The sequence below is a fragment of the Pseudomonas khavaziana genome, assembly GCF_036704165.1.
Taxonomy (GTDB): Bacteria; Pseudomonadota; Gammaproteobacteria; order Pseudomonadales; family Pseudomonadaceae; genus Aquipseudomonas; species Aquipseudomonas khavaziana.
This window is the reverse complement of the sequence record NZ_CP129946.1, coordinates 2,252,947-2,367,411: the sequence shown is the minus strand read 5'-3', so window position 1 is coordinate 2,367,411 and position 114,465 is coordinate 2,252,947. Positions and strand designations below refer to the sequence as shown.

The window sequence follows — 114,465 nt, the reverse complement described above, 5'->3', positions numbered from 1 at the left end:
GGTCGCGGCCCTTGAACGGTACATCACCTTCGGAGGTGGCCTTGGTATAGGTGAAGCCGGCGTTAGCCGTCAGCCCGTCAAGGCGCGGGTCGAGATTGGACAGGTCGTAATGGGCCGAGGCTTCGATACCGGAGTGCTTGGTGGCGCCGAGGTTGGTCCAGCCTACATCGTTGCTGACGTATTGCAGCTCATCCGAGAAGTCGATGTAGAACAACGTCACTTCGCCGCCCCAGACGCTGTCGTTGTAGCGCGTTCCGAGCTCGTAGGTCTTGGCTTTTTCCGGGTTAAGGCCATTGGCGGTCTGGTTGCCGGTGCCGCCCTGGCCCAGCTGGAAATACTGCAGGCTGCCGAAGGAGGTTTCGTAATTGGCGAACAGTTTCCAGGCGTCGGAGACGTGGTACATCACACTCAGGGCCGGCAAAGGTTCGTTGTTGTGGATCTCGCGGCGTTTTTCATCGGTACGCTTGCCGTTCAGGGCCACGACGGGGCGGTCATGCCATTCGGTGCGGATATCTTCAAAGCGGATGCCCGGGGTGATGGTCCATTTGCCAATATCGATTTTGTTGTCGATGTAGAAGGCATTGGCTTCGGTGCCACCGGTGCGGTCCTGATAGACATGACCATCGCTCTGTCCGCCCGGCGTCGGCACGTTGTTGACCAGATTCAGGCTGGTGGCTTGCTCGTGCATGCCTTCCTTCAGGTAGCGGTAGCCAACGCTGACTTCCTGGGTGCTCGGGCCCAGGTCGAACACATGGGACACCCGCGGCTCGATACCAAAGGTGTAGTAGGTGCGCGGATAGGAACTGAGTGTTTTCAAATCACGGTTGGCGATGTTGCTGCCACGGAAGCTGTCGGAGTAGTAGGTCAGCACTTCGGCCTGGGTGCGATCGTCGATCTGGCGGATGTACTTGAAGGACACGTCCTTGCGGCGACCACTGAAGTTGTCCCAGTCGCGCACGGACTGATACGGGTTGGCGTCGAACTGCTGCTGGGTCAGGCCGCCGGGCATGTCGGCGCTGGCGTCGTAGTAGTGGAAGTTCAGCGAAAAGTCGTCTTGATCAGTGGGCGCCCAGTGGGTCTTGAAGATCACGTCGTCGATATCGTTGGAGTTATTGCTGTTGCGGTAGCCATTGCCGTTGACCCCGGAGTAAAGCAATGCAGCGCCGATGCCGTTGTCTGCCGTGCCACCAATGAAGGCGTTCTCCACATGCTTCCAGCCACCATGGGCGGAAGTCTGCAGGGTGGTGCCGACCTCACCGGAGAATTTCTCCGGAATTGCGCGGGTCACGAAGTTGATCACCCCACCCACGTTCTGTGGCCCATAACGTACGGAGCCGGCCCCGCGGACAACGTCGATGCTTTCAAGGTTACCGGCAGAAATCGGCGCCATCGACAGTTGCGGCTGGCCATACGGGGCGAAGGCCGCCGGTACGCCGTCGATCAGCACGGTGGAGCGCGGCGACAGGCGTGAGGTCAAACCGCGTACACCGACGTTGAGGGAAATATCGCTGCCGCCGGTGCCGTTGGCTTCCTGCACCTGCACGCCAGGCACGCGGCGCAGTACGTCACCGACGTTCATCGCGCCCTGCTCCACCATGGCTTCGCGGCGCACCACGGTACGCGCGCCCGGGTGGTTTTGCACCACGGCGGCATCGGCATCGCCGAGCCAGTCGCCCACCACCTTGATATCGGTGACTCCCAGCTCCAGCGGTGAACCCGCTTCCCCGGTGCCGTTGCTCACCGGGCGCAGGGTCACTGAGCCGGCGTCGATCTGGTAATCCAGCCCACTGCCTTGCAGCAGTTGGCGCAGGACTTGTTCGGGCGAGAGGTTGCCATCCACCGCCGGCGCTTGCTTGCCGGCCACCATGTCGGGGCTGAAGAACACTTGCAGCGAAGTCTGTTGGCCCAGTTGGCTAAGCGCGGCACCCAGTGATTGGGCGCGGATATGTATGCCATCGGCCGCATACGCGGCAGGCAGCGCGGTACTGACTGCAATGGCCAGGGCCAGGGGCGCCCAGCGGGAGGTTTTATTGTTGTGGAGGGCGAGTTTTTTCACGTCGAACCTAGTCCTGTGATCGCAAGAGTGTGCGGTTGTTAATGCAAACCAGTTGCAGTTGCAGGAGAAGACGAACAACTCGAAAAAAACCTGAATGTCAGCGTGAAATAATTTCCTGGCTGCCGTCCGGCAAGGTGCGCAAGGCCACGGGGAGGATGTGTGGCAAGGCTTTGAGCAAGGCGTCGGTGTCACTGGATTTGAATACGCTGGTCAGACGCAGGTTGCCCACCGCTGCCGTACTGACACGCAGCGGTTGCTCACGGTAGCGCGACACTTCCCGGGCCACCTCGCCCAAGGTGGCGTTGTTGAACACCAGTTTGCCGGTACGCCACGCGGTCAGTTCTTCAGGGTTCACCGCGTAGGCCGCTGCCACTTGGCCTTGGGTATCGACATGGGTGCCACGGCCAGCGGTGAGCGTCACCGCCTGATCCGATATGCGCCCCTGCACCTTGACCGTACCGGCCTCGACCGCCACGCGGGTCTGGTCTTCATCGCGGCGCACATCAAAACGCGTGCCGGTAACCGTTACCTGGCCTGATCCGGCAACCACGACGAACGGACGCCCGGCGTCATGCTCGACACTGAACATCGCCTCGCCCTGCTTGAGTTCCACGCTCCGCTGGCCCTTTTCATAGCGAACCGCGGCCACGCTGCGGCTGTTGAGGTCCATCACCGAGCCATCGGGCAAGGCTACCTGGCGACGCTCGCCCAAGCGGGTGCTGAACTCTGCACTGTAAGGCGTTGACTGACCTATCCCGCTGACTAAACCCAGGCCCACTGCGATGGCGACCACACTGGCGGCAACAGCATAGCGCAACACGGCGCGGCGCTTGGGAGGCTCGACCGGCTTATCGCACAGGGCCTGCAAGCGGGCCTTGGGCAGCAGATCGGTGGCTCCCCACAGCCCTTGCAGCACATCGAATTCATACTGGTGCTCAGGCGCCTGCGCCCGCCAGGCATCGAAACGTTGCCGCTCCTCGGCGGTCAATGGGCCGTCTTGCAGGCGTACAAACCATTGCGCGGCCTCATCACGGACACGGTTATCCATCGAGCAAGATCCTGTTTCAAAGCGGGTCATGGCGCCATCGCATCCAAACGATCACGCAGATGCCGCAGGGTGCGGATCATATACTTTTCCACCATGTTTTTAGACAGCCCCAGGCGCTCGGCGATTTCCTGCTGGGTCAGGCCCTCGATTTTCTGCCAGATGAAAATCCTGCGACAGTTGAGCGGCAGCTCCGTCAAGGCGCGCTCGATAGAGTCGGCCAACTGGATCGCATGCATGTGATGCTCCGGGTCGTCGCCGTGGGGCGCGCTTTGATCCATGGCCCGCAGGGTCAGCGCTTCGCGGCGGTCTTCGCGGCGGTAGGCGTCCACCGCAATATTGCGTGCGGTTTGATGCAGGTAGGCGCGGGGCAGTACAACCTCGCTGGCGCGGGACTCAAGCACACGCACAAAGGTGTCATGCGCTAGGTCTTCGGCCTGCTGGCGGCTTCTCAGGCGGCGCGTCCAGGTTCCGATCAACTCTTCGTAGTGCTCGAAAAAGCCTGTTCTGCGGGGCGGCTGAGGGGTCATCGCGGATGCACTGGGGAGGCGGGGCGTGAATAGTAATGCTTCCTATTAAGCAGGGCAATTGCTGCTGATCGCCTGCGCCACTTCTGTTCCCGAGAGCATTTATGTTTTTGAAATAACCGCACTCATATATTGATGCAGGTCGCGTAGATCCTTAATGCTCCAGGCGTGCGGCGCTATCTTTACGCCGTTCTCGCGCAACGTCCTTGGAATCAGGTCGCCATTGGGACGAAGGATGATCGACGACACGATAACACCCGGATAATCCTTGAGCCGCTGCTTGAAAGCTGTGGTTGTAAGGTCTGGCGTTGGCGGATTGCTTTTTTTGGCCAATGGCCCGGTCGCTCTGATATCGGGCCCATGACACACCGCGCACCTTTGGAGGTAAAGCGTCTTGCCATTGATGTTTTCTGCCAAGGCCCCCGACGTTTGAGCCAGTGACAATACTGCTGATAGAACCATGAGTATTTTGTTCATGCGTGCGGTGCCTGTCGGCATACACATTCCATCGCGCCCTCTCCATTCCCTTTATTCTAAGCACCATACGATAACATTCACCTTCCGGCCGAGCACTACACCTATGCACACGCCTTTTATCGACACCCGCTGCCACCACGCCTTACGCCTTGCCTGCAACATCAGCACTTACCCGCACAAGTTCTGTTTGAGCCAATCCAATCGAAAACTCATCAGCTCCCTGATGGATGAATGCCCGGGTGTGCAGACATTGGTCGAACAGCTGTGCCAGATGCAGGCGCTGCTGGCACCCAGGCTGCCACTCACCGGCACGAGCGCACTGTGGAAATCCCGCGAGGCGCATCTGCAGCAAACCCAGATACACACCACCGTCGACACGGCACCTCTACCCGACGGCACCCTGACCGATATTGCGCGGCTGCTCGATCTGCAGCTGTTTGAAACCGTACTCTCGACCATGCCATGCGAAGCCCAGGGCGCCCCGTCCTCGCAGGATACTGTTAGCCTGGCGTGCCACTGCGTTTGGCTTTCTGAGTTACTGGCGCTGGTCATACTGGGTATCGCCAGGGCAGCCCTTGATGAGACCGGCCGTTGCAGCATCACGCCGTCCTCAGACGCCATGCGCATGCACCTACGACGAGTGTGGTTTGGTTCAGCCCTGGAGCAGGCATCCCTTGCGTCTGCCTCCCTGGCCATCCAGAGCCTTGCCAGCGTGGCCGCCGACCCGGCTCGACGAAACCAACTGCCAAACGCCTGGGTATCGGCACTGACTATATTCCCCCAGCATTGGCGACTACCGCCAGACTACGGTCCCGTGGCCGGACTATTATTCGATCAACTTGAACCCTTGCTGCTGATGATCATTCACGCGGTGCACGGGGCACAGCACCCTGGAACCCCACCCTTCGATCATCGCCACGCCGCACAGAAGGGCATCACGCCGGTCTACGAACGTGTCTGTCAGATTCAAGCGCAACTCCCCGTGGTTGACCGGCTGTTCGATTTCTCTGGAGGCGGACTGATCCTGGGAACGCGCAACCTGGCGAGTGGCGCCATCGAGACAGCCGAAAAATTTGCAGAAATAAAGCTCGGCGCCAATTGGCACGGCAAGGCCACCTCTGATGCACAGAAAGCCTATCTGTTGAATCGGCTCAAACGCTGCGCCCATATTGAAGTGCTGGATTTCGAGCTGCTGCAACACCATACAAAAGACAGTGCCGTGGAAGTGGATGTCGATTTTTTCATCCGGGACAACCTGCACGGCCAGATTTATGGCGTTCAGCTCAAACACCTCAAGAAGCGCTCCCATAGCGGCCTACTGGGATGGCTCAGCTTGCTCAGAGAGCCGGCAAGTGGGTTGGGTAACCTGGTCCGACAGTTGGAAAACCTGGTGCTGGTTGCCCGCAACGATGAGAAGGCTCGGGCGGTGTTGATCGGCAACGGGCTCACACCGGCCGAATGCGAACGCATCATCCCGGTAGGCTTGCACAATGTCGGCAGCATGGACATGTGGTCACTTCAAAACGGCATCCTGCTCTATGACATGCACACGTTTGTGAACCTGGTGGCCGGTAGGGCTGCGGTCGAAATCGGCATGGTCGACGGGCAAATCATTCATCGGCCGGCGGCCGCCCGCGAAGGACCTCCTCCCAGCCCCCATGCTCCGGACTCGGCGATTGATGCCTACTTGGCCGATCCCCTGTTCCAACACCTGTCCCGATTTGACAGCGCTGCCAGGGTCAGCCGACAGATGTGTATCGGCACGCATACCGTTGTTGCCCACGGCCTGGGCATATGAGCCAAACGGTGAACTTCCATTGCTCGCCGCCAGTCAGCTGAAAGGACTCTCATAATCACAGTGGGTGGGCAATGCAGATTTCCTTGCAGCAACAAGTGGCCCTGGTCACCGGCGCCAGCTCCGGCATTGGCGCCTGTGCCGCCAAAGCCCTGGCCGCAGCGGGTGCGGCGGTGGTGCTCAACTACAATTCCCAGGCGGCACCGGCCGAGGCCCTCGCCGCACAGATCAATGCCGCCGGTGGCCGGGCGCTTGCCATCGGTGGCGATGTGTCCAAGGAAGCTGACGTCGAACGCCTGTTCGCCCAGACGCTCGACGCCTTCGGCTACCTGGATATTCTGGTGGCCAACTCCGGGCTGCAAAAAGACGCCAATCTGGTCGACATGACCCTTGAGGACTGGAACACCGTGATTGGCGTCAACCTCACCGGGCAGTTCCTTTGTGCTCGCGAAGCCGTGCGTATTTTCAATCGCCAGGGTGTTCGCGATGGCGTGTCGCGCGCCGCTGGCAAAATCATCCATATGAGCTCGGTGCATCAACTCATTCCCTGGGCCGGGCACGTGAACTACGCGGCGTCCAAGGGCGGTGTGGAAATGCTGATGCGCAGCCTCGCCCAGGAAGTCAGTGAGCAGCGCATCCGCGTCAACGGCATTGCGCCGGGGGCCATTCGCACGGCAATTAATCGTGCGGCCACCGAAGGTGCGGCAGAAAAAGAGTTACTCAAGTTGATCCCTTATGGCCGCGTCGGTGATGTGCAGGACGTGGCCAATGCAGTGGTGTGGCTGGCCAGCGATGCGTCTGATTATGTCGTCGGCAGTACGCTGTTTATCGATGGTGGCATGAGCCTTTATCCGGAGTTTAATGGCAATGGTTGATTTGAAAAGCGAACCCCAAAGCGCCATCGACGCTCACGGCATCATCGGAGACATGCGTAGCGCAGCACTGGTGAACGACCAGGGCAGTATCGACTTTTTCTGTTGGCCCGAATTCGACAGCCCATCGATCTTCTGCGCGCTGCTCGATACGCCCGAGGCCGGCACGTTCCAGCTCACCCCGGACTTGCCCAACGCCCGCCGCGAACAGATCTACCTGCCCGACACCAACGTGCTGCAAACCCGCTGGCTCAGCGATGCGGCGGTGGTAGAAGTCACCGACCTGCTGGCGGTCAGCGAAGAGGTCGACGAGCTGCCTTTGCTGATTCGCCGGGTACGGGTAGTCAGCGGCCAGGCCACCCTGCACCTGCGCTGCGCCGTGCGCCACGACTACGCGCGTGCCAAGACTCACGCCACAGCCGACGATAGCGGCGTGCTGTTCAGCGCCGACGGCCAGCCAAGCCTGCGCCTGGTCGGCAGCCACCCGCTGACCCTCGAAGACCATGCGGCCGTCACCCGTTTCACTCTGGCCCAGGACGAAGGCGCCGAATTCGTGCTCGGCGGCCAGGACGATCCGCGGGTGGTCAATGACTGCACCGACCTGTACCTGGAGCGCACCCTGAAGTTCTGGCGCGGCTGGATCTCCCAGTCCAATTACCGTGGTCGCTGGCGCGAAATGGTCAACCGCTCGGCCTTGGCATTGAAGCTCTTGACCTCGCGCAAGCACGGCGCAATCATCGCCGCCGCCACCTTCGGCCTGCCAGAAACCCCCGGCGGCGAACGCAATTGGGATTACCGCTACACCTGGATCCGCGACGCCTCGTTCACCGTCTACGCGTTCATGCGCCTGGGTTTTGTCGAGGAGGCCAATGCCTATATGCGTTGGCTCAGGGGACGGGTCAGCGACTGCTGCGGGCAGCCGACCAAGATCAACATCCTCTACGGCATCGACGGTCGTCAGGAACTGCCGGAAACCGCACTTGGCCATCTGAGCGGCCACGGCGGCGCCCAACCGGTGCGTGTGGGCAATGAAGCGTTCGACCAGATCCAACTGGATATCTACGGCGAACTGATGGACGCGGTGTACCTGGTCAACAAATACGGCGAAGCCATCTCCCACGAAGGCTGGAAACACACGGTGGAAGTGGTCGACCAAGTGTGTGAGATCTGGAACCGCAAGGACGTGGGTATCTGGGAAATGCGCGGCGAGCAGCACCACTTCCTGCATTCGCGCCTGATGTGCTGGGTGGCCCTGGACCGCGCCATTCGCCTGGCCTCCAAACGCTCGCTGCCTGCACCGTTCGCCCGTTGGGACCAGACGCGCCAGGCGATCTACGCCGACATCTGGAGCAACTTCTGGAACGAAGAACGCGGGCATTTTGTGCAGCATATCGGCAGCACTGCGCTGGACGGTTCGATGTTGTTGATGCCGCTGGTGCGTTTCGTCGCAGCGACCGACCCGCGCTGGCTGTCGACATTGGAAGCGATCCAGAAAAGCCTGGTGCGCGACGGCATGGTCTACCGTTATCGCAACGACGACAGCCAGATCGATGGGCTGCAAGGTACCGAGGGCGCATTTGCCGCCTGCTCGTTCTGGTATGTCGAATGCCTGGCTCGCGCCGGCCAAGTAGAAAAAGCCCATCTGGAATTCGAACAGTTGCTGCGTTACGCCAACCCCCTGGGGTTATACGCCGAAGAGTTCGACAGCCAGGCCCGGCACCTGGGCAATACGCCCCAGGCCTTGAGCCATTTGGCGTTGATCAGTGCGGCGACCTTTCTGGACCGCAAGCTCAGCGGGGAGAAGACCGTATGGCAACCCTGAATGCCCCTGTCCCATTGCTCTATGTGCGCACCTCCGTGTTGGATGTAGCTTACGAGACCCATGGTCCCATCGCAGGCGAGCCGGTGATCCTGCTGCATGGCTTCCCCTACGACCCACGCGGCTACGATGAGATCGCGCCAACGCTGGCCGAGCGTGGTTATCGGGTGTTGGTACCGTATCTGCGCGGTTATGGCCCGACGCGATTTATCAATGATCAAGCGATGCGTTCCGGCCAACAGGCGGCGCTGGCCAAGGACCTGCTGGATTTCATGGATGCCCTGGCAATCCCCCAGGCAACCCTTGCCGGGTTTGACTGGGGTGGGCGCGCCGCGTGTATTGTCGCGGCGCTGTGGCCGCAACGGGTACGCGGGCTGGTGACCGGCGATGGCTACAACATCCAGGACATCGCCAAGTCACTCGCGCCTCGTGCTGCGCAAACTGAGCATCGTTTGTGGTACCAGTATTACTTTCATACCCAGCGCGGGGTCGACGGTTTGACCGTCAACCGCCGTGAACTCTGCGAATTGTTATGGCGGCTCTGGTCACCGACGTGGCGTGAAGGCCCAAGCCTGTACGGCAATACCGCGCCATCGTTTGATAACCCGGATTTTGTCGCGGTGGTGATTCACTCCTATCGCCATCGATTCATGTATGCGCCGGGCGATCCCGCATTGGAGTTCATCGAGCAGGCATTGGTGCCGCAACCGGCGATCTCGGTGCCGAGCATTTCATTGTGCGGTGCCGACGATGGCGTGGGCCCGCCCTCTCAAGAAGATGAGGATGTGGAGCTCTTCAGCGGTTTTTATCGAAGGCACGTGTTGCCTGGCGTGGGCCATAATGTTTTCCAGGAAGCGCCCAAGGTCACGCTGGAGGCCTTGCTGGAATTACTGCAGCGCTGAAAAACGCTCCCGATAAGCCTGGGGCGTCACCGACAGGGCGCGCAGGAAGCTGCGGCGCAATGTCTCTTCACAGCCAAAGCCGCATTGCAGGGCAATGCGTTTGATCGAGGTGGTGCTGTCTGCCAACTGTCGGCGTGCGCTTTCGATACGGAGCAATTCAACAGCGCGCGCCGGGGTTTGGCCGGTTTCGGCTCGGTAGTGACGCACAAAACTACGCTCACTCATGCCGGCCTGCGCCGCCAGGGTGGCGATGTTCAGATCCAGTGTCAGGTGCTCGGCGATCCAGGCGTGCAATTCGGCAAAGCGGCTGTCGCTCTTTTGCAGGGCCAGCGTCACGCTGAATTGCGCCTGCCCGCCGGGGCGCTTGAGGAACACCACCAAGTGACGCGCTACTTCCAGGGCAAAGGCACGCCCCAGATCCTCTTCCAACAGGGCCAGGCACAGGTCGATCCCGGCGGTCACACCAGCCGACGTCCACACTGTGCCTTGCTGGATGAAAATCGGATTGGCCTCCACCGTCAGCGCGGGAAACTTGCGCGCCAGTTCTTCACAGCGCGTCCAGTGCGTGGCCACCCGGCAACCGTCGAGCAAGCCACTGGCGGCCAACAGAAAAGCTCCGGTGCACACCGAAGCCATGCGCCGCGTGTGCCGGGCCTTTTCCCGCACCCATTGCACCAGCGCCGGGTCTTCGGCAGCGCCGTACACGCCCCAGCCACCGGCAATCACCAGGGTGTCGCAAGGTGTGTCGTTGGCGGGCAGCGGTTCGGCCAGCAGCGCCAGGCCGGCAGAGGTCATTACCGGTTCAGCCTGGGCGGTGATCACACTCACCGCGTAGGGCAATGGCAAGCCACGCTGGCGTGCGAGGTCATTGGCGGACGCGAACACCTGCAGGGGTCCGGTCACATCGAGCACCTGGACGTTCTCAAAGGCGAGCACATTAATGATTCTGGGCATGATTGGCGTGATTAGTGGGCTCAATGGCGTATGCGCCAAAGCCTAGGCTTCTACAGTGAGGTCGTCCACCCCTTTATCGGAGCTTGTTTCATGACCTTGCACATCGGTTTTCTGTTGTTCCCCGGCATCCAGCAACTGGACCTTACCGGCCCCTATGACGTGCTTGGTTCACTACCCGACGTGAAGCTGCACCTGGTGTGGAAAGACCTGGCACCGATTACGTCGAGCACCGGCCTGATGTTCACGCCGACCATGACCTATGCCGACTGTCCGGCCCTGGATGTGTTGTGTGTGCCCGGCGGTGCAGGCGTAGGCGCGCTGATGGAAGACCCGCAAACTCTGGACTTCCTCAAGGCCCAGGCGCAAATCGTGCGCTATATGACCTCGGTGTGCACCGGCTCGCTGGTGCTCGGAGCTGCGGGATTGCTGCGCGGCCGTAGGGCAACCACCCATTGGGCCTACCATCAACTGCTCGCGCCGCTCGGTGCAATCCCGGTACAAGGGCGTGTGGTACGTGACGGCAACCTGTTGACCGGTGGCGGGATCACTGCCGGGATCGACTTTGCCCTGACCCTGGCGGCGGAGTTGTACAGCGAGGAGGCGGCGCAACTGGTGCAGTTGCAGATCGAATATGCGCCGGCGCCGCCGTTCGACTCAGGCAGCCCGGAGACTGCGCCCAGGCATGTGCTGGAGGAAGCCAACAAGCGCACGGTGGAGTCGCGCAGAGTGCGTGGGGAGATTGTGGCCCGAGCGGCTGCGCGGTTGGGTTGAATGTTCATCCGTGGTGAGGGAGCAAGCTCCCTCACCACAGTACAGCGCTGCGCCTTAACTGACGGGCATCGCCGTTACTGCGCTCGCGTTTCGCCGCCTCCCTCTACTACCCGATCAACCAGCAACTGAACGCCCTCCACCATCCGGCAGATCCCCAGCACCACACTGCGTTGCGAACCATCAACCTCAAAGGCCAGGTGCGCCGCAATGGCATTGATGGAGTCCAGATCCTGGGAGGCATTGACCAGCAGGGTTTCGGTGTCGAGGTTGGGATGGAGGGTGAAGAGCAGGTTTGAATCTGAAGGAAGATTGGGGCTGTCTTTGATCATGGTGTAGTTCCTGAGAGTAATGGACTACTGGAGTAATTCGGATTTCTCACGTCCGGTCGCTGAATTGGCAGCGACTGGGGAAGACTAGTTATGACTGTTCCTAGCAGCAACCTTAAAGGGTTGTGGGAAAAAGCCGGTTTCAGCGCTTAGACGTAAGGTGAGTCTTAGGCCGCTGTGCGAAACTTCTTTTGATTCTTTCGGCGCGGCTGTCCGGTCGTAGCCGATAGTAACCACGATGCGAAGCGAGCTGCTCTGCTCTTGCTCTGCTTTTGATCTCAGGCGCCCCGTTAAACCACGCTGGCCGGAATTCGACAGGGATTTGGGGGGTAAACCGGCAGGGACGCCGGTTTAGCCGCCCCGCGCCATGGATGGCGCGTGGCGGCGCCCCCCCAAATCCATGGCGGATTACGGGCACACCGAGCCTGGGCGAGGTGCCGAGTGGTGGGGCAAGAGCGTTTGGGTTACTTTTGCGCTTTTCAAAAGTGACCCGCTGTAAAAGCGGAACCCTAAGTGGCCGTTACCCAAATAACGGATATGTACTCGGTCTGATCCAACATTCTGGTCGGCTGTCAGGCCGCCATCGGGAGCAAGCCCCCTCCCACAGTTGGATCGTGGGGCATCAGTTAGATAGCTATAAGCTGCCAGGCAGTTGCGGGAGCAAGCTCCCTCGCCACAAAGAAACTTGCTTGGCCTCGTGCGTGTCTTCAGGCAGGACGAGACATCACCGCCAAACGCACAGCCAGCACCATCAGCACGGTCGCCAGGCCCCACTTCTGCAGCCAGGCGCTTTTTGAGCGCTTGGCGAAGAAGCGACGGAGCGCACCGCCAAACATCCCCAGCAGCGCGTGAAACACGCCTGCAATCAGCGTCAGCACGCCACCCAGCACCATTAATTGAACGGCGATGGGCCCAGCCTCCGGTTGCACAAACTGTGGCAGGAACACCATGAAAAACAACAGCGCCTTGGGGTTGAGCAAACTGTTGAGCATGGCCTGTAGAAATACCCGCCCCAGGGCCACGCGGTCGACGTGCGCAGTGTCCGGCCCGGAGCGCGTCTGCAAGGTCTTGAATACCAGCCACAGCAGGTAGATCACACCGGCGTAACGAATCAAGTCAAAGGCTGGCGGCCAACTGGCGACCAGCGCCGTCACCCCCATGACGGTCAACGCCGTCAGCAACAGGTCTGCCACAGCGATGCCCAGGGCCGATGCACAGCCCCCACGCCAGCCATGGGTCACACCATGGCTGATCACAAACGCCATATTTGGCCCCGGTGACAGCAGCAACAGCAAAACAGCGCCGGAAAAAACCGCAAGAGTGACGAGGCTGATCATGGGTGAACCGTCCGCCTGGAAAAGCCCAGATTAATCGGCGAGTACAGGGCACACAAAAAATTGTGCTGGATACATTGCTTGCGCAGAAAACCAGGTGATTGCTGAATGCCACGATCAACGTCTAGAATGCGAAACATTATCAATTAAGTTTGCTGCGCCGGGATGACCATGTCGAGCGATCACCCTCTGGACCCTGCCGCCATCGGCCAGCTTTACCAGGCCCACCACTCCTGGCTGCGCGGCTGGTTGAGCCGGCGCACCGGCTGCCGTGAACACGCCGCCGACCTGGCGCAGGAAACCTTCGTGCGCCTGCTTAACGCGCGCAAGCACCAGACCTTGCAGCAGCCGCGGGCTTATTTGAGCAGCATTGCGCGCAGCTTGATGATCGACCAGTACCGGCGCCGCGAGCTGGAGCGCGCCTATCTGGAAAGCCTGGCGCACTTCCCCCAAGTCCAAGTGCCGAGCGAAGAAAGCCGCTTGCTGATCCTCGACAGCCTGGAGCGCATCGACCGTTTGCTCGACCAACTCAAGCCGCGGGTGCGCGAGGCGTTCCTGTTGGCGCAACTGGACGGCCTGACCTGCCCGCAGATCGCCCTGCGCCTGGGCGTATCCAGGGCCACGGTGGAACGTGACCTGTCCAAGGCGCTGCACGCCTGTTATCGGTTGCGCTATGCCGAACTCTGACCCGCGCCTGGTGGACCAGGCCATCCAGTGGATGATCAAGCTGCGTTTCAACACCGCCGACGACGCCAGCACTGCGGCCTTTGAGCAGTGGTTGCAACGCAGTGCCGCACATCAGCAGGCCTGGCAGCGGGTAGCGGCCATGGATGACGATTTCAAGCACCTGCCGGCGCATGTCAGTCGCCATGCACTCGATGGCGCGCGCCAGCGCATCAGTCGGCGTGAAGGTTTGAAGGTGCTGGGGTTGTGTGTCGGCGCCGCCGGGCTGGCCTGGCTGGGCCGTGACTACACACCGCTGCCCGCCCTGCTGGCCGACTACCGCACCGCCACCGGCGAGCGGCGCTGGGTGGCATTGGGCGATGGCAGCAAAGTCCAGCTCAACAGCGCCAGCGCCATCGATATCGCGTTAAACGCCGAGCGACGGTTGGTGAACCTGCGCCAGGGAGAGGTGCTGGTCGATACCGGCGCCGACAACCGCCCGTTCTGGGTACACACCCGCGACGGTTACCTGCGCGCCCTAGGCACGCGCTTGCTGGTGCGCGAAGAGCCGGCAGGCACGTTGTTGGCCGTGCAACAGGGCGCGGTGGCGGTATTTTCCGACAGCCATGACATCACTGCACGCCAAGTGATCAAGCCCGGCGAACAGGTGCTGCTCAACCGTAGCGGCGTCCACCCCTCCCCCGCCAATGGCCTCGACCCCTGGGCCTGGAGTGACGGCGTGATCAGCGCCCACAACATGCGCCTGGATGACTTCCTCGCCGAACTGGGCCGTTACCGCAACGGGCTGGTGCGTTGCGGCGAAGCGGTGGCCGGGCTGCGGGTCTCGGGCACCTACCAACTGGATGACACCGACCAGGTATTCAAACTCGTGGCCCAATCGTTGCCGGTCGCTGTGACCTACCGCAGCCGTTACTGGGTGACCGTCTCCGCTCGGGTTTAACCGACTGAAAATAAATGAGGTGAATTCTCATTGCCGCTCGACCTGTAAGGAAAGGCCGATCAACAGGCCGGTTTCATTCATTTTCCTCAGGAGCATCCCGCGGTCATGCAAGCGTTCCCCTCCAAACGTTCACCTCTCAGACACGCCGTCAACGCCCTTCTCCTGGGCGCGAGCGTGGCGGCCAGCGCCCTGCCCTATACCGCTAGCGCCCAAGAGCCCGGCAACGAGCGCCCGGCCCGCGCCTGGGATATTGCCCCTGGCCCTCTGGCCGGCGCCCTTGATCAGTTTGCGCGGCAGGCCGGTATCAGCCTTTCATATGACGCGGGCAGCGTGGCGGGCAAAAACAGCCCGGGGCTGAGCGGCACCCTGGACCCACAATCGGCCCTGAGCCGGTTGCTTCAGGGCCAGGGGTTGCAGGCTCAAAGCCAGGGCCAGAACGCTTGGTTGTTGTTGCCTCAGCAGCAGGACGGTTCGGCGCTGAACCTGGGCGCCACCACCATCACCGGCAATCGCCTGGGTGCCACCACCGAAGGCAGCGGCTCCTACACCACCGGTGCGGTGACCATTGGCAAGGGTGAACACAGCCTGCGACGCACCCCGCAATCGGTGAGCGTGATGACCCGCAAGCTGATGGATGACCAGAACATCACCACCATCGACCAATTGCTGGAGCGCACGCCAGGCATCACCAGCTACGAATCGCCCATGGGCGGCAAGTATTTCTATTCCCGGGGCTTCAAGATGCTCGGCCAGTACCAGTTCGATGGCGTGCCGCTGGACATCGGCAAGGATTACATACAGGCCGACAGTTTCAGCGCAAACATGGCGATTTATGACCGGGTGGAAGTGCTCAAGGGGGCCGCCGGCATGCTCAAGGGCGCCGGCACCGCCAGTGGTGCGGTGAACTTCGTGCGCAAGCGGCCCCAGGCCACTCCCACCACCAGCCTGGGGTTGTCGGCAGGCACCTGGGATAACTACCAAGCCGAACTCGACACTGGCGGCCCGCTGAACGACAGCGGCACGGTGCGTGGCCGCGCGGCGGTCAGCCAACAGAATCGCGGTTCCTACATGGACCTTGCCAAGCGCCAGGACCAAGCGTTTTACGCAGCCCTGGACATGGATGTCACACCCGACACCACCCTGGGCTTCGGTGCCAGCCATGAGGATGTCGACGCCACGCCGTGTTGGAGCGGCCTGCCGCGCTACCGCGACGGCAAAAGCCTCGGCCTGAGCCGCTCCACCTGCCTGGGCCAGGCCTGGAACGACTGGCAAAGCCAGCGCACCACGTTGTTCGCCGATGTGACCCATCACTTCAATGACGCCTGGAAGCTCAAAGTCAGCGCCGTGCATAGCCGCAACCTGCAAGATATCAAATATGCCGCCAGTGAAAGCACCGTGGACTATGGCGACCCGGCCCCCACCCTCACCAGCTACGCCGCACTGCTGGACTACGATCACAAGGACTACGGCCTGGATGCCTATATCGACGGCCAATTCGAGGCATTTGGCCTGCAACATGAACTGATCCTCGGCGCCAACGGCAGTCGTGGCACCCAGGACGATGTCTACGCGATCCGCAACCTGCCCCAGCGCCAAAGCGTTTTCAACCCCAATCACCACTTCCCGGAACCTGCCGACGACACGTTCTGGCCCAACATGTACCGAGGCGGCACCGTCAACGAGACCGCCACGCAATACGGCGCCTACGCCACCTTGCGCCTGCGCCTGACCGAGCCCTTGATGCTGGTGCTCGGCAGTCGCGTCAGTTGGTACGAAAACCGCCGCAAGTCCCTGAACCTGGCGTGGGGCGAGTGGGCCGATCAAGACGCACGCACCAAGGAAACCGGCGTGGTAACGCCGTTTGGCGCGTTGATCTATGACCTCAATGACAATCTCTCGGTGTACGCCAGCTACGCCGATATTTTCCAGCCGCAAAGCTCCTACGCCACGGTCAGCGGTTCGGCCCTCAAGCCAAAAATGGGCGAGAACTATGAGCTTGGCATCAAGGGTGAGTGGTTTGACGGGCGCTTGAACAGCTCCCTGGCAGTGTTCCGCGCAATCGAAAAGAATGCCGCCCAAACCGACTTCGAGACCCGCTGTGGCAGCTCCTCAGACGGCTACTGCTACACCGACACAGGCAAAGTTCGCGCCCAAGGGGTGGAGGCCGAGCTCAGTGGTGAATTGCTCGAACGCCTGCAAGTGTTCGGTGGCTATACCTACACGCAGACCAAGAACCTGAAGAACATCGACAGCACAGCCGAAGGCGCGGTATCCAACACCTACGTGCCACGGCATATGCTCAGGTTGTGGGGCGACTATCAGTTAGACGGTGCGCTGTCGAAATGGACAGTCGGTGCAGGGGTCAACGCCCAAAGCAGCAACTACCGACTGCAAACCATCAAGCTTGAACAAGCTGGATATGCGTTGTGGAATGCGCGCCTGGCGTATCAGGTGGACGACACTTGGACCGTGGCGCTCAACGGCAACAACCTGTTTGATAAAAACTACTACCAGACCGTGGGCACAGCGGGTTGGGGCAACCTCTACGGAGAGCCGCGCAACCTGACGCTGAGCCTCAAAGGTAACTTCTAAGCACTGCACATCCCCCGCTGTAGGAGCGAGCTTGCTCGCGAAAACTCACGGACGCCGCGTTTATCCAGGAAACACGCGTTATTGTTGACGTTTTTCGCGAGCAAGCTCGCTCCTACTAAAAAGTCTTGCCCTTCCCCCTCCTACATCGTCAGAAAGCTTTTTTCCGCCGTCAGGCAAATCCCCATGTTTGTTCCTACACTCCAAAAAGCCAGCATCAATTCTCGATTATTCTGAAAGAACGCCCACCAATGTCAATAAAGCGTCATATCATGGGGGCCTTATGAGAGCCATTGATGGCAACGGCGAAAAAAGCCAAATCATTGACACGGAACCTCAAGGAAGCCACTATTTAGCCATCACCCCGTAAATTCCTGCGCACGAACAGGCATTACGTATTACCCAGCGACAGCAGTCGTTCGATTTTGCACCACTTGTAAAGCAAACCTGCCTTATGGATGAGCAAACGAACAGGAACGTTCTGGTGGTGTATTGAGGATCTGATCTATGCGCGGTAAATCGTCGGTCGATAGCCTGTTTTTGACTCGTCCCGGTTTCGTTGAGTTTTTTGTCGTCTTTGTAAAACTGATCCACGGCCTCACTGCTGTGGTGCCGGCAATTATCCTGTTGTTCTATCCGGAACCTGTCGCCGAGCACATGCGCAACCACTACCTGGGCCTGCTGGTGTTCTTTGCGCTGCTGACCATCATTCTATTCCAGGCCCTGGGGGTGTACTCCGAGGATCTGTTCAGCAATCGCCTGCGTTTTCGCGTGATGCTGGTGGCCTGGGTCTCGGCGTTCTGCATCCTGCTGTTCATGTACCAGATCTTGCTGCTATTCCCGCAGTTGAGCCCACGCAACCTGGCGGCCTGGTTCTCCATGAGCCTGGTGCTGTTTGGCGTGGAGCGGATATTGATGCTGCGCCTGTATCGCCATTTGATGAAGAACGGCAAGTTCTTGCAGCGCACGGTGATCCTGGGCTTTACCGAGACGGCGGTCCACGTGGCCGAACACCTGTCGCGCAATAGTGATATCCGTTCCGGCCTGATCGGTTTTATCGACGACCGTACCGAGCGCATTCCCAAGGAATTGAGCCGCCTGCCGTTGTTGGGTAATACCCGCGACCTGGAAAAGCTGATCCGCTCCGAACAGGTCAACCAAGTGATGATCACCCTGCCCTGGGCCGCCGAACAGCGCATCAATGGCTTGGTCAAGCGCCTGCGGCAGATGTCGGTGAACGTCATGCTGGTGCCGGACATGGCCGCCTTGCGCTATGGCCATAACCGCATCACCGATGTGGGCGGCATCCTGATGTTCAACACGTCGCAGTTGCCACTGCGCGGCTGGTCGCCCTTTATCAAGCGTTGCGAAGACCTGCTGCTGGCCAGCCTGGGCCTGCTGCTGCTGTCACCGCTGATGCTGGTGACGGCCATCGCGATCAAACTCGATTCCAAGGGCCCGGTGCTGTTTCGCCAGAAGCGCTTTGGCTACAACGACAACCTGATCCGGGTGTTCAAGTTCCGTTCGATGTACGTCGAGCAGACCGACCTCAATGCCGAGAACCAGACTACGCGCCTGGACCCGCGCATCACCCGGGTCGGCCGGATCATTCGCAAGACCAGCATCGATGAGCTGCCACAACTGTTCAACGTGCTGCTGGGCAATATGTCGATGGTCGGCCCACGCCCCCACGCCACGGCCACCAAGGCCGCCGGTATTCCGTTCGAGCAAGCGGTCAGCGAATACAGCTCGCGCCATCGGGTCAAGCCGGGCATCACCGGCTGGGCACAAATCAACGGCTACCGTGGCGAGACCGACACCCTGTTCAAAATCCAGAAGCGAGTCGAATACGACCTGGAATACATCGCCAAATGGTCGGTGTGGCTGGATCTGTACATCGTTTTCATGACGGTTCCGGCCGTCCTTTCCACCAAGGAAGTCTATTGATGAACCCTCTTAACGGATTGATCCCGTGCATCATCTCCGGTGGTTCGGGCACGCGGCTGTGGCCGGTTTCGCGGCAGAACATGCCCAAGCCCTTCATGCGCATGCGTGACGACCAGAGCCTGTTGCAGAAGACCTTCCTGCGGGCCAGTCACTTACCGGGCGTCGACAGCATCCTGACCGTGACCAACCGCGACCTGCTGTTTCGCACCCTGGACGACTACCGCGCGGTGAACACCCAGCGCCTGGGCCTCGACCTGCTGCTGGAGCCGTTTGGCCGCAACACCGCCGCCGCCATCGCCGTGGCCGCCTTGCACGTGCAAGAGCATTTTGGCGCAGACGCGCAGTTGCTGGTGATGCCGGCCGATCATCTGGTCCTCGATGAAGGCGCCTTTGCCCAGGCGGTGGAAAAAGCCCGCGCATTGGCCGAGGCCGGTTACCTGGTGACCTTTGGCATCCAGCCTGACCGAGCAGAAACCGGCTTTGGCTATATCGAACAAGGGCCGGCACTGGGCGCTGGGTTTCGGGTGCAGCGTTTTGTCGAAAAGCCCGATCAGGCCACCGCCCAAGGCTACCTGGACGGCGGCAAGCACCTGTGGAATGCCGGCATGTTCTGCTTCAAGGCTGCCACCCTATTGGAAGAATTGGTCAGCCACGCCCCGGCAGTTCTGGACGCTGCCAAGGCCGCACTCGAGCACAGCCAGACCCTGCAAAACAGCAGCAGTCGCCAGCGCGAACTGAGCCCGGAAGGTTTCGGCAGCGCGCCGGACATCTCCATCGACGTGGCCTTGATGGAAAAATCCGCCCAGGTCGCGGTCGTGCCCTGCGACATTGGCTGGAGCGATATCGGCTCCTGGGAAGCCCTGCGCGAACTCACGCCCAGTGACGACAATGGCAACCAGATCAATGGCGAGGCGATCCTGCACGACGTGCATAACTGTTATATCGATTCGCCCAAGCGCGTACTCGGTGCAGTGGGCGTGCGCGACCTGATCATCGTCGATACTCCGGACGCACTGCTGATCGCCGACGCCCATCGCAGCCAGGATGTGCGGTATATCGTCGCCGAACTCAAGCGCCAGAATCACCCGGCGTTCAGCCTGCATCGCACCGTCACCCGCCCATGGGGCACCTACACGGTGCTGGAAGAAAGCACGCGGTTCAAGATCAAGCGCATCGTGGTCAAGCCCAAAGGCTCGCTGTCCCTGCAAATGCACCACCACCGCAGCGAGCATTGGGTGGTGGTCAGCGGCGCGGCGATGATCACCAATGGCGAGCGGGAAATCCTGCTCAATATGAACGAGTCCACCTACATTCCTGCCGGGCACAAACACCGCCTGACCAACCCCGGCATCATCGACCTGGTGATGATCGAGGTACAGAGCGGTGAGTACCTGGGTGAAGACGACATCGTGCGCTATGACGACATCTACGGCCGCGCGCCGGTGGAAGTGAAACCCTGATGCGTACCTCCCTGATCATCCCCACCCGCAATGCGGCCAGCCATCTGGACCGCCTGTTGCCAGCGCTGCGCATGCAGACCTTGCAGCCGGACGAGATGCTGGTGGTCGACAGCGCATCGAGCGATGACACCGTGGCGCGCTTGCGCGAATTCGGCGCGCGCGTGGAAGTGATTGATGCCGGTGATTTCAACCACGGCGGCACCCGGCGCTGGGCCAGTGAACAGGTGGGCGGCGACGCCTTGATCGTGATGACCCAGGACGCCATCCCCGCCACCGCCGAGACCTTCGCCAACCTGATCAGCGAGCTGCAACTGGACCCGCTCAATGGCGTGGCCTATGGACGGCAGCTGCCGCACCCCGGCGCCGGCGTGCTCGGCGCGCAGTCGAGGCACTTCAATTACCCGGCGACCAGCCGCACCAAGCGCCTGGACGATGCAGCGCAACTGGGCATCAAGACCTGCTTCAGCTCCGACTCGTTTTCGGTATACCGGCGCAGCGCCCTGAGCGCGGTAGGCGGTTTCCCCCAGGATGTGATTGGCAGTGAAGACGCCTATGTGGCCGCCCGCATGCTGCTGGCCGGTTACCAGGTGCGCTACGCCGCCAGCGCGCAGGTGTATCACTCCCACGATTACCGCTTGCTGGAAGAGTTTCGCCGCTACTTCGATATCGGTGTGTTCTACGGCCGCGAGCCGTGGATTCGCCAGGCGTTTGGCGACGCCGGCGGTGAAGGCAAACGTTATGTTCTGGCCGAACTGCGCGCATTGCGCGAGGCCAACGCGCTGTATCGCGCGCCCGAAGTGGTGGTGCGCAGTGCCTTTAAATTGCTGGGTTATCGCCTCGGCCACCTTGAACGCTACTTGCCCAACTCGCTTAAACGGCGCGTGGGCATGTTTTCCACCTACTGGACTTGAGCCGTCATGAAGACTATTAACCGACGTTCCCGTCTTACCCTGTTCAGCCTCTTGAGTGCCTCAATCTGGCTGGCGGGTTGTTCGACCCCCGCGCGGGTGCCGCTTCCTGACGACAATACGCTCAAGGCCGGCCATCAAGCGGCGCTGACCCTGGCCGACCTGCCGCCGCCGCAGGTGCTGATCCAGAGCGGCGACTCGCTGCGGATCGTGCGCGATGCCCAGGAACCGGCGGCGGCCGATGACATGACGGTGTTCGTGGTACGCCCCGACGGCGTGATCTCGGTGCCCAACATTGGCCGGGTCAAGGCGGCCCTGCGCACGCCCGAAGACCTGGGCAAGGAAATCACCGAGAAGTACAAGCGCATCTACCGCGAACCGGCGGTGACGGTGAACATCGCCAGCGCACCGAGCAATAAGGTGTTTATCGGCGGCGCGGTGCCCAACCCGGCGTTTTTCGACCTGGCCGGCAACGTCAGCGTCGAGCAGGCGCTGCTCAGTTCCGGCGGTGTATTGCCCTCGGCGGATGCCTCCAACGTGGCCTTGATGCGCACCGGCCCGGATGGCAAGTACAGGACGTATTTCATCAGCCTGGAAAGCATGTTGACCAACGCCAATCACCCGCGGGTGGCGCTGCAGCGCGGCGATTTGATCTTTGTGCCGCAGTCGGGCATCGGCGCGACGGTGGAGGCTGTGGATATGTACTTCACCAAGCTGTTTCCGGTTAGCAAAGGGGTTGGTCTGGGCTTGAATTATCAGCTCAATGGCAACAAGTCCGGCGATACCTATATCAGCGCTCCACAATGATTATGACGCAGGCTTTGTATCACTTGAGCACGCCGATTTCATTCGACGAACAACATCTATCCAACGGAGTGATCCTGTGATCGAAATCCGCTCTCTTCGCGACCTGCTGCGGCTGTTTTTCATCTACCGCCGCGAATTCAAACTGGCAGTGATCACCACGATCGTCGTCGCGGTGCTGGGTGCCTTCCTGTTGCCGGCTCGCTACGAGTCCGACGCGCGCTTGCTGGTCAAGCCGGGGCGGGATAACACCACGTTGCCGATCGAAGCCGCCAACCGCCAGACGCTGATCGCCCCGAGCACCCAGCACGACCCGATTGTCGACGAGGAAAAAATGCTCACCGGCCGGCCCATTGTGCATATCGTTGCCGAGCGCTATATGGCGATGACATCCGAACCGCCACAAGGCTTCTGGAAGGTCACCAAGTTCTACGTCAAGAAAGGCGTTGGCGAAGTGATCAATGGCGTGCGCAGCGTGCTGCAGTTCGTAGGCCTTGCCGAGAAACAAAGCCCGCTTGAGCGCCTGGCGACCTCGCTGGAGAAGAACTTCAAAGCCGGTCACGAGCCGGGCTCTTCGGTGATCGAGATTTCCTTCACCTGGGACGACCCGGCGGTGGCGCAAAAAATCGTCGAGGAATGGGTCAATGCCTACCTTGAGGAACGTGCGCGGATCCTCGGGCGCAAAAGTCTGCATACCTTCTATGAAACCGAGCGCGCCAAGGTGGCGGAAAATATCCAAAGCCTGAAGGACCAACTGCAAGGCCGTCTGAAGCAGATCGATTCGATCAGTGTCGATGCGCGCCTGAAGAACCTCACCAGCCAGATCGACCGCGTCACCGACGCCAAGGTCAGCGCACAAAACCAGATCTCGGGGATTCGCAGCCTCCTGGCCAACGCCAGCCAGCAGATCAAGAGTCAGCCGGCGGACGTGGTGACGATGCGCGAAACCAGCCTCAACCCCACCCAACTGGACCTCAAGCGCCAGCTCAATGCGCTGCAAGTGGAGCGGGCACGCCTGTTGCGCACCTATCTGCCGGGCACCCCGCAGGTCAATCAGATCGAGCAGAACATCCGCGACATGGAAGCCCTCAGCGCCCAGGAAGCCACACGCCTTGAGCGCTCGCAAAACACCGCGCCCAACAGCCTGGTGATCAACATCAAGCAGCAAGTGATCGACGCCCAATTGCAAGAGCGCAAGCTGGCCGGCGAAATCGAGAACTACGACAAGACCCTCGCCGAGCTGCGCGACCAGCGTGACAAGGCGATGACCGATGAGCCGGAACTCAACAAGCTGAGCCAACAACTGCGCGCCGCCGAAAAAAGCTACGCCTTGTACTCGGACAATCTTGAACAGGCGCGAATCGACCATGAACTGGACAACAGCCAGATCAGCAACATCGCCCTGATCGAACACGCCACCCTGAACCCGTCACGCGTGTTTCCCAAGAGCCTGCTGATTCTGTTGTTCGCCATTCCCGCCGGCGTGGCCGTGGGCTTGTTGACCATCTATGTGCTGTACCTGCTGGACCAGCGCATTCACGATGGCACCCGGTTGCAGGAGATGTTCCAAGTGCCGCTGTGGAGCAGCATTCCCGATGTGCAAGACGCAACGCCGGCAGCCGTCACCGCCAGCCTCTATCGCCTGTACAGCCTGCTGCCCCTGGAGCGCATCGCCAGTGAAGGCTTTGCCTTGGGCCTGACCTCGGCGCGACATGGCGAGGGCGTGACGTTTATCGTCGAGCAGCTCAAGCGCCTGCTGGAGGAGCGTGGCCACCGCGTCTCGGTCGATGGGGCAAACGCGCCCACGCCGGGTGAAGTGTTGTTGCTGGATGCCTCGGCCTTGTCGTCCAATCCCCAGGCCTTCCTGACGCTGCGCCGCGCCGACCAGATCGTGCTGGTGATCGAAGCCCGCACCAGCACCGTGCCGACCATCGAAAACGCTGTGTCGCTGCTGACCACCGCGTTCGGCAAAGTGGACGGCATGATCCTCAACCGCCGCCGCTTTGAAGTGCCGGCCAAGGTACTGGCACGAATCAACAGCTGGCGCGGTGCGGCCTGATGCGTATCGCGCTGCTGGCACCGCTGCCACCGGAGCAGACCGGGATCGCCGATTACGCTGCACACTTGCGTAACGCGCTGATCGAACTGGGCCTTGAGGTGGTGACCCCGCTGGCGGGCTGCCAGGACCTGCCTGAACAATTGCGGCGCCTGCAGGCCTTTGACTGGAGCGGCGTGGACCTGGTCCATGCCGAGCTGGGGGGCGGACGCTTCGGTGAGTTCCAGGCGCTGGGTTACCTGCGCCGGGCGCAACCGCACCTGCCCTTGACCGCCACGGTGCATGATCCGGAGCGTCTGATCTGGCGCCGGGCCAAACTGTTTTTCCCCTTGACCCTGCTCGAACGCCTGCCCCACCCGCTGCCCCAGGCAGCGGCACTGCTGGCCGACCCGCTGACCTTGCGCGAAGAACGGCGCCTGGCCAAAGGCATGCGCCGCCTGATCACCCTCACCCGCCTGGGCGGCGACTGCCTGCGCCAACGCATGGGCCTGCGCCCGCAGCAAGTGGCGGTAATCGCCCACGGCAACCTGCCCATCGCGCCCCAGGCGTTGCCGCCGCTTGAGCCGTTGCGTCTGCTGTATTTCGGCTTTATCTACCGCGGCAAGGGCATTGAGGACCTGCTCCAGGCCCTGGCCCAGTCACTGGCCGCCCACCCCCAATGCCGAGGCCAAATACGCCTGACCCTGGCCGGCGGCACCGCCCCGGAAATGACCTTTGACCCGGCCGGCAACTACCTCGACGGCCTGCGCCAGCAGATCAGCGCGCTGCATCTGGAGGATGTGGTGGACTGGCAGTTGGACCTGCCATCGGCGCAGATCCCCGCTACGATCCAGGCGCACCATGTGATGGTATTGCCTTACCGTGAATCGAAAAAACTCAGCTTCCTGGGGCTGATGCGTGGCACCAGCGGCGCGCTGTCGTGGGCCAATGCCTGCGGGCGCGGGGTGATCACCTCCAACGCCCGTGCCTTTGCCGAAGAAGTGGCCGGCGGCAACGGCATCACCTATCAGCAGGGCGATATCGATTCCTTGAGCAACGCCTTGAACCGCTTGATCCTCGACCCGCAACAGGCCCGGCAATGGGCCGCCCGGGCTGGGGAAATCGGCCGTCAACGCCAGTGGGCCAACACGGCCCAACGTTTTGCCGAACTCTTTCGGGATGCTTGTGAGGAGCCGTTGCGATGAAGATTTCAACCGTTCGCCCGATGTGGCGCTATCTGCCGTTGGTGCTGGCAATCGCCGTCGGGGGCGCCCTGCTGTCGAGTGAAAAAGTCGATGCGCAACCGGTGAACCTGGCCCCGGAGCGCAGCGTGGCATGGAAGGACTTTCTTGGCGTGAATGCGCATTTTCTGTGGTTCAAGCCCGAGCAGTACCGCAAGCAGATCAACCAATATAAGAAGCTTGGATTGCAATGGGTGCGGGTCGACCTGCACTGGGATCGCCTGGAGCCCAAGGAAGAGGGTTATCAGCTCAGCACTTTCGATGAACTGGAGCGCACCCTGAGCGCCGAAAAAATCCGCTCGGTGTTTTACCTGGTGGGTTCGGCGCCCTTTATCACCACCGCCCCCAAGGGCGCGCCGTTCCAGGACCAGTATCGGCCACGGGACGCCGGCATCTACGCAGCGCGTCTGGCGCTCCTGGCCAAACGCTACCCGAATATTGATGCCTGGCAGGTGTGGAACGAACAGAACCTGCCGAACAACTGGCGCCCAAAAGTCAACGCCAAGGAGTACGGGCAATTGTTATTGGCCAGTCACCAGGCCTTGAATATTGCCGCGCCCGGCAAACTGCAAGTCATGGGCGGCATGGCGTACTACAGCCAGATGCCGCCCCGTGGCAAAACCCTGATGTTTGAAGCGCTCGGCGCATTGGGGGTACAAACCCTGGGCATGGTCGCGGCCTATCACCCCTATTCGATGACCCCGGAAACCGATGAGCCGGGCAAGAACGAAGTGCTGCTGCGCGGCGATCAACTCAATGCAATGCTGCACGGCGCCGGGATCAAGCAGGTATGGGCCACTGAATGGGGCTGGTCCAGCTATGCCGGGCCCAAGGAGATGCAGGACCTGATCGGTATCGACGGGCAAGCCGACTACACCTTGCGCCGCCTGGCCTTGATGGCGTCCCAGGACTACCAGAAGATTTTCCTGTTCGCCCTCTCCGACCTTGACGAACGAGCCTCGCCGCGAGACCAGCATTACGGCCTGCTGGACCTCAATGGCGAGCCGAAACCGGTGTACACCGCCCTCGCCCGCTTCCTCGAGATCACCGGCCCCACTCTTCAACCCGGCGCTACGCCACAGCTCAAGGACATACCGGACAGCTTCTACAGCGTGGCCTGGACTCGGCCTGACGGCAAGCACCTGCTGATGTACTGGAGTGCCGAAGGCAGCAGCATCAGCCTGCCCGGGATTAAACGTGCTGAACTGCTGGACCCGTTGACCGGAGCCCGACAAACCCTGAGTGACGACAATGGCATTCGCCCCGTGGTGAAGCCGAGTTTGCAGATACTGGTGTGGTAGCGCCGGGCATGGAGAACGACACATGAGAATCCTATGGATTGTGCCCTATCTGCCGTGGCCGACCACCAGCGGCGGCAAGACCCGGCAGTACCATTTGCTGCGCACCCTGAGTGAGCGCGGGCATCGCATCACGCTGCTGGCGCAATCGAAAACGCCGGCCGATGACGCGGCGCATGCAGCCCTTGAGCCATTGCTCGAGCGCTTGATCGTGGTGCCGCGCCGGCCGCTGAAACACCCGCTGACCCTGCTCGCTGGGGTGTTCGCGCCGTGGCCGCTGTTGACCACGGTCAATGGCTTGTCGGCACCGTTGCAGGCGCAATTTGCACAACTGTTGACCGAACACTGGGACGTGATTCAGGTGGAGCACAGCTACAGCCTGCAGCCGTTCATGCGTACCTTGCAGCAGCGTCGGCGCACGTTTGTGCTGACCGAGCACAATCTGGAATCAAGCCTCGGCGGCGCCACTTACGACCGCTTCCCCAAGTGGGCCGAGCCGTTCGTGAAGTACGACCAATGGCGTTGCCGACAGTGGGAGCGCAAGGCATTCGATGCCGCCGCCCATGTGATCGCGGTGACCGAGGCGGATGCCCAGGCCATGCGGCAGTTGTCCTCGTCGCCGGTGAGCGTGGTGGTCAATGGGGTCGACAGCCGCGCCTTCGCCGAGGTCAATGCCGACGCGCAAAGCCAGCGCTTGTTATTTGTCGGCAATTACGAATACGCACCGAACCTGGACGCCGTGCAGTGGCTGCTCGAGGAGATTTTCCCCAGGGTCTGGCGGCAGTGCCCGAACGCGCGCCTGGCGGTGGCCGGTTACGGCTTGCCCGAACACTGGCGCAACCGCTGGCCGGATGAGCGTATCGAGTGGCTGGGATTCGTTCCCGACCTGTGCGCCTTGCAACGCCGCTGTGCCGGGTTTGTCGCCGCGTTGCGCCACGGCGGCGGCTCCAAGCTCAAGGTGCTGGAGGCGATGGCCGCCGGCTTGCCGCTGGTGAGCACCGCCCAGGGCGTCTCCGGTTTGGCAGTACAGCCACAGGCCCATTACCTGGCGGGTGAAAGCGCTGAGGCCCTGGCCGACGCGATAGTGCACCTGCTGGATGAACCGTCGTTGGCCCGGCAACTGGCCGATGCGGCACGCGTCTATGCGCGTCAATATCACGACTGGGCGGTGGCCGGTAACGAACTTGAGCACATCTACCGCACCTTGCTCACTTCTAAGGAACCGCAGCCATGCGCGTAGCCCTGGACTATCGCCCCGCCACGGTTGCGCCGTCGTCTGGCATCGCCCGCCAGGTCCTGGCCCTGGAGCACGCCCTGCGCGCACGGGCCAATACCGAGGTGCTGCTGTTCAGCGAAGCCCCCCTGGACCACCCGCAACGCCAGACCGCCGTTTGCCCGGCCTGGGCCAGCCCACTGGACGGCCTGCAGCGTCCACAAGTACGCCTGGGTTTCGAGCGCAGGTTTTTGCCCAAGGCCTTGCACGCGCAGCAGATCGACCTCTACATCGCCACCGCCAATATGGGCTTGCCGCTATGCCGCAAACCCGCCGGCACCCGCTATGTGCTGGTGCTGCATGACCTGTTTCAGCTGACCCACCGTAACTTTCATCGCTCCAGGCTCAAGGCCCTGGCCTATCGCTTGATTGACGGCGCGTCGATTGCCTGGTCGGTGTGGCAGGCTGACCGGGTGTGGTGCCCTTCGCAGTTTTCCTGCAACGAAGCCGCTCGCGTGTTCCCCTGGGCCCGGGCGAAGTTCCGGGTGCTGAGCAACCTGGTACCCGAATTGAATGCAGCGCCAGAGCCGCTGCCGGTAAGCCTGCCGGCGCGTTACTGGTTGGTGGTGGGCACCCGGGAGCCGCGCAAGAACATGGTGTTTTTCCTGCGTCAATGGCAGGCCTGTCGTGCGGCGAACCCTGATGTACCGGACGTGGTACTGGTAGGCCACGCCAGCGATGTACCGGCGGACCTCGGCGCACTGCCGGGCCTGCATTGGTGCAGCGGCTTATCGGACGGCCAACTGCAAGCACTTTACCGGCATGCCGCCTGCCTATGGCAGCCTTCCTATGCCGAGGGCTTTGGCCTGCCGGTGGTGGAAGCCTTGAGTGTCGGCACGCCAGTGGCTGTGGCACGCGGCTCCGCCCTCGATGAAGTCGCGCCGCCCAGCGCCCCGCGTTTCGACCCACACAATACCGGGCAACTGCACGACGTCATGCGGCAACTGGCAGCCCACGGGGCGACGTTAGACCCGCAACCGCAAATCGACTGGGCCCGGCAATTTGCCGAGCCCGCCTATCGCTCGCGTCTGGACACTTTGCTCAAGGAATTGGACCGCTAATGCTGCCAGGAAAATTCGTTAGTCTGCTCCTGGGCCTGGTCTTCGGCGGCTTGCTGCTGGCCCTGTCGCCGATAAAGGTCCTGCTGGTCGTGGCCGGCATGGGCGTGGCCTTGACCCTGATCCGCTTTCCCCTGTGGGGCTTGCTGATTTTCGCCGTGTTGGCCACCAGCATTCCCTACACCACTTTGGAACTGGGGATCCGCACCACCGTGAGTGAAGCGGTGCTGGGGCTGACCTGGGTCGGGGTGTTCTGGCAGTCGTTTATCGGCAAGACCCGTGGCTTGATACTGTGGCGTCCGACCGAGCGCGCGCTGATGTGGCTGATGCTGTTCAGCACCATTCCGTTTATCTGGGGCATGGTCATCATCCATGCCGAAGGCAATGGACCGGTGAACTGGGTGCGCTGGCTGATGAACCTGTCGTTGCTGTTTATCGTGCCGTTGCTGCTACGCACCGACGCCGACCGCGACAAGGTCGTGGTCGCCCTGCTGCTGGGTAACCTGGCGATGCTGTTGCTGTCGATTTTCATGTTCCTGAAGACACGCAACGCGATGTCGATGATCGATATCCTCACCGACCTCAAGTACGCCCACCCGGAAGCGGTGAAGGATATTTTCTCCGCCAACTACACGCGCATGGCCTCGCCCTGGGTGCATCCGAACCTGACCGGTGGCGTGCTGGTGCTGTTTATCCCCCTGGCGCTCTTCTATGGCTGGACCCGCAGCGGCTGGCGCCGGGCGCTGGGCCTGGCGGTGGCGGTGCTGGGTTGCGCCGGCCTGCTGCTGAGCATTTCCCGTGGCGCCATCGTGGCCCTGGCGCTGGTCTTGATCTGGCTGACCTACAAGCGCGTGCCTAACAGCGGGCGCATCATCGGTATCGGTTTGGCGCTTGGCGTTGCGCTGGTGATGTTCTACCCGCCGCTGCAGGAGCGCTTGATGACCATCTTCTCGACCACCAACGCCAGTACCGAAATCCGCTTCGACGAGTACGCCAGGTTCCCCGACGCCATGTCGAAATTCCCCCTGGGGATCGGCTTCAAGATCGACCCGCCCGTACCCGGCAGCAACCTGTTGGGGATCTCCAACCTGTGGCTGAACTTCATCTACAAGGTCGGTATTCCAGGGATGTTGTTGTTTATCACCGTCACAGTGTTGTGGTGGCGGGAAGTACGGCCCCTGGGCCAGGTGCGCAAGGTCACCGCCGACAACGCCCTGTGGCTGGGATGCATTTGTGGCGTGTTGGCAGCGCTGCTGACGGGGCTTTTCGACCACTATTTCAGCTTCACCTTTGTACTGATCGCACTGTTCTGGCTGTTGATGGGCATGAGCCTGCAACAGGTGCGACTGCGCCCCACCGTGACCGCGACTGTTCCTGTTATTGCGCCAAAGGATGACCAACCATGAAGCACCGGATAATTCACTCTACCGATTTGCGCGACCGCCTCCCTATGCTGGCCGGTGAACTCGGCGTAAGCCTGCCCGACCTGGAAGAAGCGCTGGATTGGTGCCTGGCCAACGACGTGGTGTTTGAAGACGGCGAAGGCGAGAACAAGCGTTTCTGGATCAGCTCCATCGACCTGGAACCCGCCCTCGAGCACCCGGTGGCCCGCCGCCTGTTCCACCGTCTGAAACAGGACCTGCCATGCCAGCTGCTGCCGCGCTACGGCAAAAACTGGGCAACTATCAAGGATCGCTGGCGCAACGCCTGGGACATGGCCTACAACATCTTGATCAACAAAATCCCCAGCCACCATGTACGTATTGCCTGGCTGCGCCTGGGTGGCGCGAAGATCGGCAAGGGCTCAAGCCTATGGCGTAACACCGAAGTGCTGGGCATCCACAACCTGGTGGTGGGTGACGATTCGGTGATCGGCTGGCATTGCCAGGTGGACGCACGCGCCGGGCTGGTGATCGGCAACCACGTGGCGATTGCCTCTCACGTGCTGATCATCGCTGGCAGTCATGATTTGCAGGCGCCGGAGTTCTGGTCGATTTCCGGGCCAATCTACATCGACGACTACGTGTGGATCGGCAGCCGTGCCTTGATCGGTTTCGGCACCCATCTGGGTCATGGCTCGGTGATCAGCGCCAATACCGTGGTGGCCAAGGCCGTGGCCCCCTACAAAATCATTGGCGGTACAGGCGCCAAAATCATGGGTGAACGTTGCCATGATCTGAACTATAAGGTGGGTGGCAAGGGCCTGTTCACCCTGTTCCACTGATGTTCGGCAGCACCCTCTGGCTGACCCTGGCGACCCTCGCCGGGCTGGTGGCCGGTTTTGCCCGCGAATGGCTGCTGGTGGCGGCCTGGGGCGCCGGTAGTCGCAGCGACGGGTTTCTGGTGGCGGTGTTTTTGCCCGAAGCGCTGCGCATGACCCTGGCCGCCGGCTTGCTCGCAGCGGCAGCCCTGCCCCTTTATCAACAACGCGACCCACAACGCCAGCAAGCCTGGCTGGCCAGCCTGTCTCCACGCCTGCTGGGCGTGGGCCTGGGCCTGTTTGCCGTGCTGGCGCTGGGCGCGCCGCTGTGGGTGCGCCTGATCGGTCCCGGCCTGGACGCTGCGGCCCACGCCGAAGCCGCCGCCAACTTGCGCTGGCTGGCCGCCTGCGCACCGGGCCTGGTGATGCATGGCTTGTTCAGTATTCCGTTGCAGGCACGCCAACGTTTTGTCCTGCCAGGGCTGGGCTCGTTATTGTTCAACCTGCCGCCCGTGCTGTACCTGTTCATCCGTGGCAGCGCAAGCGACAGCGCCGAACTGGCCATGAGTTTTTTTGCCGGCAGTGTATTGATGTGCCTGCCATTGCTGGCGCCGGTCTGGTCCTTCGGCTGGCGGCCGTGGCAGGTCACTGGCGACGGCCTGGCGGGCCGCGAATTGCTGGGGCGCATCGGACCATTGCTGGCCAGCAATGTCGCCAGCCAGGGCCTGGCATTGCTCGAGCGATTGATCGCCAGTTACTTGGGGGAAGGCGCCGTCACTTGGGTCAACCTGGCGCGCAAACTGATCAATCTGCCCTTGATCGCCCTGATGAGCCTCAACCAGGTACTGCTGGGCATGATGAGCGGCGAACAAGGCCAGCAGCGCCTGGCTCTGCTGCGCCGGGGCCTTGATGCAGCAACCCTGCTCAGCCTGCCCGCCGCCCTCGGCCTGATCGGCGCCAGCCCTGTGCTGATTCATCTGCTGATGCCCGCCCAAAGCGCCGACGGCCCATTGCCGGCGCTGCTTGCCTGGTTCGCGACGCCATTGGTGTTCGGCGCCTGGAACGCCATGCTTGCCCGCTATGCCTATGCCAGCGGCGACACACGTCTGCCGTTGCGGTGCGAACTGCTGGGCAGTGTGATCAACGCCATACTCCTGCTGCTGTTGCCGTACTTTTTTGGTCTGCCGGGTATTGCACTGGCGGCGTTGGGCGGGGTTGTCGTCACCAATCTACTGCTGATGCAACGCCAGCAATTGCTTGGGCAACTGGGCTGGCCGCTGCAATGGGGGCTGAGTGCAGTGTTATTGGGCTTTGCAGCCGTCATATTGCACCCGCTGCACAATGACGGCTGGCAACTGGGCCTGAGTACCTTGACGAGTGCACTGGTATTAGGGGGATTGGCTGGGTGGTTCAAACCATGGAAAGCGTGAAGTAGAACCACCGCTGCAACTGCCTGCGCAGGAGCTGGTAAGCCAGCTCCTGCGCGGACTTAGTCATCCAGCTGTTGAGGAGCAGCCTGCTTGGCTGCCTTACCCGTTTTGGGAGCGTTCTTGCCAGGTGCAGGTTCTGGCGCAGCTGGCGCGGTCGGCGCAGCCGCTTCTTTCTCGGCCATTGGCATCTGGTCGATAGCGCTGAAAAACTCCTTGAGGTCGAGGGTGTCCGGTGGCACCGTCTTCTCGAGCTTCTTCTCACCGTCCTTGCCGATCAGGATCACCTTGGTGCCACTGCCGGCACCCAGCTTGAGGGCACGGATCAGTGCGTTGGTTTCCGGTGGCGTAAGTTTCTTGTTGTCCTTGGCTTCCTTGGCGAACTTCTCACCTTCGGCGCCGATGCTGCCGAACTTCACGGTGTACAACACCATGCTGCGCTCTTCAAAGGACTGTTTAGTGGCAGGCTCGTCCAGTTGTTTCCTGAGAGTCGCCAAAGTGTCGTTGCCGGAATCCAGCTCCACCACCACCAGCGGCCGAGCCTTGCCCAGGTCCTGCTTGAGCGGATCGATATCATCAGCGGCCAGCAACGGCCCCGTAAAAGCCATCAAGGTAGCCAGGGTCAGCGACCGGATGAGCATGCGCACCTCCTTTGAATTCCATGCAGGGTTCTTGAGTTTCATGTCTGCGACAGCCAAATTCAAGGATGATTCCTACATCAATTTGAGTAGCGTAGGTCAGGACGCCCGCTACGCAAGGGTTTGGAAGCTGACCAGGGCCATTGTTTCTTCTGGTTACGAGAACTTCCACTGCGGCCAATGCCGGGCAAAAACGGGCGCGACCACAGGGTCGGCGTCCACTCGTTCCAGGGTCTGGGCAAAGCCCGGCGCCAGCCTCGCGAGCTGCTCACGCGCCTCATCCCAACGTGACACTGCCGCCGCCATGATTCCCAGTGCATTCGGCACACCGGTGGGCGTGAACAGTTGGTCGGCGAACTGCTCGGCGAACACCACCCACGCCTGGTGCAGATAGCGCCGCGTGCCCGTGATCAATTGTGCTTGCAGCGCCTCATCCGCGTTGCCCAGCCAGCGTTGCGGGTAGTCGATGATGCCGATTGCCGAATAGCAATTGGCGGCGATGTACAGCAGGCCGCGCAGGATCTGCGTGCGATTACCGGCCAGTAGCTCGGCTTCGGGATATTCCAGGCCCAGGTGGATCAGGATAGCGGCGCTTTCAGTCAGCACCTGGCCGTCGGGAGTGACCAGGGTGGGGATCTGTTTCAGCGGATTGATGCGCGCGAGCGCGTCGCTGCCCTCGCCTTCCTGCCAGGAGCTGGCGTCCACGCGATGCCACGGCACCGCGCAACGCTGCAGGGCAATTTCGATCATGCAGGAACCGGATTCGTCGGTGCCGTAGAGTGTGTACATGGGCCTTTGCTCCTTATCGCAGCATTTTGATTTGCACCAGCCAGGCCTGGCTGGCGGCCATCCCGAATCAAGTTTAGAACAAGCCCATCTGCCCGCCCACCAAGGTGCCGAAGTCGTCATTCACGAACGGCAGGATCGCATCGGCCACTGGCTGCAATTGACGGGTGACGTAGTGGTCATAATCGATAGGTGCCTGCCGTACTTCCAGCGGCTCCGGACCGTTGACGCTGATCACATAGCTGATCCAGCCACCGCGCTGGTACTGGCGCGGGCGCCCCAGGCGGTCGTTGTATTCGTCGGCCAGGCGCGCGGCTCGTACATGGGGCGGGACGTTGCGTTCGTAGTCGTGCAAAGGCCGGCGCAGGCGCTTGCGGTAGATCAGCAATTCGTCGAATTCGCCGCTCAACGTACGTCGCACGTAGTCGCGGATGTAATCCTGATGGGGCAGGCGATGGAAGATGCGCTGGTAGAGCTCCTGCTGGAATTGCCGGGCCAGGGGCGACCAGTCGCTGCGCACGGTTTCCAGGCCCTTGTAGACCATCTCTTCGCTGCCATCGTCGCGCACGACCAAACCGGCGTAGCGCTTTTTGCTGCCCTCCTCTGCGCCGCGGATGGTCGGCATCAGGAAGCGACTGAAGTGGGTTTCGTATTGCAGCTCCAAGGCGCTTTGCAAGCCGTATTCGTCACTCAGGTGGGCGCGCCACCAGTCGTTGACGTGCTGCACCAGCGCCAGGCCGATGCGATTGGCGTCCTGCGGGGAATGGGCGCTGCCGAGCCAGACGAAGGTGGAGTCGGTGTCGCCGTAGATCACTTCGTAACCCTGGGCCTCCACCAGCTCGCGGGTCTGGCGCATGATCTGGTGCCCACGCAGGGTGATCGAGGACGCCAGCCGCGTGTCGAAGAAGCGACAGCCGCTGGAGCCGAGCACGCCATAGAAAGCGTTCATGATGATCTTCAGGGCTTGGGACAGCGGCGCATTATGTTCGCGCTTAGCCACTTCGCGGCCCTCGGAAACCCGGGTGACGATCGACGGCAAACAATGACGGGTGCGGGAAAAACGCGCGCCGCGAAAACCTTCCACCGACTCACTGTCGTCGGGATACTTGAGGCCTTCAATCAAGCCCACAGGGTCGATCAGGAAGCTGCGGATGATCGATGGATAGAGACTTTTATAGTCCAGCACCAACACCGACTCGTAGAGGCCCGGACGTGAGTCCATGACAAACCCGCCTGGGCTGGCTTGAGGCGGTTTGTCGCCCAGGTTCGGTGCGACGAAGCCCTGGCGGTGCATCAACGGCATGTACAGGTGGGTGAAGGCGGCAACCGAACCGCCGCTGCGGTCGGCTGGCAAACCGGTGACGCTGGCGCGCTCCAGCAGGAATTTAAGCAGCTCGGTCTTCGCGAAAATCCGCGTGACCAGTTCGCAGTCCTTGAGGTTGTAGCGCGCCAGGGCCGGCTTGTCCTCGGCGAACATGCGGTTGATTTCGTCCATGCGCTGGTACGGCGTGGAGATGTCCTTGCCTTCGCCGAGCAGGGTTTGCGCGACGTTTTCCAGGCTGAAGGATTCGAAGCTCCAGGTGGCGGAACGCAAGGCTTCGATACCGTCGATGATCAGCCGTCCCGCCGCCGCGGCGAAGTAATGGTTGCGACTGCCGTGTTCGCGCCAGGTCATGGCCTCACCGCCACGCCCCAGCAGCAGGGGCACGTTCAGGCGCTGGGCATGTTCGTGGAGCACGCGCAGGTCGAACTGCACCACATTCCAGCCGATGATCGCGTCGGGATCGAAAGTGGCCAGCCATTGGTTGAGGCGCTCGAGCAGTTGGGCACGGGTGTCACAGTAGTCGAGCTTGAAGTCCACCGCGTCGGGTTTGTTCGGCGGGCCGAGCATGTACACCTGGCGCTCGCCGCAACCCTCGAGGGCAATGGAATACAGATCGCCCTGGGCGGTGGTCTCGATGTCCAGGGACACCAGCTTCAATTGCGGACGGTAGTCAGGCGCGGGCTTCATCTGCGCGTCGAGCAAGGTGCCGTACGCGTCGGGCGTGCCGCCGAACCACACGGGGGCGGTGATAAAGCGTTCCATCATGTAACGCTCGGGTGGGCGTATGTCGCCTTCGTAGACATCGACCCCGGCAGTGCGCAGGCGCTTTTCGATGTCCATCAACTGGCGGTGCTGGCGGGCATAAAGGCCCAAGACCGGGCGATGGTGGAAGTCGCACAGCTGCAACGGGCGCAGTTCAAGATCGCGCTCGCCCTTGAGCAGCCAATCGAGCGGCTTGTGGTACGCCTCGGGGATGAACACCACCGAGGTCTGCGCGGGCAGGCGAATGCAACGAGGCCCATGGTCGGTGGCCAGCCAGAAACTGACCTCCGTGCCCGCCGGGGTGTCGCGCCAATGCCGGGTCAAAACAAAACCCTGCTGTAAATCCACCGTACCGCACCTCAGGAATCGCGTTAAGGGCGTGATTCTACTCGGCATCCGTGCAAATGCGGCAGGTTAACGCGCATCCAGACGTTCACCTCATAAATTTGTTGCAGATCGTTAATAGTAATTACTATCATCTGCGCCGGAGTCGTATTCGCGCAGTGAGGAAGCGCAACGTCGTTGTCCACTTCCTCACCGTTGACGGTTCGCCGTCAGGATCGATCATGCCCATCTGTAACGCTCCCGCTGTGCCGTTTCGCCCTACCCTGCTCGCCCTTTGCTGTTCCCTGAGTTTTGCTGCGCAGGCGGCACCGCCGGCGGGTGCGGATAACGCACTGGAGCTAGGCGCTACCAGCATCAATGCCGAAGCGCCCGCGCCCGCCGCATTGCCACCCGAGTTTGCAGGTGGCCAGGTGGCACGCGGTGGCCAATTGGGTGTACTGGGCAACCAGGACATCATGGATGTGCCCTTCAGCATGTCCTCCTACACCGAGAAACTGATTCGCGACCAGCAGGCGGAAACCGTTGGCGACGTGTTGCTCAATGACTCTTCCGTGCGTCAGGCCTCGGGGTATGCGAACCAGTCACAGACTTTCATGATCCGTGGCCTGCCGTTGAATGGCGACGACATTTCCTATAACGGCTTGTATGGCATCCTACCGCGCCAGATCATCTCCACCGACGCCCTGGAGCGCGTAGAAGTGTTCAAGGGCCCCAACGCCTTTATCAACGGCGTCACCCCCACTGGCTCGGGGATCGGCGGCGGTGTCAACCTGCAACCCAAGCGTGCCGATGATGTGCCGCTGCGCCGGTTCAGCACCGATATCAGCAGCGATGGTCGGATTGGCGAACACTTGGACATTGGCCAGCGCTTCGGCGAAGACAACCAGTTTGGCGCACGGGTCAACCTGTCGCAGCGCGAAGGCGATACCGGTATTGAGGATGAAAACCAGCGTTCGAAGCTGTTTGCCGTCGGCCTCGACTACCGCGGCGATGCGTTGCGCCTGTCCGGTGATTTTGTGTATCAGAAGCAACGTATCAACGGCGGACGCAACTCGGTATTCCTCGGCAAGATCACCCACGTGCCGGATGCGCCATCGGCAGATACCAACTATGCGCCGAGCTGGAGCAGTACCAACCTTGAAGATACCTTGGGAATGCTGCGCGCCGAGTACGATCTGAACGAAAACTGGACCGCCTACGCGGCAGCCGGTGCCAAGCACAGCCGTGAGATGGGGCGCTACTCGTCAGTGACCCTGAGCGATAATCTCGGCAATGCCCTGGCGAGCCGCTCGACCATCGCCCATGAAGAGAACAATCGCAGCGCAATGGGCGGCCTGAACGGCAAATTCCAGACCGGCGCCGTCAGTCATCGACTCAACTTCGGTCTGGCCGGTATCTGGACAGAAGCGCGCAATGCCTATGTGTTCAACGCCGCAGCAACGTCTACCCCAACCAATATCTACAACCCGGTGACCGGCGCGCCGCCCACGTTGAACAGCCCGCGTAACACGCCGGGCACCGATTTCAGCGATCCAACCATCACCGGCAAGACTTTCGTGCGCAGCGCAGCAGTGTCCGACACCCTGGGCTTCTTCGATGACCGCCTGCTGGTGACCCTGGGCGCACGCCGCCAACAGATGGTGGTACAGAGTTTCAACTACATGAGCGGCAGCCGTACCGCCAACTATGACGAATCGATCACCACGCCGGTGTACGGCATTGTGTTCAAGCCATGGGAGCATGTGTCGCTGTATGCCAACCGCATCGAAGGCCTGGCCCAGGGCCCGACGTCGCCGCTCAAATCAGGCGAACTGACGGTCATCAGTGGCGGGCAAGCCTATGCGCCCGCTCGCTCCAAGCAGATCGAAGCAGGCGTCAAGGTGGACATGGGCACCTATGGCGCGACACTGGGTGTCTACCGTATCGAGCAGCCTGGCGCAGGTTATGCCGAGGCCATCGACGCCACCACGGCGCGCTACGTGCGTGAAGGCCAGCAGATCAACAAGGGCGTCGAGCTGAACGTCTTCGGCGAACCGGTCAGCGGCCTGCGCTTGTTGGGCGGGGTGACGCTGATGAAGACCGAACTCAAGGGCACCCTCAACGGCGCCAATGACGGTAACCGTGCCATTGGCGTGCCTTCATTCCAACTAAACGCCGGCGTGGATTGGGATGTACCCGGCCTGCAAGGCGTGACCCTCAGCGGACGCATGCTGCGCACCGGCGGCCAGTACGCCGATGCAGCCAACAACCTGAGCCTGCCGGCCTGGAACCGCTTCGACCTGGGTGCGCGCTACACCTTCACTTTGGATGAGCGCGATGTGACAGTGGGCGCAACGGTGGAGAACGTCGCCAACGAGAAGTACTGGGAATCGGCCCAGGGCGGCTTCCTGAGCCAGGGTGATCCGCGCGTGGCGAAGTTGTCGGCGACGATTGATTTCTAAACGCGTGAAAACATGGGGGGCTGACCTCCCCCCTGCATCCCATCACTTCGGTGGGGTTTCGCTCAGGTAGTTTTCGATGTTGCCCATCTGCTCATCCCAGCCACGGGAGTTCATCTTGAAGGCTTTCTGGCGCCGCGCTATGGGCACGTTATCGAAACCCGATTCGACGACCCGCAACAAGATGCCCGGCGCACGATCCTCAATGGTGAACTCAACAAGGGTCGGTGTCTCCTCATCGTAGTCGACGCCCGCTTCTACCGCGTAAGGGTGCCACCAGAAAGAGAACAGCGTTTGCGGCAGGATGCGTTCGACCCTGGCCTTCCATACCACATGTTCGTAGCCTGGGTAGGTAATCGGCGCTTCGATAGTTTCCCCGGCAACAAAGGTTTTGCCCTTGAGCGCGATACCGAACCAATGACCAAATTGCTCAGCCTGCGTCAGTGCCTCCCAAACCTGCTTGCGTGATGCGTTGAGCAGGACTTTTCGTTCGATGCGATCTGATACGTGCATGCGTCACCTCCTCCATTGAACAGTAGGCGACATCGACCAATGCGCAACCTTCAGTTGTGCGCGATGATGATGACCCCATCCTTGACCTGGCCATAGGTTATGACTGACCCATTGAATGGAAGTTGCTTGTGCAAAGCGGTGCGCTATCAGGTGGACAGCCTGGACATGCCCATCAGTCACTGCCACTGCGAAAGCTGTCGCAAGGCGCACGCGGCCGCGTTTGTCGCCACGGCAGGGGTGATGCGCGAGCATTTTCGCTGGACGCAGGGTGAAGAGCTGCTGTCGTGCTTTGAATCTTCACCGGGCAAACGCCGACATTTCTGCTCGCGCTGCGGCTCACATCTGATCGCCGAACGTGGGCATCAGCCTCACGTGATTGTGCGGGTGGCGACGCTGGATGATGACCCAGGCACCCGGCCCACCTCGCATATCTGGACGTCCCATGAGGTACCCTGGCTTGCCTATGACGGCGTTGAGCGCTGGGACGAATGGAAGGCCTGAGTCAGACGCGTGGGTCGCCTGGCGCCTTGGCGGGTGTCGCATATTGCGGTTTGAGATGACCTTCCTGGTCGAGCAGCCAAGCGTCCATGATCTGCCGCACCACGGGCCCGGCCACACGGCCGCCGGCCTCACCGTTTTCGATCATGACTGAAATCACGATTTTCGGATGTTCGGCCGGCGCGAAGCCGACGAACAAGGCGTTATCGCGATGGCGCTCCAACGTCTTGTTGCGGTTGTAGCGCTCACCCTGCTTGATCGCCACTACCTGGGCGGTACCACTCTTGCCGGCGATGCGATATTGGGCACCTTGCGCTGCGGCCCGGGCAATACCGCGAGGATCGTGCATCACCAATTGCATGCCGTGGTTGACCTGCTCCCAATCACGCGGATCCTTGAGGACCACGTTAGGCATTGGGTTTTCATCCACGGGTGGGATGCCATTGATGGTCTTGGCCAGATGTGGCCGGTTCCAGACACCTTTGTTGGCGATCAATGCGGTGGCCTGGGCCAATTGCAGCGGCGTCACCTGCATATAGCCCTGGCCGATACCGAGGATCACCGTTTCGCCTGGAAACCATGGCTGGCGACGGGTCGCACGCTTCCAGGCCTGGGAAGGCATCAGGCCGGCAGACTCTTCGAACATGTCCAGGGATACTTTCTGACCGAGGCCAAACTCGGCGAGATAATCGTGCAGGCGGTCGATGCCCAGCTTGTGGGCCAGGTCGTAGAAGTAAGTGTCGTTGGAACGCATGATGGCCGCGTCCATGTCCACCCAGCCGTCGCCGCTGTGATTCCAGTTGCGGTATTTGTGATCGAAGTCGGGCAGCTGGTAATAACCAGGGTCGAACACCCGGGTTTGTGGGGTGACAACACCACTGTCGAGGCCGGCGATGGCCACTTCCGGCTTGATGGTGGAACCCGGCGCATAGAGCCCACGCAGTACGCGGTTGAACAGTGGGCGGTCGATGGAATCGTGCAGCGCAGCGTATTCCTTGAAACTGATGCCAGTGACGAACAGGTTAGGGTCGAAACTCGGCTTGCTGACCATCGCCAGTACTTCACCGGTTTGCGGATCCAGGGCCACCACCGAACCACGACGATCGCCCAAAGCTTCTTCGGCGGCCTCCTGCAGCTTGACGTCGAGGCTCAGGACGATGTTTTTGCCTGGGATCGGGTCAGTGTGCTTGAGCACCCGCAATACGCGGCCCTGGGCATTAGTCTCGACCTCTTCGTAACCGACGTGGCCGTGTAGTTCGGACTCGTAGAAGCGCTCGATCCCGGTCTTGCCGATGGATTGGGTACCCCGGTACTCCACGGAATCGAGGGTCTTGGATTCTTTTTCGTTAATGCGACCGACGTAGCCAATGGAGTGCGCAAAGTGCGCGCCCAGTGGGTAGTGGCGGACGAATTGAGGCTCGACGTCCACGCCAGGTAGACGGAACTCGTTGACGGCCAACACGGCGATTTGTTCTTCGGTCAACTCATAGAACAAGGTGACGGGAACAAATGGATGACGAGCCTGCTTGAGCGCTTTATCAAATACGGCACGGTCTTCGGCAGGCAGGTGCAGCATATTGACGATTGCATCCAGCTCGCCCTTGAGGTCGGTGGTGCGCTCGCGGGTGATGGTCAGGTTGTAACTCGGACGGTTGTCGGCCAGCACTACGCCATTGCGGTCATAGATCAAGCCGCGAGTCGGGGTGATGGGCAGTACGTGGACCCGGTTGTTTTCGGAAATCGTGGAGTGATAGTCGTACTGCACCACCTGCAGGAAATACATGCGCCCTACCAGGGCACAGGTAATCCCAATCACCAACAGCGCACAGGCGAGCAAGCGCTTGTTGACCAGGCGGTTTTCTTTTTCATGATCTTTGATAGGTATAGGTTCAGGCATTTCTACAGCATCTCGTTGAAAAAGGTCGACGCCGCCTCCTGCGGATAAAGATCAATCCTTGTGAAAATGTGCTGCACCATACCAAAAATGCAGAAACACTTTGTATCGATTTGCCTCAACGGCAGGTTATTTAATGAAGGGAGCGCTGAAGACTGTGACACTTTTCGAGCGCCCAAAACAAAACCCCAACTGCTTTCGCAATTGGGGTTTCGGAATTTAATCTTGACGATGACCTACTCTCACATGGGGAAACCCCACACTACCATCGGCGATGCATCGTTTCACTACTGAGTTCGGGATGGGATCAGGTGGTTCCAATGCTCTATGGTCGTCAAGAAATTCGGGTACTGAGTCGTGGCCAGCTGGCCTCGCTTCAGCAAATTGGGTATGTGACAGCGGTCGGTGCTTTGTGAGCGTCGAACTTTCGGTTCATTGCGTCTTCACACACCGCAATCTGATGCTCGTTAGAGTAGTCAAATTGCTTGGGTGTTATATGGTCAAGCCTCACGGGCAATTAGTATTGGTTAGCTCAACGCCTCACAGCGCTTACACACCCAACCTATCAACGTCGTAGTCTTCGACGGCCCTTCAGGGGACTCAAGGTCCCAGTGAGATCTCATCTTGAGGCTAGTTTCCCGCTTAGATGCTTTCAGCGGTTATCTATTCCGAACATAGCTACCCGGCAATGCCACTGGCGTGACAACCGGAACACCAGAGGTTCGTCCACTCCGGTCCTCTCGTACTAGGAGCAGCCCCTCTCAAATCTCAAACGTCCACGGCAGATAGGGACCGAACTGTCTCACGACGTTCTAAACCCAGCTCGCGTACCACTTTAAATGGCGAACAGCCATACCCTTGGGACCGGCTTCAGCCCCAGGATGTGATGAGCCGACATCGAGGTGCCAAACACCGCCGTCGATATGAACTCTTGGGCGGTATCAGCCTGTTATCCCCGGAGTACCTTTTATCCGTTGAGCGATGGCCCTTCCATACAGAACCACCGGATCACTAAGACCTACTTTCGTACCTGCTCGACGTGTCTGTCTCGCAGTCAAGCGCGCTTTTGCCTTTATACTCTACGACCGATTTCCGACCGGTCTGAGCGCACCTTCGTACTCCTCCGTTACTCTTTAGGAGGAGACCGCCCCAGTCAAACTACCCACCATACACTGTCCTCGATCCGGATAACGGACCTGAGTTAGAACCTCAAAGTTGCCAGGGTGGTATTTCAAGGTTGGCTCCACGCAGACTGGCGTCCACGCTTCAAAGCCTCCCACCTATCCTACACAAGCAAATTCAAAGTCCAGTGCAAAGCTATAGTAAAGGTTCACGGGGTCTTTCCGTCTAGCCGCGGATACACTGCATCTTCACAGCGATTTCAATTTCACTGAGTCTCGGGTGGAGACAGCGCCGCCATCGTTACGCCATTCGTGCAGGTCGGAACTTACCCGACAAGGAATTTCGCTACCTTAGGACCGTTATAGTTACGGCCGCCGTTTACCGGGGCTTCGATCAAGAGCTTCGCGTTAGCTAACCCCATCAATTAACCTTCCGGCACCGGGCAGGCGTCACACCCTATACGTCCACTTTCGTGTTTGCAGAGTGCTGTGTTTTTAATAAACAGTCGCAGCGGCCTGGTATCTTCGACCGGCATGAGCTTACGGAGCAAGTCCTTCACCCTCACCGGCGCACCTTCTCCCGAAGTTACGGTGCCATTTTGCCTAGTTCCTTCACCCGAGTTCTCTCAAGCGCCTTGGTATTCTCTACCCAACCACCTGTGTCGGTTTGGGGTACGGTTCCTGGTTACCTGAAGCTTAGAAGCTTTTCTTGGAAGCATGGCATCAACCACTTCGTCATCTAAAAGATGACTCGTCATCAGCTCTCGGCCTTAGAATCCCGGATTTACCTAAGATTCCAGCCTACCACCTTAAACTTGGACAACCAACGCCAAGCTGGCCTAGCCTTCTCCGTCCCTCCATCGCAATAACCAGAAGTACAGGAATATTAACCTGTTTTCCATCGACTACGCTTTTCAGCCTCGCCTTAGGGACCGACTAACCCTGCGTCGATTAACGTTGCGCAGGAAACCTTGGTCTTTCGGCGTGGGTGTTTTTCACACCCATTGTCGTTACTCATGTCAGCATTCGCACTTCTGATACCTCCAGCAAGCTTCTCAACTCACCTTCACAGGCTTACAGAACGCTCCTCTACCGCATCACTTACGTGATACCCGTAGCTTCGGTGTATGGTTTGAGCCCCGTTACATCTTCCGCGCAGGCCGACTCGACTAGTGAGCTATTACGCTTTCTTTAAAGGGTGGCTGCTTCTAAGCCAACCTCCTAGCTGTCTAAGCCTTCCCACATCGTTTCCCACTTAACCATAACTTTGGGACCTTAGCTGACGGTCTGGGTTGTTTCCCTTTTCACGACGGACGTTAGCACCCGCCGTGTGTCTCCCATGCTCGGCACTTGTAGGTATTCGGAGTTTGCATCGGTTTGGTAAGTCGGGATGACCCCCTAGCCGAAACAGTGCTCTACCCCCTACAGTGATACATGAGGCGCTACCTAAATAGCTTTCGAGGAGAACCAGCTATCTCCGAGCTTGATTAGCCTTTCACTCCGATCCACAGGTCATCCGCTAACTTTTCAACGGTAGTCGGTTCGGTCCTCCAGTTAGTGTTACCCAACCTTCAACCTGCCCATGGATAGATCGCCCGGTTTCGGGTCTATTCCCAGCGACTAGACGCCCTATTAAGACTCGCTTTCGCTACGCCTCCCCTATTCGGTTAAGCTCGCCACTGAAAATAAGTCGCTGACCCATTATACAAAAGGTACGCAGTCACCCAACAAAGTGGGCTCCCACTGCTTGTACGCATACGGTTTCAGGATCTATTTCACTCCCCTCTCCGGGGTTCTTTTCGCCTTTCCCTCACGGTACTAGTTCACTATCGGTCAGTCAGTAGTATTTAGCCTTGGAGGATGGTCCCCCCATATTCAGACAAAGTTTCTCGTGCTCCGTCCTACTCGATTTCATGACTAAGAGATTTTCGCGTACAGGGCTATCACCCACTATGGCCGCACTTTCCAGAGCGTTCCGCTAATCTCAAAGCCACTTAAGGGCTAGTCCCCGTTCGCTCGCCACTACTAAGGGAATCTCGGTTGATTTCTTTTCCTCAGGGTACTTAGATGTTTCAGTTCCCCTGGTTCGCCTCTTGCACCTATGTATTCAGTACAAGATAACCATCTTATGATGGCTGGGTTCCCCCATTCAGACATCTCCGGATCAAAGTCTGTTTGCCGACTCCCCGAAGCTTTTCGCAGGCTACCACGTCTTTCATCGCCTCTGACTGCCAAGGCATCCACCGTATGCGCTTCTTCACTTGACCATATAACCCCAAGCAATCTGGTTATACTGTGAAGACAACATTCGCCGAAAATTCGAATTTCTCAATTAAGAGAACTCACAAATTTTACCTTAGCCTGATCCGTTACCAGTGAAAGTAACGTTCAGTCTATCTTTCTATCACATACCCAAATTTTTAAAGAACGAACTAGTCAAAGACTAGAAATCAACATTCACCATCACAACGATGGAATGCTCATTTCTAAGCTTTATACAAACAGAAGCAGTAGTGGTGGAGCCAAACGGGATCGAACCGTTGACCTCCTGCGTGCAAGGCAGGCGCTCTCCCAGCTGAGCTATGGCCCCGTATTTCTACAGGCGTTTCCCACACAAAATTGGTGGGTCTGGGCAGATTCGAACTGCCGACCTCACCCTTATCAGGGGTGCGCTCTAACCAACTGAGCTACAGACCCAATTTCGGGCTGCTTCTTTATCGTCTTCTTCAATGAATCAAGCAATTCGTGTGGGAACTTATGGAGCAGCTGATGTCGTCGATTAAGGAGGTGATCCAGCCGCAGGTTCCCCTACGGCTACCTTGTTACGACTTCACCCCAGTCATGAATCACACCGTGGTAACCGTCCTCCCGAAGGTTAGACTAGCTACTTCTGGTGCAACCCACTCCCATGGTGTGACGGGCGGTGTGTACAAGGCCCGGGAACGTATTCACCGCGACATTCTGATTCGCGATTACTAGCGATTCCGACTTCACGCAGTCGAGTTGCAGACTGCGATCCGGACTACGATCGGTTTTCTGGGATTAGCTCCACCTCGCGGCTTGGCAACCCTCTGTACCGACCATTGTAGCACGTGTGTAGCCCAGGCCGTAAGGGCCATGATGACTTGACGTCATCCCCACCTTCCTCCGGTTTGTCACCGGCAGTCTCCTTAGAGTGCCCACCATAACGTGCTGGTAACTAAGGACAAGGGTTGCGCTCGTTACGGGACTTAACCCAACATCTCACGACACGAGCTGACGACAGCCATGCAGCACCTGTCTCAATGTTCCCGAAGGCACCAATCTATCTCTAGAAAGTTCATTGGATGTCAAGGCCTGGTAAGGTTCTTCGCGTTGCTTCGAATTAAACCACATGCTCCACCGCTTGTGCGGGCCCCCGTCAATTCATTTGAGTTTTAACCTTGCGGCCGTACTCCCCAGGCGGTCAACTTAATGCGTTAGCTGCGCCACTAAGAGCTCAAGGCTCCCAACGGCTAGTTGACATCGTTTACGGCGTGGACTACCAGGGTATCTAATCCTGTTTGCTCCCCACGCTTTCGCACCTCAGTGTCAGTATCAGTCCAGGTGGTCGCCTTCGCCACTGGTGTTCCTTCCTATATCTACGCATTTCACCGCTACACAGGAAATTCCACCACCCTCTACCATACTCTAGTCAGTCAGTTTTGAATGCAGTTCCCAGGTTGAGCCCGGGGATTTCACATCCAACTTAACAAACCACCTACGCGCGCTTTACGCCCAGTAATTCCGATTAACGCTTGCACCCTCTGTATTACCGCGGCTGCTGGCACAGAGTTAGCCGGTGCTTATTCTGTCGGTAACGTCAAAATTGCAGAGTATTAATCTACAACCCTTCCTCCCAACTTAAAGTGCTTTACAATCCGAAGACCTTCTTCACACACGCGGCATGGCTGGATCAGGCTTTCGCCCATTGTCCAATATTCCCCACTGCTGCCTCCCGTAGGAGTCTGGACCGTGTCTCAGTTCCAGTGTGACTGATCATCCTCTCAGACCAGTTACGGATCGTCGCCTTGGTGAGCCATTACCCCACCAACTAGCTAATCCGACCTAGGCTCATCTGATAGCGCAAGGCCCGAAGGTCCCCTGCTTTCTCCCGTAGGACGTATGCGGTATTAGCGTCCGTTTCCGAACGTTATCCCCCACTACCAGGCAGATTCCTAGGCATTACTCACCCGTCCGCCGCTCTCAAGAGAAGCAAGCTTCTCTCTACCGCTCGACTTGCATGTGTTAGGCCTGCCGCCAGCGTTCAATCTGAGCCATGATCAAACTCTTCAGTTCAAACATCTTTGGGTTTTTAAGAAACCCTAAACTTGGCTCAGCAATCGTTGGTTACATCTTTGATTTCTCGCGGAGTAACTTGTGATGCTGATAATCTTGTTGACTATCAGTCTGACTCCACAAGCACCCACACGAATTGCTTGATTCAGTTGTTAAAGAGCGGTTGGTTAAGAGCTTTCGTCTCAACCGAGGCGCGCATTCTACAGCAGCCTCATTTGCTGTCAAGTGATTATTTTCAGAAGCTTTCGAAGATTTCTTCAACAACTTCAACCACTTGCGCTTCTGATCTCTCATCAGCGGGAGGCGAATTCTACAGCGTTACACGCTGCTGTCAACACCTCTTTTTCAACTTCCTTTTGGCTTCGATGACCTGAAGCAACTTGCTGCCGAAAACTTCATAACTCATTGTTTACCAAGGAGTTTTCAGTTTCGACTGCGCCGGAAGTGGGGCGAATTATAGGCTTTCAGAATTTGCCGTCAAGGCTTAATTCAGGTTTTCTATCAATACAGCTGCGAACCCCATAATCCTTCTATATAGAAAGACTTAAACGGCAAATTGAGCAATATATTGCTCATCACTGAACAGTTAAGCATCATAGCGACATCTGCTCATCGACTATGACTTCGGAAGAACACCTCCAATGACCACTCCTCCCCGCGGCCTGGCCTGCGCACTGTTTCCCGTCGGCCTGCTGTTGATCGCCATGGCCTCCATCCAATCCGGTGCCTCACTGGCCAAAAGCATGTTTCCTATTGTCGGCGCGCAAGGCACCACTACCCTGCGCTTGATCTTCGCCAGCGTGATCATGCTGCTTCTGTTACGCCCATGGCGCGCCAAGCTGACAGCAAAGTCCCTGCGCACAGTGATCATCTACGGAATGGCGCTGGGTGGCATGAACTTCCTCTTCTATATGTCCCTGCGCACCGTGCCCCTGGGAATTGCCGTAGCACTGGAATTCACAGGCCCGCTCGCCGTCGCGATCTATGCGTCGCGGCGGGCAGTCGACTTCCTCTGGATTGCCCTCGCGATCATCGGCCTGCTCCTGCTGATCCCGATGGACGAGGCCAGCAGCGGTATCGACTGGGTTGGGGCCGCTTACGCGCTGGGCGCAGGCGTATGCTGGGCGCTCTATATCCTGTTTGGCCAAAAGGCGGGGAATGACAACGGTGTCCAGACCGCCGCCCTCGGCGTAATGATTGCAGCCCTGTTCGTAGCGCCGATCGGCATCGTGCATGCCGGCGCCGCATTGCTGACGCCCGCCCTGATCCCTATTGCCATTGGCGTTGCGATTCTGTCGACGGTCTTGCCCTACACGTTGGAGATGGTCGCACTGACTCGCCTGCCCGCACGCACGTTCGGTACGCTGATGAGTATCGAACCGGCGTTCGGCGCGCTCTCCGGCCTGTTCTTCCTGCATGAGCACCTATCCCTCGCCCAGTGGCTGGCGATTACCTGCATTATCCTGGCTTCCGTGGGCGCCACTTTGACAATGCGCAACGAATCAAAACCGCTGGTGCCCGCCGACTGACCCTCTTTAACACCAGCTCTGGTATTTGCCGCTCATTTAGGCCATGTTTAAGCCGTAACCGAATGTCATTCATGGAGAGTTTCGACACGGACAGCATGAACACTACGCTCGAGAGCGAGTAAGCGGCTCTGTTCTTCTGCAGAGCGGTTATTAAGGATGGGAATGAAACGAATTTTGATACTGTTGCTGGTTGTGGGCATCGCTGGCTGTGCTGCAACCACAAAAACAGAAGTGAAACGAGGCAAAAAAGGGCTGCACATCAACTGTTCTGGCCTGTCCTCCTCCTGGGACCAGTGCTACACCAGTGCAGCCAATTCATGCGGCGCCAAGGGTTATCGAGTGATTGCCAAGTCCGGCGACAACTCCGAGGAGCCTGGGGACTATCCCTTCGGCCTCAATCCCGCCGGCTATACCAGCCGCAGTATGATCGTCATCTGTAAATAGCTACCGAGCAGCCTCTCTTGGCTGCTCGTCTCAAATTCCCGCCACATTCCAAATGCCTTTTGCGACACGGCGGCTAAACTCCTGCTCGATCATCGAGTCAATGGAGTTCCCATGACGCATAACAAGAAAATCGTATTGGTAGTCGGTGCAGGTGACGCAACCGGTGGCGCCATCGCCAAGCGCTTTGCCCGCGAAGGCTACATTGCCTGCGTTACCCGGCGCAGCGCCGACAAACTGCAACCCCTGGTAGACAGTATCCAATCGGCAGGCGGTGAGGCCCACGGATTTGCCTGTGACGCACGCAAAGAAGAAGACGTTGTTGCACTGGTCGAGCAAATCGAGACCGAACTGGGGCCTATTGAAGCGTTTGTCTTCAACATCGGCGCCAACGTGCCTTGCAGCATTCTGGAAGAAACCCCACGCAAATATTTCAAAATCTGGGAAATGGCGTGTTTTTCCGGTTTCTTGAACGCACGTGAAGTTGCCAAGCGCATGGTCACCCGTAACCGCGGCACCCTCCTTTTCACCGGCGCGACTGCGGGCTTGCGCGGAGCGTCAGGGTTTGCCGCGTTCGCCGGTGCAAAGCACGGTATCCGCGCCCTCGCCCAAAGCATGGCGCGGGAATTAGGCCCGATGGGCATCCACGTCGCCCATGTAGTGGTCGACGGGGCCATCGATACCGACTTCATTCGCGAGAACTTCCCGCAAAAATACGCCCTCAAGGACCAGGACGGCATTCTCAACCCAGACCACATTGCCGACAACTACTGGTACCTGCATAGCCAGCCACGTGACGCGTGGACGTTCGAACTGGATCTGCGCCCCTGGAACGAACCCTGGTAGCACGCCCCTATAACAATAAGCAGCGAGTATCGACCATGAGTAAAACCCTGGAGTTTTTCTTCGATCTGGGCAGCCCTGCCACTTACCTGGCCTACACCCAGCTACCGGCTCTCTGCGCCGAAACCGGCGCACAGCTGGTGTATCGCCCGATGCTGTTGGGCGGCGTATTCAAAGCCACTGGCAATGCCTCACCGATCATGGTGCCGGCCAAGGGGCGCTATATGCTGGATGACCTGGCGCGGTACGCCAAACGCTACAACGTGACACTTAGGTTCAACCCCCACTTCCCCATCAATACCCTGGTACTGATGCGCGCAATCACCGGCATGCAAATCCACCAGCCTGAGCGCTTCCTCGGCTTTATCGATTGCCTGTTCCGTGCGCTCTGGGTAGAAGGCCGTCACCTGGGCGATCCCGAGGTGGTGGCCAGCGTACTCAGCGAACAGGGGTTCGATCCAGGGCAAGTACTGGCCCTGTCCAATGACGAAGCCGTCAAGAACACCCTCAAGGACAACACCGAACAAGCCGTTAAACGCGGCGTGTTCGGTGCTCCCAGTTTTTTTGTCGGCAACCAGCTGTTCTTTGGCCAGGACCGACTGGACTTTGTGCGCGAAGCCCTCAGCTAGATTTCGCTTGCAGCCGACACGCGCCGACTGCAACAAATCAAATAGCCACAGTGCGCACCTGCAGCCACTCGAGCGCCGCACCACTGAGCAACGGGCTCAAGCGCTCACGCACTTGGGCGTGGTACGCGTTGAACCACTCGCGCTCGTCCGCCGTCAGCAGCGACGGCTCCAGGCAACGGGTATCAATCGGGCACAAGGTCAGGGTTTCGAACTTGAGGAATTCGCCAAACTCGGTCTTGCCCGCTTCACGGTTCAGTACCAGGTTTTCAATACGCACGCCCCAACGGCCGGGACGATAAGTACCTGGTTCAATCGAAGTAATCATCCCCGGCTGCATCGCCGTTTGTGGCGCAGCAACGGCTTGGTAGGCAATGACCTGCGGGCCCTCATGCACATTGAGGAAATAACCTACGCCATGACCTGTGCCGTGGCCGTAGTCCACCCCTTCGGCCCAGATCGGCGCACGGGCAATGGCGTCCAGCAACGGTGACAGAATGCCTTTGGGGAAGTGCGCACGGGACAGGGCAATCACACCCTTGAGCACCCGTGTGCAATCGCGTTTCTGCTCTGCACTCGGCGTACCGATGGGCACCATCCGCGTGATGTCGGTGGTCCCGCCCAGGTATTGGCCACCCGAGTCGATCAACAACAAGCCATCCCCTTCGATCAGCGCGTGCTCTTCTTCGGTGGCGTGGTAGTGCGGCATGGCGCCATTGGCGTTGAACGCGGCAATGGTGTTGAAGCTCAGCGACACATAGCCAGGGCGACGGGTACGCGCAGCGGTCAGGTGTTCGTCGATAGTCAGTTCGGTAATGCGCTCGCGGCCCAGGGCACTGTCGAGCCAGGCGAAAAATTCGCACAATGCCGCGCCATCCTGCTCCATCGCCTGGCGGATATGCTCCGCGTCCGCCAGGCTCTTGCGGGATTTGGCAAGCGTGGTCGGATTCAGACCTTCCACCAGCTTGACGCCAGCGTCGAGGTTTTCCAGCAAGCCAGCCGTCACGCGTGCGGGGTCCACCTGCATGCTTGCACCCGACGGCACGGCACGCAGTGCATCGGCCACGTCGCTGTAGTCGCGCAAGGTCACGCCATCCTGCTCAAGCACGGCCCTCAGTTCGGCATCGACCTTGCCCAGCGCCACAAACAAGGTGGCCTGCTGTTGATTGATCAACGCAAAGGACACAAACACCGGATTGAACGACACATCACCGCCGCGCAGGTTGAATAACCAGGCGATGTCATCCAGGGTCGCGATGAAATGCCAATCCGCGCCCTTTTCTTTCAAGCTGGCGCGCAATGCGGCAAGTTTCTCGCCACGGCTGACGGTGGCTTGGGGCGGCAGATGCTGGTAGATCGGCTGGTTCGGCAGCGCCGGGCGGTCTTGCCAGACTTCGTTGAGCAGGTCGATATCGGTACGCAAGCGGGCACCGCGCTCGGCCAGCTTGCTGCCCAGGGTACGCGCCGAGGCCACGGCCATGACCGCGCCATCCACGGCCACCACCCCGCCTTCCGGGGTTTGCTCGGCCAGCCACTCCAGCGGCCCAGGTTGGCCCGGTTGCAGTTTGACCAACTCGATACCGCTGCCCTTGAGTTCCTTGGTCGCCTGCTCCCAGTAGCGGCTATCAGCCCAGACCCCGGCGAAATCCGCCGTGACGATCAGTGTCCCCACCGAACCATGAAACCCTGACAACCATTGGCGCCCTTGCCAGTAACCCGGCAAGTATTCGGACAAGTGCGGGTCGGCCGATGGCACCAGCAGGGCATGAATGCCCTCGCGGCGCATCAGTTCACGGGTATGCGCCAGGCGCTGGGGAACCGTTCCATGGGTCAAAGGCTGCGTACTCATTGTGTCTCCTGCTAACCACTAATAATTGTTATGTACTGCAAATGATAAATCAGACCGTCCAAAACGCCGGCGCGCTGGCCAGTGCGGCCTTGATCAGCCGTGCCGCTTCGTCGATGTCCTGTTCGGTGGTAAACCGGCCCAGGCTCAAACGGATAGTGCGTCCGGCGCTGCGAGCATCATGCCCCAAGGCCAGGAGCACATGGGACGGCGCGTTGCTTGCAGAATTGCACGCGGAAGTCGCGGAAAAGGCAACGCCCGCGCTCAGTGCGGCGGAATTGAATTCGCCTTCGCTGAACGTCAGGCTGAGGGTATGTGGAATACGCTGGGTGGGGCTGCCATTGAGACGCAGGCCGGCGACTGACGCCAGTTGGTCCAGCAGGCGCTGGCGCAGCGCAACAATCGTGGCCTTCTCATCAGCGAAGGACGCCGCCGCCAAGGCGAATGCTGTGCCCATACCCGCAATCTGATGGGTCGCCAGGGTGCCGGAACGCAAGCCCCCTTCATGACCACCACCGTGAATCTGCGCCAATACCCTCTGCTGTGCCCGAGGCCCGACGTATAACGCGCCGATACCCTTGGGGCCGTACAGCTTGTGCGCTGAGAACGACATCAAGTCCACCGGCCACAGGGCCAGATCAATGGCCACCTTGCCCGCCCCTTGCGCCGCATCCACATGCAACAAAGCGCCATGCTCACGCACACGGGCGCCGATGGCTGGGATGTCATTCAGGGTGCCCAGTTCGTTATTGACGAGCATCAGCGAGACCAGGAAGGTGTCCTCGCGCAGGGCTTCGCTGACGGCATCGACGCTGATCAAGCCGTGCGCATCCGGCACCAGGTATGTCACTGCCACGCCGGCGTCCTGCAATTGCCGCGCGGTGTCCAGCGTGGCCTTGTGCTCAATCTGGCTGGTGATGATGTGCCCGCCCGTCACACCACGGGCCTGGGCCACGCCCTTGAGCGCCAGGTTGTTGGATTCTGTAGCACCGGAGGTCCAGACGATCTGCTCGGGCTCGGCGCCGACCAACTCAGCGACCTGGCGACGCGCCTGTTCAACCGTATGCCGAGCCGCCTGGCCGAACGCATGGGAACTGGACGCAGGGTTACCGAAATTGGCATTGAAGCCCAGACACTCGACCATCACCTGGATAACCCGCTCATCCACCGGTGTGGTGGCGGCATAGTCGAAATACAACGGACGTTTATTCATGACGTTAAAAACTCGCAGAGCGTATTCCCGAGAGCAGCGTCTCAGGAGGCATCGACCAGAACAGAGGTCGTCAGGTTTAACTGATCGAGTGCCATTAGAGAAGGACCACTTGGTTTAAATGTGCGTAGGAACGCTCCTGAAATTCAGCTTAACAGGCTGAGGTAGCACCATGGCAAACAAAAAGCCCGAGGTTCCTTGTGGGAAGCCTCGGGCTTTTTGCCGCAGGAAGCGGGCTCAACTGGGGCGACCATGCAGCACGACGCTGCGCTCGGCGTTCATTTCACCTTGGTGATCAAAGCCAAAGGGTTGCGATGGCTGACCAAGCAACGCGGCGCGCTGGCGTTGATAGTCGTCAAACGACAGACCACGGCGACCCAGGGCTTCCAGGGCCAATTGTCTGGCTTCTTCCGCGGTATAAGGCCGTAGCTCCGGTGACGGCTGGGACGCACAACCTGCGAGGACAGAGGTGACAAGTAAAAAAGAAACAGCGAGCAAACGGTTCATGGCGGAGGCCCTGCGAAGGTAGTTTCAAGTCAATGAACACAGGCTACTCCCGCCCCTTCGCGGTGAAAAATCACCGTCCGTGATAGTCGCTATCAACCGTTACGGCATACCGGATAGCATCTTCTACTTATTCACTTAAGACCTATAGATATAGAAATACTTACGTTTACGGAATAACCACATTCTTCTATACCTACCTCCATGAACCAGTCCATGCCGATTCCGACGCTCCATTTCAAACAGAGGTGCCCATGCAGCTTTTGACCCTCCCGCCCTCGCCCGCCCTCGCGACGTCGATCCGCGCCACGGCCCAGGTTTTCGAAGACCCGAAATCCCAGGCCTTGCTCGAGCATATCCGGCAAGTGGCGCCCAGCGAAGCCAGCGTACTGATCATCGGCGAGACCGGCACCGGCAAGGAGCTGGTGGCGCGGCATATCCACAACCTCAGCGCACGGCGAAACCGGCCGTTCGTGGCGGTGAACTGCGGAGCCTTCTCTGGATCCCTGGTGGAGGCCGAGCTGTTCGGCCACGAGAAAGGCGCGTTTACCGGGGCTCTCTGCGCCAAGGCCGGCTGGTTCGAAGAAGCGGAAGGCGGCACTTTGTTTCTGGATGAAATCGGCGACTTGCCGATGCCTATCCAGGTCAAATTGCTGCGGGTGTTGCAGGAGCGTGAAGTGGTGCGCCTGGGTTCGCGCAAGAGTATTCCAATCGATGTGCGGGTCCTGGCAGCCACCAACGTGCAACTGGAAAAGGCCATCAACGCCGGGCACTTCCGCGAAGACCTCTACTACCGCCTGGACGTGGTCAGCCTGGAGCTCAACCCACTGCGCGAGCGACCCGGCGATATCCTGCCGTTGACCCGGCACTTTATCGAAACCTATAGCCGGCGCCTGGGCTACGACCTGGTCACCATCAGCCGCGAAGCCGAACACAAGCTCCGTAGCTACAGCTGGCCGGGCAATATTCGCGAGCTGGAAAATGTGATTCACCACACGCTGCTGACCTGCCGCAACGGCGTGATCGAGCGCGACGACCTGCGCCTGTCGAACCTGCGCATCGAGCGCCAGGACGACAGCCGGCATGGCCTCGATAACAGCGCCGAAGCCCTGCTGGCACGGGCGTTTCAAAAGCTCTTCGAGGAGCAGGCCGGCGCCCTGCATGAAAAGGTTGAGGACGCGTTATTACGCGCCGCTTACCGCTTCAGCCATTACAACCAGGTGCACACCGCCAACCTGCTGGGCTTGAGCCGCAATGTGATACGCACGCGCCTGATCAAGATCGGCGAGTTGGCGGTGAACAAGCGTCGGCCAGGGGAAAACCTGCAAGGCGAGCGAATGCTGCATCTATCCATTTAGCCTGCAGTGCAACGCGTCATCCTGGCTGCGCTCAAAACTGCGCAGCACCTGGAACGAACCGAAGGTCACGGCCGTGGCCTGGTGAGCGCGGATCAGCGTCCAGAAATCCGCATCGCCCTGCTCAAAGCACTTGAAGGCCGCCTCACCGGCCTCGCGGGATTGCCATTGCAAGTAATTGAGCACCCGCCGACCATCATCGCTGACTTGTACGCTGGCACTCAAAAAGCCGCCATGGCTTTCGGCCAGGCGCTCGCTCTGGGTGGCCAAGGCTGCCACCAAGGCGGATTGCTGACGGGGCTCGATATGAAACTCGATCAATTGAGCGAAGCTGCGATTTTTCTCTGATACCTGCATGAACACGCCCCTTTCTTTGTAGGCAGAATCTTGCGATTCGATGCCACGCAGGGTAAAACCTCTAGTTAAGTCGAGGTCAAGCACTATCTGGGAGTTTTGCATGCTCAACAAGGAACTCAGCGTCGGTCAGCTGGCGGCCCGCAGCGGTGTGGCGGTCACCGCCCTGCACTTCTACGAATCCAAAGGGCTGATCAAGAGCAATCGTAATGCCGGCAACCAACGGCGTTATCCACGGGACGTACTGCGGCGGGTAGTGCTTATCAAGATCGCCCAGCGCTTGGGCATTCCACTGGCGACCATTGGCGAAGCATTGCAGGCGCTGCCCGATGGGCGCACACCGAACGCTCACGACTGGGAGCGCCTGTCGGCGTTGTGGCGTGAAGACCTGGATGAGCGCATCAACAAACTGATGCTGCTGCGGGACAAGCTTAATGGCTGTATCGGTTGTGGATGCCTGTCGATGCAGGCGTGCCCGTTGCGCAACCAGGACGACCAGTTGGGTGAGCGCGGCCCCGGTGCCCAGCTGTTGGAGCCCACCCTTGATTCCGACCTGTAGGCCCAATCAATGGTGGGGTGGTGCGGCGTGACCTATAGTGAAAAGGCTGTCACTCCATAACCACAATAAAGGAGAACGTTATGAGCGTTAAACCTATTCCCGACGGTTATCACGGCATTACCCCCTATCTGGGGATCAACGAGGCCGCAAAGGCGATCGAGTTCTACCAGAAGGCCTTCGACGCCACAGTGTTCATGCGCCTGGATATGCCCGACGGCAGAGTCGGCCACGCCGAACTGCGGATTGGCGAAGCGGTGATCATGCTGGGCACGCCGTGCGATGAAACGGCCCTGCGCAACCCGGATGCACACCCCAGTGTCGGTTTGCACCTGTATGTCAACGATGTGGATGCACAGTTCAAACAAGCCATTGAGGCCGGCGCCATCGAAGTGTCTGCGCCACAGGACCAGTTCTATGGCGACCGCTCCGCGAGTGTGAAAGATCCGTTCGGGCACCTGTGGTTTCTGGCGACACACAAGGAAGACCTGACCGAGGAGCAAATCCGCCAGCGTGCCATGGAAATGTTCAAACCGTAGTGCACATTGGAGTTGGGAGGAGCTTGCCCCCAGTGGCCATGGGTATCTACACAACTTTGGCGGGGCCTTCAGGGAAGAAGCTTGCTCTCCCTGGAGCCTGACAGCCAACCGCTATCTAACTGACACTCTACAATCCAAATGTGGGAGGGAGCTTGCTCCCGATGGCGGCCTGACAGCCGACCAGGATGCTGGATCAGACCGAGTACATATCCGTTATTTGGGCAACGGCCACTTAGGGTTCCGCTTTTACAGCGGGTCACTTTTGAAAAGCGCAAAAGTAACCAAAACGCTCTTGCCCCACCACTCGGCACCTCGCCCAGGCTCGGTGTGCCCGTAATTCGCCATGGATTTGGGGGGCCGCCGCCACGCGCCATCCATGGCGCGGGGCGGCTAAACCGGCATCCCTGCCGGTTTACCCCCCAAATCCATGGCGAATTCCGGCCAGCGTGGTTTAACGGGGCGCCTAAGATCAAAAGCAGAGCAAGAGCAAGAGCAAGAGCAAGAGCAAGAGCAAGAGCAAGCAGCGAGTCAACACGATCCAATGTGTAGATACCAATGTCCCAATGGCGGTGTGCCAGCCAGCGCATGTTCAACTGGCAGACCGCTATCGTGGGCAAGCCCCCTCCCACATAGGACCTCCTCTGTTTGAATGGCCGGGCTTCTACACACTTCATGAACATCCCCCCCACACTTTTCCCCTTGCCCCAACCGCCGTGTGATTCCAGGATGCAGGTCATCATCACAAGGAGTCACTCCATGTTCGCCGGCTTTGAGAAAGACCAGTGCCACGTCAACGGCGTAGACATCAACTACCGCAGAGGCGGTACAGGCCCCGGCCTGCTTTTGCTCCACGGGCACCCGCAAACCCATGTCATCTGGCACAAAGTCGCCGAGCAATTGGCCGAACACTTCAGCGTGGTGGCTGCCGACCTGCGCGGTTATGGCGACAGCAGCAAGCCACCGGCCGACGAACACCACACCCATTATTCGAAACGGCAAATGGCCCGGGACGGTGTTGAACTAATGCAGGCCCTGGGCTTCGACGCGTTTTCGGTGCTGGCCCACGACCGTGGCGCCCGCGTCGCCCATCGTCTGGCCCTGGATCACCCCAAGGCCGTAAAGCGCATGGTGCTGCTGGATATCGCGCCAACCCTGGCGATGTACGCCCAGACCGATGAAGCCTTCGCCCGCGCCTACTGGCACTGGTTCTTCCTGATCCGCCCGGCGCCGTTGCCGGAAGCCCTGATCGAAGCCAACCCCGAGTTGTACCTGCACAGCGTCATGGGCAGCCGCAGCGCCGGACTCAAGCCGTTCACCGAAGAAGCCTTCGCCGAGTACCTGCGCTGCCTGACATTACCCGGCACCGCCACCGGTATCTGCGAGGACTACCGCGCTGCCGCGAGCATCGACCTGGAACATGACCAGGCTGACATCGACGCCGGCCATCATCTGAATCTGCCTTTATTGGTGATATGGGGCGCCGACGGCACCGTCGGCCGCTGTTTCGCCCCCTTAGAAGAGTGGCAGAAAGTCGCCACCGACGTACGTGGCAAGGCGGTACCGGCCGGGCACTACATAGCCGAAGAGGCGCCGGAGTTATTGCTGAGTGAAGCCCTGCCCTTCCTTCGCGCAGCCAAATGAGCTGTGGACTCCCGTCGTGGCCGCTACCCGCGCATAGCGGCCTCCCCAACCGATGCTATCCTGGCGACTCACCCTCCCACACCTGCCGGCGATGACGAACAAAAAAGCCACCGTGCCCCTGCCCGAAGACCTGCGGGTATTGCTCACCGTGATCCGCAAGGCCGGCTTTGCCGCAGCCGCCGACGAACTGGGCTTGTCCCCGGCCTATGTCAGCAAGCGTATCCAGATCCTCGAAACCACCCTGGCCACGCGCCTGCTGCACCGCACCAGCCGACGCATCGCCCTGACCGAAGACGGCGAACGGGTGCAGCGTTGGGCCGTGCGCATCCTCGAAGACTTCCAGCAACTCTCGGAGGAACTGTCCGACGCCCATGACAGCCCCCGTGGGCACCTGCACTTGTGCAGCAGCTTCGGCTTCGGTCGCAATCATGTGGCCCCGGCCCTGTCATTGCTGGCGGAAAAATACCCAGGACTGGACATCCGCCTGGACCTGTTCGACCGCGTGGTGGATATCGTCAGCGAAGGCTTCGACCTGGAGATTCGGGTGGGCGATGACATCCCCGGCCAGCACATCGGCCGACGCCTGGTGAGCAATCGTCGAGTGCTGTGCGCCGCGCCGTCCTACCTGCAACGCCGGGGCACGCCCCGGCAATTGAGCGACCTGGAGCATCATGACTGCCTGGTGATCAAGGAGCGCGATAACGCCTTCGGCATCTGGAACCTGGAGCGCGACGGCACAGCGCACAGCGTGCGCGTTCGCGGGCCGCTGTCCTCCAACAACGGCGAGATCGTGTTGCAGTGGGCATTGGACGGGCGCGGTGTACTGCTGCGCTCTATGTGGGACGTGAAGCCGTTGCTGGAGCAAGGCCAACTGGTACAGGTGCTGCACGACTACACCCAGAGCGCCAACGTGTGGGCGGTGTACCCGACACGCCTGGCCTACTCCGGCAAACTGAGGGCCTGTGTGGAGTTTCTACAGGAGCACTTCAAGGGTTTGTCGATCTGACCCTCCGATGGGCGGTGCAGCCCAACCATATCGTCATGACCACCAACGCGGTCAATGGCAGCCCATGAAACAACACGATCACCTGGGCTGGCGTCCACGTCACATAGAACGGTCCGACCACCAGCATGCCCACGCCGAATCCGGCCATCTGGATCAAGGTCAAGAGGCTGAACAGCGGCAAGCGCAAGCTATCGGGCTCGCTTTGCGCACGGGAGATCAATGCCACCTCGGACAACCCGTCGCCCAGGCCCGCCCACACCACCAGCAACAATGCCAGCCACAGTTCGGTCTGTTGGAAAGTCAGGATAAAGCCACTGGACATCAACGCCACACCGAGCATGAACAAACGCTCCATGCCTTGGGCGCCACAGCCTTTCAACACCGCGCTGGCGATGCGCGCGCCAACAAACTTGCCACAGGCCCACACGGCCAGCAGATAGCCCATGACCGTCTTGGCCGTGTCCGGCGAGATGTACTGCGACAGCACTGGCCAGCCGACGTTATGCGCCGCGCTGCCGAGGGTGTCGAGCATGCTGATCAGCAACATCGCGGCCAGCACAGGCGCACCGCGCAGCCCCTTGGTCAGTTCGTGCCATTCGGCGGCGAGCCCGCGATGGGCGGTGACAGCAACGCTATACAACGCGCGTAACGGCAAGACCAGGCAAGCGGCAATCACATAGGTACCGATGTTGACGGCAAACACCGCTTCAAATCCGCCCGTGGCGATCAGCAAGCCCGAGAGCAAACTACCGAAGACCGCGCCAGTGGCGGCCGCCGAGGTGATCCATGCGTTGGTATTCACCCGTTGCTCAAGGGCGACCCAAGTGGGCAATTGACTGTTGAGGCCAATGGCAAACAGCGAATTGCACAGGCCGATACCAAAGGCGATAAAGGGGAGAAGGGTGAGTTGATGGGCCGGTAACAACACCAGCAGCGGCGTCAGTAACAGCGCCCGGGCCAAGTCCAATCCTGCCAACGTCCCACGCCCGGCAAACCGACGAAAAAACGGAATGCCAAACAGGCTGGCAACTATCCCGCCGGTGACGCGGCAGGCGAGGAAGATGCTGACAAACACCACACTCTCACTGAGCCAGTACACATAGGTGGACAACGCCACCATATTGAGGAATGCGCCGAAATCCGACACGCCACGGGCGAAGATGATCAGGCGCGCGTTGCGGGTCGACAGGGTCGATTGATGATCAACGTTCAGCACATCCATGTTACGAACTTTCCTTGAGTGAGCCGACGCCCATGTCGGTCCCACTTAAGTCGACAAGGCACCCGGTGTCAACCGAGCCAGGGCTTCGTCGCCAGGTGCTGGCGCTCAAATGCCTTGATCTGCTCGCTGCGCTGTAAGGTGCTCCCGATTGCATCCAGGCCGAGTAACAGTGCCGTCTTGCGCAAGGTGTCGATCTGGAACGGGATCAACTGGCCATCCGCCAGACGAATCTGCTGGGCCTCAAGGTCAATAGTGATCTGCGCCTGACCCGCTTGACTGATGGTTTGCGCAAGCCGGTGTAACACCGTCTGTTCCAGAGTGATCAATAACAGCCCGTTGCGCTGGCAGTTGTCATGGAAAATTCCGGCGAAGCTGCTGCCGATCAAGGCGCGAATGCCCATTTGCTTCAGGCCCCACACCGCATGCTCGCGGCTGGAACCACAGCCGAAGTTCGGCCCCACTACCATAAAGTTCGCGCCCTGCCAGGCCGGTTGATTAAGCACAAACTCGGGATCTGGCGCACCGGACGGCAAAAAACGCAGGTCAAAAAACAGCCCACGGTCCAGGCCATCGCGATCGATGCCCTTGAGGAACTGCTTGGGCATGATCACGTCGGTATCGATATTGGCCGCCAGCATCGGTGCGGCCTTGCCTGTGACCAGGGTGAAGGGTTGCAGGCTCATGGGCGCTCTCCCAGGTCGCGGATATCGGTGAGCCGGCCGGTGATGGCGGCAGCGGCGACCATCGCCGGGCTCATCAAGTGAGTGCGTGCGCCCGCGCCTTGGCGGCCTTCGAAATTCCGATTGGTACTCGAAGCGCAGCGGTCGCCGGGGGCCAGTACATCGTCGTTCATCGCCAGGCACATCGAGCAGCCCGACTGACGCCATTCGAAACCAGCGGCGATAAAGATCGCGGCCAGCCCTTCGGCTTCGGCCTGGTCCCTGACTTGCGTGGAGCCCGGTACGATCATCGCCCGTACATGCTCGGCCACCTGTTTGCCGCGCACCACGCGGGCGGCGTCGCGCAGGTCTTCGATACGCGCGTTGGTGCAAGAGCCGATAAATGCATGGCTGATGACTATATCGCTAAGCGGCATGCCGGGTTCCAGGCCCATGTAATCGAGGGCGCGACGCATGCCCTGGCGTAGGATCAGGTCGCTGACGTGCTGCGGATCGGGCACGCGGGCGCCAATGGGTGCGGCCTGGTCGGGGCTGGTGCCCCAGGTGACCATGGGTTCCAGGGTGGCGGCATCCAGTTGGATTTCGCGGTCAAACATCGCGCCGTCGTCACTGCGCAGCGTGCGCCATTGACGCAGGGCTTGTCCCCACAGCGCTCCCTGGGGTGCGCGAGGCTTGCCCTTGAGGTAGGTGAACACCTTGTCATCCGGCGCCATGAACGCGCCGCGGGCGCCGGCCTCCACGGCCATATTGCAGATGGTCATGCGCGCTTCGACACTCAGGGCATCGATGGTGGAGCCACGGAACTCGATGGCGTAGCCGGTGGCGCCGGATGCACCGATCTGGCTGATCAGCGCCATGATCACGTCCTTGGAAGTCAGGCCCGGCGCCAACTTGCCATCGACGCTCACTAGCAGGGTTTTCAAGCGTTTGTAGACCAGGGTCTGGGTGGCCAGCAGATGCTCGATTTCCGAGGTGCCGATGCCAAAGCCGAATGCGCCGAGGGCGCCGTAGGTGGTGGTGTGGCTGTCACCGGCGGCAATCACCATACCGGGCAGGATAAACCCCTGCTCCGGCGCAATCACGTGTTCGATGCCTTGACGCTTGTCGAGGACATCCAGCAGTTCGATGCCGAAATCCCGGCAGTTTTCCGCCAGGTAGGCCACCTGTCGCGCCGCGCCGGCATCCGGCATGGTCGCGACCCGCGTGGGAGTGGTGGGGTTCACATGGTCGACCACCGCCAGCGCCGTGCCGGGGCGCCACACCGTGCGCCCGGCCTCGCGCAAGCCGCTGAACGCCTGGGGGCTGGTGTATTCGTTGATTACTTGGCGGTCTATATAAAGCAGGACATGGCCCTGGTCATCCAGGGCGCACACCGTATGGGAATCGATGTGTTTGTCGTAGAGGGTTCTGGCAGTCATTTTCTTGCGGGCTCGCTCGACGGTGTCCGCCCATCCTAGCCAGCCGCCCTGCCCCATCAATGGCGACAGGGTGATCGCATGAAACATGTTTAGTGTTCGATCAGCCTTTCAATGCCACCTGGATGCGAACCTGAAACATTTTCTTTCATATAAGCCTTAGGGATTTCTCATTCTCATCCGTCTTAATTTAGATACAGCCCGTCGCGTCAGCAAAAGCTACGACTGGCCTTTTCCGGGCCTACATTGCCCCCTCCGATCAAGACCCTCATTAATCATGTCGAAGAAGTCACGCTCTAAACTCTGGTTTCTCGTGCATAGCTGGCTGGCATTGCCCATCTGGTTCTTTGTACTGATCGTCTGCGTTACCGGCACCCTGGCGGTGGTCAGCCAGGAAATCGTCTGGCTGGCCAACCCGGATATTCGTGCGAGCAAACCGTCGGATGACGCCCAGCCGCTGAGCTTTGGCCAGGTGATTGCCGCCATCAAGCGCGATGAACCCCAGGCTATCGTGCAATCCATCAGCCGCCCGGATGAATCGCACTTCGCCCTGAGTGTCGACCTCAGCTACCCGGATGGACGTTCCGTGGAGGTCTACGCCAACCCCTATACCGGAGCGATCCAGGGCATCAGTCCGTCGTTCAACTTCCAGCAATTCACCCGTGCCCTGCATGGCTGGTGGCTGGTGCCGTTCACCAACGGCTACAGCTGGGGCTGGTACCTGGTGTCCTTGCTTGGCTTGCCGCTGATGGCCTCGCTGGTCACCGGCCTGGTGGTGTACAAGCGCTTCTGGAAAGGTTTCTTCAAGCCAACCCTGCGTTTTCGCCACGGTGCGCGCATTTTCTGGGGAGACTTCCACCGCCTCAGCGGTATCTGGTCGATCTGGTTTATCGCGGTCATTTCCATCACCGGCACCTGGTTCCTGATCCAGGCGATCCTGGGCGACAACCAGATTTCCATCTCCAGCGAGCCGGTCGTACCGGTGATCGCCCGGGAGAAAGTGCCAACCTCCGGGCCTGGCGTGCCCGCGCCGATGATTGCGCTGGACGACGCAATCAAGATTGCGAGCCAACGCATCCCCGGGCTGGAGGCTTCTTTCCTGGTCCTGCCGTTCAACGCCTACAGCCATTTGCAGATTGGCGGCCGTGGCTGGTACCCACTGATGTTCCAGACTGCGCAACTGAACCCCTATGACGGTGAAATCGCCGTCACGAACCTGTTGTCGGACCGTACTGCGCTGGAGTTCGTCACCGAATCCATGCGCCCGCTGCACACCGGTGACTTCGGCGGTTTGTGGATCAAGTTGATCTGGGCATTCTTCGGCCTGGTGCTGAGCATGATGGTACTGAGCGGCTTGCTGATCTGGACCAAGCGCACCGCCCTGGCCACCCTCAACGCCCTCAAGCGCGAAGCCAAGACCCAGCGGCAACCCGCGCCTATCCCGGCCATGCAGGCTGAAACCTCGGAGGCCCAACGATGAGCAAGGTCGCGACTGTACCGCCGTCCCCCCTGCGCGCCTTCTGGCTGAAATGGCGTTTCCATATCAACATTCTGCTGTTGCTCGTGCCACTGGGGTTCATGCCCAAGTACTTCGCCGATGCCGCGCTGTTTCGCGGGGATACCGGTATCGGCGAACGCGTGGCTGGGCAAGTGCAAGTCGGCCCGTGGAGCCTGACCCTCGCCGAGCTGCGCAATGAAGGCCCACGGCCGGACCCTGCCGGACCGATGAAATTATTCAATGCCGCCCTGTGTGACACCTGCACCAATCAGGTCAAGGCCACCTACCTGCGCATCGGCAAGCCGCGCAGCCTGCGCGCCGCCGGGGTCATCTTCTTTGGTACGCCGTACCGCATGGGCGCCGCCCTGCCGGTGCCGGAACGCACACCGGTAGACGCCGAAGTGTGGGTGACCATGGAAGGTTGGGACGGCAGCATGCACCAGGGTTCCATCCCGCTGAGCCAGGCCTCGCCTGCCACCATTGCCTGGCTGAACAAGCAAGGAGTCAAACCATGACCTTCAAGCGCCTGACCCGCGCCGCACTGTTGCTGTGCGCGGCTTTCAGTACCACCGCCTTTGCCCATAACCCGATGTGCGAATGCAAGGAAATCCCCGGCGAGCAGATCCAATGCAAGGGCGGTTTTTCCGACGGCAGCGGCGCCCCCGGTGTGACCCTGGATGTGATCGGCTACGACGAAACCATCCTGGTGCCGGGCAAGCTCGGCGAGGATTCGACCTTGACCTTCAAGAAGCCTGCGGCCGAGTTCTACGTGTTGTTTGATGCCGGCCCCGGCCACGTCGTGGAAATCGACCAAGCGGATATCCAGGCGCAATGACTACCACACAGGTTGTACGCCCCGCCGGTGCAGGTCATGAAACCCTCTATGTGCTGCTGTTGTGCCTGATCATCCTGGCGGTGGCGGGGACGGTGGTGGCGCTGCATGGTGAAACCCAGGCAGTCGCGGCCGTGCCAAGCCACCAGTTGGACGCCCGCCGCGACCTGAGCGCCGCCGAACAAGGCATCTATGCCGACCTGCGGGTGACGCTGGATGAAATCCACTTGTTGCAGCAGGAGCAGAGCGCCCTGCCGACGCCTGAGCAACTGGCCAAGGAAGGCTTCGCGCCCTTTGCCCAGGACGCCAGTTCGGTCAGCCGTGGCGACCATCGCTGGCAGTTGCTGGCCCCGGCCGCCTACCTGGGTTTGAGCCAGGTTCCGGCCACCAGCGGTTCGCTGCTGATGCGCGTGCAGGGCAACGAGCCGGATATCTGGCTCAACCGCAGCGCCAACCTCGCCGCCCCTTCCGACCTCACTGACCAGGCGCTGATTGCAGCCGGCTGGCAGCAAGTGGTCGCGCAATTCGATGCCGGCGTCACCCGCCAGCACCGTCACTGAACGAGAAGACCGATTGCCCATGTCTATTTCATCGCCCCTGTTGCGCCTGTTGCTGGTCAGCTTTCTCAGCCTGATGCTCGCTCCCCTGGCGAATGCCGAGGCAGCCAAGCGCCTGCGTATCGGCATCACCCTGCATCCTTATTACAGTTATGTCGCCAATATCGTCGGCGACAAGGCCGAGGTGGTGCCGCTGATCCCGGCCGGCTTCAACCCCCATGCCTACGAGCCACGCGCCGAAGACATCAAGCGCATCGGCACCCTCGACGTGATCGTGCTCAACGGCGTCGGCCATGATGACTTCGCCGACCGCATGATCGCCACCAGCGAGCGCCCGGACATCCCGGTGATCGAAGCCAACGCCAACGTGCCGCTGCTGGCCGCCACCGGCAATGCCGCACGCGGCGCAGGCAAGGTAGTCAACCCACACACCTTCCTGTCGATCAGTGCCTCGATAGCCCAGGTCAATAACATCGCCCGCGAATTGGGCAAGCTCGACCCGGACAACGCCAAGGCCTACACCCAGAACGCCCGCGCCTACGGCAAGCGCCTGCGCCAGATGCGCGCCGACGCCCTGGCCAAGCTGACCAGCGCGCCAAACCCGGACCTGCGCGTAGCTACAGTGCATGCCGCCTATGACTACCTGCTGCGCGAGTTTGGCCTGGAAGTGACTGCGGTAGTGGAGCCGGCCCACGGTATCGAGCCGAGCCCCAGCCAGTTGAAGAAAACCATCGATGAGCTGCGCGCCCTGGATGTAAAGGTGATCTTCTCGGAGATGGATTTCCCGTCCACCTACGTTGACACCATCCAGCGTGAATCCGGGGTCAAGCTGTACCCGCTGTCGCATATTTCCTATGGCGAATACAGCGCTGAAAAGTACGAAGTGGAAATGACCGGCAACCTCAACACCGTGGTCCGTGCGATCCAGGAGTCGGGGGCATGACGGCGGCAGAGCAACTGAACCTGGCCAGCGTCGGCCCGACCCTAAACTTCGAAAAGGTCTCGCTGACCCTGGGTCGCACCGTGATTCTTGATGGCGTAAGTTTCCAGGTACAGCCGGGCAGCATCCATGCGCTGGTCGGCCCCAACGGCGGCGGCAAAAGCTCGCTGATCAAGACTCTGCTCGGGCAAACACCCCACCAGGGCCGATTGAGCCTGGAATGGCCAACCACGCCCGGCACCATCGGCTACGTGCCCCAGGCACTGGAGTTTGACCGTGGCTTGCCGATGACCGTGGATGATTTCATGGCCGCCATGTGCCAGCGCCGCCCGGCGTTCCTGGGCCTGTCCAGGCATTACGCCGCCGCCATTGGCCAAGCGCTCGAACGGGTAGGCATGCAGGACAAGCGCAAGCGCCGCATGGGCGCGTTGTCCGGTGGCGAACGCCAGCGCGTCCTACTGGCCCAGGGCCTGATCCCGGCGCCGCAATTGCTGGTACTGGATGAGCCGATGTCGGCCCTCGACGAAGCGGGTATCCAGGTCTTCGAACGCTTGCTCAATGACTGGCGCCTGGCCGGGATCACCGTGCTATGGATCGAGCACGACCTGGAAGCTGTCGGCCGCCTGGCCGACCGCGTCACCGGTCTGAACCGCCGGGTGCTGTTCGACGCCACGCCCAAAGAGGCGCTGACCCCGGATCGCCTGCTGACCCTGTTCTCCACTCACCCTCGGAGCCCGGCGCCATGAGTTATGAAGCCTTTCGCCTGATGATCCAGGGCTGGGCCTCTTCCGGCTACCTGCCGGAAGCCCTGGCCTACGGGTTTGTGGTCAACGCCCTGCTCGCCGGTTTGCTGATCGGCCCGGTACTGGGCGGCTTGGGTACGCTGGTGGTAGTCAAGCGCTTTGCGTTTTTCTCCGAAGCGGTCGGCCATGCCGCACTGACCGGCGTGGCCGTGGGCATCCTGCTCGGCGAACCCTACACCGGGCCCTATGGCAGCCTGTTCGGCTACTGCCTGCTGTTCGGCATCCTGCTGAACTACCTGCGCAACCGTACCGGCCTGGCGCCGGATACCTTGATCGGTGTGTTCCTGTCGGTGTCCCTGGCGCTCGGTGCCAGCCTGCTGCTGATCCTGGCCGGCAAGATCAATGTGCATATTCTGGAGAACGTGCTGTTTGGCTCGGTGCTGACGGTCAATGGCAACGACTTATTGGTATTGGCAATCGTCGGTTCGCTGGTGATGGCCCTGGCGTTGCCGCTGTACAACCGCATCATGCTCGCCAGCTTCAACCCGCAGTTGGCGGCGGTGCGTGGTGTCGCGGTGAAAACCCTGGATTATCTGTTCGTGATCCTGGTGACACTGATTACCGTGGCCGCGGTCAAGGTCATCGGCGCGATCCTGGTCGGTGCGCTGCTGGTGATTCCAGCCGCCGCGGCACGCCTGTTGAGCCAGTCGCTCAAGGGGTTCTTCTGGGTGTCGGTCATCATCGCCACCGTCAGCACCCTGTGCGGGATCCTGCTGCCGATCATCTTCGACCTGCCGATCCCGTCCGGCGCCGCAATCATCCTGGTTGCCGGTATCGCCTTTGCCTTCGCCGCCATTGCCCGCGGCACCGTGCCCAGCCTCAAAGGGAATCTTGGATAATGCGCCCTGCCTTTCGCCCAATGGCCCTGGCCATCGCTTGCTTGATCAGTTTTTCGGCGCTGGCCGCCGTTGACGGTTTCGATCCGAAGGAGTTCAAGGCCAACCACGGCCTCGGTCATGCCGCACTGACCAAGGCCAAGTCGGTAAAACCGGTGAAGGTCCTGGCCTCGCTGCCCATCACCTACGGCTTGGCCGAAGTGCTGCTCAAAGGCACCGACGTGCAGCTTGAACGTGCGGCCCCCGCCAACCTGCCAGGCTCGCGCCAGGTGTCCTATTTCACCGGCCGCGGTGCTGCGGCACTCAATACCTTGGCACAGGACGCCGACGCCGCCATCGGCCTGCGTTCCCTGTGGGCCGATGACCCGCTGTACCCGGTGGCGCGTCGCAGCAATATCCGTATCGTGGAAGTGGATGCCGCACGCCCGGTAGACGGCGGCTTGCCAGGGATCGCCGTGCAACCCGGCGCCACCGACGGTTTGAACAGCCAACCTTGGCAATCGAGCAACAATCTGGGGCGCATGGCCGATGTGATGGCCGCCGACCTGAGCCGCCTGGCACCGGGCGCCAAACCGAAGATCGACGCCAACCTGGCCGCGCTCAAGCAACGCCTGCTCAAGCTCAACGCCGACAGCGAGGCGCGACTGGCAAAAGCCGACAACCTGAGCGTGGTCAGCTTGAGCGATCACTTTGCCTACCTGGTCAGCAGCTTGAATCTGGAAGTGGTCAGCACCGATGCGCGACCCGATGCCGACTGGACGCCTGAGATGCTGCAAAAACTCAGCGCGCAGTTGAAGGACAATGACGTGGCAGTCGTGCTGCATCACCGTCAACCCAGTGAGCCCGTGAAAGCGGCTGTCACTGCCGGCGGCTCTACACTGCTGGTGTTGAACGTGGACGGTGCCGACCCTGTGACCGAGTTGGAAACCAATGTGGATCAGGTGATCAAGACGCTGACGCCATGACATCCACCCCAACATGAATCGCATCATGGCGCCAGAATTCCAGGTCACAATCGATCAGGCGCTGGTGCTGGTCATAGTTGACCCGGGCGATGCGCAAGCCCGGGCTGCCCACCGACACGCGCAACGCGGCGGCGGCCTCCACTGGCAGTGAAGTCGGCACGATTTCAAAGCGCACCCGTCCATAGTGCAAGTCGTACTTGCGCGCATACAACTCGGTCATCGACTGATTCAAATCACACGCCAGGATCCCCGGAAAATACCGGGGGTTCAGGTAGTGCTCCACGTACAGCACCAGACGCCCGTCAATCCTGCGGCTACGGCAAATCTGGATCACGCTGGACAGCGCCGGCAATTGCAACCATGCACACACCGCCGCCGACGCCGGTTGCAGCCGGGCCGAAATCACTTCAGTGCAGGCCACACGCCCCTGGTCGCTGACCATTGCGTGAAAGTGGCTGCGTTGCATCAGGTTATAGGCCAGTCGCGGCGGCGAGACGAACCAGCCACGACGCTCTTCGCGATAGATCTGCCCTTGAGCCTCCAGCTGTAACAAGGCTTCCCGCACGGTAATCCGAGTGGTACCAAACAACTCGCTGAGCTTGCGTTCGGCGGGCAACTTGCTGGCTGGCGGCAACAGGCCATGGTCGATCTGCTCTTGCAGCGCCAGGCCAATGGAGGTTACCGCCTTGATTGCCTCATCACGCATCAACGTTACCTATCTGGACTAGACCAGCACCGTTCGGGTGCACAAAACGTGCTCTATCTGGGCTTTTGCCGTTGCGTGCCAGCCTAGGCATTACAGATGACCGACAGATGACAGCGCCCACAAGCTGCCTGCAGCACACCCTGCAATACATCGGCCAAGTCCTTTGGCTGCGGGCACTTGGACATGGTCTACGCTAAGTCTGCGCTGAGCGACATCAGCACTTTGAAAACGACATCGACATGAAACTGTCATCCATCGGGCCTAGATTGGCTCAGGTATTGCTGACCTAGACCAAACCACCGCTAACGTTCATATAAAACGCCGCGTTGAAAACGCCCAAAGGAGCTTCGGATGAAACAGCTTTTCCTGGCATCACTGTTAGGCTCGACCCTTTCCATGTGCACCGCCGCCATGGCCGCTGATACCGATTTGAAAACGCTCGAAGCCGCCGCGAAAGCGGAAGGCGCCATCAACAGCGTCGGCATGCCCGATGACTGGGCCAACTGGAAAGGCACCTGGGCAGACCTGGCCAACACCTATGGCCTCAAGCACATCGACACCGACATGAGCTCGGCCCAGGAAATCGCCAAGTTCAAAGCCGAAAAAGACAACGCCAGTGCCGATATCGGCGACGTTGGCGCGGCCTTTGGCCCCATCGCGGTGAAGCAGGAAGTCACCCAGCCGTACAAGCCTTCCACCTGGGCACAGGTGCCAGACTGGGCCAAAGACAAAGACGGTCACTGGGCCCTGGCCTACACCGGCACCATTGCCTTTATCGTCAACAAGAAGCTGCTGCACGGCTCCGAGGTTCCCACCAGTTGGGCTGACCTGCAGACCGGCAAGTACAAGGTGTCGGTAGGTGACGTGAGCACCGCCGCCCAAGCGTCCAACGCGGTACTCGCCGCCGCCATCGCCAACAAGGGCGACGAGAAAAACATCGCACCGGGCCTGCAATTCTTCACCAAGATCGCCCAGCAAGGTCGCCTCTCGCTGTCCAACCCGACCATCGCCACTATGGAAAAAGGCGAAGTCGAAGTGGGCATCGTCTGGGACTTCAACGGCCTGAGCTACAAGGCCAAGATGGCCAACCCGGATGACTACGTGGTACTGATCCCTTCGGATGGCTCGGTGAAATCCGGCTACACCACCATCATCAACAAATACGCCAAGCACCCGAACGCCGCCAAGCTGACCCGCGAGTACATCTTCAGCGATGCCGGCCAGCTCAATCTGGCGAAGGGCAATGCCCGTCCTATCCGCGCTGAAACCGATCTGAAACTGCCGGCCGATATCGCCAAGAACCTGATCCCGGGCGAGCAGTACACCAAGGCCAATCCGCAACCGATCAAGGATGCCGATGCCTGGGAAGCGACCTCCAAGAAGCTGCCGCAGCTGTGGAACGAGCAGGTCATCGTAGAAATGAAGTAAGCCTGTCGCCCACATTGGAAATCCACTGAAAATCCAATGTGGGAGGGGGCTTGCTCCCGATAGCGGTGTGTCATTCAAACAAGTCATTGACTGATCGACTGCTATCGGGAGCAAGCCCCCTCCCACATTTTTGGCCTCGTTCCTCCAGGGGAATTTAGTCAAGTCTATTGCTGCGGAGCGCTCTCCCCCATGAAGCACAATGTCATCCTTGTGGTGCTCGACGGCCTGAACTTCGAGGTCGCCAGGCACGCCATGGGGCACTTGCAGGCCTATGTCGGCGCAGGACGCGCAGCGCTCTACACACTGGAATGTGAACTGCCTGCCCTGTCCCGCCCGCTGTATGAATGCATCCTCACCGGCGTGGCGCCGATTGACAGCGGCATCGTGCATAACAACGTCTCGCGCCTGTCCAACCAGCGCAGCATCTTCCATTACGCCACCGATGCCGGCTTGACTACCGCGGCGGCGGCTTACCATTGGGTCAGCGAGCTGTATAACCGCACGCCCTTTATCGCTGCCCGCGATCGCCATACCGACGACGAGGCGCTGGCGATCCAGCACGGGCATTTCTACTGGCATGACCACTATCCGGATTCCCACCTGTTCGCCGATGCCGAAAGCCTGCGGCTCAAGCACGCGCCGAACCTGCTGGTGGTGCACCCGATGAACATCGACGACGCCGGCCATAAGCACGGCCTCGACTCCGCGCAATACCGTAACAGCGCACGCTCGGTCGACATCATCCTGGCCGACTATCTGCAAGCCTGGCTCGACGCCGGCTACCAGGTGATGGTTACCGCCGACCACGGCATGAACAACGATCGCTCCCACAATGGCCTATTGCCAGAAGAGCGCGAAGTCCCCCTGTTTGTACTCGGCGACGGATTCAGCCTGGACAGCAATGCCGCGCCCAAACAGACCGAGTTGTGCGGCACGGTGTGCGAACTGCTCGGCGTACTACACGACAAACCTGTGTGCCGGGAGCTACTGAAGTGAATTCAATGACCCGCGGCAAATGGCTGGCCCTGCTCTGCCTGGTGCCCTTCGCACTGTTCTTTATCGTGTTCGAGATTGCGCCGCTGGTGTGGGTGCTGATCAACAGCCTGCAGACCGAAGAGTCTGGCTGGGGCCTGGAAAATTTCACGCGAATCTTCACTTCGAAGTTCTACCGGCAGGCGATCCAGTTCAGCCTGGAGATCAGTTTCTACTCCAGCATCTTCGGCATCATCATCGCCACCCTGGGCAGCTACTCCCTGCGCCGGGTGGATTCGCCGCTGCGCAACTTCGTCACGGCCTTTGCCAACATGACCAGCAACTTCGCCGGCGTGCCCCTGGCCTTCGCGTTCATCATCCTGCTGGGGTTCAACGGCAGCATCACCATCATGCTCAAGCAGGCCGGGATCATTCAGGATTTCAACCTGTACTCGAAAACCGGCTTGATCATCCTCTATACCTACTTCCAGATTCCCCTCGGCGTGCTGTTGCTCTACCCGGCCTTTGACGCACTGCGCGAAGACTGGCGCGAGTCGGCCGCCCTGCTCGGCGCCAATGGCTGGCAGTTCTGGCGGCATATCGGGTTGCCGGTGCTGACGCCGGCACTGCTGGGCACCTTCGTGATCCTGCTGGCCAACGCGCTGGGCGCCTACGCCACGGTGTATGCCCTGACCACCGGCAACTTCAACGTGCTGCCGATCCGCATTGCCGGCCTGGTCTCCGGCGATGTGTCGCTGGACCCGAACATGGCCAGCGCCCTGGCCGTGGTGCTGGTGGCACTGATGACCGTGGTCACCGTGGTCCATCAACTGCTGCTCAAGAGGAGCTACCATGTCACGCGCTGATGCCGGCCCGGCCACCCTCTACCATCGGGTCGTGGTGTACCTGTTGTTCCTGATCCTGGTGCTGCCGCTGATCGGCACCTTTGTGTACTCCATTGCCAGCAGTTGGTCGGCCACCATCCTGCCTGCCGGTTTCACGGTGAAATGGTATGTACAGCTGTGGAGCGACCCGCGCTTCCTGATGGCATTCGCGCAATCGTTGCTGGTGTGCGTGGGCGCGCTGATCCTTTCGGTGGTACTGATCCTGCCGCTGCTGTTCGTGGTGCATTACCACTTCCCCAGGCTCGACGCGCTGATGAACATCCTGATCCTGCTGCCCTTTGCGGTGCCGCCGGTGGTGTCGTCGGTGGGCCTGCTACAACTATATGGCTCCGGGCCATTAGCGATGGTGGGCACGCCATGGATCCTGATCGGCTGCTACTTCACCGTGGCGCTGCCGTTCATGTACCGCGCGATCACCAATAACCTGCAAGCCATCAACCTGCGCGACCTGATGGACGCCTCGCAACTGCTCGGTGCCAGCACCTGGCAGGCCGCGATACTGGTGGTGCTGCCCAACCTGCGCAAGGGCTTGATGGTAGCGCTGCTGTTGTCGTTCTCGTTCCTGTTCGGCGAATTCGTATTCGCCAATATTCTTGTCGGCACCCGCTACGAGACCTTGCAGGTTTACCTCAACAACATGCGCAACAGCAGCGGCCACTTCACCAGCGCCGTGGTGATTTCCTATTTCTTCTTCGTGCTGGTGCTGACCTGGGCCGCCAATATCTTGAACAAGGACAAAAGCCAATGAGCTTCGTCAGCGTCCAACATCTGCAAAAAGGCTACTCCGGTACCCCCGTGTTCAGTGATATCAACTGCGAAATCGCCAAGGGCGAGTTCGTCACCCTGCTCGGCCCGTCCGGTTGCGGCAAGTCCACCCTGCTGCGCTGCATTGCCGGGTTGACCTCGGTGGACAGCGGCAAAATCCTGCTGGATGGGCAGGACATCGTGCCCTTGAGTCCGCAGAAACGTCAGATCGGCATGGTGTTCCAGAGCTACGCGCTGTTCCCCAACATGACCGTGGAGCAGAACGTCGCGTTCGGCCTGCGCATGCAAAAGGTCAACGCTGACGACAGCCAAAAGCGCGTGCAGGAAGTGCTGCAATTGGTTGAGCTAAAGGAGCTGGCCGGCCGCTATCCGCACCAGATGTCCGGCGGTCAGTGCCAACGCGTCGCCCTCGCCCGCTCCCTGGTGACCCGCCCGCGCCTGCTGTTGCTCGATGAACCGCTGTCGGCATTGGATGCACGTATTCGCAAGCACTTGCGCGAACAGATCCGCCAGATCCAGCGCGAGCTGGGGCTGACCACGATTTTCGTGACCCATGACCAGGAAGAAGCCCTGACCATGTCTGACCGCATCTTCCTGATGAACCAGGGCAAGATCGTGCAAAGCGGCGATGCCGAGACGCTCTACACAGCGCCGGTGGATGTATTCGCCGCCGGTTTTATCGGCAACTACAACCTGCTGGACGCCGACAAGGCCACCCAACTGCTGCAACGCCCAATCAACAGCCGTATTGCCATTCGCCCGGAAGCCATCGAGCTGAGCCGCAACGGCGAACTGGATGCGCTGGTGCGTAGCCACAGCCTGTTGGGCAACGTGATCCGCTACCGCATCGAAGCCCGCGGTGTAGAGCTGGTGGTGGACGTGCTCAACCGCTCGGCCGACGATCTGCACCCGGACGGCCAGCGCCTGGCACTTTCCATCGACCCCAGCGCCCTGTGTGAAGTAGCCTGACAGGCAGCGACCTATTGAGAGAGAGCATGACGGATGGCATTGGTAATTTTTGATCTGGATGACACCCTGATCCACGGCGACTGCGCCACCCTGTGGAGCGAACAGATGGGTCGCCTGGGCTGGGTAGACCCCGAGTCGTTCATGCGCAGGAACAATGAATTGATGGATGCCTACAGCCGAGGCGAGTTGCGCATGGAAGACTTCATGGACTTCAGCCTGGAGCCAATGATCGGCCGCACGCCGGAAGAGATCGAGCATCTGGTGGAGCCTTGGGTCGAAGACGTGATCGAGCCGCTGATCTATAGCGACGCCACCAAGACCATCGCCCGCCACCGTGCCAATGGTGACCGGATCCTGGTAATTTCCGCATCGGGCACTCATCTGGTCACGCCGATTGCGGCGCGCATTGGTATTGAAGAAGTGTTGGGGATTAACCTGGACGTCGGCCACGGCGTGTACAGCGGCAAGACCGTAGGCGTGCTGACCTATCGTGAAGGCAAGATCACGCGCCTGTTGGAATGGCTGGAGCACGAAGGGGAAACGTTGGAGGGCGCGTATTTCTATTCGGATTCGCGCAATGATTTACCACTGCTGCTCAAGGTGGATCACCCGCAGGTGGTGAACCCGGACCCCGTATTGCGCGCCCACGCCGAACAGGCCCGCTGGCCGATCCACCATTGGGCCTGAACCAACCGAAATCCCCCTGTGGGAGCAAGCCCCCTCCCACAGGGGTCCCGTTACAACTGTGGAATATTCAGCGGGTTTAGAGCTCGCTCCCACGAACTCGCCCTACATTGCATGTAGGACCGCGCTCTTACACCACTCGACATGCCCCTCAACGCCTTGCAATGCTCTCACTGTGCCTCCATAGTGAGTCTGGACTGAGCCCGTAGCAGTAGTGCCGGGCTTTTTGCATTATGCGACCGGACCATATGGAACCGGCTCCCTCAAAGACGGCCTAATATGCGTTATCAATTGCCCCCGCGTCGAATCAGCATGAAGCATCTGTTCCCCAGCACCGCCTTAGCTTTTTTCATTGGTCTCGGCTTCGCGTCGATGTCGACCAATACGTTCGCAGCCAACAGCTGGGACAATCTTCAGCCTGATCGCGATGAGGTGATTGCCAGCCTCAACGTCGTCGAGTTGCTCAAGCGTCATCACTACAGCAAGCCGCCGCTGGACGACGCTCGCTCGGTGATCATCTACGACAGCTACCTCAAGCTGCTGGATCCGTCGCGCAGCTACTTCCTGGCCAGCGATATCGCTGAGTTCGACAAATGGAAGACGCAATTCGACGACTTCCTCAAGAGCGGCGACCTGCAGCCCGGTTTCACCATCTACAAGCGTTACCTGGACCGCGTCAAGGCGCGTCTGGACTTCGCCTTGGGTGAGCTGGACAAAGGCATCGACAAGCTCGACTTCACCCAGAAGGAAACCCTTCTGGTGGATCGCAAGGACGCTCCGTGGCTGACCAGCACCGCAGCCCTCGACGACCTGTGGCGCAAACGCGTCAAGGACGAAGTGCTGCGCCTGAAGATCGCCGGCAAAGAGCCCAAGGCCATTCAGGAGCTGTTGACCAAGCGCTACAAGAACCAGTTGGCGCGCCTGGACCAGACCCGTGCCGAAGATATCTTCCAGGCCTACATCAACACCTTTGCGATGTCCTACGACCCGCACACCAATTATCTGTCGCCAGATAACGCGGAAAATTTCGATATCAACATGAGTCTGTCCCTGGAAGGCATCGGTGCCGTCCTGCAAAGCGACAACGACCAGGTCAAGATCGTACGCCTGGTGCCGGCAGGTCCGGCGGACAAGACTAAACAGGTCGCCCCGGCGGACAAGATCATCGGCGTGGCCCAGGCTGACAAAGAGATGGTCGACGTGGTCGGCTGGCGCCTGGACGAAGTGGTCAAGCTGATCCGTGGACCGAAAGGCAGCGTGGTGCGCCTGGAAGTGATTCCGCACACCAATGCACCGAACGACCAGACCAGCAAGATCGTGTCCATCACCCGTGAAGCGGTGAAGCTCGAAGACCAGGCCGTGCAGAAGAAAGTCCTCAACCTCAAGCAGGATGGCAAGGACTACAAGCTGGGCGTGATTGAAATCCCGGCCTTCTACCTGGACTTCAAGGCCTTCCGTGCGGGCGACACGGACTACAAGTCCACCACCCGCGACGTGAAGAAAATCCTCACGGAACTGCAGAAAGAAAAAGTTGATGGCGTGGTCATCGACCTGCGCAACAACGGCGGCGGCTCCCTGCAGGAAGCCACCGAGCTGACCAGCCTGTTTATCGACAAGGGCCCGACCGTACTGGTGCGCAACGCTGACGGCCGCGTCGACGTGCTGGAGGATGAGAACCCGGGAGCCTTCTACAAAGGGCCGATGGCGTTGCTGGTCAACCGCCTCTCGGCCTCGGCTTCGGAGATTTTCGCCGGCGCCATGCAGGACTATCACCGTGCGTTGATCATCGGCGGCCAGACCTTCGGCAAAGGCACCGTGCAGACCATCCAGCCGCTGAACCATGGCGAACTTAAACTGACGCTGGCCAAGTTCTACCGGGTCTCCGGGCAGAGCACCCAGCACCAGGGCGTGCTGCCGGACATCGATTTCCCGTCGATCATCGACACCAAGGAAATCGGCGAAAGCGCCCTGCCTGAAGCCATGCCATGGGACACCATCCGCCCTGCAATCAAGCCGGCGTCGGATCCGTTCAAGCCGTTCCTGGCGCAGTTGAAGGCTGACCACGACACCCGCTCCGCCAAGGATGCCGAGTTCGTGTTCATTCGTGACAAGTTGGCCCTGGCCAAGAAGCTGATGGAAGAGAAAACCGTCAGTCTCAACGAAGCGGATCGCCGTGCACAGCACTCCAGCATCGAGAACCAGCAACTGGTACTGGAAAACACCCGCCGCAAGGCCAAGGGCGAAGATCCGCTCAAAGAGTTGAAGAAAGAAGACGAAGACGCACTGCCGACCGAAGCGGATAAAACCAAGCCGGAAGACGATGCCTACCTGGCCGAGACTGGCCGGATCCTGCTCGATTACCTGAAAATCACCAAGCAGGTGGCCAAGCAGTAAATGATGGCAATTTAATGTGAGCACTCCATGGAGTGTCATCATATAGACATCATTCTGTCGTGAAATGAAAGGACCGCAGGCTTTAGGCCTGCGGTCCTTTTTTTTGATCGAGATCGCCATGACCATGACCGAACAGCTGAATGCATTGGGCTTAATCCTGGCTCAAGGCAGTTTGCACAGTCTGTTCCAACCAATCATTTGCCTGTCACAGCGGCGCATTCTCGGTTACGAGGCTCTTAGTCGCGGCCCCTCCAACAGCCCCCTGCACTCCCCCGTGGCCCTGTTTTCCGTGGCCCGCCATGCCGGGCGCCTGAGTGACCTGGAAATGGCGTGCAGAGAGAGTGCGTGCCGGCGTTTCAGCGATCAGAAACTGCCGGGCAAGCTGTTTCTCAATATCTCACCGGAATCCTTGATGGAGACTGCACATCAGCCGGGGCGTACCCTGCAACTGCTGCGCGACTTCGGTATTGCGCCCAGCCAGGTGGTGATCGAACTCACCGAGCAGACGCCTACCGACGATTTCGCCCTGCTGCAAACCGCCCTGCATCATTATCGCGACATGGGCTTTGCCATTGCCCTCGATGACCTGGGCGCCGGTTATTCCAGCCTGCGGTTGTGGTCGGAACTGCGCCCGGAATACGTGAAAATTGACCGACACTTTATCGACGGCATTCATCAGGACGCGCTCAAGCGCGAATTTGTCGGCTCGATTCTGCAGATCGCCAAAGCGTCTCGCGCCCAAGTAATTGCCGAGGGGATCGAACGACCAGAAGAACTGGCAGTGTTGATCGAGATGGGCGTAGACCTGATCCAGGGTTATCTGCTCTGCCGCCCTCAGGAGTATCCGCCGCAGGAAGCACGTCTGATGCTGCCCAAACCGGATAACGCCGCCACTGCCCTCAATGATGAAGGCAGTGACCTCAGCGCCCTGCTCAATGAGCAGCCAGCGGTAGATCAAGAGACTGCCACGGCCCAAGTGCTGGAATCGTTCCGCCGCCAGGCCAACCTGAATTCGCTGGCGGTGCTGGATGGCTGCGGCCGCCCGGTAGGCATCGTGCATCGACATTCGTTGTCGGACGCATTGCTCAAGCCGTTCGCAACAGATTTATTCGCACGCAAACCCATCAGTCGCTTGATGAGCGACGACTTCCTGGCGGTGGAGTTGAGCCAGTCCTTGCAACAGGTCAGTCGATTGCTGACCAGCCGCGCGCGACAGCGCATCGAAGAAGATTTCATCATCACCTTGAACGGCGATTACCTGGGCCTGGGCCGGGTCATCGATGTACTCAAGTTGATCACCGAACTGAAAATCCAGCAGGCACGCTACGCCAACCCCTTGACCTTGCTCCCCGGCAACGTGCCGATCCAGCAGTGCCTGACGCGGCTATTGCAGCAACAGCGCGAGTCAGTGATCTGCTATGTGGATATCGACAGTTTCAAGCCGTTCAACGACATCTACGGATACGGGCGTGGAGATGAAGTGCTGCTATGTCTGGCGCAGTGCCTGAATGACCGGGTTGACCCCAGCCGCGACTTTGTCGGGCATATCGGTGGTGATGATTTTCTGCTGGTGCTGGGCCCGCAGGGCTGGCGCAAGCGGCTTAACCAGTTGCTGGATGATTTCCACACCCAATGTCGGCGCTTTTACCGTGCCGAGCATGTTGATGCTGGCTGCTTTGTCGCACTCAACCGCCAAGGCGTACGCCAGGAGTTCGCCCTGCTGTCGCTGTCCATTGGTGTGGTGCATTTGTACCCACAGGCCTGTGGGCAACTCGATGCCAGCCAGCTGGCGGAATTGGCCTCCCAAGCCAAGCACCACGCCAAGGATGTGGCCGGCTATAGCATCCATGTGATCGACAGCATGGACAGGGTCCCCCAGGCGCTTTAGGCCTCGGCGGATTCCGGGTACTCGTACTCGAATACCCTTACCACTTCCGAAGCATGCCAGGACGCAGCGGCCACGCCATCGGACGGCCCGCTGAAACGCCCCAAGCGCTCCACACACTCAAAGAAACCGGTGCGCGGCAGGCGGCTGGCGCCCTGGCTGATCACCAGTGAACTGCGCAGCGGCTGCTCGGCCTTGGCATCCAGCGCCGCCAGGTGTTCCAGGGCGGCGGCCAGGGTCTGCATGGCCGGGGTCGGGAACTGCAGGCGCTCCAGCAGCGCCCGGTACGTCAGCAAATGGCGCTGGCGACGTGCCTGGTCCAGTTCATTGAGTAACCCATCCCAGTGCTGACGGCTGATACGTAGGCTCAAGACTCATCCCTCCAACCTGCAACGCCCAATTCCCAAGCCAGGCTGCGGCGAATGGCGGCATCCGGCTGGCGTTCACCACTTTCAATCAATCCAAGATACGAGGGGCTGATCCCCACCGTGCGTGCCAAGGTCTCGATCGCCAGGCCCTTGGCTTCACGCAGGCCGCGCAGATCTGCTAGCGGGCGCAGGTCCTGATCGGTGGCGATGGGGGCGACAGGAGAGGGAGCGAGTGTAGGTTGCTGCTGACCGGCAGCTTTTAGCAGCGCCTGGTACTGGTCCCATGGCAACACCGCATACTCGGGTTCGCCATTGCGTGAAATGATCTGGATATCCATGACTGCCCCGTAGGATAAATACACTTACTAAGTAAGTTCTTTCCTTAGAAGTGTAATCCTAACAGCCACAAAGGTCGCAGGGGATACCCAGCATCATTAGTTTTTTTGCGGGTTTTCCTGAGCCAGCAGCTCAGGCGTTGCAGGCAGGCGCTCAACCACCGCCAGCTTTTCCGGGCGTTGCCCGTCGCGCCAGGCGCGAAAGGCGCTCAGTTCGCCGCTCAGGGTCTTCATGACCCATGCCAGCACTGCGATGTCATCGAGCATGCCGAACATGGGAATAAAATCCGGGATCGCATCAATTGGGCTGAGAAAGTACATCAGCCCCGCCACCACCGAGATCAGCGCCTTGGGGCTGATCGCCCGGTATTCGCCGCGCCAGTAAGCCAGGCACAGGGCCTGGAGCAATTTGAGATCATCCTTGAGCTGGCCCAGCCGATTGCCCTGGCTTGAGCCTTTGGCCGCGACGGCAAACAGCAAGGTCGGTAAGCGCCCACGACCCAGCAGACGGGCCGCCATAGGCAGGAAACGGGTGAAATTGAAGGGTGGTTTCATCGGTCACTCCAGTTCCAGGCGGTATAAAAGGTTATCCACACAAATTGTGGATAACCTTGTGAACAGAGCCTGTTTTATCGGCTGAAAGCCACGCTCTACAAGGCTTGCAGTCAGATCGGGCGTTTTTTGCGCACATAAAAAAAACCCAAGATTTCATTGACTTGGCATGCGTGTGCGGCTACCCGTGCTCGAGTCTTATATCAGACTGTTTCCGCTGCCGTGGGTTCTATCGGATTTCACTGTAGGGGCAAGCTTGCCCACCACACTAAGCTCTGCGGCAACGAAACTGAACCGGCAGAAACAACAACGCCCCGTCGAGACGGGGCGTTGTGTGTTCAGGCGCCGATTACTTTTTGGCGGCTGGTGCAGCAGGTGCTTCAGCAGCGTCTGCCTTGGCTGGGTCCTTGATGGCCAGCAGTTCCAGGTCGAATACCAGCACGGAATTGGCTGGAATCGCCGGGCTCGGGCTCTGGGCGCCGTAGGCCAGGTCAGACGGGATGTACAGCTCGACCTTCTCGCCAACGTGCATCAGTTGCAGGCCTTCGACCCAACCCGGGATCACGCCGCTGACCGGCAGGTCAATCGGGCTACCGCGATCCACGGAGCTGTCAAAGGTAGTGCCGTTGGTAAGCTTGCCGGTGTAGTGCACAGTCACTACGTCGGTTGGCTTGGGCTGGGCGCCGTCGGCCTTCTTGACGATCTTGTACTGCAGGCCGGAAGCGGTGGTGACAACACCGTCTTTCTTGGCGTTGTCTTCGAGGAATTTTTTGCCGGCGGCTGCCGACTCTTCGCTCATCTTGGTCATGCGTTCTTCAGCACGCTTCTGCAGTGCGGCAAACGCCTCGACCAATTCGTCGTCCTTGAGCTTCTGTTCTTTTTTGCCGACGGCATCTTCAATGCCCTGGGCCACAGCCTTGGAGTCCAGGTCGTCCATGCCTTCCTGGGCAAGGCTCTTGCCCATGTTCAGGCCGATGCCATAGGAAGCTTTCTGCGCCGGGGTTTTCAGCTCTACGCTGGTCTGCGAATCACAACCCGCAAGTACCAGGCTAACCAGGGCCACCGCCGCCGCCAACCGATGCTGTTTCATGCTATTTCCTTGTTCATGCGCCAAAAGGGCATTTGAATAAAGTCGCGAGCTTATCAGGCGGCCACGACCAATGGCTACCGGCATGTGAGCAGGAAACTTCTGATAAGTTCACGTGTTTAAAAGCATTTTCATTCATTATGGAGCACCGCGACGGATCGCGGGACCGCCTGCAACCAGGCTACTGGCTACTTGCCGCACCTGTGGTGTAGTGGCATAACAACGCGACAACTCGACAAGGATAGTTATCTTGCGCATTTTTTCCCGTGCTTTACTCCTGATACTCATCGCCTTCGGCCTGATTCTGGCCGTGGTGCTTTATTACACCATTAACCCCAAGCTGCCGGACTACGTGCCAGTGCAGCAGGTGCACTACCAGGATCAATGGAGCGCCGACGACCGCCAGACCTACTACTTCACGCCCCAGGGCACCCAAGTAAAAGGCCTGCACTACGACTGGTTCACCGTCCTGGAGTTGCCATTCTCCGAGCAACGCTTTGCCGCGCCGGAGTACCTGGCGCGCTTTGGCTTCCTGGTCGACCCCAAGCAGACGCCCACCGCGCAAAACCCTGGCAACCTGCCGGTAGGTTTCGCCCGGCACCAGAACGCCGATAGCAAGGCTCAGTACCTGGATATCACCTGTGCGGCCTGCCACACCGGCGAATTGCACTTCAAGGGCCAGGCCCTGCGCATCGACGGCGGCTCGGCGCAACACGTACTGCCCTCCAGCGTTCCCACGTTACGCGGCGGCAGTTTCGGCCAGGCCCTGGTCGCCAGCCTGGCTGCTACCTATTACAACCCATGGAAGTTCGAGCGCTTTGCCCACAAGGTGCTGGGGGATCAGTACGATGCTCAGCGCGATCAACTGCGCAAAGACTTCAAGCAATCGCTGAACCAGTTCCTCAAAGTCGCCTGGAATGACACCCATCGCGGCCTTTACCCCACCGAAGAGGGCCCGGGCCGTACTGACGCCTTTGGGCGCATCGCCAACGCCAGTTTTGGCGACGCTATTTCCCCAGACAATTATCGCGTCGCCAATGCCCCAGTGGACTACCCGCAGCTATGGGACATCTGGACCTTCGACTGGGTGCAGTGGAATGGCTCGGCCCAGCAGCCCATGGCGCGCAACATCGGCGAAGCCCTTGGCGTAGGCGCGACCCTGGCGTTTTTCGACGCAGCCGGGCAACCGCTCAAAGGCGATGCCCGCTACCCGTCCAGCGTACGGGTGCGCGATCTGCACCTGATCGAAGAAACCCTGCAACGGCTCAAGCCGCCGACCTGGCCGCAAGATTTGTTCGGTGCCATCGACAAACCCCTCGCCGCCCAGGGACGCGCACTCTTTGCCGAGAACTGCGCCGGCTGCCATCTGCCCACCGTTACCCAAGAAAACGGCCGCCCGGTGCAGCAGTTGAAAATGCTGCCGGTGGAATACATCGGCACCGACCCCGGCACGGCCAACAACATTGCCGACCAACTCTATGACCTCAGCGCGCTGCAATGGGACCCGGCCGAACTGGCCCGGCTCAATGTCGAACTGCACCCCACCCCCACCGCGCCGTTGGACCTGAAAAAAATGTCGGTAGCCCAGGGCCTGGCCTATGTCACCGCCTTCGTCGAAGAGCATGCCTACCGTGCGGCCGGCGTTACCGCATCTGAGCGCCCAGGCCTGGACGGGTTCGGCCTGCCCATCGGCGTGCGCGAGTTGCGTGCCTACAAGGCGCGGCCACTGGCCGGCGTATGGGCCACCCCGCCGTTCCTGCACAACGGTTCGGTGCCGACAATCTACCAACTGCTCTCGCCCCAGGACGAACGCAGCACCACCTTCTATAAAGGCACCTTCAACTACGACCCGCGCCACCTAGGGTTTGAGACCACCGCCTTCAAGAATGCCTTCCTGTTCGATACCAGAATCACCGGCAACCACAACAGCGGCCACGAATTCCGTGCCGGCGAACGTGGCAATGGCGTGATCGGCCGGGGCTTGCTGCCGCAGGAACGCTGGGCGCTGCTCGAATACCTCAAGGTGCTGGGCGGCCCGCTGGAGCAACAACTGCCATGATTATCCGATCGCAAAACAAGGACCGCTCCATGCTTGCTCGTCTCTGGCTGCGCCTTGGCGCCTTTGTGGGTAAAACCCTGTTGTGGCTGCTGGGCCTGGGCCTGCTGGGGTGGGTGTTGGCCACGGCCTGGTTCGCCTGGCAGCACAGGGGCCCGGTGTCGGTGAAGGAACAGATCCCGCCGGGTGAAGCGGCGATGACCCAAGGCATCATCCAGACCGCCGTGCGCATCGTTGACCAGCATCGCGAAGGTACCCGCTACCTGCGTGATGCCCATGCCAAGGCCCATGGTTGCGTGAAAGCCGAGGTCAGCGTCCTGGCGGATCTCGACCCGGCCTTGCGCCAGGGTGTGTTCGCCGAGCCGGGCAAGACCTGGCAGGCGATGATGCGCCTGTCCAACGGCAACGCCTACCCGCAATTCGACAGCATCCGCGATGCCCGCGGCATGGCGATCAAGCTGCTGGATGTGCCGGGCAAGCAACTGATGGCCGACCAGCAAGCGCGCACCGAGCAGGATTTCGTGATGTTCAGCCACCCGAACTTCTTTGTCAGCGATGTTGCGGAGTACGCTCAGAACATCGGTGCGCAAGCGGACGGCAAGAAGGTCCTGGCGTTCTTTCCCAAGCTCGACCCGCGCAGTTGGCAAGTGCGCCACCTGTTTATCGCCCTGGCAACCCTGGCGCCCGCACCGGCCAGCCCGACGCAGACGACTTACTTTTCAGTGTCGCCCTACAAGTTTGGTGCGGCCAACGCCAAGTTTCGCGTCGCGCCCGACCCGCAAAGCTGCCCGGATTATGTGTTGCCAAAACAGAACCAGGACCTGCCCAACTTCCTGCGTAGCGCGCTCAACCAGCAACTGTCCACCGACCGTGTAGAGGCGTGTTTTGTGCTGCAGATCCAGCGGCAAAACCCACAGGCGTTCATGCCCATCGAAGACACCAGCATCGAATGGAAGGAAAGCGACGCACCGTATGAAACCGTGGCCAAGGTCAGGATTCCCGCCCAGGACTTCGACACGCCGGCGCAGAACCTGGCGTGCGATAACCAGTCGTTCAACCCTTGGTTCGGTTTGGAAGCGCACCGCCCCATCGGCGGCATCAATCGCCTGCGCAAAGCGGTGTACGAAGCCGTCAGCGACTACCGCCACAGCCGCAACGCACCGTAAGGTGCGTTAAATCGCAGGCGAAAAAAAACCCGCTCAATGAGCGGGTTTCTTGTGGCTACCTGGCGTTCAGTGCTCCAGGTTGCCGAATATGGCGCAGCGGACGGGACTCGAACCCGCGACCCCCGGCGTGACAGGCCGGTATTCTAACCGACTGAACTACCGCTGCGCGTAACACGTGAAGCGAATGGTGGGTGATGACGGGATCGAACCGCCGACCCTCTGCTTGTAAGGCAGATGCTCTCCCAGCTGAGCTAATCACCCTTCGTTTCGGTGTGGGCGCATCATACACCAAAAAATCGTAATGTCTTGATTTAAATGCAATTTATTTAAAAAAAGTTTAGCCCACGATTTTTTGCCATATTTCGGACAGAAAAAAGCCCGCTCGATGAGCGGGCTTTCTTTGGCTACCTGGCGTTCAGCGTTCCAGGTGACCGAATATGGCGCAGCGGACGGGACTCGAACCCGCGACCCCCGGCGTGACAGGCCGGTATTCTAACCGACTGAACTACCGCTGCGCGTAACACATGAAGCGAATGGTGGGTGATGACGGGATCGAACCGCCGACATTCTGCTTGTAAGGCAGACGCTCTCCCAGCTGAGCTAATCACCCTTCGTTTCGGTGTGGCGCGCATTCTACGGAGCGACCCTAAGTCTGGCAAGCACTTTCTTAAATCTTTTTTTCAGCCCTTCCAATGGCTTAGGCAGGGTTGGCCTGGGGCGTGATCAAGAGAATAATGCCCCCCTTTGTATAGAGGAGAGACTCACCCCATGTGGTTCAAGAACCTGCTTATCTATCGCCTGACCCAAGATCTGCCTGTTGATGCCGAGGCGTTGGAAGCGGCCATGGCCACCAAGCTGGCGCGCCCTTGTGCAAGCCAGGAGCTGACCACTTATGGTTTCGTCGCACCTTTCGGCAAAGGTGAAGATGCTCCCCTGGTTCACGTCAGTGGTGATTTCCTGCTGATCGCCGCGCGCAAGGAAGAACGCATCCTGCCGGGTAGCGTGGTGCGTGATGCACTTAAAGAAAAAGTCGAAGAGATCGAAGCCGAGCAGATGCGCAAGGTCTATAAGAAGGAGCGCGACCAGATCAAGGATGAAATCATCCAGGCCTTCCTGCCCCGCGCCTTTATCCGTCGCTCGTCAACCTTCGCTGCCATCGCGCCGAAACAGGGCCTGATCCTGGTCAACTCGGCCAGCCCCAAGCGCGCCGAAGACTTGCTGTCGACCCTGCGTGAAGTGATCGGCACCCTGCCGGTACGTCCGCTGACAGTGAAAACTGCACCGACTGCCATCATGACCGACTGGGTCACCACCCAGAAACCAGCCGACGACTTCTTTGTCCTCGACGAATGCGAACTGCGCGACACCCACGAAGACGGCGGTATCGTGCGCTGCAAACGCCAGGACCTGACCGGCGAAGAGATCCAGCTGCACCTGACCACCGGCAAGGTCGTGACTCAATTGTCCCTGGCATGGCAGGACAAACTGTCCTTCATGCTCGACGACAAGATGACCGTCAAGCGCCTGAAATTCGAAGACCTGCTGCAAGACCAGGCGGAACAGGACGGCGGCGACGAAGCCTTGGGCCAACTGGATGCCAGCTTTACCTTGATGATGCTGACCTTCGGCGATTTCCTGCCGGCGTTGGTTGAGGCACTGGGCGGCGAAGAGACACCACAGGGCATCTAAGCCATGTGAAGATCAAAATGTGGGAGGGGGCTTGCTCCCGATGGCGGTATGTCAGCCAATAGATGTGTAGCTGACCCTCCGCTATCGGGAGCAAGCCCCCTCCCACATTTGATCGCATTGCCAACTAAAAAAACTAACAAAAAGGATGCCCCCATGCGCGCACTCGCCGCCTTGAGCCGCTTCGTCGGCAATACCTTCGCCTACTGGGTGTTGATATTTGCCGTACTGGCCTTCCTGGAACCCGGTTGGTTCATCGGCCTGAAAAGCGCCATCGTCCCGCTGCTGGGCCTGGTGATGTTCGGCATGGGGTTGACCTTGAAACTGGAAGACTTCGCCGAAGTCGCTCGTCACCCCTGGCGGGTGGCCCTGGGCGTGGTCGCGCATTTCGTGATCATGCCGGGCGTGGCATGGTTGCTGTGCCAGGCGTTCCATTTACCGGCGGAAATTGCCGTTGGCGTGATCCTGGTGGGCTGTTGCCCAAGCGGCACCTCGTCCAACGTCATGACGTGGCTGGCCCGGGGCGACCTGGCATTGTCAGTGGCCATTGCCGCTGTCACCACCCTCCTCGCCCCGCTGCTCACCCCGGCATTGATCTGGCTGCTGGCCTCGGCCTGGCTGCCGGTGTCGTTCATGGAGCTGTTCTGGTCGATCCTGCAAGTGGTGTTGTTGCCGATCGTGCTTGGCGTGGTCGCGCAACGCTTGTTGGGTGAGCGCGTGCGCCATGCGGTGGACGTGCTGCCGCTGGTGTCGGTGGTGAGCATCGTGATCATCGTTGCCGCGGTGGTTGCCGCAAGCCAACAGAAGATTGCCGAATCGGGCCTGCTGATCATGGCCGTGGTGATGCTGCACAACAGCTTCGGCTACCTGCTGGGCTACTTCACCGGGCGCCTGTTCAAGTTGCCCTTGGCGCAACGCAAGTCGTTGGCCCTGGAAGTGGGCATGCAGAACTCCGGGCTGGGTGCCGCGCTGGCCAGTGCGCACTTTTCGCCGCTGGCGGCAGTACCCAGTGCATTGTTCAGCGTCTGGCACAATATTTCCGGGGCACTGCTGTCGACCTACTTCCGCCGCATGAGCGAGAAAGAAGACCGCCGCGCATTGGAAACCGCACCGTAAACTTGATCGCCTGATCCATTTTCGGCACTCTACCAAGCTTCGCGGGGACGACCTCGCGACGCTATCAAGCGCTTACCCAGGGGACGACCCCACTTTGTACAAGCGAGGTCATCATGTCCTGGATCATTCTGTTTTTTGCCGGGTTGTTTGAAGTGGGCTGGGCCGTCGGCCTGAAGTACACCGACGGGTTCAGCAAGCCGCTGCCCACTGCCCTGACGATTGCCGCCATGGCTGTCAGCCTTGGGTTGTTGGGGCTGGCCATGAAGGAACTGCCGCTGGGCACCGCCTATGCCATATGGACCGGCGTGGGTGCGGTAGGTACCGTGATCGCCGGGATTATCCTGTTTGGTGAATCCATGGCCCTGTTTCGGTTGGCCAGTGTGGCGTTGATTATCTGCGGGCTCATTGGCCTCAAGATCAGCACTTAAGCCGCTACCGCCATCGAAGGCAAGCCCCCACCTTTTGATTTGTGAACACATTCAGAATGTGGGAGGGGCTTGCCCCCGATGAGGCCGCCCCAGCCAATCTATAAGCTACCTGACACTCCCCCGCAAACCGCCCACCGCCGCCTGCAACTGCACCGGCGTTGCCGCCTCCACGGCAATCGGCTCACCCGCCACCAACACCACCCGCGACCAGATCCGATGAAACAAACCCTTGCGCGGATCGCGACTGAAAAAACTCCCCCAAAGCCCCTGCAACGCCATCGGAATCACCGGCACCGGCGTCTCCTCCAGAATGCGCGTCACCCCACCGCGAAACTCATTCATCTCGCCATCGGCCGTCAACTTGCCTTCCGGGAAGATGCACACCAACTCGCCATCCTGCAGGTACTGGGCAATCCGCGAAAACGCCTTTTCATAGATCTGGATATCTTCATGCCGCCCGGCAATCGGAATCGCTCCGGCGGTGCGGAAGATAAAATTGAGCACCGGTAAGCGGTAAATCTTGTAGTACATGACAAAGCGAATCGGCCGACGCACCGCGCCACCAATCAACAGCGCATCGACAAACGACACGTGGTTGCACACCAGCAACGCCGCGCCTTCATCCGGAATAGCCTCCAGGTTGCGATGCTCCACGCGGTACATGGAGTGGCTGAGCAGCCAGATCATGAAGCGCATGGTGAATTCGGGGACGATCCTGAAGATGTAAGTGTTGACCGCGATGTTGAGCAGCGACACCACCAGGAACAACTCGGGGATCGACAGCTTGGCCACGCTCAGCAACAGGATCGAGACGACGGCCGAGACCACCATGAACAATGCGTTGAGAATGTTGTTGGCCGCGATGACCCGTGCCCGTTCGTTCTCGGCGGTGCGCGATTGGATCAGCGCATACAGCGGCACAATATAGAAGCCGCCGAACACACCTAAGCCAAGAATATCGAACAGCACCCACCAGGCCTGGCCGTAGCTGAGCACCGCGAGCCAGTCATTGGCCTGGACATTCTGCGGGAAGCCCCCGGAGTGCCACCACAGCAACAGGCCGAATACCGTCAGGCCGAAGGAGCCGAACGGCACCAAGCCGATTTCCACCTTACGCCCGGAGAGCTTTTCGCAGAGCATCGAACCCAGGGCGATGCCCACCGAAAACACAGTAAGGATCAGGGTGACCACGGTCTCATCGCCGTACAACCATTCCTTGGCGTAGGCCGGGATTTGCGTCAGGTAAATCGCCCCGACAAACCAGAACCACGAGTTGCCGACAATGGAGCGCGACACCGCCGGCGTCTGCCCCAGGCCCATGCGCAACGTCGCCCAGGACTGGGTGAAGATATTCCAGTCCAGGCACAGTTGCGGCGTCGAAGCCGCCGCGCGCGGGATGCTGCGGCTGGCGAGGTAACCCAGCACCGCCACGCCGACAATCGCTACCGCCACCACCGGCGCGTAATGGGTGGAAGACATCATGATCCCGGCGCCAATGGTGCCGGCCAGGATCGCCAGGAACGTGCCCATCTCCACAAGTCCGTTACCGCCGACCAGCTCATCGTCGTGCAATGCCTGGGGCATGATCGAGTACTTCACCGGGCCGAACAGCGCCGAGTGGGTGCCCATGGCAAACAGCGCCAACAGCATCAATTCAAGATGATTGGTCAGGAAGCCCGCCGCGCCGACGGCCATGATCACGATCTCGCCGATCTTGATCGCACGGATCAACGCGTCCTTGTTGAATTTCTCGCCAAACTGTCCGGCCAATGCCGAGAACAGGAAGAACGGCAGGATGAACAACAAGGCACACAGGTTGACCCAGATGGAGCGGTCGCCCTCGATGCTGAGCTTGTAGAGAATGGCCAGGATCAGCGATTGCTTGAAGATATTGTCGTTGAAAGCGCCCAGCAGCTGGGTGATGAAAAACGGCAAGAAACGCCGTGTGCGCAGCAAGGTGAATTGCGAGGGGTGGCTCATCGTCCGTGTTCCTGCGTGGCCTGTTATTGATCAGGCCACGACTTTACCTAATCCCGCTTACTTATTCCCTAACCCTGCAATGCATGGCGAAACAAAAAGCTCGCCTTTATAGGCGCCCTGCACCGTGCGCTTGGCCACGATCATCCACATCAGCGCCAGCGCCGCCACCAACACACTGCCGAATACGCTGAAGAACCCCAGATGCAACAGATTCGCCAGCTTCAATGTAGCCAGTGCATACACCCCCAGCGGGAAGGTAAAGCCCCACCAGCCCAGGTTGAACGGGATGCCCGCACGCAGGTAACGCAGGGTGATCAGCACCGCGATCAACATCCACCACAGGCCGAAGCCCCACAAGGTAACGCCTGCGATCAGGCCCAGGCCATGGGCCATTTCACCGACACTCGCCAGGCCATTGGCAGCGAAGATCGCCGGCGCATCGCTACCGAGCAGCAACATGCCCAGGGCACCAGTACCGATAGGGCCCAGGGCCAGCCAGCTCGACGCCGCCATATTGGCGTGGGGCAACTTATGCAAGGCCATGCGCAACATCAGAATGGTCAGGATGCTGAACGCCACGGGCAGCGAGAACGCCCACAGCACGTAGCTGGTCACCAGCATCACCAGTTGCCCATGGGCATCGACCAGGTGCGGCGCCAGTAAGCCACCGCTGGCCGCCGCTACTTCGGCAGCCACTACGGGCAACAACCAGACCGCGGTCATCTGATCAATGCTGTGCTCCTGGCGAGTGAACATCATGAACGGGATCAGCACGCCACAAGCCAGGGACATGGCGACGTCCAGCCACCACAGGGCCTCAGCCAACGGGATCACATCACCGCCCCAGCGCGGCAGGCCGAACAGCAGCAAACCGTTAAGAATGGTCGCCAGGCCCATAGGGATGGTGCCGAAGAACATCGAGACGGTGGAGTGCCCGAAAATCCGCCGTGCCTCGTGAAAAAACATCACCCAACGGGCGGCATACAGCACGCTGAACAGCATGAACAGCCCGATGGTCAACACCCAAAGCCCCTCTGCCACAGCGTGCAAGCCTGGCAGGCTGACCGGCAGTTGGGCCAAGGCCAGCGCCAGCACCCCGGTGCCCATGGTGGCCGCGAACCAGTTCGGGGTGAACTGGCGAATCACTTCCCGGGGGCGGGCCAGATGACTCAAAGGTTTGTAGCTGTTGATAGTCGAGCAGGTCATAGCGTTAATCCTCTTCCTCGCATGAGGTTGAAGCCATGATAGAACCTGTTTGAATATCTATATAACGGGTAATATCTCTAACTATTATCTATTTTACAGATATACGAGTTATGCGGCGGCCCTGCCTCGCGAAGCATTCTGCAGCAGCAGCCCGGCGAGCGCGCCGAGGGCCAGCAGGATAAGCATCACACCGTAGCCATCCGCGGTAGCAACCAGGCCAAACACTCGGCTCAGATTACCCGCCAACAGCGCCGGCACACAGAACGCCAGGTAGCTCAATACATAGAACGCTGACATCAAGCCAGCCCGTTCGTGGGGCAACGCCAAACCGACAATACTGCGCACACTGCCCATAAAGCCACCGCCGAAACCCAAGCCGGCAATCACACTGGCGACAAAGAACAGCCACAGGCTGGCGGTCTGCACGGCAACCAGCAGCAGCCCTACGCCCACCGCCAGCAGCGCCGCCGATAGGCGCATGACCTTGTCGGCCGCACGGTTGCGCAGGCTGTAGATCATCACCGCGCCACTCAATGTCACCACCGCCACCAGGCCACCGCCGATCAAATGCGAGCTCGACCCCGTCGCAGCCCGCACCAGCGACGGCGCCAGGGAGGACACGAACCCACCCAGCGCCCACACCGCCACATTCAGCGGCATCGCCAACCACAAGGCCCGGCGCGCTTGCGGCGGCACATGCAGGGTCGGCGCCAGGGACCTCAAGCCCCCCGGTATCCGGCTGACCGTTTCAGGCAGGCGCCAGACGTACAGAGCCTGCAGCACCATCAAGCCCAGCAGGGTGAAATAGACCAATTGGGTCGGCCGCGGCGCGTACTCCACCAGCAAGCCGCTGCCCAGGCCACCACAGGCCATGCCGAGCATCGGCGCGAGGCTGTTGAGCATCGGGCCGCGCACGCGATCGGTGTCGAGCAATGTCGCGCTCAACACCGCTGTGGCAGTCCCGGTCGCAAAGCCCTGCAATGCGCGAGCGGCAAGCAGGCAGGCGGTACTGTCAGCGTTGATAAACAGCAGCATCGCCATGATATTCAGCAGCAGCGCGGCGAAGATCACCGGCTTGCGCCCCAGGTAATCCGAGAGCGACCCAACCGTCAGCAACGCCGCCAACAGGCTCACGGCATACACGCCGAAAATGGCCGTGAGCATCGCGGCCGAAAAATGCAAGTTTTCCTGATACACCTGATACAACGGCGTCGGCGCGCTGGACGCGGCGAGGAAGGTCAATACGGTGATCACCAGGAACGCCAGGCTGGACCGGTGAGAAATGTTGCTGGACATGGGCACGCTCCGCTAAAGCTAATATTTTGCTTTTGCAGAGTGTGCTACCCGTCGGCGCTTAAAGCAAATTCTTTGTGTTAAGGTTTTAAGCATGGCGATTAAAGAAGGCCTCCGCCCGGGGGGCCGTAGTGCCCGGGTACAAGAATCCGTTCATTCGGCAGTGCGCGAATTGCTCGAAGCCCATGAGCGATCCAGTGTCACTGTGCCGATGATTGCGGCACGCGCAGGCGTTACGCCTTCGACCATCTACCGGCGCTGGGGTGACCTTTCCGTGTTGCTCGCCGACGTGGCCCTGGCGCGCCTGCGCCCGGACAGCGAGCCGGCCAACACCGGCAGCCTGCGCGGCGACCTGCAGGCCTGGGCTGAGCAATATCTGGATGAAATGAGTACCGACGTAGGGCGCAATATGATGCGCGACGTGCAAAGCAGCGTGACGCCGGGGTATTGCGTGAGCATTCTGGGCGGGCAATTGCAGGCGATCGTCGATCGTTATCCGCAAGAGACGGCGCCGAGTGTGGACCGCTTGATCAACCTGCTCGCGGCGCCGACGGTGTTCCGTATTCTGTTTTCAGCTCAGCCTTTGGCGGTTGAAGAACTGCATGCCCTGATAGAGCTGGCCCTGAAAAACTAAAAACCTACACAAACCAAATGTGGGAGGGGGCTTGCTCCCGATAGCTGTGGATCAGTCAGTACAAGGTGTCTGACAGACCGCTATCGGGAGCAAGCCCCCTCCCACATTTTTTACCGCGTTGAATCGCTATTTATGTACGCATCCCACGCCCACTCACCAGCAACCGCGCACAGCCGATATACAAAACGATTGTGGCCACGATCATGAAGGTGATCGCCACGCTGATCTTGATGTCCGACACGCCCAGAATGCCGTAGCGGAAGGCGTTGACCATATGCAGCACGGGGTTGGCCAGGGACACGGTCTGCCAGAACGGCGGCAGCAAGGTGATGGAGTAGAACACCCCGCCCAGGTAGGTCAACGGCGTCAGCACGAAGGTCGGAATGATCGAAATATCATCGAAATTGCGTGCGAAAACGGCGTTGATAAACCCCAGCAACGAGAAGATCGTCGCCGTGAGCACCACCACCAGAATGGTGACCCCAAGGTGATGCACCTGCAGGTGAGTGAAGAACAGCGACAGCAGCGTCACGATCACCCCAACCATCAAACCTCGCAGCACACCGCCGAGCGTATAACCGATCAGGATGGTGTGCGGCGACACCGGCGAAACCATCAGTTCCTCAATGGAGCGCTGGAACTTGCTGCCGAAGAAACTGGAGACCACGTTGCCGTAGGAGTTGGTGATCACCGACATCATGATCAGGCCCGGCACGATGTACTCCATGTAGGTAAACCCACCCATGTCACCGATCTGCCGGCCGATCAGGTTACCGAAGATCACGAAGTACAGGACCATGGTGATCGCCGGCGGCAGCAGGGTCTGCGGCCATATCCGGGTAAAACGCTTCACTTCGCGATAGACAATGGTTTGCAGCGCGACGAGGTTGGGTTGCAGTTCCGAACTCATACCGCCACCTTCGCCAGATTTTTCTCCACCAGGGACACGAACAACTCCTCAAGGCGATTGGTTTTATTACGCAGGCTCAACACTTCGATGTTCTGGGTCGCCAACTGGGTGAACAGCGCGGTGATGCCCATGGCTTTGTCCACCTGCACTTCCAGGGTGTGGCTGTCGACCAGGCGGCTTGGGTAACCCACCAGTTGCGGTGCCATCGTCAGGTTGTTCTTCAGGTCGAGCAGGAAGGTCTCCACATGCAACTGGCCCAGCAAGTTGCGCATGCTGGTGTTCTCGACAATGGTGCCGTGGTCGATGATGCCGATGTTGCGGCACAGCTGCTCAGCCTCCTCCAGATAATGGGTGGTGAGGATGATGGTGATGCCCTTCTCGTTCAGCTCGGTGAGGAAGGCCCACATCGAACGGCGCAGCTCAATGTCCACGCCCGCGGTAGGTTCGTCGAGGATCAACAGGCGCGGTTCGTGCACCAGGGCGCGGGCAATCATCAGGCGGCGCTTCATACCGCCGGACAGCGAACGTGAAGGCACATCGCGCTTGTCCCACAGGCCCAGTTGGGTCAGGTACTGCTCGGCGCGCTCCTTGGCAATTTTCGCCGGGATGCCGTAGTAGCCAGCCTGGGTCACGACGATGTCGAAGGTCTTTTCGAACTGGTTGAAGTTGAATTCCTGGGGCACCACGCCGATGGAACGCTTGAGCGCCGCCGGGGATTTATCCAGGTCATGCCCGAAGATATTCACCGTGCCGCTGGTCTTGTTGACCAGGGTCGAGAGGATGCCGATGGTGGTGGATTTACCGGCACCGTTAGGGCCGAGCAAGGCGAAGAAATCACCTTCGGCAACATCCAGATCGATACCACTCAGGGCCTGGAAACCGTTGCCGTAGGTTTTGGTTAGCTGCCGGATGGACAGAGCGGAACTCATATCGGGATACGCACCAAAGAAGGGAATAGAAACAATAGATGAGGGCACACCACCGGTAGTTCAACCGGCGGTGCAGTGCGAGCATGGTGCGTGCCCATGCCGCACAAGTACAGTCACCCGTATTAATAGTGTGTATTAAGTCAACGCGGTCATCACCGCTGTGCGATAGGCCGGTCGCTGTTGCAGGCGTTGGTACCAGGCCTCTAGATGGGGCATTGCAGGGCGTTCGATAGGCATCTCGAACCAGGCGTAGATAAAGCTGCCCAGGGGGATATCCCCCATGCCGATCTCATTGCCCGACAGGTAAGGTTGCTCGGCGAGGGCCTGGTCGACAGTCTTGAGCACCTCGATGCAGGCTTGGCGCCCGGCATGGATATTGTCCCAGTTCTGTTTTTCCGCCGGGGTGCGCAGCACGCCCCAAAACACGGTTTTGAACGGTTCGGCGAACGTAGAGGTGGTCCAGTCCATCCACTTTTCGGCGTTGGCGCGGGCCTTCAGATCGCTTGGGTACCAGCTGGAAGCCTGCTTGGCGCACAAATAACGCACGATGGTGTTGGACTCCCACAACACAAAGTCGCCATCTTCGATCATCGGCACCCTGCCATTGGGGTTCAGGGCCCGGTACTGCGGGGTGTCGACCACACCGAAAGCCCCGCCCGCATCAATTGCCTCATAGTCCAGGCCGAGCTCCTCGGCGCACCACAGTGCTTTCCTGACGTTTGACGAATTTTTACGACCCCAGATTTTCAGCATGACCGCGCCTTCTTGTTGATGAACTTGGCTGGATGAAGGCAGCAGCATACGCCGGTTCAGGCGCGGCTTAAATCGTCCTGCAGATCACCCAGCAGGGTCGGTGCATTGTCGACAAACAAGTGCGGGTAACACTGGCGGATATGCTCGAAGAAAAACGCCTCGGGCACGTCAGCAAATTGTCCGTGATCCACCACGTATTCCATCGAGCGCAGGCCCTGGCGATTGAACGCATGGAAAACACTGTCGTGCAGGCCATCGAATTCCAACGGCGGCACATCGAACACGTCGCACAGTTGCTGATTGAACGCCGGCGTCGCCTTGACCCAGCGGCCGTTTAGGTAGAGCTCGGTATAACCGTGCATGGCAAACACGTCACTTTTGAGCAAGGCGAGCAGCCGCGGTGTGGACAGGTGGTTGCGCACGTCTGCCAGGCCAATGCGCGCGGGGATGCCGCAGTGGCGAGCGCAGGCGGCCAACAAGGTGGCCTTGGGCACGCAATAGCTTTCGCCGGCAGCCAGGGCGAAGCTGGCGTTCAAGGTACCGGGGTCACGGCTGAAGGTGTAGGGGTTGTAGCGAATCGCCTCGCGCACGGCGTAATAAAGACTGACTGCCTGGTCACTTAAATCCGCACGGGTTCCGCGATGTTTTTCGGCGAACTCCACTACCGCAGGGTGGTCACTATCGATGAAGCGGCTGGGACTCAAGTACGCATTCATAAGCTTGATCTCCGAAGTGAGCCTGGAGTTTAACGACAGGCCTGCCCCAGAGATAACGACGATTACGCCAAATGTCGGCGCCTGCTGATGGGTATCCCCAGTACAACTTGTAACACCCTGATCACCCGGCTTGATCGGATGCCGACTAAGCTCCCTGGTGGTTTCGCCCCTGGTTTCACGGAGGATTGCATATGCTGTTGTTGTGGATACTGGTGCTGGTGGTCGGCATTGCCTACCTGGCACACCGCCGAACTGCCCCCCTGCCCGCCCTGGGCGTAGTCGCCGTCTACCTGCTGGCGATGGGCGCCTGGAGCCACGCACCGGGCTGGCTGCTGCTGATCTTCTGGGTGCTCATCGCCGTGGTCGCCGTGCCATTGCTGTTGCCCGACCTGCGCCGCCAATACTTCACCAAGCCGCTGTTCAGCTGGTTCCAGAAAGTCTTGCCGCCGATGTCCGAGACCGAACGCGATGCCATCGATGCCGGCACCGTCTGGTGGGACGGCGAACTGTTCAGCGGGCGTCCTGACTGGGACAAATTGCTGGCCTACCCCAAGGCGCAATTGACCGAAGAAGAACAGGCGTTTATCGACGGCCCTACCGAAGAACTCTGCGCCATGGTCAGCGACTGGGAAATCGGCCAGGCCATGGACCTGCCGCCAGCGGCCTGGGAACACATCAAGACCCACGGCTTTTTCGCCCTGATCATTCCCAAGGAGTACGGTGGCAAAGGCTTCTCTGCCTATGCCCACTCCCAGGTCGCGATGAAACTCGCGACCCGCAGCGGTGACCTCGCCTCGACCGTGATGGTGCCCAACTCCCTCGGCCCGGCCGAACTGCTGCTGCACTACGGCACCGAGGAACAACGCAACCACTACCTGCCGCGCCTGGCCCGTGGCGACGACATTCCATGCTTCGCCCTCACCGGTCCGCTGGCCGGCTCCGACGCGGGCGCCATGCCCGACACCGGGGTGATCTGCAAAGGTGAATGGGAAGGCAAGGAAACCCTCGGCCTGCGCCTGAACTGGGAAAAACGCTACATCACCCTCGGCCCGGTCGCGACCCTGCTCGGCCTGGCCTTCAAGGCCCATGACCCGGACCATCTGCTGGGTGAGGAAGAAGACCTGGGCATCAGCCTGGCGTTGATTCCAACCGACACTCCCGGCGTTGAAATCGGCCGTCGTCACCTGCCCCTGGGTGCCGCGTTCATGAACGGCCCCAACTCCGGCAAGGACGTGTTCATCCCCCTGGAATACCTGATCGGTGGCCAGGAAATGCTCGGCAAGGGCTGGATGATGCTGATGAACTGCCTGTCGGTGGGCCGCTCCATCTCCCTGCCTGCGGTCGGTACCGGCGCGGCCAAATTCACCAGCCTGGTGACCGGGCAATACGCCCAGGTGCGCGAGCAGTTCAACGTACCGCTGTCGGCCTTCGAAGGTATCCAGGAAGCCCTGGCGCGTATCGGCGGCAATGCCTGGCTGATGGACAGCGCCCGCATGCTCACCGCCAATGCCGTGGATTTGGGCGAGAAACCCTCGGTGTTGTCGGCGATCCTCAAGTACCACCTGACCGAGCGCGGCCGTGAGTGCATCAGCCACGCCATGGACGTGCACGGCGGCAAGGGCATCATCATGGGCCCGAACAATTACCTGGGACGTAGCTGGCAAGGGGCGCCGATCTTCATCACGGTGGAAGGTGCGAATATCCTTTCGCGCAACCTGATGATCTTCGGTCAGGGCGCGATTCGCTGCCATCCGTTCGTCCTCAAGGAGATGGCCCTGGCCGGGCGCGAAGACCATGACCAGGCGTTGAAGGAGTTCGATGGCCTGCTGATGCAACACATCGGCTTTGCCGTGAGCAATGCCGCCAGCACCCTGGTGCTGAACCTGGGTTTCGGGCATTTCGAGAAGGCCCCCGGCAACCGTTTGAGCCAGGGCTACTTCCGCGCCCTGAACCGCCAGGCGGCGGCGTTTGCGCTGCTGGCAGACCTGAGCATGATGTTGCTGGGCGGCGAACTGAAACGCCGCGAACGCTTGTCGGCGCGCCTGGGTGACGTGCTCAGCCATATGTACCTCGCATCGGCGGCGCTCAAGCGTTATCACGACCTGGACTCGCCGGATCACCTGGAACCGCTGTTTGCCTGGGCCATGGAAGAAAGCCTGGGTGAATCGGAACGCGCACTGGACGAGTTGCTGAGCAACTTCCCGAACAAAGTGTTGGGCTGTCTGCTGCGGGTAATTGTGTTCCCATTCGGGCGTCGGCATACCGGGCCGTCCGACGCACTGGATGCCGAAGTGGCCGCGGTGATCGGTCGCGCCAAGGGCGACCCGACCCTGGAAGAATTGCTGGCCGGCTGCTATCGCCCGCAATCTGCAGAAGATCCAGTGGGCGCGCTGCAGCATGCCTACGACCTGCTCGGTGCCAGCCATCCGTTACAGAAAAAACTGCATGCCGCGCTTAAAAGCGGGCAAGTCAAACCGACGGCCGGTGAGTCTGCCATCGACGCAGCCCTGCACGCCGGCGTGCTGCAACCGGCCGAAGCGCAAACCCTGCGTGACGCCGAAGCGGCGCGACGCACAGTGATCGACGTGGATGATTTCAGCAAGGAAGAGCTGATGCAGGCCGAAGGTAAAGTCCGCTGATACCAGCGGTCATATAAATACGGGCGCGAGAGGCATATACTCTCGCGCCCGTTTTTGCTTTAGAGGACTTATCTCGTGTCCAACGTCGTTGCCGATCATCTCGTCTTGCTCGACCACTTGCGCAGCATCCTGGTTGCCGTCGGCGAAGCCGAACAGGTACCCGAGGAAAGCCACTCGCTGTTCCTGGAGCGTTTTGACGAACTGCGCGCCCTGCTGCCGATCGATCCGATCGAAAGCCAGTACCTTGGCCAGGACCTGATGAGTCAGGTCATCCTGCGCTACCCGCAGATCGCCCATTTGGTCCCCCGCGATCTGCTGTGGTTCTTTGGCGGTGACTGCCTGCACTTCATGCCCGACGAGGAACTGGACCTGTACCAGGCCCTGGAAGAGCGTCGCTATGAAGCTGAACAGAACGACGAACCGTTCGACTGGAACCAGGAAAAGCAACTGCTGGCCATGCCCCAAGACCAGAGCAAGCACTGACTTTTCAAACACCGAGATTCAAATGTGGGAGGGGGCTTGCCCTAATGCCAGTCAGTTAAGGCTTTTTTGTAGGAGCGAGCTTGCTCGCGAAAAACTTACAGGCGCCGCGCTCATTCAGCAAAGACGCGTTATCGTTGACGTTTTTCGCGAGCAGGCTCGCTCCTACAGAAGGCGATGACCGCTTAACTGACTGGCATTAGGGCTTGCCCCCTCCCACATTTAGCTTTGGCTCCTTGGCCATGCACTCCACCAGATAATCAATGAACACCCGCAACTTCGGCGGCAAGTACCGCGTCGGCGAATGCAGCAGCCACGCCTGGCCATGGTACGACGCAATAAAGTCCCACGCCGACAACACTTGCACCAACTGGCCCGCCTCCAATGCACGCCGCGCCGTGAAATACGGCAAGCTGCCAATCCCCACATGCTGCAGCACTGCATCCAGCCGCACGCCGGTATGGTTCGCCGCATAACGCCCGCGTACGCCAACCGTCACCGCTTTGCCGGCCTGGCGGAATTTCCAGCGCGAGTCGCCCGGGGTTTCCCCGAGGTAGATGCAACTGTGTTGGAGCAAATCGTGGGGATGGCATGGGGTGCCATGCTTGGCCAGGTACTGCGGCGTTGCGCACAGCAGGTGTTCGATGGGCAATAACTGGCGCCCGACCAAGCCAGGCGGCGGGCTGTCAGTGATGCGAATGCTCAGGTCGACGTTATCGTCGATCAGGTCCACGTGCCGATCCTCAAGAATCAATTGCACATCCACCTTGGGATAGCGCCGCAGAAATTCCGGCATATGCGGATGCACCACAAAGCGCCCCACCGCCTTGGGCACGCTGACCCGCACCAGGCCCTCGGCTTCATGGTTGAACTGGCCACTGATTTCCATTACCGAGCGGGCCGCATTGACCATCTCCTGGCAACGCTTGAACACCTCTTCACCACCCTCGCTCAGGCGCAATTTGCGCGTGGTGCGTTGCAGCAAGCGCGTGGCCAGGGCCTGCTCCAGGCGTGAAATGCTGCGGCTCACGGCCGACGGCGAAACGCTCAGTTGCCGCGCCGCCTCCGAGAAGCTGCCGGTTTCCACGACTTTGACGAAAATCGCCATTTCACCCAACAGCGGCAAGGGAAGATTAATGCTCATGACGCACAGGTCCATTGATAATTGAGCGGATTATCACCCATCCACGCACTATTTATACTGCCCACAGAACCCTGATGCGGATGTAGATGATGACCGAGCGCCTTTTTTTTACCCATGACCACCTGACGGCCGAGCTGGAAGTGCTCAGTTGCACTGCGCACGAAGAACAATTTGCCGTGATCTTGCAGTCGACGATCTTTCATCCCCAAGGCGGCGGCCAGCCGTTCGATACCGGCTGGCTCGGCAATAGCCAGGTACTGCGCGTCATGCAGGAAGCCGAGCATGTGGTGCACTACGTTGATCAGCCGTTGCAACCCGGCCCGATCACTGCGCGGGTCGATGCACAGCGCCGCGCGCTGCACACCCGCCTGCATTCGGCGGGACATTTGATTGGCAATGCCGGCGAACGCCAGGGCTGGATGCCGATCAAGGCCCACCATTGGCCGGGTGAAGGCAAGATCACGTTTATCCGTGGCGAAGCTGCACAGGACATGGATGCCCAAAGGCTTCAACTGCAGGTCAACCAATGGATCGCCGCCGACTATCCACGGCATATGAGGCTGGAAGAAGGCATCCGGGAAGTCGGCTTCGGCGAGTTGCCGTCATACGCTTGCGGTGGCACCCATGTGAAAATGTTGAACGAGCTGGGCCAGGTGACAATTTTGGCATTGTCGGAGAAAAAAGGCGCCCTGTCGGTGCGTTACAGCCTCGATGAATCCACGCCCTGCTGATACCCGAATACTGTAGGAGCGAGCTTGCTCGCGAAGAACGTTAACGATTACGCGGGGTACCTGATTCCCAACGGTGCCCTCAGGTTTCTCGCGAGCAAGCTCGCTCCTACAAAGCCACGCTCGGCTGGCCTGAATCATTGACAAACGACTTCAACGTCGACACCGTCGCCGCTGGGTCACGCGGGTCACTGATCGCTCTAAAGTTCGTCAGCATCCGCTGGGCCGTCAACTCCACCGACACGTACCCGCGCTGGCGGCTGTCGAAAAACTTCACATGGGGGTTGAGCGGCATGATCTTCATAAAGGCGTCATAGGGTGGCCCGTCTGACGTCACCGACGAGCCGACAAACTCGGTGGCGACCACCGCCGAGTCCGGATTGTCGGCTTTTGCATGCAGGTCCGTGGCCCAGAACGAATGTATGTCACCGCCCCAGAACACCGGATTGCTCAACCGATGGCGGGTGATGGACGCCAGCATCCGCGAACGGTTGGCCATGTAGCCATCCCAGCCATCGGTCCAGCGCCCTGGCTTGTGGTTGGTGAGATCACGCTGGATCAGCGGCGCCACCAGCAGGTCCTGGGCGATCACGTTCCACTGCGCCTTCGACTGGGCAAACCCCTGGTCCAGCCAAGCTTCTTGCTGCCAGCCAAGCAACGTGCGGGCAGGGTCACGCAAGTCACGGCATGGGCTGGTCTGAATGTGCCCTTGGCGACTGCCATTGGCCTGGATACAGGGTTGCCCGGAACGGTATTGACGGCCGTCGAGCACATGGAAACGGGCGAGCCGGCCATAGTCCAGGCGCCGGTAGATGCGCATGTCCGCGCCTTTCGGCACGCTGCTGGTGCGCAGGGGCATGTGTTCGTAGTACGCCTGGTAAGCCGCCGCCCGTTGCTGCAGAAACTGCGCCATGCCCACCTTCGGGTCCTGGGACCAACGGTTGGCATAGTCGTTCTGCACTTCGTGGTCGTCCCAGGTCGCCACACTGGGCGCGGCAGCGTGCAGGGCCTGCAGGTCCGGGTCGGTCTTGTACAGCGCGTAGCGGTTGCGGTAGTCACTCAGGGTCTGCGCATTGCCGCTGCCATGGGAGCGACAAACCTTGCCGGAATCCGCCGCGTAGGAACTGTCGTAGATATAGTCGCCGAGGAAAAACACCAAGTCGGGCTGCTCGGCAGCCAGGTGGCGGTAGGCGCTGAAATAACCGCGTTCCCAGTGCGAGCAGGACACAAACCCCAGCCGGGCCGAGGCCATGGCATGCAGTGCAGGTGTGGTGCGCGCCTGGCCCACCGGGCTCTGCGCGCCCAGCCCTTCAAATTGGTACCAGTACGGCCTGCCCGCCTCCAACCCTGCCACTTCGATGTGCACCGAATGGCCAAAACGCTCGGTCGCCGTGACCTCGCCTCGCTTCACGATCTGCGTCATCGCCGCATCAGTGGCGACGTGCCAACGTACCGGCACTGGACGACTCAACCCGCCGCGCCCATCCACAGCGTTGAAAAAAGGCGCCAGGCGCGTCCAGATCACAAAACCATCCGGCAACGGATCGCCGGACGCCACGCCGAGGGTGAACGGGTAATCCACCCCGGCACTGCGCGCAAACGGGCTGAGGATGGAAAACGCCGTAGCGACCGCCAGCCCGCTGAGTACTCGACGCCGGTCGTGGTCCACGACACCGCTCATAGCCGTTGCTCCCAATCGCCACGCACGATGGCAAACCCGAGCAGGTCCTCGTACACACCATTTTTCAGAAATGCCTGGCGCATGCAGCCTTCATAACGCAGGCCGATTTTCTCCATGACTCGCGCAGATTCCTTGTTGCGGCCAAAACACTGGCTGCCTACGCGCTGCAACCCCAGTTCAGCGAAGCCGAAGTGCATCACCGCGCTCGCGGCTTCGGCGGCATACCCCTGGTTACGGCGGTGCGCCGCCACCCAGCCACCCAAGTGCCCGTAGTGATGACGAGCGCTCAGACGCAGGCTGACCATGCCAATCAATTCGCCAGAGTCACGCAGATGCATCCCCAGGTTCAGACACTCACTGGCGCGGTATTTTTCGCCGACTCCGGCAATAAACGCCTGCGCTGTTTCCAGGGTATAGGGCGATGGAATATTGGCCGTGTTGTCGGCAATTTTCGGCCCATTGGCCAGCGCGAAAAGCACCTCGGCCTGGTGCGCTTCCAAGGCGCGCAATTGTAGGCGCGGGGTGGACAAATGAGGCAACGCAGTGGGCATACGGGGCGGCTCCCGAGATAAATTCCTCGAGAATGTACCCGCCGCGTGTCAGTTTCATTACGTCGCAAAAGTGACCGGTAAGTTTTCTGAAAGATGCGTCCTAGAGCCTTTAAACCGTCAATTAAAGTTAACCGTTCGGTCATTTTTGCCTGTTAGCGTCTTGCCCCTAATTCACTGACGGGGTAACGGAATGAGAACCTGGGACGAACCCAAGAAACGCAAGGCGCACATCGAGCTGATCCCGATGATCGACGTGATGATGTTCCTGCTGGTGTTTTTCGTACTAGTGAGCCTGAACGTGATTCCCGCGCTCGGCATGAAGACGCAATTGCCCAGCGCCAGCAGTTCACAGCAGCTCAAACCGCAAAACAAATTCATCCTCACCCTGGGCCTGGGAGGCCAGTTGCAACTCGACGGCAAGGACCTGACGGTGGATGCCTTGGTGCCGGCGTTGAAGGCCGCCGAAAAGCCCGATAGCAAGTCGACGATCATCGTCAACAGTGACAAAGGCGTGGAAGTCTCGCGCCTGGTGGAAGTGATGGACACCCTGCGCCTGGGTGGCTTCACTTCCGTGTCCATCGCTACGCGTAAGTCCTGATCATGTACGTGCTGTTTCGTGCGCGTCAGCTGCTGGGGAGTGTCCCGGCCGTGATCGCCCTGGTGCTGATTGCACTGGGTATCCAATCCCAGACCTTGAAGGTCGAGCCGGTTTATGACGAGTCGGCGGTCGAGTTGGCATTGGTCGAACCGGAGCCGGAAGTCGTCCCGGAACCGGTGGTGGAGCAAGAGCCGCCACCGCCGGTGATCGAAGATGAAGAGGCCGAGCCGGCGCCACCGCCACCGCCCCCCAAGCCGCTGCCCAAACCCGAACCCAAGCCCAAGCCCAAGCCAAAACCGCTGCCCAAGCCGGTGGTTGCCAAGGCCGCGCCAACGCCTGCGCCGGTGGCCGCAGCCAAACCCGTTGCGCCCGTGGCGGCCCCGACAGCACCTGTGGCGCCGCCGGCCCCGCCTGCGCCACCGAAAGTCGATGGCCAGGCCCTGGAAGGCGGTTACCTCAAAGGCTTGCGCAACGAACTGGACACCTACAAGCAGTACCCCACCGGGCGCCAGGCGTCCCTCGAACGCCCGAGTGGCGAGGTGGTGGTGTGGTTGCTGGTAGATCGCCAGGGTCGCGTTCTCGACTCCGGCGTACAAAGCCCGGCCTCAAGCATGCTGCTCAACCGGGCCGCCACCAACAGCTTGCGGCGTATCAAGCAAGTCAAGCCGTTCCCCGAGCAAGCCTTCGGGGGGCGCAACGAGCAACGCTTCACCGCCACCTTCAACTACAGCGTGCAATAAGCACCCGACCCAGGACGACAGTGATGAAGTTCACCCGTATTCATCTGGCACTCGTTGCCGCGACCAGCATGACCCAGGGAATGGTCATGGCAGAGACCAGCGACAGTGACGTCGGCACCATTGGCGTACAAGGCAAGGCGACCGCAGGGGGCGGTTATATGGTCCCTGAGGAGAGCATCAAGGGCCGCTCCACGGTAACCAAGGAAGCCCTGGACAAGCAGGCCGCGACGGGCAACGCCATCGACAAGCTCAAGTACACCCCGGGCTTGAACATCTCCAGTGAAGACAATACCGGTCTCTCGGGTTTTCGCTTCAGCATGCGCGGGATGAACTCCGACCAGGTGGGTATGTCGGTGGACGGCATGCCGATCAACGACTCCGGCAACTATGCGCTGTACTCCAACCTGCTGGGCGACCCGGAGAATATCGACCAGATCTTCGTCACCCAGGGTGCAGCGGAAGCCGACGGCCCGCACATCGGTTCCAGCGGCGGCAACATCGGCATCGTGACCATTCGCCCGACCAAGGAAACCGGCGCCTTCGTCAAGCAAGTCGTCGGCAGCAACGCCACGCGCAAGACCTTCGCCCGCCTCAATACCGGCGAGATCAACGGCCTGAGCAATTGGCTGTCGGTGTCCCATACCGAAGGGCAGATGTGGCGTGGCTCGGGCGCGGTGCGTGCAGACAAGGTGGAGTGGAACAGCTTCTTCGACGCCGGCAACGGCAACACCGCCAACCTGATCCTCAAGTACCACGAGCAGGACAATAACAGTTACAGCCAGCTGACCAAGGCGCAATTCCAGCAGAACGGCCGCAAGTACGATCCCTACCCGGCGACGCCGAGCGTAGGCAGCAACGGCAAGTACAACAGCTACTACGCCCTGGCGCAGAACCCGTTCCAGACCTTTACCGCCGTGCTCAACACCCAGTTCAAACTGGCCGACAACCTGGCCCTGTCGGTGATCCCGTATTACTACTGGGGCAACGGCAGCGGCGTCGGCGCGTCCGCCTATGCGCTCAACCGCGGCTCGAACCAGGGCGGTGTGTTCGACCTCGGCAACCTGCCCACCGCCGCGCAATACAACGCCGATGGCACGCCGAACAGCGGCGTGTACTACCGCCCTTCGCGCACCCAGACCTGGCGTCCGGGCATCACCACCAAGCTGACCTGGGACCTGGGCGACCACAGCCTGCAGTTCGGCTACTGGTACGAGCGCGCACGCCAGAGCCAGACCCAGCCGTTCATTCCACTCAAGAGCAATGGCAAGCCGGTCGATACCTGGCCCGACTCCAACAGTGCCATCGTCGATGCCAATGGCAACCAGATCCAGGGGCGCGACCGCTTCACTGTCACCCCGGCGCAAAAAGTCTGGGCCCAGGACACCTGGTACATCAACCCGGACTGGACCTTCATCGCCGGCCTTGCGTACATGAACGTCGAGCGTGACGGCACCAACCACGGCAGCCTCACCGAGCAGCCGGAGAAACGTAACCAGACCTATAACAAACTGCTGCCCAACGTCGGTCTCAAATATCAGCTGGACGAGCGTGACCAACTGTTCTACAGCCTCTCGCGCAACATGCGCGTACCGCAGAACTACGCCCTCTACGACAAGGGCGCCGACTCCATCAACCTCGAGCCGGAAACCAGCTGGAACCACGAGTTGGGCTGGCGCTACAGCGGCGACGACATGAGCCTGGCCGCCACCCTGTTCTACATGGACTTCAAGAACCGCCAGGTGTCGTCCAAAGACATCAACGGCGATGCTGCCGACATCAACGTCGGTGCGGTCACCAACAAAGGGTTGGAGCTGGAATGGAGCGGCCAGTTGCCTCACCACTTCAACTACTACACCTCCTACACCTACACCAAGGCCGAGCAGCAAGACGACATGACCGTCTACAACGCCGGCAAAGCCATCGTCTTGCCCACCAGCGGCAAGCAGTTCGCCAACGTGCCCAAGAACATGTTGGCGGCCAACATCGGTTATGACGACGGGCGCTTCTACGGCACCTTCGGCGGCAAGTACACCAGCAAGCTCTACGGCGACCTGACCAACGACGAAGCGATTTCCGGACGTACCGTATTCAACCTCGGCGCCGGTATCTACCTGCCGGTGGACAAGAAGGTGGTCAAGGACGCAACCCTGCGCCTGAACGTCGACAACCTGTTCGACAAGAAATACCTGGACGGCGTGTACACCACCAAGACCAACGCGGCCAGCTACAGCGGCTTCCGCGATGGCGACCCGGCGTACATCGTCGGCCTGGACCGCACCGTAACGGTTTCGCTGGAAGCGAATTTCTAAGACTGACCCAAGAGGAACACCATCATGGATATGAACCTGCTCCACGACGTCACCTTCTATGTGATGTATGCGGCGATGGCCATCGCGATCTTCATCGCCATCGAACGCGGTATCTACTTCGCCTATGTGCGTCGCCAGGCCCGCGCCCTCACCGACGCCCTGGGCCCCCAGGTGCACAGCGAACGCGAGTTGCCGGACAGCCTGACCCGCCGCCACAGCCTGCCGCTGAACATGGTGTTGCCGGTGCTGGCGCAGAAGGCGTCCAATGGCTCGCGCAAAGACCTCGACGACGAAATCGAAACCCAATACCTGAAGACCCGCGCCCCCTTGGCCCGCAGCCTGTGGATCATCGAGACCATCACCACTGCTGCCCCGCTGCTCGGCTTGCTGGGTACCATTCTGGGCATCATCGACACCTTCAAGGCATTGGCGACGGCGGGGGTTTCCGACCCAGGGCAGATATCCGGTGGTATCGGTACGGCCTTGTTCGCCACCGGCCTGGGCATCGCCATCGCGCTGTTCTGCGTGGTGTTCCACAACTTCTTCCAGGATAGCCTGGAACGCATCAACGACCAGTTGAAGATCCTGCTGATCCGCGCAGCCAGCGGCGCCCGCGAGCAGGCCGAAGCACCACACCGCGTGCCGACCCCGCTTCACAGCCGCACGGCATGATCCGCCGGGCGGGCGCGTCATGCACCCGCCCCTTCTTTTTGTCCGATGAGACGCTTATGTCCCTTTCGATGAAGTTGCGTATTGCAATCCTCGCCGGCTTGCTCCTCAGTCCGCTGGCCCAGGCGGACTTTTCCATTCCAGGGTTTGAATTGGTGCATACCGTGCCGGTGGACACCACCCTGGACACTGGCGACCTGCGCCAGACCGGCGCGGTATGGATCGAGTTGTTCGACGGCGCGAAAAGCCGCATTGATATCGGCCAGTTCTACGCCGCCGATCATCCCGGCTCGGTGATGGACAAGGTCATCGAACACCTTGAGGCTGCCGGCAGGCGCGGTGTGAAAATCCGTTTCCTGCTGGAAGAAAAAGGCATCAAGTTATCGGAAGCCGCCACCCTGGAACGCCTGCGTGCGATTCCCAACCTGACCTTCCGTGTGCTGCCCTACGGACAACTGAGCGGCGGCATCATCCACGCCAAATACCTTGTGGTGGATGGCAAGCAGGCCTTCATCGGTAGCCAGAATTTCGACTGGCGCTCCCTGGAACATATTCACGAAACCGGGCTGCGGATCACGGACGAGACGGTGGTGGGCCAGGTCCAGGCGATCTTCGATCAGGACTGGCAAGCCCAGGCCGCCCTCGCCGACAAGCAACCGGTGCCGCTGCCAACTACCGGCCAGCAACCTACACGTGTCGGCAATTACCTGGTGGCCAGCCCGCAACGCTACAACCCGCCCGGCGTAGGCGACTCACAGCTGGAACTGCCACGCCTGCTGGGCGAAGCAAAAAAACAAGTCCGCGTGCAATTGCTCGACTATGCGCCGCTGTCCTACGGCCCGGATCGGACCCGGCCGTACTACGCGGTGATCGACAACGCCGTGCGCGCCGCAGCTGCCCGCGGGGTGTCGATCAAACTGATGGTGTCCAACTGGAACACCGACAAGCTGGAATTGCCCTACCTCAAGAGCCTGGCAGTGCTGCCCAACGTCGAGATCAAGATCGTCACGCTGCCCGAGGCCAAGCAAGGCTTTATCCCCTACGCGCGGGTGATCCACAGCAAGACCATGGAGATCGACGGGCAAGTGGCGTGGATCGGCACCAGCAACTGGTTGGGTGGTTACCTGGATAACTCGCGCAACCTGGAGGTGGTGATGCGCAGTGAAGCAATGGCCAGGCGTGTGGGGCAATTGCATGAACAGTTGTGGGACGGGCCCTACGCTAGAGCCTTGAACGTGACTGATGAGTACCCCGCGCCCCATCCTGGCCAGCATTGACCTGGGGCACCTGAGTAATGGTAGTGTGTGAAAATGTTTCTGTCTTATCCGTCAGAAACGCCCTACTCACTACCTGCAAAGGAATGCCTCTCACCATGCACTTCCCCCTGAAAAAACTGGTGGTTGCCACCCTGTTCGCTACCAGCCTTGTGGCGGTCACCACCCCTGCGCTCGCCAACATCAGCGCCGAACAAAGCGCGGCCATCCTGAAGAGCTTCAGCGACACGTCGGTCACCGATTTCCGCGGTTTCCTCGGCACCCTGGCCAAGGGCGACCTGGGCAAGAGCAGTGACGTCGGCCCGGCTATCAGCACCTTTCTCGACAACAAGCCCCTGAACGCCGGGCAGCAGAATGAAATCAACCGCCTGCTAGGCATCTACACCCGGGCGAAGTACGGCAAGGCGGCCCTGGAAACCCTGCGCGAACTGGTGGAGATCCCGACGTTCAATGTAGACGGTCTGCCACAGTACAAAAACCCGGAATTCCTCAAGATCGCCGACAAGATCCAGGCCCTGGCCAAGTCCTTCAACCTGAACTTCCGTAACGTCGATAACCGTGTGTACGAAATTTCCCTGGAAGGCAGCGGCGATGAAGTCGTCGGTGTACATGCCCACGCCGATGTGGTGCCGGTGACCCCGGAGAATTGGGTACTGCAAGACGGCACCAAGCTCGACCCGTTCAAGGTCACGCTGATCGGCGACCGCATGTATGGCCGTGGCACCGAGGATGACAAGAACGGCATCGTCGTGACGATGTACGCCATGAAGGTGATCAAGGAAGAAAAGTTGCCACTGGCGCGCACGTTCAAGCTGCTGGTGGACACCACCGAGGAAACCTCCGGTGACGCCATTCCTTACTATTTCGAACGCAATCCCGTGCCGCAATACAACCTGGCGCTGGATGGCGGCTACCCGGTAGTGATCGCCGAAAAAGGCTCGGGCACCGTCATGGCCACCTTCCCGGTGCGCAAGGGCGAAGGCCAAGGCGCAGAAATCATTGCGATGACTGGCGGCAAGGCCACCAACCAGATTCCTTCGGCCTCGGTTGCCACGCTGGTCAGCGATAAACCCGCTGAGTTGGCCGCCAGCCTGCAACAGGCCGGGGCTGACTATGCGAAACGAAATGGCGGCAATTTCAAGGTGACCGCCCAGGTCGACGGCAAGGACGTCAAACTCACCGTCACTGGCGTGTCTGCCCACTCTTCCGAACCTGAATCCGGGATCAACCCGGTGGCACGCATGCTGGAGTTGATCCACAGCCTGGACGGCAAGATTGCCCTCAAGCACAACCACATCACCGACGCCGCCCAGTATGCGGCGGACAACTGGGGCCTGGACTACCTGGGCGGCAAATTGGGCGTGGGCTTTGCCGATGACTTCATGGGGCCGCTGACCACCTCGCCGACCTTTGTCGGCCTGGATGACAAAGCCTTCAAGCTGGCGGTCAACCTGCGTGCGCCGAAGGGCAAATCGCCAGAAAAACTCAAAGCCGAAATCGCCGAGAAGTTGAGCGCCTGGGACAAACGCACCCAGGTCAAGGTGGACTTTACCTACTCGCTGGATACGCCGATGTACCGCAACCCTGAAGGTGAATGGGTCAAGGCCTTGCTGGCGGTCGCCACGGAAAACCTCGGCATGGCGCACAAGTTTGGCACCTCGGCCGGCGCGACCTCCGTGCATGACCTGCCCAATGGCGTGCAATTCGGCCTGGCGCGACCTGAAGAGAAGTACACCGGGCACACCGACGGTGAGTTCAAGACCGTCGAGCAGTTTTTGCTGGACCTGCAGATTGTCACTGAAATGATCGGCCGAGTTGGCCAACTGCCCAAGCTCTGAGCGCAATGGGAGCCCGCCGCAATGGCGGGCTCGTCAGGCTTGCAGCATCAGCATATCCTCAAAAAAACCACCAACCGGCTCCGTGGGATGGCACAGCTGGATTTCCAGCACCCAGGCCATCTCACTCGGTGGGATTTCCAGCTCCGCCAGCACCTTGCTTTCGAACAGCGCATGGGGAAAATCCGCAAGGCGGTGCCCTGCGAGGTTGCGCGCCAGCCTCCAGCCCTTGGACTCGGCGCTCTGCTCGGCGAAGTCATAAAGTTCACGTCCGGTCAGCCCGCGTAGCCAGGCTTCACGGGTTTCATTAAATACTTCATGCAGGGCTTTTGTACAGGCCAGGTGCAACGGCCAATCACCGAACACAAAGGTGTCGCCATAGTCGCCTTCGTAGCCATCCCACACCGGGCCCAGGTCAACCACGGCGATGTCCGTGGCGCGCAGCCTGCGTTGACGGTCAATGCCTTCACGGGGTGGGCGCACCGTGTCGGCGCCAAAGCGAATGTAGGTTGGATGCCAGGTGTGGGACGCGCCCATGGCGTGCAGTTGCTCGGCAGCCATATCGAGGGCTTCGCCGGTGGTCATACCCACCTTCAGTTGGCTGGCGATCGCCGCCAGGGCGCGGATGGACTGCTCGCGTGCGGCGAGCATGCCGTCCAGCGAGTAACGTGGGCCGACTTTTTCCCAGACTGGGTCCAAAGGTTTGGAGAGCGTTCCCGCACTCGAGCGGCCACTGGGCACAAAGGCTTCCGCGACAAACCGGTGGCTGGGCAGGCCCGCTTCAAGACAATCCGCACGTGTCTGGCTGATCATCGCGCCGTTACCGCAGGCATAGACCTGGGCAGCCTGCCAGTGATGCCCATGACTCAGCGCAACTTCCTGCACCCGGCCCTCTGAGGCCAGTACCGGATGCCAGTGAAAACGCGGGTGGTCCATGACCATCCTGTCCAAAAACAAACGATCATAAAAATCTGCCGGCTGCGCACCGCCCCAGTACAACGTCACCTCCACATCGCGTTTCAAGGCGGTCAGCAGAATCGGCTTGATGCCTGCGTAACCCGTGCCCGTGGCGAACAGCACGACCGGCGCAGCGTCATCGTCCTGCCAGGTGCAGGCACCAAAAGGCCCTTCCAGTTGCAACAGGTCGCCGGCTTCAAGGGCGCCCAGGAAGGTCTCGGAAAACAGCCCGCCGCTCACCTGACGAATCTGGAACACCAGGCGCCCATCGCTTTCGGCCGGCAGGTTGGCGATCGAGAAACAACGCGAATCACCGTCGACCAGGCGGAACTTGACGTACTGTCCCGCTCGCACCGCCAGCGGCATATCCGGCATCAGGATCAACTCGATGACATCCGGACTGAGCGTGCGCTTGCCCAGCACCGTTGCCTCGACCACGAGCGCGGGCGTGTCCAGCGACCAGCCTGGAATTTCCAGGCGCATGTCGGAGCAGGCATGGCTTTGGCACAGCAGCATTTCATTGGCGGCCAGCGGATAGGACGGTGCCGGGGCTCCCGGGTCCAGAGGCTTAGCACGGTACGCACCGTCGGCCACTACCACCTTGCACGACCCGCACGCGCCACGCCGGCACGAAAACGGCACGGTCAAGCCGCTGGCAAGCATTGCATCCAGCAACAGTTCATCACCGGCTTCAAAGGTTTTCCCCGAGGGGGCGAGTTCGATGACATGGCGTGTGCTCATAAGGACCTCGAGGTAAGTGAGACCTGATTGTTGCGCTAGACTAGGCCCATTAGAACCTCCAGTTTTGGATAATTCAGATGGTCCAGATGCGTAAATGGCGCCCCCTGCTCAAACTCGATGAAGACACCCACCAGGCGTCCTATCGCAAGATTGCCGAGGGCCTGGTCACTGCCATCCTCGAAGGCCGCCTGGCGCCTGGGACGTTGCTGCCGGGCACGCGGGAGATGGCGCAGTTGCTCAACGTCAACCGCAAGACCGTGATCCTGGCCTACGAAGAGGCCATGACCAAAGGCTGGCTGATCAGCGAGCCGCGCCGTGGCACCTTCGTCAATGCGCAATTGACGCCCAAGCCCATGCCCAGTGCTGCGCAACCGTCCTTCGCGCCGCCGCTGCTGGAGCAGCCGGTGGTGCCGTATTTCACCCACAACGCCCAAGTGGTCGCTCTCCAGCATCGACATGGCGCGCTGTTTTTCGACAATGGCACCAGCGATCACCGCTTGCTGCCCCAGGCCGTCTTGCATCGCTACTATCGCCATGCATTGCGCAACAGCTTTGCCTCCAACACCTTGCGCTACGGCAGTGAGGGCACCGGCTACCATTTGCGCTGCGCCCTGGCCGAC

General features: G+C 60.2%; 98 protein-coding genes, 6 tRNA genes and 3 rRNA genes (2 of these 107 cut by a window edge). 63 read left to right on the top strand and 44 right to left on the bottom strand.

Going from position 1 to position 114,465, the window contains the following annotated elements:
• From QYQ93_RS10625 to QYQ93_RS10610, 4 genes are all read right to left on the bottom strand, one after another.
• Positions 1–2,056 carry the 5' portion of a TonB-dependent siderophore receptor gene (locus tag QYQ93_RS10625; protein ID WP_043050985.1) on the bottom strand. It extends 350 nt beyond the left edge of the window, so only the first 2,056 of its 2,406 coding nucleotides appear in the window; it begins with the start codon at positions 2,054–2,056; its stop codon lies off the left edge, out of view.
• Positions 2,057–2,153: 97 nt separating this feature from the next.
• The gene (locus QYQ93_RS10620) at positions 2,154–3,104 is read right to left on the bottom strand and encodes a FecR family protein (RefSeq protein WP_338476881.1); all 951 of its coding nucleotides are present in this window, start codon (positions 3,102–3,104) and stop codon (positions 2,154–2,156) included.
• A 26-nt stretch (positions 3,105–3,130) separates the two neighbouring features.
• Positions 3,131–3,631 carry a sigma-70 family RNA polymerase sigma factor gene (locus QYQ93_RS10615; RefSeq protein ID WP_043050987.1) on the bottom strand — a complete coding sequence of 167 codons (501 nt, stop codon included), beginning with the start codon at positions 3,629–3,631 and terminating at the stop codon, positions 3,131–3,133.
• A gap of 99 nt (positions 3,632–3,730) precedes the next feature.
• The gene (locus QYQ93_RS10610) at positions 3,731–4,126 is read right to left on the bottom strand and encodes a c-type cytochrome (RefSeq protein ID WP_225924237.1); all 396 of its coding nucleotides are present in this window, start codon (positions 4,124–4,126) and stop codon (positions 3,731–3,733) included.
• A gap of 166 nt (positions 4,127–4,292) precedes the next feature.
• On the opposite strand from QYQ93_RS10610, the gene QYQ93_RS10605 reads away from it, so the two are divergent.
• From QYQ93_RS10605 to QYQ93_RS10590, 4 genes are all read left to right on the top strand, one after another.
• A complete protein-coding gene (locus QYQ93_RS10605) occupies positions 4,293–5,903 on the top strand; it encodes a hypothetical protein (RefSeq protein WP_338476880.1) in 1,611 nt (536 codons plus the stop codon).
• Positions 5,904–5,974: 71 nt separating this feature from the next.
• Complete coding sequence (locus QYQ93_RS10600; protein WP_338476879.1) at positions 5,975–6,775, top strand: glucose 1-dehydrogenase; 801 nt, start codon at positions 5,975–5,977, stop codon at positions 6,773–6,775.
• Positions 6,768–8,594 (top strand): glycoside hydrolase family 15 protein, encoded by a 1,827-nt coding sequence (locus QYQ93_RS10595; protein ID WP_338476878.1) that lies wholly within the window; start codon positions 6,768–6,770, stop codon positions 8,592–8,594. The genes QYQ93_RS10600 and QYQ93_RS10595 overlap by 8 nt, the downstream gene beginning before the upstream one ends.
• Positions 8,582–9,493: an alpha/beta hydrolase gene (locus QYQ93_RS10590; RefSeq protein WP_338476877.1), complete on the top strand. Its 912-nt coding sequence runs from the start codon at positions 8,582–8,584 to the stop codon at positions 9,491–9,493. The genes QYQ93_RS10595 and QYQ93_RS10590 overlap by 13 nt, the downstream gene beginning before the upstream one ends.
• On the opposite strand, the gene QYQ93_RS10585 is transcribed toward QYQ93_RS10590, so the two are convergent.
• Positions 9,479–10,447 (bottom strand): GlxA family transcriptional regulator, encoded by a 969-nt coding sequence (locus tag QYQ93_RS10585; RefSeq protein ID WP_338476876.1) that lies wholly within the window; start codon positions 10,445–10,447, stop codon positions 9,479–9,481. The two genes, QYQ93_RS10590 and QYQ93_RS10585, sit on opposite strands and share 15 nt — an antisense overlap.
• Before the next feature lie 90 nt (positions 10,448–10,537).
• Here QYQ93_RS10585 and QYQ93_RS10580 point away from each other — a divergent pair, with 90 nt between their 5' ends.
• A complete protein-coding gene (locus tag QYQ93_RS10580; protein ID WP_338476875.1) occupies positions 10,538–11,218 on the top strand; it encodes a DJ-1/PfpI family protein in 681 nt (226 codons plus the stop codon).
• A gap of 74 nt (positions 11,219–11,292) precedes the next feature.
• Here QYQ93_RS10580 and QYQ93_RS10575 read toward each other — a convergent pair whose 3' ends face one another.
• Together QYQ93_RS10575 and QYQ93_RS10570 are read right to left on the bottom strand one after the other, a co-directional pair.
• The gene (locus QYQ93_RS10575) at positions 11,293–11,547 is read right to left on the bottom strand and encodes a DUF6124 family protein (RefSeq protein ID WP_338476874.1); all 255 of its coding nucleotides are present in this window, start codon (positions 11,545–11,547) and stop codon (positions 11,293–11,295) included.
• A gap of 704 nt (positions 11,548–12,251) precedes the next feature.
• Positions 12,252–12,881 (bottom strand): LysE family translocator, encoded by a 630-nt coding sequence (locus QYQ93_RS10570; protein ID WP_338476873.1) that lies wholly within the window; start codon positions 12,879–12,881, stop codon positions 12,252–12,254.
• 168 nt (positions 12,882–13,049) lie between these two features.
• Between QYQ93_RS10570 and QYQ93_RS10565 the strand changes: the two genes are divergently transcribed.
• The 15 genes from QYQ93_RS10565 to QYQ93_RS10495 all read left to right on the top strand — a co-directional run bounded on the left by QYQ93_RS10565 (position 13,050) and on the right by QYQ93_RS10495 (position 32,745).
• Positions 13,050–13,565, top strand: a complete 516-nt coding sequence (locus QYQ93_RS10565) for a sigma-70 family RNA polymerase sigma factor (RefSeq protein WP_338476872.1) — start codon at positions 13,050–13,052, stop codon at positions 13,563–13,565.
• Positions 13,552–14,502, top strand: a complete 951-nt coding sequence (locus tag QYQ93_RS10560) for a FecR domain-containing protein (protein ID WP_217882054.1) — start codon at positions 13,552–13,554, stop codon at positions 14,500–14,502. The genes QYQ93_RS10565 and QYQ93_RS10560 overlap by 14 nt, the downstream gene beginning before the upstream one ends.
• 105 nt (positions 14,503–14,607) lie before the next feature.
• Positions 14,608–17,094 (top strand): TonB-dependent siderophore receptor, encoded by a 2,487-nt coding sequence (locus QYQ93_RS10555; RefSeq protein ID WP_338476871.1) that lies wholly within the window; start codon positions 14,608–14,610, stop codon positions 17,092–17,094.
• Between the two features lie 504 nt (positions 17,095–17,598).
• Entirely contained in the window at positions 17,599–19,038 is a 1,440-nt protein-coding gene (locus QYQ93_RS10550; protein WP_043050952.1) for an undecaprenyl-phosphate glucose phosphotransferase, read from the top strand.
• Positions 19,038–20,498, top strand: a complete 1,461-nt coding sequence (locus QYQ93_RS10545) for a mannose-1-phosphate guanylyltransferase/mannose-6-phosphate isomerase (protein ID WP_338476870.1) — start codon at positions 19,038–19,040, stop codon at positions 20,496–20,498. The genes QYQ93_RS10550 and QYQ93_RS10545 overlap by 1 nt, the downstream gene beginning before the upstream one ends.
• Positions 20,498–21,409: a glycosyltransferase family 2 protein gene (locus QYQ93_RS10540; protein WP_217882051.1), complete on the top strand. Its 912-nt coding sequence runs from the start codon at positions 20,498–20,500 to the stop codon at positions 21,407–21,409. The genes QYQ93_RS10545 and QYQ93_RS10540 overlap by 1 nt, the downstream gene beginning before the upstream one ends.
• 6 nt (positions 21,410–21,415) lie before the next feature.
• A complete protein-coding gene (locus QYQ93_RS10535) occupies positions 21,416–22,213 on the top strand; it encodes a polysaccharide biosynthesis/export family protein (protein WP_338476869.1) in 798 nt (265 codons plus the stop codon).
• Between the two features lie 76 nt (positions 22,214–22,289).
• A complete protein-coding gene (locus tag QYQ93_RS10530) occupies positions 22,290–24,269 on the top strand; it encodes an exopolysaccharide transport family protein (protein WP_338476868.1) in 1,980 nt (659 codons plus the stop codon).
• Positions 24,269–25,450: a glycosyltransferase gene (locus QYQ93_RS10525; protein WP_338476867.1), complete on the top strand. Its 1,182-nt coding sequence runs from the start codon at positions 24,269–24,271 to the stop codon at positions 25,448–25,450. Before QYQ93_RS10530 ends, QYQ93_RS10525 begins: the two co-directional genes overlap by 1 nt.
• Positions 25,447–26,787, top strand: a complete 1,341-nt coding sequence (locus QYQ93_RS10520; RefSeq protein WP_043050958.1) for a beta-xylosidase — start codon at positions 25,447–25,449, stop codon at positions 26,785–26,787. Before QYQ93_RS10525 ends, QYQ93_RS10520 begins: the two co-directional genes overlap by 4 nt.
• A gap of 22 nt (positions 26,788–26,809) precedes the next feature.
• Positions 26,810–28,024 (top strand): glycosyltransferase family 4 protein, encoded by a 1,215-nt coding sequence (locus QYQ93_RS10515; protein WP_338476866.1) that lies wholly within the window; start codon positions 26,810–26,812, stop codon positions 28,022–28,024.
• A complete protein-coding gene (locus QYQ93_RS10510; RefSeq protein WP_338476865.1) occupies positions 28,015–29,118 on the top strand; it encodes a glycosyltransferase family 1 protein in 1,104 nt (367 codons plus the stop codon). The genes QYQ93_RS10515 and QYQ93_RS10510 overlap by 10 nt, the downstream gene beginning before the upstream one ends.
• On the top strand, positions 29,118–30,521 hold the full coding sequence (locus tag QYQ93_RS10505) for an O-antigen ligase family protein (protein ID WP_338476864.1): 1,404 nt from the start codon (positions 29,118–29,120) through the stop codon (positions 30,519–30,521). Before QYQ93_RS10510 ends, QYQ93_RS10505 begins: the two co-directional genes overlap by 1 nt.
• Entirely contained in the window at positions 30,518–31,339 is an 822-nt protein-coding gene (locus QYQ93_RS10500) for an acyltransferase (RefSeq protein ID WP_057014453.1), read from the top strand. Before QYQ93_RS10505 ends, QYQ93_RS10500 begins: the two co-directional genes overlap by 4 nt.
• A complete protein-coding gene (locus QYQ93_RS10495) occupies positions 31,339–32,745 on the top strand; it encodes a lipid II flippase MurJ (protein ID WP_338476863.1) in 1,407 nt (468 codons plus the stop codon). The genes QYQ93_RS10500 and QYQ93_RS10495 overlap by 1 nt, the downstream gene beginning before the upstream one ends.
• A 59-nt stretch (positions 32,746–32,804) precedes the next feature.
• Here QYQ93_RS10495 and QYQ93_RS10490 read toward each other — a convergent pair whose 3' ends face one another.
• The 3 genes from QYQ93_RS10490 to QYQ93_RS10480 all read right to left on the bottom strand — a co-directional run bounded on the left by QYQ93_RS10490 (position 32,805) and on the right by QYQ93_RS10480 (position 36,600).
• Entirely contained in the window at positions 32,805–33,383 is a 579-nt protein-coding gene (locus tag QYQ93_RS10490; protein ID WP_043050964.1) for a DUF4174 domain-containing protein, read from the bottom strand.
• Between the two features lie 153 nt (positions 33,384–33,536).
• Positions 33,537–34,169, bottom strand: a complete 633-nt coding sequence (locus tag QYQ93_RS10485; RefSeq protein WP_338476862.1) for a glutathione S-transferase — start codon at positions 34,167–34,169, stop codon at positions 33,537–33,539.
• Positions 34,170–34,242: 73 nt separating this feature from the next.
• Complete coding sequence (locus tag QYQ93_RS10480) at positions 34,243–36,600, bottom strand: DNA polymerase II (RefSeq protein WP_338476861.1); 2,358 nt, start codon at positions 36,598–36,600, stop codon at positions 34,243–34,245.
• 218 nt (positions 36,601–36,818) lie between these two features.
• On the opposite strand from QYQ93_RS10480, the gene QYQ93_RS10475 reads away from it, so the two are divergent.
• The gene (locus tag QYQ93_RS10475; RefSeq protein ID WP_338476860.1) at positions 36,819–39,038 is read left to right on the top strand and encodes a TonB-dependent siderophore receptor; all 2,220 of its coding nucleotides are present in this window, start codon (positions 36,819–36,821) and stop codon (positions 39,036–39,038) included.
• Positions 39,039–39,080: 42 nt separating this feature from the next.
• Here the strand turns inward: QYQ93_RS10475 and QYQ93_RS10470 are convergent, their stop codons facing one another.
• Positions 39,081–39,548, bottom strand: a complete 468-nt coding sequence (locus QYQ93_RS10470) for an SRPBCC family protein (protein ID WP_043050968.1) — start codon at positions 39,546–39,548, stop codon at positions 39,081–39,083.
• A gap of 99 nt (positions 39,549–39,647) precedes the next feature.
• On the opposite strand from QYQ93_RS10470, the gene QYQ93_RS10465 reads away from it, so the two are divergent.
• A complete protein-coding gene (locus tag QYQ93_RS10465; protein WP_043050969.1) occupies positions 39,648–40,049 on the top strand; it encodes a GFA family protein in 402 nt (133 codons plus the stop codon).
• A 1-nt stretch (position 40,050) separates the two neighbouring features.
• Here QYQ93_RS10465 and mrdA read toward each other — a convergent pair whose 3' ends face one another.
• From mrdA to QYQ93_RS10435, 6 genes are all read right to left on the bottom strand, one after another.
• A complete protein-coding gene (mrdA, locus tag QYQ93_RS10460) occupies positions 40,051–41,943 on the bottom strand; it encodes a penicillin-binding protein 2 (protein ID WP_338476859.1) in 1,893 nt (630 codons plus the stop codon).
• A 220-nt stretch (positions 41,944–42,163) separates the two neighbouring features.
• Positions 42,164–42,279: ribosomal RNA gene (gene rrf / locus QYQ93_RS10455) — 5S ribosomal RNA — on the bottom strand.
• 157 nt (positions 42,280–42,436) lie between these two features.
• Positions 42,437–45,328: ribosomal RNA gene (locus tag QYQ93_RS10450) — 23S ribosomal RNA — on the bottom strand.
• A gap of 247 nt (positions 45,329–45,575) precedes the next feature.
• Positions 45,576–45,651, bottom strand: a tRNA-Ala gene (locus QYQ93_RS10445).
• 30 nt (positions 45,652–45,681) lie between these two features.
• Positions 45,682–45,758, bottom strand: a tRNA-Ile gene (locus QYQ93_RS10440).
• An 83-nt stretch (positions 45,759–45,841) separates the two neighbouring features.
• Positions 45,842–47,378: ribosomal RNA gene (locus QYQ93_RS10435) — 16S ribosomal RNA — on the bottom strand.
• The 16S, 23S and 5S rRNA genes sit together here with 2 tRNA genes alongside, the layout of an rRNA operon.
• 641 nt (positions 47,379–48,019) lie before the next feature.
• On the opposite strand from QYQ93_RS10435, the gene rhtA reads away from it, so the two are divergent.
• The 4 genes from rhtA (at position 48,020) to QYQ93_RS10415 (ending at position 50,820) form a co-directional block, all read left to right on the top strand.
• Positions 48,020–48,907: a threonine/homoserine exporter RhtA gene (gene rhtA, locus QYQ93_RS10430; RefSeq protein WP_338476858.1), complete on the top strand. Its 888-nt coding sequence runs from the start codon at positions 48,020–48,022 to the stop codon at positions 48,905–48,907.
• 162 nt (positions 48,908–49,069) lie between these two features.
• On the top strand, positions 49,070–49,351 hold the full coding sequence (locus QYQ93_RS10425; RefSeq protein ID WP_003190182.1) for a hypothetical protein: 282 nt from the start codon (positions 49,070–49,072) through the stop codon (positions 49,349–49,351).
• Positions 49,352–49,462: 111 nt separating this feature from the next.
• Positions 49,463–50,194 (top strand): SDR family oxidoreductase, encoded by a 732-nt coding sequence (locus QYQ93_RS10420; RefSeq protein WP_043051743.1) that lies wholly within the window; start codon positions 49,463–49,465, stop codon positions 50,192–50,194.
• 35 nt (positions 50,195–50,229) lie between these two features.
• Positions 50,230–50,820 carry a 2-hydroxychromene-2-carboxylate isomerase gene (locus QYQ93_RS10415; RefSeq protein WP_338476857.1) on the top strand — a complete coding sequence of 197 codons (591 nt, stop codon included), beginning with the start codon at positions 50,230–50,232 and terminating at the stop codon, positions 50,818–50,820.
• A gap of 37 nt (positions 50,821–50,857) precedes the next feature.
• Here the strand turns inward: QYQ93_RS10415 and QYQ93_RS10410 are convergent, their stop codons facing one another.
• The 3 genes from QYQ93_RS10410 to QYQ93_RS10400 all read right to left on the bottom strand — a co-directional run bounded on the left by QYQ93_RS10410 (position 50,858) and on the right by QYQ93_RS10400 (position 54,380).
• Entirely contained in the window at positions 50,858–52,666 is a 1,809-nt protein-coding gene (locus QYQ93_RS10410; protein WP_043051741.1) for an aminopeptidase P family protein, read from the bottom strand.
• A 49-nt stretch (positions 52,667–52,715) separates the two neighbouring features.
• Positions 52,716–53,876, bottom strand: coding sequence for a cysteine desulfurase family protein (locus QYQ93_RS10405; RefSeq protein WP_043051740.1), 1,161 nt, complete (start codon positions 53,874–53,876; stop codon positions 52,716–52,718).
• A 234-nt stretch (positions 53,877–54,110) separates the two neighbouring features.
• Entirely contained in the window at positions 54,111–54,380 is a 270-nt protein-coding gene (locus tag QYQ93_RS10400) for a hypothetical protein (protein ID WP_043051739.1), read from the bottom strand.
• Positions 54,381–54,631: 251 nt separating this feature from the next.
• Here QYQ93_RS10400 and QYQ93_RS10395 point away from each other — a divergent pair, with 251 nt between their 5' ends.
• On the top strand, positions 54,632–55,735 hold the full coding sequence (locus QYQ93_RS10395) for a sigma-54 interaction domain-containing protein (RefSeq protein ID WP_043051738.1): 1,104 nt from the start codon (positions 54,632–54,634) through the stop codon (positions 55,733–55,735).
• On the opposite strand, the gene QYQ93_RS10390 is transcribed toward QYQ93_RS10395, so the two are convergent.
• Positions 55,724–56,089: an antibiotic biosynthesis monooxygenase gene (locus QYQ93_RS10390; protein WP_043051745.1), complete on the bottom strand. Its 366-nt coding sequence runs from the start codon at positions 56,087–56,089 to the stop codon at positions 55,724–55,726. The genes QYQ93_RS10395 and QYQ93_RS10390 overlap by 12 nt on opposite strands.
• A 100-nt stretch (positions 56,090–56,189) precedes the next feature.
• Here QYQ93_RS10390 and soxR point away from each other — a divergent pair, with 100 nt between their 5' ends.
• The 4 genes from soxR to QYQ93_RS10370 all read left to right on the top strand — a co-directional run bounded on the left by soxR (position 56,190) and on the right by QYQ93_RS10370 (position 59,828).
• Entirely contained in the window at positions 56,190–56,645 is a 456-nt protein-coding gene (soxR, locus tag QYQ93_RS10385; RefSeq protein ID WP_043051737.1) for a redox-sensitive transcriptional activator SoxR, read from the top strand.
• Between the two features lie 80 nt (positions 56,646–56,725).
• Entirely contained in the window at positions 56,726–57,181 is a 456-nt protein-coding gene (locus QYQ93_RS10380; protein ID WP_043051736.1) for a VOC family protein, read from the top strand.
• Positions 57,182–57,937: 756 nt separating this feature from the next.
• The gene (locus tag QYQ93_RS10375) at positions 57,938–58,822 is read left to right on the top strand and encodes an alpha/beta fold hydrolase (RefSeq protein ID WP_043050332.1); all 885 of its coding nucleotides are present in this window, start codon (positions 57,938–57,940) and stop codon (positions 58,820–58,822) included.
• Positions 58,823–58,913: 91 nt separating this feature from the next.
• On the top strand, positions 58,914–59,828 hold the full coding sequence (locus QYQ93_RS10370) for a LysR substrate-binding domain-containing protein (protein ID WP_124421704.1): 915 nt from the start codon (positions 58,914–58,916) through the stop codon (positions 59,826–59,828).
• Here QYQ93_RS10370 and QYQ93_RS10365 read toward each other — a convergent pair.
• The 3 genes from QYQ93_RS10365 to leuC all read right to left on the bottom strand — a co-directional run bounded on the left by QYQ93_RS10365 (position 59,809) and on the right by leuC (position 63,148).
• The gene (locus tag QYQ93_RS10365) at positions 59,809–61,050 is read right to left on the bottom strand and encodes an MFS transporter (protein WP_043050330.1); all 1,242 of its coding nucleotides are present in this window, start codon (positions 61,048–61,050) and stop codon (positions 59,809–59,811) included. The two genes, QYQ93_RS10370 and QYQ93_RS10365, sit on opposite strands and share 20 nt — an antisense overlap.
• A 68-nt stretch (positions 61,051–61,118) precedes the next feature.
• Positions 61,119–61,733 (bottom strand): 3-isopropylmalate dehydratase small subunit, encoded by a 615-nt coding sequence (gene leuD, locus QYQ93_RS10360; protein ID WP_043050329.1) that lies wholly within the window; start codon positions 61,731–61,733, stop codon positions 61,119–61,121.
• Complete coding sequence (gene leuC / locus QYQ93_RS10355) at positions 61,730–63,148, bottom strand: 3-isopropylmalate dehydratase large subunit (protein ID WP_043050336.1); 1,419 nt, start codon at positions 63,146–63,148, stop codon at positions 61,730–61,732. The genes leuD and leuC overlap by 4 nt, the downstream gene beginning before the upstream one ends.
• Positions 63,149–63,422: 274 nt before the next feature.
• On the opposite strand from leuC, the gene QYQ93_RS10350 reads away from it, so the two are divergent.
• Genes QYQ93_RS10350 through QYQ93_RS10315 form a run of 8 tightly spaced genes read left to right on the top strand, consistent with a single transcriptional unit; the run spans position 63,423 to position 69,576 of the window.
• The gene (locus tag QYQ93_RS10350) at positions 63,423–64,625 is read left to right on the top strand and encodes a PepSY-associated TM helix domain-containing protein (protein ID WP_043050328.1); all 1,203 of its coding nucleotides are present in this window, start codon (positions 63,423–63,425) and stop codon (positions 64,623–64,625) included.
• Complete coding sequence (locus QYQ93_RS10345; RefSeq protein WP_043050327.1) at positions 64,622–65,158, top strand: hypothetical protein; 537 nt, start codon at positions 64,622–64,624, stop codon at positions 65,156–65,158. Before QYQ93_RS10350 ends, QYQ93_RS10345 begins: the two co-directional genes overlap by 4 nt.
• Positions 65,155–65,478, top strand: coding sequence for a hypothetical protein (locus QYQ93_RS10340; RefSeq protein WP_043050326.1), 324 nt, complete (start codon positions 65,155–65,157; stop codon positions 65,476–65,478). Before QYQ93_RS10345 ends, QYQ93_RS10340 begins: the two co-directional genes overlap by 4 nt.
• The gene (locus QYQ93_RS10335; protein ID WP_043050325.1) at positions 65,475–66,035 is read left to right on the top strand and encodes a DUF6162 family protein; all 561 of its coding nucleotides are present in this window, start codon (positions 65,475–65,477) and stop codon (positions 66,033–66,035) included. Before QYQ93_RS10340 ends, QYQ93_RS10335 begins: the two co-directional genes overlap by 4 nt.
• Before the next feature lie 19 nt (positions 66,036–66,054).
• A complete protein-coding gene (locus tag QYQ93_RS10330) occupies positions 66,055–66,975 on the top strand; it encodes a metal ABC transporter substrate-binding protein (RefSeq protein ID WP_034116836.1) in 921 nt (306 codons plus the stop codon).
• Entirely contained in the window at positions 66,972–67,718 is a 747-nt protein-coding gene (locus tag QYQ93_RS10325) for a metal ABC transporter ATP-binding protein (RefSeq protein WP_043050324.1), read from the top strand. Before QYQ93_RS10330 ends, QYQ93_RS10325 begins: the two co-directional genes overlap by 4 nt.
• On the top strand, positions 67,715–68,614 hold the full coding sequence (locus QYQ93_RS10320; protein WP_043050323.1) for a metal ABC transporter permease: 900 nt from the start codon (positions 67,715–67,717) through the stop codon (positions 68,612–68,614). Before QYQ93_RS10325 ends, QYQ93_RS10320 begins: the two co-directional genes overlap by 4 nt.
• Positions 68,614–69,576, top strand: coding sequence for a metal ABC transporter solute-binding protein, Zn/Mn family (locus QYQ93_RS10315; protein WP_338476856.1), 963 nt, complete (start codon positions 68,614–68,616; stop codon positions 69,574–69,576). The genes QYQ93_RS10320 and QYQ93_RS10315 overlap by 1 nt, the downstream gene beginning before the upstream one ends.
• Here the strand turns inward: QYQ93_RS10315 and QYQ93_RS10310 are convergent.
• Positions 69,557–70,282 (bottom strand): UTRA domain-containing protein, encoded by a 726-nt coding sequence (locus tag QYQ93_RS10310; RefSeq protein ID WP_043050321.1) that lies wholly within the window; start codon positions 70,280–70,282, stop codon positions 69,557–69,559. The two genes, QYQ93_RS10315 and QYQ93_RS10310, sit on opposite strands and share 20 nt — an antisense overlap.
• Before the next feature lie 351 nt (positions 70,283–70,633).
• On the opposite strand from QYQ93_RS10310, the gene QYQ93_RS10305 reads away from it, so the two are divergent.
• The 8 genes from QYQ93_RS10305 (at position 70,634) to QYQ93_RS10270 (ending at position 80,287) form a co-directional block, all read left to right on the top strand.
• Positions 70,634–71,710 carry an ABC transporter substrate-binding protein gene (locus QYQ93_RS10305; RefSeq protein WP_338476855.1) on the top strand — a complete coding sequence of 359 codons (1,077 nt, stop codon included), beginning with the start codon at positions 70,634–70,636 and terminating at the stop codon, positions 71,708–71,710.
• A 189-nt stretch (positions 71,711–71,899) separates the two neighbouring features.
• Positions 71,900–72,706, top strand: coding sequence for an alkaline phosphatase family protein (locus QYQ93_RS10300; RefSeq protein ID WP_043050319.1), 807 nt, complete (start codon positions 71,900–71,902; stop codon positions 72,704–72,706).
• 5 nt (positions 72,707–72,711) lie between these two features.
• Positions 72,712–73,548, top strand: a complete 837-nt coding sequence (locus QYQ93_RS10295; protein WP_161796519.1) for an ABC transporter permease — start codon at positions 72,712–72,714, stop codon at positions 73,546–73,548.
• Positions 73,535–74,335 (top strand): ABC transporter permease, encoded by an 801-nt coding sequence (locus QYQ93_RS10290; protein WP_043050317.1) that lies wholly within the window; start codon positions 73,535–73,537, stop codon positions 74,333–74,335. The genes QYQ93_RS10295 and QYQ93_RS10290 overlap by 14 nt, the downstream gene beginning before the upstream one ends.
• Entirely contained in the window at positions 74,332–75,321 is a 990-nt protein-coding gene (locus QYQ93_RS10285; protein ID WP_043050316.1) for an ABC transporter ATP-binding protein, read from the top strand. Before QYQ93_RS10290 ends, QYQ93_RS10285 begins: the two co-directional genes overlap by 4 nt.
• A gap of 33 nt (positions 75,322–75,354) precedes the next feature.
• A complete protein-coding gene (locus QYQ93_RS10280; RefSeq protein WP_043050315.1) occupies positions 75,355–76,008 on the top strand; it encodes an HAD family hydrolase in 654 nt (217 codons plus the stop codon).
• 309 nt (positions 76,009–76,317) lie between these two features.
• Complete coding sequence (locus QYQ93_RS10275; protein WP_225924406.1) at positions 76,318–78,399, top strand: carboxy terminal-processing peptidase; 2,082 nt, start codon at positions 76,318–76,320, stop codon at positions 78,397–78,399.
• A gap of 118 nt (positions 78,400–78,517) precedes the next feature.
• A complete protein-coding gene (locus QYQ93_RS10270; RefSeq protein WP_043050335.1) occupies positions 78,518–80,287 on the top strand; it encodes a bifunctional diguanylate cyclase/phosphodiesterase in 1,770 nt (589 codons plus the stop codon).
• Here the strand turns inward: QYQ93_RS10270 and QYQ93_RS10265 are convergent.
• From QYQ93_RS10265 to QYQ93_RS10250, 4 genes are all read right to left on the bottom strand, one after another.
• Positions 80,284–80,655, bottom strand: a complete 372-nt coding sequence (locus QYQ93_RS10265) for a hypothetical protein (protein ID WP_005786715.1) — start codon at positions 80,653–80,655, stop codon at positions 80,284–80,286. The genes QYQ93_RS10270 and QYQ93_RS10265 overlap by 4 nt on opposite strands.
• Positions 80,652–80,990: a helix-turn-helix domain-containing protein gene (locus QYQ93_RS10260; RefSeq protein ID WP_043050313.1), complete on the bottom strand. Its 339-nt coding sequence runs from the start codon at positions 80,988–80,990 to the stop codon at positions 80,652–80,654. The genes QYQ93_RS10265 and QYQ93_RS10260 overlap by 4 nt, the downstream gene beginning before the upstream one ends.
• Positions 80,991–81,086: 96 nt before the next feature.
• Complete coding sequence (locus tag QYQ93_RS10255; protein ID WP_043050312.1) at positions 81,087–81,542, bottom strand: YkvA family protein; 456 nt, start codon at positions 81,540–81,542, stop codon at positions 81,087–81,089.
• Between the two features lie 346 nt (positions 81,543–81,888).
• Entirely contained in the window at positions 81,889–82,629 is a 741-nt protein-coding gene (locus QYQ93_RS10250) for an FKBP-type peptidyl-prolyl cis-trans isomerase (protein ID WP_043050311.1), read from the bottom strand.
• Positions 82,630–82,876: 247 nt separating this feature from the next.
• On the opposite strand from QYQ93_RS10250, the gene QYQ93_RS10245 reads away from it, so the two are divergent.
• Both QYQ93_RS10245 and QYQ93_RS10240 read left to right on the top strand, forming a co-directional pair.
• A complete protein-coding gene (locus QYQ93_RS10245; RefSeq protein WP_043050310.1) occupies positions 82,877–84,685 on the top strand; it encodes a di-heme-cytochrome C peroxidase in 1,809 nt (602 codons plus the stop codon).
• Between the two features lie 29 nt (positions 84,686–84,714).
• A complete protein-coding gene (locus QYQ93_RS10240; protein ID WP_043050334.1) occupies positions 84,715–85,848 on the top strand; it encodes a catalase family protein in 1,134 nt (377 codons plus the stop codon).
• 89 nt (positions 85,849–85,937) lie between these two features.
• Here the strand turns inward: QYQ93_RS10240 and QYQ93_RS10235 are convergent.
• The 4 genes from QYQ93_RS10235 to QYQ93_RS10220 all read right to left on the bottom strand — a co-directional run bounded on the left by QYQ93_RS10235 (position 85,938) and on the right by QYQ93_RS10220 (position 86,458).
• Positions 85,938–86,014 (bottom strand) — tRNA-Asp (locus QYQ93_RS10235).
• 19 nt (positions 86,015–86,033) lie between these two features.
• Positions 86,034–86,109 (bottom strand) — tRNA-Val (locus QYQ93_RS10230).
• Between the two features lie 177 nt (positions 86,110–86,286).
• Positions 86,287–86,363 (bottom strand) — tRNA-Asp (locus tag QYQ93_RS10225).
• A gap of 19 nt (positions 86,364–86,382) precedes the next feature.
• Positions 86,383–86,458 (bottom strand) — tRNA-Val (locus tag QYQ93_RS10220).
• A gap of 158 nt (positions 86,459–86,616) precedes the next feature.
• On the opposite strand from QYQ93_RS10220, the gene rdgC reads away from it, so the two are divergent.
• The 3 genes from rdgC to sugE all read left to right on the top strand — a co-directional run bounded on the left by rdgC (position 86,617) and on the right by sugE (position 89,078).
• On the top strand, positions 86,617–87,537 hold the full coding sequence (gene rdgC / locus QYQ93_RS10215; protein ID WP_005786703.1) for a recombination-associated protein RdgC: 921 nt from the start codon (positions 86,617–86,619) through the stop codon (positions 87,535–87,537).
• A 153-nt stretch (positions 87,538–87,690) separates the two neighbouring features.
• Positions 87,691–88,650 carry a bile acid:sodium symporter family protein gene (locus QYQ93_RS10210; protein ID WP_043050309.1) on the top strand — a complete coding sequence of 320 codons (960 nt, stop codon included), beginning with the start codon at positions 87,691–87,693 and terminating at the stop codon, positions 88,648–88,650.
• Between the two features lie 113 nt (positions 88,651–88,763).
• A complete protein-coding gene (gene sugE / locus QYQ93_RS10205; RefSeq protein ID WP_010211634.1) occupies positions 88,764–89,078 on the top strand; it encodes a quaternary ammonium compound efflux SMR transporter SugE in 315 nt (104 codons plus the stop codon).
• Between the two features lie 105 nt (positions 89,079–89,183).
• On the opposite strand, the gene QYQ93_RS10200 is transcribed toward sugE, so the two are convergent.
• The 3 genes from QYQ93_RS10200 to QYQ93_RS10190 form a co-directional block, all read right to left on the bottom strand.
• Positions 89,184–91,058 (bottom strand): MFS transporter, encoded by a 1,875-nt coding sequence (locus QYQ93_RS10200; protein WP_338476853.1) that lies wholly within the window; start codon positions 91,056–91,058, stop codon positions 89,184–89,186.
• Positions 91,059–91,115: 57 nt separating this feature from the next.
• On the bottom strand, positions 91,116–92,264 hold the full coding sequence (locus QYQ93_RS10195; protein ID WP_338476852.1) for a TDT family transporter: 1,149 nt from the start codon (positions 92,262–92,264) through the stop codon (positions 91,116–91,118).
• A gap of 108 nt (positions 92,265–92,372) precedes the next feature.
• Positions 92,373–93,560: an MFS transporter gene (locus QYQ93_RS10190; RefSeq protein WP_338476851.1), complete on the bottom strand. Its 1,188-nt coding sequence runs from the start codon at positions 93,558–93,560 to the stop codon at positions 92,373–92,375.
• Positions 93,561–93,651: 91 nt separating this feature from the next.
• Here QYQ93_RS10190 and QYQ93_RS10185 point away from each other — a divergent pair, with 91 nt between their 5' ends.
• Entirely contained in the window at positions 93,652–94,191 is a 540-nt protein-coding gene (locus tag QYQ93_RS10185) for a TetR/AcrR family transcriptional regulator (RefSeq protein WP_217883637.1), read from the top strand.
• A gap of 130 nt (positions 94,192–94,321) precedes the next feature.
• Here QYQ93_RS10185 and QYQ93_RS10180 read toward each other — a convergent pair whose 3' ends face one another.
• The 4 genes from QYQ93_RS10180 to QYQ93_RS10165 all read right to left on the bottom strand — a co-directional run bounded on the left by QYQ93_RS10180 (position 94,322) and on the right by QYQ93_RS10165 (position 97,499).
• Positions 94,322–95,101: an ABC transporter permease gene (locus QYQ93_RS10180; protein ID WP_003190115.1), complete on the bottom strand. Its 780-nt coding sequence runs from the start codon at positions 95,099–95,101 to the stop codon at positions 94,322–94,324.
• The gene (locus QYQ93_RS10175) at positions 95,098–96,030 is read right to left on the bottom strand and encodes an ABC transporter ATP-binding protein (protein WP_338476850.1); all 933 of its coding nucleotides are present in this window, start codon (positions 96,028–96,030) and stop codon (positions 95,098–95,100) included. The genes QYQ93_RS10180 and QYQ93_RS10175 overlap by 4 nt, the downstream gene beginning before the upstream one ends.
• 135 nt (positions 96,031–96,165) lie before the next feature.
• Complete coding sequence (locus QYQ93_RS10170) at positions 96,166–96,783, bottom strand: glutathione S-transferase (RefSeq protein WP_338476849.1); 618 nt, start codon at positions 96,781–96,783, stop codon at positions 96,166–96,168.
• Positions 96,784–96,839: 56 nt separating this feature from the next.
• Positions 96,840–97,499 (bottom strand): transglutaminase family protein, encoded by a 660-nt coding sequence (locus tag QYQ93_RS10165; RefSeq protein ID WP_338476848.1) that lies wholly within the window; start codon positions 97,497–97,499, stop codon positions 96,840–96,842.
• Between the two features lie 191 nt (positions 97,500–97,690).
• Here QYQ93_RS10165 and QYQ93_RS10160 point away from each other — a divergent pair, with 191 nt between their 5' ends.
• Both QYQ93_RS10160 and QYQ93_RS10155 read left to right on the top strand, forming a co-directional pair.
• The gene (locus QYQ93_RS10160; RefSeq protein ID WP_338476847.1) at positions 97,691–100,138 is read left to right on the top strand and encodes an acyl-CoA dehydrogenase; all 2,448 of its coding nucleotides are present in this window, start codon (positions 97,691–97,693) and stop codon (positions 100,136–100,138) included.
• A gap of 75 nt (positions 100,139–100,213) precedes the next feature.
• Positions 100,214–100,621 (top strand): PA2817 family protein, encoded by a 408-nt coding sequence (locus tag QYQ93_RS10155; protein WP_003190109.1) that lies wholly within the window; start codon positions 100,214–100,216, stop codon positions 100,619–100,621.
• 196 nt (positions 100,622–100,817) lie between these two features.
• Here QYQ93_RS10155 and QYQ93_RS10150 read toward each other — a convergent pair whose 3' ends face one another.
• Positions 100,818–101,762 (bottom strand): LysR family transcriptional regulator, encoded by a 945-nt coding sequence (locus QYQ93_RS10150; protein ID WP_338476846.1) that lies wholly within the window; start codon positions 101,760–101,762, stop codon positions 100,818–100,820.
• Positions 101,763–101,851: 89 nt separating this feature from the next.
• Between QYQ93_RS10150 and QYQ93_RS10145 the strand changes: the two genes are divergently transcribed.
• A complete protein-coding gene (locus QYQ93_RS10145) occupies positions 101,852–102,493 on the top strand; it encodes an alanyl-tRNA editing protein (protein ID WP_338476845.1) in 642 nt (213 codons plus the stop codon).
• Between the two features lie 106 nt (positions 102,494–102,599).
• On the opposite strand, the gene QYQ93_RS10140 is transcribed toward QYQ93_RS10145, so the two are convergent.
• Both QYQ93_RS10140 and QYQ93_RS10135 read right to left on the bottom strand, forming a co-directional pair.
• Positions 102,600–104,171, bottom strand: coding sequence for an alkaline phosphatase D family protein (locus QYQ93_RS10140; RefSeq protein WP_338476844.1), 1,572 nt, complete (start codon positions 104,169–104,171; stop codon positions 102,600–102,602).
• Positions 104,168–104,722: a GNAT family protein gene (locus QYQ93_RS10135; protein WP_338476843.1), complete on the bottom strand. Its 555-nt coding sequence runs from the start codon at positions 104,720–104,722 to the stop codon at positions 104,168–104,170. The genes QYQ93_RS10140 and QYQ93_RS10135 overlap by 4 nt, the downstream gene beginning before the upstream one ends.
• Before the next feature lie 190 nt (positions 104,723–104,912).
• On the opposite strand from QYQ93_RS10135, the gene QYQ93_RS10130 reads away from it, so the two are divergent.
• The 6 genes from QYQ93_RS10130 to QYQ93_RS10105 all read left to right on the top strand — a co-directional run bounded on the left by QYQ93_RS10130 (position 104,913) and on the right by QYQ93_RS10105 (position 112,150).
• Complete coding sequence (locus QYQ93_RS10130; RefSeq protein ID WP_043051349.1) at positions 104,913–105,320, top strand: ExbD/TolR family protein; 408 nt, start codon at positions 104,913–104,915, stop codon at positions 105,318–105,320.
• Between the two features lie 2 nt (positions 105,321–105,322).
• Positions 105,323–106,060 (top strand): energy transducer TonB, encoded by a 738-nt coding sequence (locus tag QYQ93_RS10125; RefSeq protein WP_338476841.1) that lies wholly within the window; start codon positions 105,323–105,325, stop codon positions 106,058–106,060.
• A gap of 23 nt (positions 106,061–106,083) precedes the next feature.
• Entirely contained in the window at positions 106,084–108,369 is a 2,286-nt protein-coding gene (locus tag QYQ93_RS10120) for a TonB-dependent receptor (protein WP_043051351.1), read from the top strand.
• A 24-nt stretch (positions 108,370–108,393) separates the two neighbouring features.
• Positions 108,394–109,041, top strand: coding sequence for a MotA/TolQ/ExbB proton channel family protein (locus tag QYQ93_RS10115; RefSeq protein WP_043051352.1), 648 nt, complete (start codon positions 108,394–108,396; stop codon positions 109,039–109,041).
• Positions 109,042–109,097: 56 nt separating this feature from the next.
• Positions 109,098–110,315, top strand: coding sequence for a phospholipase D-like domain-containing protein (locus tag QYQ93_RS10110; protein ID WP_338476840.1), 1,218 nt, complete (start codon positions 109,098–109,100; stop codon positions 110,313–110,315).
• A gap of 95 nt (positions 110,316–110,410) precedes the next feature.
• Entirely contained in the window at positions 110,411–112,150 is a 1,740-nt protein-coding gene (locus tag QYQ93_RS10105; protein WP_338476839.1) for a dipeptidase, read from the top strand.
• Between the two features lie 33 nt (positions 112,151–112,183).
• On the opposite strand, the gene QYQ93_RS10100 is transcribed toward QYQ93_RS10105, so the two are convergent.
• Positions 112,184–113,845: a M24 family metallopeptidase gene (locus tag QYQ93_RS10100; RefSeq protein WP_338476837.1), complete on the bottom strand. Its 1,662-nt coding sequence runs from the start codon at positions 113,843–113,845 to the stop codon at positions 112,184–112,186.
• Positions 113,846–113,922: 77 nt separating this feature from the next.
• Here QYQ93_RS10100 and QYQ93_RS10095 point away from each other — a divergent pair, with 77 nt between their 5' ends.
• On the top strand, positions 113,923–114,465 hold the start of the coding sequence (locus tag QYQ93_RS10095; protein WP_338476836.1) for a PLP-dependent aminotransferase family protein. It continues 948 nt past the right edge of the window; only the first 543 of its 1,491 coding nucleotides appear in the window; its start codon is at positions 113,923–113,925; its stop codon lies off the right edge, out of view.

What these genes read in the sequence shown, in the direction of transcription:
- QYQ93_RS10330 (WP_034116836.1), top strand. Translation starts at nt 66,055, where the DNA reads ATGTCTATTTCATCGCCCCTGTTGCGCCTGTTGCTGGTCAGCTTTCTC.
- QYQ93_RS10135 (WP_338476843.1), bottom strand. Translation starts at nt 104,722, where the DNA reads ATGCCCACTGCGTTGCCTCATTTGTCCACCCCGCGCCTACAATTGCGC.
- QYQ93_RS10485 (WP_338476862.1), bottom strand. Translation starts at nt 34,169, where the DNA reads ATGTACACACTCTACGGCACCGACGAATCCGGTTCCTGCATGATCGAA.
- QYQ93_RS10350 (WP_043050328.1), top strand. Translation starts at nt 63,423, where the DNA reads ATGTCGAAGAAGTCACGCTCTAAACTCTGGTTTCTCGTGCATAGCTGG.
- QYQ93_RS10280 (WP_043050315.1), top strand. Translation starts at nt 75,355, where the DNA reads ATGGCATTGGTAATTTTTGATCTGGATGACACCCTGATCCACGGCGAC.
- QYQ93_RS10600 (WP_338476879.1), top strand. Translation starts at nt 5,975, where the DNA reads ATGCAGATTTCCTTGCAGCAACAAGTGGCCCTGGTCACCGGCGCCAGC.
- QYQ93_RS10150 (WP_338476846.1), bottom strand. Translation starts at nt 101,762, where the DNA reads ATGAGCATTAATCTTCCCTTGCCGCTGTTGGGTGAAATGGCGATTTTC.
- rdgC (WP_005786703.1), top strand. Translation starts at nt 86,617, where the DNA reads ATGTGGTTCAAGAACCTGCTTATCTATCGCCTGACCCAAGATCTGCCT.
- QYQ93_RS10240 (WP_043050334.1), top strand. Translation starts at nt 84,715, where the DNA reads ATGCTTGCTCGTCTCTGGCTGCGCCTTGGCGCCTTTGTGGGTAAAACC.
- QYQ93_RS10425 (WP_003190182.1), top strand. Translation starts at nt 49,070, where the DNA reads ATGAAACGAATTTTGATACTGTTGCTGGTTGTGGGCATCGCTGGCTGT.
- QYQ93_RS10575 (WP_338476874.1), bottom strand. Translation starts at nt 11,547, where the DNA reads ATGATCAAAGACAGCCCCAATCTTCCTTCAGATTCAAACCTGCTCTTC.
- QYQ93_RS10470 (WP_043050968.1), bottom strand. Translation starts at nt 39,548, where the DNA reads ATGCACGTATCAGATCGCATCGAACGAAAAGTCCTGCTCAACGCATCA.
- QYQ93_RS10255 (WP_043050312.1), bottom strand. Translation starts at nt 81,542, where the DNA reads ATGAAACCACCCTTCAATTTCACCCGTTTCCTGCCTATGGCGGCCCGT.
- QYQ93_RS10610 (WP_225924237.1), bottom strand. Translation starts at nt 4,126, where the DNA reads ATGCCGACAGGCACCGCACGCATGAACAAAATACTCATGGTTCTATCA.
- QYQ93_RS10615 (WP_043050987.1), bottom strand. Translation starts at nt 3,631, where the DNA reads ATGACCCCTCAGCCGCCCCGCAGAACAGGCTTTTTCGAGCACTACGAA.
- QYQ93_RS10370 (WP_124421704.1), top strand. Translation starts at nt 58,914, where the DNA reads ATGACGAACAAAAAAGCCACCGTGCCCCTGCCCGAAGACCTGCGGGTA.
- QYQ93_RS10185 (WP_217883637.1), top strand. Translation starts at nt 93,652, where the DNA reads ATGGCGATTAAAGAAGGCCTCCGCCCGGGGGGCCGTAGTGCCCGGGTA.
- QYQ93_RS10585 (WP_338476876.1), bottom strand. Translation starts at nt 10,447, where the DNA reads ATGCCCAGAATCATTAATGTGCTCGCCTTTGAGAACGTCCAGGTGCTC.
- QYQ93_RS10335 (WP_043050325.1), top strand. Translation starts at nt 65,475, where the DNA reads ATGACTACCACACAGGTTGTACGCCCCGCCGGTGCAGGTCATGAAACC.
- QYQ93_RS10110 (WP_338476840.1), top strand. Translation starts at nt 109,098, where the DNA reads ATGTCCCTTTCGATGAAGTTGCGTATTGCAATCCTCGCCGGCTTGCTC.
- QYQ93_RS10140 (WP_338476844.1), bottom strand. Translation starts at nt 104,171, where the DNA reads ATGAGCGGTGTCGTGGACCACGACCGGCGTCGAGTACTCAGCGGGCTG.
- QYQ93_RS10310 (WP_043050321.1), bottom strand. Translation starts at nt 70,282, where the DNA reads ATGCGTGATGAGGCAATCAAGGCGGTAACCTCCATTGGCCTGGCGCTG.
- QYQ93_RS10100 (WP_338476837.1), bottom strand. Translation starts at nt 113,845, where the DNA reads ATGAGCACACGCCATGTCATCGAACTCGCCCCCTCGGGGAAAACCTTT.
- QYQ93_RS10535 (WP_338476869.1), top strand. Translation starts at nt 21,416, where the DNA reads ATGAAGACTATTAACCGACGTTCCCGTCTTACCCTGTTCAGCCTCTTG.
- QYQ93_RS10295 (WP_161796519.1), top strand. Translation starts at nt 72,712, where the DNA reads ATGACCCGCGGCAAATGGCTGGCCCTGCTCTGCCTGGTGCCCTTCGCA.
- QYQ93_RS10195 (WP_338476852.1), bottom strand. Translation starts at nt 92,264, where the DNA reads ATGACCTGCTCGACTATCAACAGCTACAAACCTTTGAGTCATCTGGCC.
- QYQ93_RS10420 (WP_043051743.1), top strand. Translation starts at nt 49,463, where the DNA reads ATGACGCATAACAAGAAAATCGTATTGGTAGTCGGTGCAGGTGACGCA.
- soxR (WP_043051737.1), top strand. Translation starts at nt 56,190, where the DNA reads ATGCTCAACAAGGAACTCAGCGTCGGTCAGCTGGCGGCCCGCAGCGGT.
- QYQ93_RS10190 (WP_338476851.1), bottom strand. Translation starts at nt 93,560, where the DNA reads ATGTCCAGCAACATTTCTCACCGGTCCAGCCTGGCGTTCCTGGTGATC.
- QYQ93_RS10105 (WP_338476839.1), top strand. Translation starts at nt 110,411, where the DNA reads ATGCACTTCCCCCTGAAAAAACTGGTGGTTGCCACCCTGTTCGCTACC.
- sugE (WP_010211634.1), top strand. Translation starts at nt 88,764, where the DNA reads ATGTCCTGGATCATTCTGTTTTTTGCCGGGTTGTTTGAAGTGGGCTGG.
- QYQ93_RS10250 (WP_043050311.1), bottom strand. Translation starts at nt 82,629, where the DNA reads ATGAAACAGCATCGGTTGGCGGCGGCGGTGGCCCTGGTTAGCCTGGTA.
- QYQ93_RS10145 (WP_338476845.1), top strand. Translation starts at nt 101,852, where the DNA reads ATGACCGAGCGCCTTTTTTTTACCCATGACCACCTGACGGCCGAGCTG.
- QYQ93_RS10545 (WP_338476870.1), top strand. Translation starts at nt 19,038, where the DNA reads ATGAACCCTCTTAACGGATTGATCCCGTGCATCATCTCCGGTGGTTCG.
- QYQ93_RS10520 (WP_043050958.1), top strand. Translation starts at nt 25,447, where the DNA reads ATGAAGATTTCAACCGTTCGCCCGATGTGGCGCTATCTGCCGTTGGTG.
- QYQ93_RS10540 (WP_217882051.1), top strand. Translation starts at nt 20,498, where the DNA reads ATGCGTACCTCCCTGATCATCCCCACCCGCAATGCGGCCAGCCATCTG.
- QYQ93_RS10560 (WP_217882054.1), top strand. Translation starts at nt 13,552, where the DNA reads ATGCCGAACTCTGACCCGCGCCTGGTGGACCAGGCCATCCAGTGGATG.
- QYQ93_RS10580 (WP_338476875.1), top strand. Translation starts at nt 10,538, where the DNA reads ATGACCTTGCACATCGGTTTTCTGTTGTTCCCCGGCATCCAGCAACTG.
- QYQ93_RS10390 (WP_043051745.1), bottom strand. Translation starts at nt 56,089, where the DNA reads ATGCAGGTATCAGAGAAAAATCGCAGCTTCGCTCAATTGATCGAGTTT.
- QYQ93_RS10505 (WP_338476864.1), top strand. Translation starts at nt 29,118, where the DNA reads ATGCTGCCAGGAAAATTCGTTAGTCTGCTCCTGGGCCTGGTCTTCGGC.
- QYQ93_RS10375 (WP_043050332.1), top strand. Translation starts at nt 57,938, where the DNA reads ATGTTCGCCGGCTTTGAGAAAGACCAGTGCCACGTCAACGGCGTAGAC.
- QYQ93_RS10115 (WP_043051352.1), top strand. Translation starts at nt 108,394, where the DNA reads ATGGATATGAACCTGCTCCACGACGTCACCTTCTATGTGATGTATGCG.
- QYQ93_RS10340 (WP_043050326.1), top strand. Translation starts at nt 65,155, where the DNA reads ATGACCTTCAAGCGCCTGACCCGCGCCGCACTGTTGCTGTGCGCGGCT.
- QYQ93_RS10120 (WP_043051351.1), top strand. Translation starts at nt 106,084, where the DNA reads ATGAAGTTCACCCGTATTCATCTGGCACTCGTTGCCGCGACCAGCATG.
- QYQ93_RS10395 (WP_043051738.1), top strand. Translation starts at nt 54,632, where the DNA reads ATGCAGCTTTTGACCCTCCCGCCCTCGCCCGCCCTCGCGACGTCGATC.
- QYQ93_RS10555 (WP_338476871.1), top strand. Translation starts at nt 14,608, where the DNA reads ATGCAAGCGTTCCCCTCCAAACGTTCACCTCTCAGACACGCCGTCAAC.
- QYQ93_RS10180 (WP_003190115.1), bottom strand. Translation starts at nt 95,101, where the DNA reads ATGAGTTCGGAACTGCAACCCAACCTCGTCGCGCTGCAAACCATTGTC.
- QYQ93_RS10565 (WP_338476872.1), top strand. Translation starts at nt 13,050, where the DNA reads ATGTCGAGCGATCACCCTCTGGACCCTGCCGCCATCGGCCAGCTTTAC.
- mrdA (WP_338476859.1), bottom strand. Translation starts at nt 41,943, where the DNA reads ATGCCTGAACCTATACCTATCAAAGATCATGAAAAAGAAAACCGCCTG.
- QYQ93_RS10490 (WP_043050964.1), bottom strand. Translation starts at nt 33,383, where the DNA reads ATGCTCATCCGGTCGCTGACCCTGGCTACCTTGATGGCTTTTACGGGG.
- QYQ93_RS10415 (WP_338476857.1), top strand. Translation starts at nt 50,230, where the DNA reads ATGAGTAAAACCCTGGAGTTTTTCTTCGATCTGGGCAGCCCTGCCACT.
- leuD (WP_043050329.1), bottom strand. Translation starts at nt 61,733, where the DNA reads ATGAGCCTGCAACCCTTCACCCTGGTCACAGGCAAGGCCGCACCGATG.
- QYQ93_RS10305 (WP_338476855.1), top strand. Translation starts at nt 70,634, where the DNA reads ATGAAACAGCTTTTCCTGGCATCACTGTTAGGCTCGACCCTTTCCATG.
- QYQ93_RS10170 (WP_338476849.1), bottom strand. Translation starts at nt 96,783, where the DNA reads ATGCTGAAAATCTGGGGTCGTAAAAATTCGTCAAACGTCAGGAAAGCA.
- rhtA (WP_338476858.1), top strand. Translation starts at nt 48,020, where the DNA reads ATGACCACTCCTCCCCGCGGCCTGGCCTGCGCACTGTTTCCCGTCGGC.
- QYQ93_RS10125 (WP_338476841.1), top strand. Translation starts at nt 105,323, where the DNA reads ATGTACGTGCTGTTTCGTGCGCGTCAGCTGCTGGGGAGTGTCCCGGCC.
- QYQ93_RS10400 (WP_043051739.1), bottom strand. Translation starts at nt 54,380, where the DNA reads ATGAACCGTTTGCTCGCTGTTTCTTTTTTACTTGTCACCTCTGTCCTC.
- QYQ93_RS10510 (WP_338476865.1), top strand. Translation starts at nt 28,015, where the DNA reads ATGCGCGTAGCCCTGGACTATCGCCCCGCCACGGTTGCGCCGTCGTCT.
- QYQ93_RS10325 (WP_043050324.1), top strand. Translation starts at nt 66,972, where the DNA reads ATGACGGCGGCAGAGCAACTGAACCTGGCCAGCGTCGGCCCGACCCTA.
- QYQ93_RS10525 (WP_338476867.1), top strand. Translation starts at nt 24,269, where the DNA reads ATGCGTATCGCGCTGCTGGCACCGCTGCCACCGGAGCAGACCGGGATC.
- QYQ93_RS10320 (WP_043050323.1), top strand. Translation starts at nt 67,715, where the DNA reads ATGAGTTATGAAGCCTTTCGCCTGATGATCCAGGGCTGGGCCTCTTCC.
- QYQ93_RS10165 (WP_338476848.1), bottom strand. Translation starts at nt 97,499, where the DNA reads ATGAATGCGTACTTGAGTCCCAGCCGCTTCATCGATAGTGACCACCCT.
- QYQ93_RS10465 (WP_043050969.1), top strand. Translation starts at nt 39,648, where the DNA reads ATGACTGACCCATTGAATGGAAGTTGCTTGTGCAAAGCGGTGCGCTAT.
- QYQ93_RS10160 (WP_338476847.1), top strand. Translation starts at nt 97,691, where the DNA reads ATGCTGTTGTTGTGGATACTGGTGCTGGTGGTCGGCATTGCCTACCTG.
- QYQ93_RS10620 (WP_338476881.1), bottom strand. Translation starts at nt 3,104, where the DNA reads ATGGATAACCGTGTCCGTGATGAGGCCGCGCAATGGTTTGTACGCCTG.
- leuC (WP_043050336.1), bottom strand. Translation starts at nt 63,148, where the DNA reads ATGACTGCCAGAACCCTCTACGACAAACACATCGATTCCCATACGGTG.
- QYQ93_RS10290 (WP_043050317.1), top strand. Translation starts at nt 73,535, where the DNA reads ATGTCACGCGCTGATGCCGGCCCGGCCACCCTCTACCATCGGGTCGTG.
- QYQ93_RS10300 (WP_043050319.1), top strand. Translation starts at nt 71,900, where the DNA reads ATGAAGCACAATGTCATCCTTGTGGTGCTCGACGGCCTGAACTTCGAG.
- QYQ93_RS10590 (WP_338476877.1), top strand. Translation starts at nt 8,582, where the DNA reads ATGGCAACCCTGAATGCCCCTGTCCCATTGCTCTATGTGCGCACCTCC.
- QYQ93_RS10410 (WP_043051741.1), bottom strand. Translation starts at nt 52,666, where the DNA reads ATGAGTACGCAGCCTTTGACCCATGGAACGGTTCCCCAGCGCCTGGCG.
- QYQ93_RS10210 (WP_043050309.1), top strand. Translation starts at nt 87,691, where the DNA reads ATGCGCGCACTCGCCGCCTTGAGCCGCTTCGTCGGCAATACCTTCGCC.
- QYQ93_RS10570 (WP_338476873.1), bottom strand. Translation starts at nt 12,881, where the DNA reads ATGATCAGCCTCGTCACTCTTGCGGTTTTTTCCGGCGCTGTTTTGCTG.
- QYQ93_RS10130 (WP_043051349.1), top strand. Translation starts at nt 104,913, where the DNA reads ATGAGAACCTGGGACGAACCCAAGAAACGCAAGGCGCACATCGAGCTG.
- QYQ93_RS10380 (WP_043051736.1), top strand. Translation starts at nt 56,726, where the DNA reads ATGAGCGTTAAACCTATTCCCGACGGTTATCACGGCATTACCCCCTAT.
- QYQ93_RS10275 (WP_225924406.1), top strand. Translation starts at nt 76,318, where the DNA reads ATGAAGCATCTGTTCCCCAGCACCGCCTTAGCTTTTTTCATTGGTCTC.
- QYQ93_RS10595 (WP_338476878.1), top strand. Translation starts at nt 6,768, where the DNA reads ATGGTTGATTTGAAAAGCGAACCCCAAAGCGCCATCGACGCTCACGGC.
- QYQ93_RS10365 (WP_043050330.1), bottom strand. Translation starts at nt 61,050, where the DNA reads ATGGATGTGCTGAACGTTGATCATCAATCGACCCTGTCGACCCGCAAC.
- QYQ93_RS10270 (WP_043050335.1), top strand. Translation starts at nt 78,518, where the DNA reads ATGACCATGACCGAACAGCTGAATGCATTGGGCTTAATCCTGGCTCAA.
- QYQ93_RS10515 (WP_338476866.1), top strand. Translation starts at nt 26,810, where the DNA reads ATGAGAATCCTATGGATTGTGCCCTATCTGCCGTGGCCGACCACCAGC.
- QYQ93_RS10285 (WP_043050316.1), top strand. Translation starts at nt 74,332, where the DNA reads ATGAGCTTCGTCAGCGTCCAACATCTGCAAAAAGGCTACTCCGGTACC.
- QYQ93_RS10405 (WP_043051740.1), bottom strand. Translation starts at nt 53,876, where the DNA reads ATGAATAAACGTCCGTTGTATTTCGACTATGCCGCCACCACACCGGTG.
- QYQ93_RS10175 (WP_338476850.1), bottom strand. Translation starts at nt 96,030, where the DNA reads ATGAGTTCCGCTCTGTCCATCCGGCAGCTAACCAAAACCTACGGCAAC.
- QYQ93_RS10315 (WP_338476856.1), top strand. Translation starts at nt 68,614, where the DNA reads ATGCGCCCTGCCTTTCGCCCAATGGCCCTGGCCATCGCTTGCTTGATC.
- QYQ93_RS10475 (WP_338476860.1), top strand. Translation starts at nt 36,819, where the DNA reads ATGCCCATCTGTAACGCTCCCGCTGTGCCGTTTCGCCCTACCCTGCTC.
- QYQ93_RS10345 (WP_043050327.1), top strand. Translation starts at nt 64,622, where the DNA reads ATGAGCAAGGTCGCGACTGTACCGCCGTCCCCCCTGCGCGCCTTCTGG.
- QYQ93_RS10550 (WP_043050952.1), top strand. Translation starts at nt 17,599, where the DNA reads ATGCGCGGTAAATCGTCGGTCGATAGCCTGTTTTTGACTCGTCCCGGT.
- QYQ93_RS10260 (WP_043050313.1), bottom strand. Translation starts at nt 80,990, where the DNA reads ATGGATATCCAGATCATTTCACGCAATGGCGAACCCGAGTATGCGGTG.
- QYQ93_RS10500 (WP_057014453.1), top strand. Translation starts at nt 30,518, where the DNA reads ATGAAGCACCGGATAATTCACTCTACCGATTTGCGCGACCGCCTCCCT.
- QYQ93_RS10200 (WP_338476853.1), bottom strand. Translation starts at nt 91,058, where the DNA reads ATGAGCCACCCCTCGCAATTCACCTTGCTGCGCACACGGCGTTTCTTG.
- QYQ93_RS10495 (WP_338476863.1), top strand. Translation starts at nt 31,339, where the DNA reads ATGTTCGGCAGCACCCTCTGGCTGACCCTGGCGACCCTCGCCGGGCTG.